The sequence below is a fragment of the Bradyrhizobium sp. P3_C3 genome (assembly GCF_056402655.1).
Genome location: NZ_JBFUGY010000004.1, coordinates 171877 through 286167, shown reverse-complemented (window position 1 = coordinate 286167; position 114291 = coordinate 171877). Strand labels below are relative to the sequence as shown.

Genomic DNA, 114291 nt, shown 5'->3' with positions numbered 1-114291 from the left:
GCACCCACAGCTCCGGCGCAAGGTCAGGCAAGGTCGGCCGCGGCAGCGTGCCGGGCACCGCGCCGACGACGCTGACGCCCTTGCTTTCGAGGCCGAGCGCGATTGTGGCCAATGTCGCGGCGACGAGCCCGATCAGCGCACCCGGAATTTTCGCGCTGACCCTCTCGGCGATGAAGACCACGGCGAGCACACCGAGCCCGATGCAGAGCGTAAATGGGTTGGTGCGGCCAAGTTCGGTCGCGAGCACGCCGATGCGTTCGAGTGTCGGCCCGCTTGGTGATCGAAGCCCGAGCACGCCCGGCAGTTGCGAGACGATGATGTGGACGGAGATGCCGGCGAGGAAGCCGACCATCACCGGCACGGACAAAAGATTGGCGATGCCGCCGAGGCGGAAAGCGCCGCTGGCCAGCATCATCGCGCCGACCATCAGCGCCAGCGCGATCGCAAGCCCCTGATACTCAGGCGAGCCGGTGGCCGCGAGCGCGGCAAGTCCGCCGGCGAAGATCGGCGTGATCGTGGAATCCGCGCCGCAGGACAGGAAGCGATTGCCGCCGAGCAATGCGAAGCCGAACGAGCCGGCCATGAACGCGAAGAAGCCGATCTGCGGCGCAAAACCGCCGAGCCGCGCCGTGGCCATCTGCTCGGGGATCGCAATCGCCGCCAGCGTCAGGCCCGCCATGAGGTCGCCGGGCAGGGCATAGGACGCGAGTGACCGGAACAGCGGCCATGAGCTCTTGGCGGGCGCGTCGTGCGGCATCGATATGGAATCCCCGGAAAGGCTGGCGTCAGCAGATCAGCCTACAGTACTTCCGGAAGGCCACAGAAGGCGAAATATCCGCAACTCTCGTGTCCCGGACGCGCTGCAACGCCTAGCGTTGCTGCGCAGAGCCGGGACCCATCGCGCCGCACAGTTCGCTGGTACATGGGCCCCGGCTCTGCAGCGCACCGCACCGGACGATGCGTCGCATCGCCGGGAGCGCTGCGCTGCGTCCGGGGCACGAGAGTTGCTGGCCGCCCACCATCAACAGAAATGTCCGCAGGCAGGGCCTGCGGACATCCATTCGCTTGGTGAACTGGGGCTCAGTACCTGCCGCGGTTGTAGTCGCCGCGTCCGTAGYCGCCTCCGCCACGGCCGCCCATACCCATGCCGAGACCAATCCCGACGCCAATTCCGACGCCCACGGCTTCAGGTGGCGGGCCAGGTGGCGGCGCGCGCTCGTAGATCACTTCGTCGGGCGGCGGCCGGCGCGGCTTCGGCGGCGTCTCGACCAGCTTTCGCTTCGGCGGCGTGTCGTCGACGCGCTTCTTGATGACGGGCGCCACCGCCGGATTGACCGGCGTTGCCGGTGTCGACGGCGCCGAGCACGGGCAGGTTGGGGCCATTGCGACCGCGACCGGAGCAGGGGCCGCTGCGGCCGCGACCGGCAAGGCATAGTTGCGGTTCTGCACGCGGAGCAGCAGCCGGCGCGCGGTTGCGGCGAGATCGCTGTTGTCCCAATTCGCCAGATAGGCCTCGAACGAGGCGCGGGTGTTGATCGCGGTGGCGCGCTCCCAGGCCAGCATCTGGCGCCGACGCTCCAGGATCGTGCGCAGGCGCGGTGTGTAGGAGGCCTGTGCGTACAGCTCGACATAGGCCTGATACGCGGACACGGTGTCGTCCGCGATCACGAGCTCATAGGCGGCCCTGGCGTCCTTGCCCTGCAAATCCCTGCGCCAGTCCGCGACGCTGCGCGTACCGCTGGCGAGTGCCATGGCGGATGCGCCCGGGAGAGCAGGCTGTCCGCCGCTGCTCTCGCCGAAGAACTTGAAGTCGGTCGTCAGCGACGAGCTTTCCCACGGGATCTGCCGCCCGTCGGTCGATTGCGCCACGGCGATGCGGATGCGCTTGAACACCTCCTCGATCGGCAGGTTCGGCTGCTTGGCGACGGTCAGCGCGGCCGTGGTGTAGGGGCTGTCGATGCCGGAGCCGTCCTCGGCTTCCGCGCCGGGCGAGGTCGAATAGGAGATGAAGGAGCCGGGCGCGCCGGCCTTGGTGTCGACGATTGCAAGCCCGTGGCCGGCGCCGCTGAGCGCAGGGAACGGATTGTTGCGGCAGGCGTCGAGCATGAAGATGCGTGCGCGCGTCGGCAGCGCGCCGAGCGTGTTGAGCAGATCGTTCAGCCGTACGCCCTGAAGCGGAATGTCGGCCTCGCGCTTGGGATCGAGATCAACCGGCACCAGATAGTTCTCGCCGTCGATCTGGAGGCCGTGGCCGGCATAGAACACCAGTGCGACAGTGTCGGCGCCGCTGGCGCTGACCTTGCCGGCGAAATCGGAGATCGCAGCGCGCATCTCGTTCTGCGCCAAATTGGCCGCCGTGGTGACGGTGAAGCCGGCATTGCCGAGCAGCTCCGTCATGCCCTTGGCGTCGTTGGCGGCGTTGGGCAGCTCCGGCACCGTGCGATAGGCCGATTGACCGATCACGAGTGCGAGCCGCGCCTCGGCGTCGGCGTCGGTCGGCGTCATCAATTGCGTGAGCGCGACAAGGCTGGAGGCAAGAAACAAATTGCGAAGGACTGGACGGCGCATGGTGTCACCTCCATCGGCAATGCGCACGATGATGTCACCTTTTCTAGGTCGCAGCCACGCGTCTGTCTGTGCACTGGATCACGCTGCAAGCTGCGGCAAAATGGGGCAGGGCGTCTGCCGGAGCCGCCGGGTATCGCTCCGGCGGCATCCATGTGAATTGCGCATTGATCCATGCACCAATTGGATTGATCCGTGCTGCTGCGCGAAGCGTCCTGTCGCACATCGGCCCCGAGGCCGATCCGATCGAGAATCCCGGACAAACATGGTTGTTTTGACGGCGCCGATGCCGTTGATGTTCGCAACCCGCCGCTTTGCGACGGCCGGCTGCAACCCTTGCCTGCCCCGTCGCTTTGGCCATACAGTCCGCGCAACAGGCCGCGGCAGCGATCTCGGCCGTAAACAAGAATATTCGGGGAGAGACCGCGCCATGACCATCGTGCCCGTGAGCCGTCGCACGTTCATCAAGTCGTCGACGGCGGTTACCGCCGGCCTCGTTCTCTCTCCCGCCATCATCGGTCGCGCCGAAGCGGCGACGCTGAAGCTGAAATGCTCCTCCTCGCTGCCGAACGATCCGAAATACGCCAACGGCCGCGTCTACTACGACAACCTCGTCAAGAACCTGAAGGGCAACGGGCTCGGCGAGCAGGTCGAGGTCGCCTTCTTCCCGGACAACCAGCTCGGGCAGGAGATCGACGTCATCAATTCGGTGAAGCTCGGCGTCATCGACCTCATGGTGTCGGGCTCGTCGATCTCCGCCAACCTGGTGCCGCTGGTCGGCACCTTCGACCTCGGCTTTCTGTTCTCGAGCTTCCCGCAGCAGACCAAGGCGTTCGATTCCGGCGCCGCCAAGCCGATCGAGGACGCGCTGCTCAAGAGTGGCAACATCCGCATCATCGCCTGGGCCTATAATTTCGGCTCACGCAGCGTGCTCGCGAGGAAGCCGGTGAAGACGCCGGAGGATCTCGCCGGCCTCAAGATCAGGACGCTGCCGAATCCGGTGATCACGGAATGCCTGCGCCTGATGGGCGCCGCCGCGACGCCCCTGGCCTTCGGCGAGATCTACACGGCGCTCCAGGCCGGCGTGCTCGACGGGCTGGAGCACGATCCGCCGACGATCCTGGCCAGCAAGTTCTTCGAAACCGCAAAATTCTACTCGCTGACGCAGCACAATTTCTCGCCGCTTGCGATCTACTTCAGCGACGTGACCTACAACCGCATGGATCCGAAGCTGCGCGAGGGTTTCCTCGATGCCGCCAAGAAGGCCGCGGCCGACACGCGCGCCCACGGGCTTGCCGTCGAGAAGGAGGCGCTGACGGCTTTGACCGAGAAGGGGGTGACGGTGGCCGAATGCGACCGCGAAGCCTTCAAGAAGCGCGTCGCGCCGCAGCACGAGAACTTCATCAAGGCGCGGCCGGAGTCCAAGCCGGTCATCGACATCATCCGCGCGACGCAAGCTTGAGATGACCAAGTCTGAGATGGCGTTGACAGGCGCCGTACCCCTCTCGGGCGGCCGCCACGGGAGCATTACGCTGCTGCTTCGCCTCAGCGACGCGATCGCGGCCATCCTCCTGGCCGCCGATCTCGTGGTCGTCTGCGCCTCCGTGCTGCTGCGCTTCTGCTTCAATGCGCCGGTCGAATGGTCTGATGACGTCGCGCGCGGCCTGATGGTCGGCTCGGCCTTCTTCGGCGCGGCGAGCGCGCTCGCGCGTGGCGAGAATGTCGGCGTGTCCTTCTTCCGCGATCTGCTGCCGGTGCGGCTGCGCGCGCTGGTCGATGCCGCGAGCGCGCTTCTGGTCGTGCTGATCTCGGGTTATGTCGCCTACAATGCGATCAAGCTGGGATCATTGACTTCAGGCCAGACCACCGGGTCCGGCCTGCCGCTGGAGCTGACCTTCTACCCGATGGGCATCGGCGCGCTGTTCATGACGGTGTTCGCGATCGACCAGCTCTGCGCGCGGCCGTTGCCCGTCATCGTCAGGGGCCTCGTTGCGGTCGTCATCGTCAGCGGCCTCTATCTCGCCTGGGATTATCTGTCGCCGTCCACGGTGCCGTCGGCGGGCACGCTGATGTTTATCGGCTTCTTCGCAACCCTGTTCGGCGGATTGCCGATCGGGTTCGCGCTGGCGCTGGCCGCGCTGATCTTCATCTGGGTCGAGGGCGGGCTGCCCGGCGTGATCTTCGCCCAGCAGATGGCGCGCGGCATCGACAATTTCGTGCTGCTCGCGATCCCCTTCTTCATCCTCGTCGGCTACCTCATGGAAGCCAACGGCATGTCGGTGCGGCTGATCGAGCTGCTACAGCGCGGCGTCGGCCGTATGCGCGGCGGCCTAAATGTCGTGATGGTGGCCTCGATGGTGCTGTTCTCCGGCATCTCGGGCTCGAAGATGGCGGATGTCGCCGCGGTCGGCTCGGTGCTGATCCCGGCGGCGCGCCGCTCGAAGCAGAACCCGGGCGGCGCGGTGGCGCTGCTTGCCGCATCCGCGGTGATGGCGGAAACCATTCCGCCCTGCATCAACCTGATCATCTTGGGTTTCGTCGCGAACCTGTCGATCGGCGGGCTGTTCGTGGCCGGCCTCTTGCCGGCGGCGCTGATGGCGCTGGTTCTGATCGCCGTCTCGATCATCTTCGGCAAGCGGCCGGCGGATACCGAGGACGTTGCGCCGCAGATGCCGGTGTCGGGCTTGTGGAGCGGCGCAATCGCCTCGTTCGGCCTGATCTTCATGATCTTCTTCGGCTTCAAGAGCGGATTTGCGACGGCGACGGAGATCTCCGCGTTTGCCGTGGCCTATGCGCTCGTCGTCGGCAGCGTCGTGTTCCGCGAGCTCACCTTTAAGTCGGCCGCACACAGCTTCGTGCAGGGCGCGACGCGTGCGGGGCTCGTGCTGTTCATCGTCGCCGCCGCGCAGTCGCTGGCGTTCACGCTGACCCTGCAGCAGGTGCCGCACGCGGTCGGCGACTTCATGTTGGGATTGTCCAAGACATCAGGGACGTGGCTGTTCATCCTGCTCGCGATCGGCGTGCTGATCGTGATGGGCTCGGTGTTGGAAGGCGCGGCCGCGTTGATCATCTTCGGGCCGCTGCTGCTGCCGGTGGCCGTGCAGCTCGGTGTCGATCCCCTGCATTTCGGCGTCGTGCTGGTCATCGCGATGGGCATCGGCCTGTTCGCGCCGCCGCTCGGGCTCGGACTCTATGGCGCCTGCCTGATCGGTAATGTCCCGATCGAGCAGACGGTGAAGCCGATCATGGGCTATCTCGGCCTGTTGTTCCTCTGCCTGCTCGTCATCGCTTTCGTGCCATGGCTCTCGACCGCGCTACCGCGGGCATTCGGCTACTAAGGGAGTCCTGTCTTGAAAGTGTTGCTCGCCCATACGCCGGAGATGCGTCGCAATTACTACGGCGACCGCAGCCTGAACGGCCTGCGCGCAGCCGCCGAGGTGATCCTGCACGAGAGGGATGACACGCTGGACGCTGCCGGCCTCGTGCGCGCGGCCAAAGATGCCGACATCATCGTCGCCGATCGCATGACGGAAGGGCGCGGCGAGATCTTCGCGCAACTGCCGTGCTTGCGTGCCTTCGTCCGCTGTGCCGTCGACATCCGCAACGTCAATGTCGATGCGGCCTCGAACGCCGGCGTGCTCGTGACGCGGGCCGGGCCCGGCTTCGTGCAGGCGGTGGCCGAGCTTGCGATCGGCTACATGGTCGATCTCTCCCGCGGCGTGTCGCGGGCGACGGCGGATTACCAGGCCGGCCGCAAGGTCGAGGCGCGGATGGGCCGCCAGCTCGCCGGCAGCAAGATCGGCATCATCGGCTATGGCAGCATCGGGCGCTATCTCGCCGAAATCGCCAAGGTGATGCGCATGGAGGTGCTGGTCTCCGATCCCTTCGCTGATGTCAGCGACAGCGCGATCCGGCAGGTCGGTCTCGACGAGCTTCTTGGTGCGTCCGACTACGTCGTCTGCCTCGTGATCGCCAACGAGCAGACCGAGAATTTGATCGGCGAGGCGGCGCTGGCGCGCATGCAGAAGCATGCCGTCTTCATCAATCTCTCGCGCGGCAATCTCGTCGACGAGGCCGCGCTGGCACGCGCGCTGCGCGAGAACCGCATCGCCGGCGCGGCGATGGATGTCGGCCGCGCGCCCGACCAGATGCCGAGCCCGGAGCTCGCAAAACTGCCGAACGTCATCGCCACGCCGCATGTCGGCGGGCTGACGCCGGAGGCGATCGAATACCAGTCGCTGGAAACGGTGCGGCAGGTCGAGGCGATCGTCAAAGGCGAAGTCCCGCAAGGCGCCGTCAACGCCGAGCGCTGGACGCGGCGGCCTTGAAGCTGCGGAGCTAACGCAAGTTATACAGTCGCTGTGCGCACCAAAGCTTCCGCATCGTCATGGCCGGGCTTGACCCGGCCATCCACGCCTTTGCCCGCGATGCCAAGAACGTGGATGCCCGGGACAAGCCCGGGCATGACGACGTCCTGCTGCAGCTACAGCCGATCCACCGCCCTGAACGTTCCGTCCTTCTGGATCACGGTCAAGAACACCTTCGGCGGCGCGTCGGTCATGCGCGCGCCGACGGTGACGATGCTGCCGCTGATGTCGAAGCGGCCGACGTCGTTGATGGCGCGCAACAGGCTCGCGCGGGTCGGCTGCGGCCCGGCCTTCTCCAGCGCCGCGGCCGCGAGGCGGCCGGAGAGATAGCCTTCGAGCGACACGAAGTCCGGTGTCAGCGTCGGGTCGAATGCCTGCTGCGCCGCCTGGTAGTCGGCGACGAGCTTTTGCGAGCGATCCCAGGGAAACGGCACGACCTGCGAGACGATGACGCCTTCGCCGTCGGGGCCGAGCTCTCGGGCGAGCGCATTGGCGCCGACGAAGGAGATGTTGACGAAGGTCGGATGGAAGCCGCTGCGATGCGCGAGCTTGATGAACTCCGCGCAGGGGCCGTAGGTTCCGACCATGACGATGGCCTCGGGCTCGGCGCGCTTGAGCATCCGCCAGGCCGAGCCGACCGCGCGGGTGTTGCGCTCGAAGGTGCCTTCGGCGGCGAGCTCGAGGCCGCGCTTGGCAAGCGCGTTCTTCACGCCGGCAAGACCGTCGCGGCCGAAGGAATCGTCCTGGTAGAAGATGCCGATGCGGGTGAAGTGGCGATCCTCGGTGAGGTGCTTGACCCAGGCCTCCGCTTCAGCGCCATAGCTTGCGCGAATGTTGACGACGTTCGCAAGCTCGAGGTCGCGCAGGAATTCAGCGCCGGTGAAGGGGCCGATGAAGGGGATGTTCCTGGTACTGGTGATCGGTATCGTCGCCATCGCGGTCGGCGTGCCCACCGCGCCGATCAGCGCGAACACCTTGTCGTCCTCGATCAGCCGCAGCGTCTGCGCCACCGAGCGGTCGGGATCGTAGCCGTCATCGCGGCTGATGAGCTGGAGCCTGCGGCCGTGGACGCCGCCCTTTTCGTTGATCTCGGTGAATGCCGCGACGATGCCTTGCCGCATCCGCTGTCCGAGCGCGGAGGAGGGGCCTTCGAGCGCGGCGGCCTGGCCGAACAGGATCGCATCGTCGCTGACGCCGACCTCGCCGCCTTTCGCTGCAGGATTGGCGGCGGCGAGTAGCGCGACGGCCAGAGCGACGCAGGCCGCTGATCGCGATCGTGTCATGAGGATGTTTGYCGGATAAGGGAATACCTGCCGGAAACGATAGTCCCGTCGCCCTGAACAGCTCGCTAACCCCCGATGTAACGGTGCTCCGTAAGAGTCCGGGGAAAAGCGGCAAATTGCTCGCACAATGGGCCCTGCTTGCAGGCCAATCGTTAACTAAGCCGCGCAATCTGCGACGACCCGGTTCTGAAATTGTGCGGTTCTTAACCCCGATCCTTGTCCGATAGCAGTTCCGGCAGCTCAACCAGAAGTGGGTTGCCGCGCCGAGGGGGACTTGCGGGATCAAGATGGGCGGTCGGGGTCAGAACGATCAGGATCGGGAACGTAGGACCGGATGGTGGCGCGCCGCGCCGCTGCTCGGACTCTATCGCCCTGCGCTCGTCGCAGTCGGCGTCGGTCTTCTGTTCTCGCTCGTGGGCGCCGCTGCCGTGGCGCGATGGGAAGACCGCGTCAACAGGATCGAGTTCGAGAACGCCGCGGAAACCGAAGCCATCGTCATGCAGAACGGCATGAGCGAGTACATCTCCAGGCTCGTCGCGCTGCGTACGCTGTTCGAATCGACCAACGAGGAAATCACCCGCAGCGAATTCGAGACCTTCAGCTCCCGGCTGTTCGAACGTCATCCCGGCATGCTGCGCATCTCCTGGCTGCCGCGCGTCAACCGCAAGGAGCGCGCCGAATACGAGGCCGCAGCGGCCACGGACGGCGTGTCCGGCTATCGCATCAAGTCGCTCCAGGGCGAGACCTTCGCGACCGCGCCGCAAGCCGATGAATATTTCCCGGTGTTCTACTCGACCCAGCCGAAGACGTCGTCGGTCTACGGCATGGATTACGCGACCGTTCCGGAGCGCCGCGCAGCCCTTGAGCGCGCGCGCGACAACGACCGCGTCGCCGCCATTCGCACGCGCCTCTACGAACCGAAGGAGGGCGGCCGGCAGCCCGACGTGCTCGTTGCAATCCCCGTCTACGCCAAGGGAACCTCGCGCGAGGCGGTGGCGGACCGGCGCCGCAATCTGGCGGGCTTCGTCGTCGGCGTCTTCGACCTGCCGCTGCTGATCCAGTCCATTCGCGTGACCACGGGAGCAAGCCCCGCGGTCAGCGTGAACGTCTATCCGCCCTTCACGGGACAGATCGTCAGCCTGGAACAAACCCTGCCGGACTATTCGTCGGCCGCCTCGTCGCCGCAGTCGATGCGGGACGTCGCCCGGGCGCTGCACTGGTCGGGCAGCCTCAAGATCGGGGATACCGACTGGCAGGTGCGCGCCATGCCGACGGCCGGCGGTTCGCTGGAGACGGCCTATGACCGCGCGGTTGCCGTCATCGTCGTCGGCATGCTGCTGACGCTGTCGCTCGCAACCTATCTCATGCTCGCAAGCCGCAACTCGCGGCGGCTGTCGCTGGCGAACCGGCGGGTGCTGGAGCTCGCCCAGACCGACATCCTGACCGGGCTGCCGAACCGCGCCTTCTTCCTGACCCGGCTCGACATGATGAACAGCCAGTTGAGCGTGCGGGGCCTGCCGTTCGCGATCCTGATGCTCGATCTCGACCGCTTCAAGAACGTCAACGACTCGCTCGGCCACGGTGCGGGCGATGCGCTGCTGCGCCAGGTGGCGCTGCGGCTGAGATCTGCCTTGCGTGCCACCGACGTGCTGGCGCGGCTCGGCGGCGACGAGTTCGCCATCATCCAGGAGGCTTGCGACGATCAGCGGTCCTGCGCGACCGAACTCGCCGCGCGGATCGCGAAGCTGGTCGCCGAACCGTTCCTGCTGCCCGGCCATCGCGTCGAGATCGGCACCAGCATCGGCATCGCGATCGCACCGGACCACGGCAGCGACCAGGAGCAGCTGCTGAAGAAGGCGGACCTCGCGCTCTACCGCTCGAAATCGGCCGGCCGCAACTGCTTCACCATCTACGACGAGGCGATGTCGGTCGAGCTCGAGGCCCGCAATACGCTGGAAGGCGATTTGCGCGATGCCATCGCGCAGTGCCAGCTGGAGGTGCACTATCAGCCCTTTATGGACGTCGCCAGCGGTGGCCGTCGCGGCTTCGAGGCGCTGGTGCGCTGGCGGCATCCGAGCCGCGGCCTGATCCCGCCGGACCAGTTCATCGGGCTTGCCGAGGAAACCGGGCTGATCGTGCCGCTCGGCGAATTCGTGCTGCGGCGCGCCTGTGCGGACGCCGCCGCCTGGCCATGCGATCTCATGGTTGCGGTGAACCTGTCGCCGATCCAGTTCAAGGAAACCGAGCTGTTCGAGACGATCTGCGCGGCGCTGGCAGATTCCGGCCTGGCGCCGCAGCGGCTGGAGATCGAGATCACCGAATCCGTGCTGCTGGAACGCGGCGTCGAGAACCTTGCCTTCATGGAGCGGCTAAAGCACATCGGCATCGAGCTGGCGCTCGACGATTTCGGCACCGGCTATTCGTCGCTGAGCTATCTGACCACGTTCCCGTTCGACAAGATCAAGATCGACAAATCCTTCATCCGCAACCTCACGCATCAGCCGCGCAGCTCCGCGATCATCGCCTCGATCGTGACGCTCGCACGCGGACTCGATATGTCGGTCACCGCTGAAGGCGTCGAGACACGCGAGGAGTTCGAGCGGCTAACCGTGCTCGGCGTCAATTTTGCGCAAGGTTATCTGTTCGGACGCCCGCAGCCGGTCGACCAGATCGCATTCGACGCGCCCGTCCGGGCTTCGCAGCGCGACGCTGCCTGAGCGCGAGCCTCGCAACATTTGAACATATACGAGAGGTCGTCATGCCCGGGCTTGTCCCGGGCATCCACGTTCATTGTTCCGCGTAGCGAAGACGTGGATGGCCGGGACAAGCCCGGCCATGACGATGTGGCAACTTCTGCGACCCGCCAAGAAACACATTCGCGAAAATCGCTTGACCCAGACGGCCCTGGATGGTCGGTAGCACCATCTAGGGATGAAATAAGCACAACATGCGGCTTCCGTTCTTCTACGGCTGGGTCGTGGTCGCGGTGACCTTCGTGACCATGGCGATCGGCGTCAACGCGCGCACCGCGTTTTCGCTGTTCTTTCCTCCCATCATCTCGGAATTCGGCTGGGAACGCGGCGTCACTGCCGGCGCGTTCTCCTTCGGCTTCGTCGTGTCGGGCATCGTCAGCCCGCTGATCGGGCGCCTGATGGATCGCGCCGGCCCGCGCGCGGTGATGGAGCTCGGTGTTGTGCTGATGGGCGGCGGACTGCTGCTCGCGCCACTCACCAGCACGCCCTGGCATCTCTACGTGACCATCGGCGTCATGGTCGGCGCCGGCTCGGTGTGTCTCGGCTATTCCGGCCAGTCGCTGTTCCTGCCGAACTGGTTCATCCGCAAGCGCGGCTTCGCCATCGGGATTGCATTTGCCGGCGTCGGCATCGGCTCGGTGACGCTGCTGCCCTGGGTGCAGCACATGATCGAAGAGACCGGCTGGCGCACCGCCTGTACCGCGATGGGACTGCTCATCCTCGTCGTGCTGGCGCCGATCAATCTGTTCCTCCACAAGCGGCCCGAAGACATCGGCCTCCAGCCGGACGGCGATGCCACGCCGGCGGCGGGCGCGGCGACAGCGGTCTCCAACATCGTCGATCCCGTCTGGGTCGGCACCGACTGGACGCTCAAGCGGGCGGTTGCGACCGCGCGCTTCTGGTGGATCGCGCTCGGCTATTTCAGCGGCCTGTACATCTGGTACGCGGTGCAAGTGCACCAGACCAAATTCCTGCTCGACATCGGCTTCAGCCCCGGTGTCGCGGTGTGGGCGCTCGGCATCGTCAGCCTGCTCGGCATTCCCGGCCAGATCCTGCTCGGCCATGTCTCCGACCGGATCGGGCGGGAATGGGTGTGGGCGATCAGCTGCGCAGGCTTTGCGATCTGTTTCGCGGCGCTGATGGCGCTGAAATTCCAGCCGTCGCTGTGGCTGGTCTATGTCATGGTGTTCGCGCAAGGCGCGCTCGGCTACGGCCTCACCTCGATCATGGGCGCGGTGGTGTTCGAGATCTTCCAGGGCAGGCACCAGGGCAGCATTTTTGGAACGATCATGCTGGCCGCCCTGGCCGGCGGCGCGGCGGGTCCCTGGCTCACGGGTTTCCTCTATGATCGCACCGGCGACTACACGCTCGCCTTCGCCATCGCCATGGTCGTGAGCGGACTGTCGGCGCTCGCGGTCTGGCAGGCCGCTCCACGCAAGGTGCGGGCGGTGGCCGGCCGGCTGCACAAGCTCAAGCCCACGAGCGCGGCCGAATAGGTTCCGAACGCATCGAATTGCTTTCGCAGCTTTCGCGAGCCGTTAAGCATGTTGCCTCTTGGCCGGACGCGACCCGGTTGCAAAAACGTCTTGGACACCATCGCGGCGCTAGCGTCGGCCCCCCTTGCCATCTTCCCGATGCATCCGGGTCCAACGATGTCTGCCGTCGATTGTCCCATGACAGAAATTCCGGACGTGCTGCTGGCTGCGCTCGACTGCGCCGACGGCGGTATCGTCATCGTCGACAGCGCGCGTCGCATCACGCATTTCAATGCCGGTGCAGAGCGGATCTGGAAACTCGCGCGCGCCGAGGCGCTCGGCCGCGACGCCGAACTTCTCACGCTCAAATGCCTTCAGGCCGATCCGGTCGCGGAGTTCCGCGACGAGATCAGCCTCGTGCGGCGCGACGGCACCCGGATCCGGGCGGCGATCTCGCTTTCATCCGTCACGCGTGGCGGCGTCAGCCATCACGTCGTGTTCGCGCGTGACGTCACCGCGGAGGCCGAGCGCCGCGTCAGGATCGGGCTTCTCCACGCCGTCTCCGACCAGACCAACCGCGCGGTGCTCATCACCGACACGGAGCAGAACATTGTCTACGTCAATTCCACCTTCGCGACGCTGTTTGGCTACACCAGCGAGGAGGCCGAGGGCCGCCGCGCCGGCGCGCTGATCGCCGGCCGCCACACCGATCGGAAGGCCGTCGCGAAGCTCGTCAAGCGCCTGATGACCGGCGGCCGCCGCGGCGAAATCGAGACGCTGGTCTACAACAAGGACGGCGAGGAGATCTGGGTCTGCGCCCGTATCGACGTCTTCCGCGACAAGAAGGGCCGTGCCAGGCACATCTTCGCGCTGCTCGAGGACATCACCGAGACCAGGCAACTGCGCTCGCTCCAGCAGCTCATCATGAGTGCGCTGGCCGACGAGGTTCCGATCACCGATATCGCCGACAGGCTGTGCCGCCGGGTTGAGGAGATCGCGCCCGACGTGGTTTGTTCGTTGCTTCACGTCGATGCCGCGGGCCTCGTCCACCCGCTCGGCGGCCCCAGCCTGCCCGAGGACTATTCGCGTGCGCTGGACGGCATCGCGATCGGTCCGAATGTCGGATCCTGCGGCACCGCGGCCTTCTACGGTGAACCGGTGCTGGCCGAAGATCTCGATACCGATCCGCGCTGGCAGCCCTACAAGACGCGTCCGCTCGAAGTGGGCCTGCGCGCCTGCTGGTCGACACCGATCAAGGCCAAGGACGGCCGGGTCATCGCCACCTTCGCTTTCTATTTCCGTGAAACGCGCGCGCCGAGCGCCTGGCACCGCCGCATCGTCAATGCCTGCGTCGACCTCGGCGCCTTCGCGATCGAGCGCAAGGAAGCGCGGGCCGAGATCGCGCGGCTCGCCTATCACGACATTCTCACCGGGCTGCCGAACCGCGCGCAGCTGCGGCACCTGATCAACACGGCCATCGATGCCTGCCCGACCGGCAGCCACGTCGCGCTGGCCTTCCTCGACGTCGATCATTTCAAGGACGTCAACGACACGTTCGGCCACGCCGCCGGCGATGAGCTGCTGATCCAGCTCGCGCAGCGCCTGCGCGAGCAGATTGGCCCTGAGGACATGCTGGGACGGCTCGGCGGCGACGAGTTCGTCATCCTGCTGCCGCAGCGCAATGCCGAGAGCGCCGAGCGCGTCGCGGCCGGGGTCGCGGAGGCGCTCGCCGCGCCGCTGCGGCTTGGCTCCAGGCAGCTGCAGATGTCGGCAAGCATCGGCATCAGCCTCTATCCCGACCATGCGACCGACATCGACACCTTGATGCAGCAGGCGGACGCGGCCATGTACATGGCCAAGCAGGCCGGCCGCTCCACCCATCGCATCTTCAGCGCCGAAATGAACGGGCTCACCGAGCAGCGCCTGGCGCTGATTGCCGCGCTGCGGCGCGCCATCGCCGAGGGCGCGCTGACCCTCAGCTACCAGCCGCAGATCCGCAGTTGCGACGGTGCCGTCCACGGCGTCGAGGCATTGGCGCGCTGGCATGATGCCGTGCTCGGCGACGTCTCGCCGGCGAAGTTCATCCCGCTCGCTGAGGAGTGCGGCCTGATCGAGCAGATCGGCCTGTGGTCGGTGCGTGAGGCCTGCCGGCAGATGGCGGACTGGCGCCGCGCCGGGCTGGGCATTCCCAGCGTGTCGGTGAACCTGTCGCCGATCAATTTCCGCAACGTCACGCTGGCGGCGCGGCTCAAGGACATTCTCGCCGAATACGATCTGCCGCCGGACGCGCTGATGCTCGAGATCACTGAGGGCACGTTCATGCGGGACAGCGTCGCCGCGCTGGAGACGATGAACGCGATCCGCGAGCTCGGCGTCGGGCTTTCCGTGGACGATTTCGGCACCGGCTATTCCAGCCTCAGCCGGCTCGCGCATCTGCCGATCCGCGAGCTGAAGATCGACCGCAGTTTCATGCGCGACATCGAGAGAGACGCGGGCGCGCTCGCGGTCGCTACCGCCGTGGTGCGCGTCGGACAGGGCCTCGGCATGACCGTCGTCGCCGAAGGCGTCGAGACCGAAGGCCAGCGCAGGACGCTGGCCGAGCTCGGCTGCGACGTCGTCCAGGGCTTCCTCTACGCGCCCGCGCTGCCGCCGGTCGCATTCGAGCTCTGGCTGATCGAGCACTGCGCCGAGCAGGCGAGGGCGATGCTGGGGCGGCTCGATGTTACGCCGTCCGGTCGCGACGTGGTGAAGCGGTCGGCGTAGTCGGCTCCAGGGCATTCGCGCACAATCTGGCAGTCATCCCTTTCAACGGGTAGCTCCAACCCCGGCTGATGATCGGCTGGTCGGATTTTTGTTTCTGGATATTACTGATTGCCGATTGGCAATATCGAGCAACCGGAGCGGCGCCCTGCCAAATGCTCCGCGCCAGCTCCCGTTCCTACCACCGCGCAACCGGGCAAATCCAACTGCCAGGGCGAACTCAGGACTGGATGGGACTCGGGGCAACGTCACCTCGGGTCCGCCAAAAGCACGGAAAGCCACCATGACCTCGATTTCTGCGCTCTCCTCCCATCACCACCGCTCATCACCGTTGCAACAATTACAAGACGAACTGCAAACGGAAGTCGATTCCGGCGCGATCGATGCGTCGGATCAGTCGGCGCTGTCGGCCGCGCTCAGCAGCATCGGCTCCGCGTTGCAGTCAACCGGCGCAAGCGATCAATCCGGCGGCGGGACATCTTCGCCTGACGCCTTCGCGTCGAAGATTAATGGCCTCATCCAGCAGCAAGTGTCGGCCGGCAAGTTGACGGACGAGCAGGCCACCGAGCTGCAAGGAATTTTCAAGGCGGCGCTCTCGCACGGACCGCACGGAGCGGGTGGACCGCCGCCGGACGGGCCACCGCCATCCGGCGAGCCTCCCTCGGTCAACGGCACGGACGACTCGTCAAGCGGCAATTCGACGGCGGAGCTGCTGCAGCAGTTTCTCCAGCAGTTGAAAAGCTCGCTTGCGGACTCGACCTATAGCGCGACGAAAGCAGGCGATACGACCAATGCGAACGATCCGTCGTTGTCCGGCGTCCTGATCAACGATCGGATCTGATATCGGCGGCGCGCCGCGCTGACTCGGTTCGCCGCATCGAAACCAGGGCCCGCCATGAATGCGCGCCCTGGTCTCACGTTGGCTCAGCGAGCGATCAGTAATCCCAGAACACCGGCACCCAGCGAAAGGCATCGCCGGCGACCGCCACATGGCCGACGGACGGGAACGGCATGTGGGTTGCCACCAGCATCTCGCCGCTCGCGGCAATCTCTCGCAACAGACCGACCCGAACGCGCGCCGCCTCCTCGGGGTCGTGTTCGAAACCGTTGTGCCAGTCGGGTTGATCGAACCCGACGGCAAACACGGCGTCGCCGGCGAATGTCAGCCCGTCCCCGCCGGATGCCACGCGAACCACGCTGTGTCCGGGGGTGTGACCGCCGGTGCGACGAACGACGACGCCCGGCGCAACCTCGTGCTGCTCATCGAACTGCCGCAGCTGACTTCCGTACTCCTTGACGAACCGCTTAGCGGTCGCCCGAAGCGCGTCCGGGAAGCCCGGCGGCATCGCGGTGTGGGAGAAATCGGGCGCCTCCCAGAATTTGACCTCGGCGGCCGCCACGTGGATCCGCAGGTCTTTGCGCAGCCGCTCCTTCACCCCGTCGACGAGCAGTCCGCCAATGTGATCCATGTGCAAGTGGGTCAGCACCAGATCGGTCACGGACGAAAGATCGATGCCGGCGGCTTCCAGTCGCTTGATCAACTGGCCGGCGCGCGGCAAGTGCAGATCCGGGTCTGACCCCAGTCCAGCATCGATCAGGATGGTCTTGTCGCCGCTGCGGACCACGACCGCATTCAGCGCCCAGTCGAAAGCGTCCTGCGGGAGGAACATGTCGTGCAGCCAGGTCGCCCGGACGGCCGGGTCGGCATTGTGCGCCAGCATCGTGGTTGGCAGCGGCAGCACGCCGTCGCTGACCACCAGCACGTCGATTTCGCCGACCTTCAGCGCGTAGCGCGATGGAACGAGCTCTTCCGGCTTCGATGTCGCGGGGTATGAGGTGTTGTGCAGGTTCATGTTGGTCTCCTGTTTCAAGGTAGGGCTCCCGGCTGGCCTTGGTTGAGCAGGCCGCGCAGCCAGGGAGGTGCGGCCGTGATCGTTTCGTGCTTCTAGAGGCTCGTCACACGTTCCGGATCGGCCGACGCGAGCGCTGCGGCACGCTCGGCGCAGGGCGGGTAGATCCAGACCGTGTTGATCTCCTGCTTGGTCTTCTTGGCGACGTCGCCGACCATCTCGACCTTGCGCTCCCAGCCGCGCGTGAACAGCGCGCCGGCTTCGCCGAGATCGAGGCAGGTGACGTAGGCCTTCTGGTGATACGGCCTGGTCGGGACGCGCAGGAGTTCAGCGGCGGCATTGTTGCCGGCAAAGGCGCCCATCCGCGTGGCGTGCTGGCACGACATCAGCGCGTAATTGCCCTCGTCGTCGCATGCGGCCCGCGCGGCATCGCCGGTGGCGAAGACACCGGCGATGCCGGGCACGCGCAGATCGCGGTCCACCAGCAGCCGGCCGAAATTGTCGCGCTCGGCGGGAATCTGCGCTGTCAGGGGCGCGGCGCGAATACCGGCTGCCCAGACCACCGTCTCGGTTTCGATGTGTTCGCCGGTCGACAGCGTCACGCCGGATTTGTCGAGCGAGGCAACGCCGGTGCCGAGCCTTGTCTCCACGCCGAGCTTGCGCAGCGCTTGCTCGATGACCGGGCGGGAGCCTTCGCCCATGTCGGGAGCGATTGCGCCGTTGCGCTCGACGATGATCACGCGCGTCCTGGCGTTTTGGCCGAAGATGGCGCGCAGGCGCGCGGGCAGCTCGGTCGCCGCCTCGATACCGGTGAAGCCGCCGCCGGCGACCACGACCGTGTCGCGTCCATTGACGGCCGGCCGGTCGGCGAGGCCATGCAGATGCTTGTCGAGAGCAACCGCATCGTCGAGCGAGTCGACGCTGAAGCCGTGCTCGGCAAGGCCGGGAATATTGGGTCGGAAGAGGCGGCTGCCGGTGGCGATCACCAGGCGGTCATAGGACAGGGTCTTGCGCGTGCCTTTGGGAGTCGAGATCTGCACCGTCAGCGCCTCGGTGTTGACGGTCTCGGCGCTCCCCTGGATGTAGTCGACGTCGATCGCCTTGAGGACATCGAGCAGCGGCGCCGTCAGGGTTTCCGGCTTCGGCTCATAGAGCCGAGGGCGGACCACCAGCGTCGGCTCCGGTGCGATCAGCGCGATCTCGAGCTCTTCCGGCGAGACGCCCTGAATGTCGCGCAGGCGGGCGGCGGAGAGGGCGGCGTACATGCCGGCGAAGCCGGCGCCAATGATGAGCAGTCGCATGTGGTTCACTCCTGGATTTGGTTCTGGGTTTGTTGGTTCGAAACGCGCGCCATCGCCGCCGCTCGATGCGAGCAGTGCCTGTTGCGAGCGATGATGACGCGAAGAGGTGAGACGGAGACCGCCTGGTCCTTACGGCGCGGTGCAGTTGGGCAGCGAGGACAGCAGCGCAGGGCCTTCACATCCTGCGCGGCAGCTTCGCGGGCCCGATGGCCAGCCGCGCAGGGCGACCGGCAGCGCAGGTTTGTTGGTCCAGCCCCGATCGATCAGGATCGACGTCGAGACCTTGGCGTTCTGCGCGGCTTGTGGCGGCGCCTCTTCGGCCGTCGGCGAGGTGAAACGCACGGTCAGCGAAAGCCCGTACATGAGCGCCGTCGAGACCGCCTTCCGTCGTGGCGCGATTGCTAGCCGTTTCCTGTCCATCGTTTGTCTCCGTCCCCATGATGTGACGTTGCGATGTTTAGCCAACCGGATCGTCGACTGCGCCAGAGCGATTGCCGTCCCTGTCGAGAGATTGCTGCTAACCCACGCGCCTGCGCCAATCGCCCGGCGCCTAGCCGGTTAGCGGCGCGGAGGCCCGGCGTATTTCCCGAAGCGGCAATGCCTTGTCCGATCCTGCGGCAATCAGGCGCACGTTTTCAAAAACGCACGATTGGGGCGGGCGGCGAGTTGTCGGAGAATTCAACGCCGGTCGGATGACGGTCCGGTCGTGGGCCTGATATCGGCGATCCAGGCTAGGCCGTGGCCAACGCAGCGAGCGAGGTGCCAGTAAGTAGGAAATTGCGGCGGCTCGACGAAGATAAGCCGGAATTTGCGATAACCTTTTTGCCGTTGCGGTCGCTTTCCATTTCGGCGCTCCTTCCGATCCTGCCCGTGTGGGCTTTGGTAAGCACCTAATATTGCCCCTTCACACAAGCTCGTCCCCTCCAACTGAAACGTCAACATTCAAATGACGCACGCACGCGCCCTTTCAATCGCGAACGTCTGCGTTGTGTCATTCGCGACCGAAATGGGTAACTCAATCTATCTTCACTACCGGCGCAGGCCGCCATTCCCCGGTTTTGACGATCTCTTTCGGCACGTAGGTACGGAACGTCAGCGAGAACGGCTTGCCTTCAGGCGTAGGCAGCCAATTGGACTCCGGAACACCAGCGACTGGCGTCGGGCCAAGCGTGATTTTCAGGGACCCGTCCGGCTCCTTCTGAAGCGGCGAGTAATTGTTGAAGTTGAACCGGTTCAGCGCGTTCGGCACTACGCGGTAGTCCGGCACGCCGACAAGAATGACGGACCAGAAGGCGTCGATGACGTTCTCCGGCAGTTTGTTGGCGGGAAAGTGAATCACGTAGCTGTTCGAGCCGTTCAAGGTCTGCTCCCCGGAGTTCCGCGTTGCTATGAAATAGATCACCTCATCGCTCGTGTTGGCCCAGATGCCCGCATAATTGGCGACGGTGCGAAGCAGATAGTCCGCGCCATAGTTCCCGGCTCGGCCCCCGCCGACCCAGTGATCGCGATAGGGAGCGCTTTTGGTGAACGTGTATTCGATGAACTCCGGGACGGTCTTGCGAATGCGGGCATCGACAGCAGCGTGAGCCTCCGGACTCGACGCAGCGTAGGCCGCCACAGCGCGGACCTTCTGCTGCATCTGGGCCGCATTGGGCGCCACGTCGAGTGCGCTCGCCAACTTGGCGTCGGCATCGTCGAAGATTTCGACGCCGATCAAATCCCTGTTCCCGAACATCGGGACCGACGGCGGGTCCTTGAGCTTCGGCGAACCGGCCGCCGTTGCCTTGAAGCCATGTTGTAGTTTCGTCGCGCCGTCCTTGTCGCCCTTGATCTCCACGCGGCCAAGCAGCTTCGCCTTGGCCGAATGCAGGTCAATGCGCGTCGCGTCCGCCGGTATCTTCGGGTTTGAATTAGGATACACCAGCGCAAACTTTCCGAACGGTTTGGACGGGAACATGCGCTCGTTGATATTGGCTATGACTTCACCCCATTCGTCGAGAATTTGCGCGGTGTAGTAGCGCCCCTCGATCTCCGGCACTTCGAAAATGACCGGCGCATCGGGATCGACGGCGAACCAAGCCTCGATATATGCAGTGTCTAGGTTCGGATTGACCCAGTCCGCCTCTCCAATCGGGTCGTACTTCATCGCGTTGTAGGCAAAGCCTACCGCGCCGCGATCCATGTGTTCCTGACGGATGACCAGCACCCGGCCGAGCAAATAGATGTATGCATCAGAGATTGCCGCGTCGTCCGGCACAGCCACCCGTGTTGGCCCCTGCGCGGATGCGGAGGCCGTCAACAGCGCGAAACACAGAGCAAGAAGCGAGACTAACTTCGACTTGGGCAGTCTTGTCATTGCCTTCTCCCTCTTTCCGTTTTGGTCACTCCTCCAGGCATTCCAGACGTCGACCTCGAATTGATCGCAAATTCCCAGCTGAATTTAAACTCAAAAACGTAAGTCGTACCCCTTCACAGCTGCCGAAACAGGGATAGCATTGTCTGGCTAGGCCAGTGGACGTTCGCGTCGGTGAGTTAGGGAGGCATCGATGAAGAGGATAGCTTTCGCGATCTTCACTTCGGTCTGCTTGGCGGCATCAGTGCAGACGCAACCTTCCGTCGACACCGTCCCCGTCACCGCCGACAACTTCACGCGCGCCGAGACTGACAGCTATTTTGCCAATATCGTCAAAAACGCTGACGGCGTTGGTAAGTTTTTTCATCGGCGCGAGATTGAGCCAGTCGACAATCAGATTGTCATTCGTGGCAACCGCGACACGGTGTACTCGGCAGCGGTGTTCGACCTTGATGCGGGACCGGTAACGGTCACGCTCCCAAATGCCGATAATCGCTTCATGTCGCTGATTGTGATTGATCAGGACCAATACACTCCGGCCGTCTATTACGGCGGGAGCCACAGTTTCGACCGCCAGCAAATCGGCACGCGCTATCTGATGCTGGCGTTGCGCACCTTTGTTGATCCAAGTGACCCCGAGGACCTGAAGAAGGTTCATGCCCTGCAGGATGCCGTGAAAATCTCGCAGCCGAGCCCCGGCACCTTCGAAATACCCAAATGGGATCCCGCCACGCACAAGAAGGTGAAGGACGCGCTTCTGGTGCTTTACGCAACAGTGCCTGATCAAAATCGCATGTTCGGTACCAAGGCGCAGGTTGATCCGGTGCGTCGCTTGATCGGAAGCGCTGGCGGCTGGGCGGAAATCCCGATAGCGAGGCCAAATACCTCAACGTCAATCCGAGCCAAAACGATGGCAAGACGGTCTACAAGCTCACCGTCAAAGACGCCGTTCACGTTGATGGTTTCTGGTCAGTCACCCTTTACAATGCGGACGGCCGCTTTCAGAAAAACGAACACGACGCCTATTCGGTCAACAATCTGACAGGGAAGAGAAGCGCAGAAGGATCGATTGTCATTCAATTCGGCGGCTGCGACGGCATAATCCCGAACTGCCTTCCGACGATGCCAGGCTGGAACTATATGGTGCGGCTCTATCGCCCCCGTCCTGAGATACTGAACGGAAGGTGGAAATTTCCAGAGGCACAGCCGGTGAGCTAGGCGGGAGGCAATTATGGGGCATGTTCGAAATCGAAACCCCATGTTGATGGGAAGTCCATGCGTGCTTGCGCTCCTTGCTCATCCGCGAAGCGCCTCCGCCGAACTCAGCGATTACGAATGGACCGCCATCAAGCCGATGCTGCCAAACAAGCCACGCGGCGTTCGGCGCGTAAATGACCGTCGCGTTCGCAGCCAACTATCTGGCGTTCGTCAAACTCGCGTCAATCCGAATTTGGCTGCGTGCTAATGAGTCCGCGTCCTAGTTCGACGACAATCCCGTCCTGCGCCTGAGATCCGTGATCGCGCGCAGAAAACTGTCGGCCGGCGTCGTCTCCGGATCGATCAGGCGGTGCAGGCGAAAGCCGTCTTCCAGCGCCAGCACGACGGAGGCCATCCACGGCGGATTCAGCGTGTCGTTCCTGCCGTTGCTCTTCAACGTAGCCTCGACGATGTCGGCGACCAGCTTGCGCCGCGCGCGCAGCCGCTTGGCAAGCTCCGGGCGGCGCTTCTCGGCGCGCGCGACGAACAGGATCATCTCCATGTGCAGGAGGGGCGAGCGGCCGAGCGGGTCTTGCCGGCTGCGATCCATCGTCTTCAGCGCCGCGATGAAATCGTCGAGATTGTCGTGCTGCGCGAGGATGTCGAGGTTGCGCCGGATCGACTGCTCGACATGATCCTCGAGCATGGCGATGATCAATTCATCCTTGCTCTTGAAGTTGGAATAGAACGCGCCGCGGGTGAAGCCCGCGGCGGCCGCGATCGCCTCGATGCTGGCGCCGCCGATGCCGTCCGCCTCGAACACGCGCGCGGCTGCCTCGAACAGTTTGTCGCGCGTGTCGTCCCTGGTCGGCCTGGTTCTCAGCCTTGACATCGGCGCAGGTTAGGGCAGAATGCAACTCGATACAACAATGTATCGAGTTTATAATCCTGGGGATGGTTACGCCGCGCGCAAGGGGACTGCCGGCGTATTCGTGTCATGCGGCAACCGATTGAGGTCACCATGAACGAGCAAGTGCAACCCGCAGGCGGACCGCTGTTCAATCCGCTGTCGCCGGACTTCATCCGCGATCCCTATCCGCATTACGACCGGCTGCGCACGATCGAGCCGATCCATGTGACGCCGTTCGGGCAGTTCGTCGCCAGCCGCCACGCCGACGTCAGCTTGGTGATGCGCGACAAGCGCTTCGGCAAGGACTTTGTCGAGCGCTCCAAGCGCCGCTACAGCCCTGCCATCATGGACGAGCCGGTATTCCGCAGCATGAGCCACTGGATGCTGCAATCCGATCCGCCCGACCACACCCGCCTGCGCGGCCTCGTCGTGAAAGCCTTCACCGCCCGCCGCGTCGAGGACATGCGGCCGCGGATCCAGGAGATCGTCGACCAGGCCATCGATGCCGTGATCGAGCGCGGCCACATGGACCTGATCGAGGATTTCGCCTTCCGCCTGCCTGTCACCATCATCTGCGACATGCTCGGCATCCCCGAGGACCATCGCGAGACCTTCTACAACAGCTCGCGCGATGGCGGGCGACTGCTCGATCCCGTGCCGCTCACGCCGGAGGAGATCGCGAAGGGCAACGCCGGCAACATGATGGCGCAGATGTATTTCCAGCAGCTGTTCGAGCTGCGCCGCCGCAATCCCGGCGACGATCTCACCACCCAGCTGGTGCAGGCCGAGGAAGACGGCCACAAGCTCACCAACGAGGAATTGACCGCCAACATCATCCTGCTGTTCGGCGCCGGCCACGAGACCACCGTCAATCTGATCGGAAACGGCCTGCTCGCGCTGCATCGCAATCCGGATCAGCTCGCGCTCCTGAAGGCGCGGCCCGAGTTGATGGTCAACGCGATCGAGGAATTCTTGCGCTACGATTCCTCGGTGCAGATGACCGGACGCGTGGCGCTGGAGGACATCGCGGATCTCGGCGGAAAGAGCATCCCAAAGGGCGAGACCGTGCTGTGCCTGCTCGGCTCGGCCAACCGCGATCCGGCGGTCTACCCTGATCGCCCCGACAGGCTCGACGTCACCAGGCCCAACGTCAAGCCCCTGTCGTTCGGCGGCGGCATCCATTTCTGCCTGGGCGCCCAATTGGCGCGCATCGAGGCCGAAATCGCCATCGCGACGCTGTTGCGGCGGCTGCCGGATCTGCGCATCGACGACGTCGAGAACCCGGAATGGCGCCCGACCTTCGTGCTGCGCGGCCTGAAACGCCTGCCGGCAAGCTGGTGATGGCCGGCGGCGCTGCATCTGCGAGCGCCGGTCCTCATCCTGAGGAGGCTGCAAAGCAGCCGTCTCGAAGGATGGCCGCGGGAGCGGGGGCCTCTATGGTTCGAGACGGCGCTTAGCGCGCCTCCTCACCATGAGGGTCTCCCGCCAGTGTTAACCTCCGCGCGCAACAGTCGCTGTGACTTCGCCACACTTCCCTTTATATAAGGGGCTGTTCCGGCGCGCCTGAGGCCCTCAGGTTTGGCCCGGGCCGGTTTGGCCGAGGGGAGACCCGTGCAGACGACGCTGCTCGGATTGGCGATTGCCTTCATCATTGCGCTGCTGACCGCGCTGATCGGGCCTTACTTCATCGACTGGAACCAGTTCAGGCCCCAGTTCGAGGCGGAGGCGGGCACGATCATGGGCGTGCCGGTGCGGGTGGCGGGCGAGCTGGATGCGCGGCTGCTGCCGGCGCCGACGCTGCGGCTGCGCTCGGTCACCTTCGGCGGCAACAACGATCTCGGCCGCCTGCGCGCCGACAAGCTCGACGTCGAGTTCAGCCTGAGCTCGCTGATGCGCGGCGAATGGCGCGCCACCGAGCTGACCGTCAACGGCATGGCGGTGGATCTCGGCCTGGATGCCAAGGGACGGGTCGATTTGCCGTCCACCGCGAGCGGCACCTTCAACCTGGCCTCGCTTGCGATCGAACGGCTGAACCTCACCGGCCGCATCGCCCTGCACGATGCCGCCAGCCGCTCGACGCTGGAATTGAACGACATCACCTTTTTCGGCGACGTGCGCTCGCTGGCCGGCTCGGTCCGTGGCGACGGCAGTTTCACCGCCACCGGGGTGCGCTATCCGTTCCGCGTCTCCTCCGGCCCGAGCGCCGACGGCAGCGCCACCCGTCTCCACCTCAACATCGATCCCGGCGAGCGTGCGATCTTGGCCGACCTCGAAGGCGTGCTCGCCTTCGACAACCGCCTGCCGAAATTCGACGGCGCACTGACGCTCGCTGTGCCCCCGGTCAAGAAGGCGGGCACGGCGGGGCCGACACCCTGGAAGCTCACGGCAAAGCTCAAAGCCGATCCGGCCGGCGCCAAATTCGATCAGATCGATGCGAGCTTTGGCGCCGAGGACAATGCACTCAAGTTTGGTGGTGTCGGCGATGTCAGGTTCGGCGCCTCGCCGCTGCTGCGCGCGGTGCTGTCGGCGCGCCAGGTCGATGCCGACAAGCTGGCGGGCAAGGACGATGCCGAGCCGCAGCGCGTCCTGCCGGCCCTACGCGCGGGCCTTGCGGCGATCCCGCAGGCGCCGATACCGGCGCAGATCGAGTTCAACTCCGACCAGATCATGCTGGGCGGGCGTCCGCTCCAGAACATCACGGCGGAGCTTCAGACCGACGGAAGGTCCTGGACTTTCCAGCGGCTCGAGCTGCGCGCGCCCGGCATGACGCAGCTCTCGCTCAACGGCGCAACGCCCGGCGCCGACAGCTTCAGCGGCCGTCTCAGCGTCGAGTCGTCCGATCCCGATACGCTGGTGGCCTGGCTCCAGGGCCGCAGCGAGATCAACCGCCGCAGCACGCGGCCGCTGCGCCTTGCCGGCGACGTGACCATCGCCGCCAACCATCTCGCCGTCGACAGGCTGAAGGCCGAGATCGAGGGCGGCGCGGTGGAGGGCCGCATCGCCTTCGTCCAGACCGGCGCGAGCAAGGGCTCGCGAATCGACGCCGAGCTCAAGGCCGACCGTCTCGACCTCGATGCCGCCGCAAGCTTCGTGCGCGCGCTCGCGGGGCCGCATGGCGAATGGCCGGAGGAAGCCAAGCTTGCGCTCGATGTCGGCCGCGCGATGTCGGCCGGACAGGAGCTGCGGCCGTTCACGGCGAAACTCGGCTACGGCCCGGCGGCGCTGTCGCTGGAGCAGTTGCGCTTCGGCCAGGCGAGCGGGGTGACCACCGAAGCGAGCGGCAGCTTCGACCGCGTTCATGCCACCGGCAAGCTCGCGCTGAAATCCTCGGCCAATTCGCTGCGTGAACTCACCGCGCTGCTCGAGCCGATCGCGCCTTCGGTGCGCGCACGGTTCGACGCCCTCCCGTCATTGCCCGGCGCGACGCGGCTGAAGCTCGACCTCAGCCTCGACAAGAACGCCGACCATGCCGATCGCAGCGACGCGCGCGCCGTGCTCGATCTCGATGCGCCGCAGCTCAAGGCCACAGCGACGCTGGCCGGGCAGACGCCGGTGGCGGCGGTCAACGGCATCGACATCGACCGCTTGCGCAACAGCGACTTCACGCTGGACGCGAAAATATCGACGCCGAAGGCGGGCGCATTGCTGGCGCTGCTGGGCCTCGATCGCGTCGTCGCCGCGGGCGAGGGCGCCTCGCAGTTCGAAGGCCGGTTGAGCGGCGCCTGGCGCCGGCCATTGCAATTGAACGCAAAGCTCAGTGGCGGCGGACTGGATGCGGATGCGCAAGGCAGCATCGAATTGTCGGACCCCAGTTCGTCCCAGCCGAAGGCCAGCGTGAATTTGCGCGTGCGCAATGCCAATCTGGCGCCGCTGTTCGGGACCAGTCCAACCGACAGATCGGTGCAGAGCGTCAACCTGTCCTCGCGCGTCGGCCTCTCCGGCAACCGCCTGACCTTCGACGATCTCGACAGCAGCGCGGCCGGCTCGCATCTGCGCGGGCATCTCGCGGTGACGCTCGATCAGGAGAAGAGCGTCGATGGCGAAATCGGCCTCGACGCGCTCGATCTTGCGCCCGCGTTCGCGATGGCCATCGGCGCCGCCGGACATGATGCCGGCGATCCCCTGAGTGCGGGGCTGCTCGGCGGCTGGCGCGGCCGCATCGCCTTCCAGGCTTTGCGCGGCACCTTGCCTGACGGCATCGAGCTGCGCCCGGTCGGCGGCACGATCCGGAGCGACGGCCAGTCGCTCGCGCTCGACGCGCTCAAGGGCGGTGTGGGCGGCGGTGAGATGTCGGCGAGCTTCGACGCGCGCAATGGCGCCAATGGCGTTGCGCTGAACGCGCGTATCGAGCTCCGCAATGTCGATGCGGCGGCGCTGCGCTACCGCGATCTCGCATTGCCCAAGGGACGCGCCTCGGTGCAGATGGCCCTGACCAGCCAGGGCCGCAGCGTTGCGGCGTTGACCGGTGCGCTCGCCGGCAATGGCACGGTGACGCTCGAGGCTGCGGAAATCAGCGGCCTCAATCCGCGCGCCTTCGAGATCGCCATCCGCGCCAGCGACGGCGGCCAGGTCGCCGACGACAACAGGCTGCGGCAGCTCGTCGAACCCGCGCTGTCGGCAGGTCCGATCGCGGTCGCCTCGGCGCAGATCCCGTTCACGATCCGGGACGGGCGCCTGCGCGTCGGTGCGACACCGCTGGAAGCAAAGAACGCCCGCGCCATTGTCTCCGGCGGCTACGACATTCCCGCCGACCAGGCCGACATCCGCGCCAGCCTGACGCCGATCATGACCGGGCTTTCCGGCGCGCCGCCGGAGATCCAGTTGTTCGCGGCAGGTCCCCCTGACAAGCTCAACCGCACCGTCGATCTCGCGCCGCTGTCGTCCTGGCTCGCGGTGCGCACGATCGATCGCGAGACGCGCCGGCTGGATGCGATCGAGCGCGGCGAGCCGCCGCCGGCGACTGCGGCGCTGCCGACGCTGGTCTCGCCCGATCCGGTGCCCGAGCCGTCGCTGACCGACGTGCCGTTGCCCGGCCGCGATCCGCGCCGCGCGCCGCCGAAGGCAAAGGCCGCGCCGACGCCGAAGGCGCCGCAGGCAGCGCCTGCGGTGCCAAGTCCTCCACTTACAAGCCCGCCGCTCGCGAGCCAGCAGATCGCCCCGCTGCCGCCGCCGATCGAGGTGAGGCCGGCGCCAGGCCCGCCGCCCGCAAAACCCAAGCCGAAGCCGCCGCTGGTGCTGACGCCGTCGAATCCGTGAGGCGGCGGGCAATTTCGTCGTGGCCATCCTTCGAGACGCCCGGCTTCGGCGGGCCCTCAGGATGAGGTCTCGTTTCGCGGTGAGATACTGAACCCTCATGGTGAGGAGCGCCGCCGTACGGCGCGTCTCGAACCATGCGAGTTCGCAGCTGCCTTTATCGGGCGCCGCGGCGAACGCCTTGCCCGCCGGTAAACCCATTCCCGCGCATTTTAACGAATTTTGCTCGGCAAAACTGATCTGCCGACTTTACTGGATTCTCGCGTTTGATCTCTAGTGTCGGTTCCCAGAGGAATTCGGCGTCCTGCCAGCACAAGCAGGATGGCTAACCAAGAACTGGGGTAACGAGATGAACGGGGCGAAATCGCTTCTGCAGGATCTGGACGACGCGATCGCGCGCGGCACCGACGAGAGCCGGGCGAAGGCGTTGTGGCATGCGACCGACATCCTGATCACCGGCCGCTACAGCGACGACGAGATCAGCATGTTCGGCGAGGTCATCGGGCGGCTCGCCGACGAGATCGAGGTCGCCGCGCGGGCGCAGCTCTCCGAGCTGATGTCGGCCTGCGACCACGCTCCGCTCAATGTCATCGAAAAGCTCGCCCTCGACGACGAGATCGACGTGGCCGGTCCCGTGCTGCGCGACTCCAGCCGTATCGACGAGAAGATGCTGGTCCAGAGCGCCATGACCAAGGGCCAGGCGCATCTGCTTGCGATCGCCCAGCGCAAGTCGATCGGCGAAGCCGTCACCGACGTGCTGGTCAAGCGCGGCGACCAGGCGGTCGTGACCTCCGTCGCAAGGAACGAGGGCGCGCGCTTCTCGGGCTCGGGCCTGCTGCACATGGTCCGGCGCGCGGAGGGCGACTCGATCCTCGCCGAGCAACTCGGCCTGCGCAAGGACGTGCCGCGCCACATCTTCCAGCAGCTCATTTCCAAGGCGTCGGAAGACGTCCGCCGCCGCCTCGAGCACGAGCGGCCCGAGATGATGGCGCAGATCCAGAGCTCGGTGACCGACGTCACCGGCGATCTCCAGTCCAAGTTCGGTCCGTCCTCGCGCAGCTATTTCGTCGCCAAGCGCGTGGTGACGACGCAGTACCGCCAGGGCAACCTCAACCAGGACTCGATCTCGAACTATGCGCGCCAGCACCGTTTCGACGAGGTGCAGATCGGCCTGTCGCTGCTGTCGTCGCTTCCGGTCGACGTGATCGAGCGCGCGATGATGGACCGCAATCGCGAGATACTTCTGGTGCTGTGCAAGGCGCTCGACTTCTCGTGGGACACGACCATGTCGCTGCTGTTCCTCGGCGCCAAGGATCATCTGATCACGGCGCGCGAGCTTCATGACAGCGAGCGCGAGTTCGGCAAGCTCAAGATCGAGACGTCGCGCAGCATTCTGAAGTTCTACCAGTCGCGCAAGACCGGCGCGGGTGCCGATACGGGCCGTCAGCCCGAACTCCAGGTGCACTGAGCCAGAGGGGAGTATTTGCAATGTTGCCTCAATTCGGCACCGCAATTCGCAAGAACAAGAGCCTGCCCGTCGATGCCGGCGGTTCGGCTCCCGAGAAGGCTTCCGTCGACGCCGCCTGGCTCGTGCTCGAAGCCGCCAACGATCTCGGCGATCACGCCGCGATCGCGGCCTGCCGCCGCGTCATCGACGCCGAGCTCAACGGCACGGTTGCCGGCAGCGCGGATATCGATCTCGTGCTCGGGTATTTCAGGTAGCGACGATCACCCGCGTCTAGTGCGCCATCGCGATTTCGCCGGACACATGCTCGCGCCTTGCATCGATGCGTAGCAGCACGACAACGACTGCGCCCACCAGCGCGCAACCCGCCAGCAACAGAAGACCCGCGGTAAAACTGCCGGTTAAATCCTTCAGGTAGCCCATTGCGTAAGGACCGGCGAAACCGGAAAGATTTCCAAGCGAGTTGATCGCGGCGATGCCGGCGGCAGCCGATGCTCCCGTTAGAAAGCTCGCCGGCAGCGGCCAAAACATCGGGGGGACCGCGGAGACGCCGATCTGCGCGAAGCAAAGCAATGCCATGACAAGGACGGAGTTGGAAACGAGACCTGCCACTCCGATTCCCACCGCTGCCATCAACAGTGCCGCGGCGACGTGACCCTTTCGTTCCATGGTCCGATCGGAATGACGACCAAGCAGCACCATTCCCGCGGCCCCGAAAATAAAGGGCAGCGCTGCGAGCAAGCCGGTCTGGGTATCGCTGACGCCAAAACCCTTGATGATGGTTGGCAGGAAGAACGCCACGCCGTAACTTGCAGCATTCAGGCAGAAGTACACCAGAGCGCACAACAAAATGCGGTAATCGGTGAGCGCCTGACCCAATGACAGGTGTTCGACCTTCTCCTTGTTCCGCTTCTCGGTGGCCTGCACGTCTTCCAGCCAGGCAATCTCGTCTTGTTGCAGCCAGCGGGCCTGGCGCGGAAAATCCGTCAGATAGAGCAGGACGCAGATGCCTACCACGACCGACGGCAGCGCCTCGAGAATGAACAGCCACTGCCAGCCTTCCAATCCCCAACCGGTCACGCCGAGCAGAAGCCCGGAGATGGGCGATCCGATGATGGACGAAATCGGGATCGCCAGCATGAACAGGCTGATGACCCGAGCCCGGTAAACCGCCGGGAACCACAGGGTCAGATAGAAGATGATGCCCGGAAAGAATCCCGCCTCGCAGGCGCCGAGCAGCAACCGAAGAGAGTAGAAGACGCCCGTCGTCGGTATTCCCGTTGCTGCCGATATCGATGGGATGAATGCGAAGGCCGCCGAGACGATTCCCCATGTAATCATGATGCGGGCGATCCAGACGCGCGCGCCGACTCGTTCCAGGAAGATGTTGGAGGGGACTTCAAACAGGAAATACCCGACGAAGAACAAGCCCGCGCCCAGTCCGAACGCTGCTTCACTTAAACCCAGCGCCTGGTTCATGTGCAGCTTGGCAAAGCCGACATTGACGCGGTCAAGATAGGCCACGAAATAGCAGACGATCAGGAACGGTATAAGCCGCCACATAACCTTGCCAATGACACGCTTCTCGACGTCTTGCATGGCAAGGCCTCCCGTTTGATCACCGGAACCCGCTCAACATCCGGGCAGCGTTGCGAAACAATGACGGGTGCGAACGATGAGTGCAAACGGCATTTTGACGTTCAAGCCAAAGTGACAGTCGTGCTGTCATGCTCGAAGCTGGACGAGGGACGAAGCGCGCGACACGCTCCATCTAACGCTCGGGGGGCGGCTGAGGCATCGGCCGCCCCGCCATGATGATCGCGAACATCATCTTATTTTGCGATCGCAGTCATGGCCAGCTTCTCAACCTCCTGTTGGACGAACACGAAGCGCCGGAATGTCTACGCGTTCGCGCCGCCGTCGACGGTCAAGGTCGAGCCGGTGATGTATTTTGCCTTCGGGCTCGCCAGGAATGCCACGGCATTCGCGATGTCATCCGTCGCACCATACCGGCCCAGCGCCATGAACTGCTTCAATGTCTCGGCGGTCGGGCCGTGCGCTGGATTCATGTCGGTGTCGATCGAGCCCGGTGCCACGAGGTTGACCGTGACGTCCCTCGGGCCAAGCTCCCGCGCCAGCGCCTTGGTGAATGCGGTTAGCGCCGACTTCGACGCCGCGTACACGCCGAGCGCCGGCGAGGGCACGCGGTCCGCAAAATAGCTGCCGATGGTGATGATGCGGCCGCCCTTGCCAAGGTGCGGCAGCGCGGCCTTGCTCGCGGCGATCGGCGAACGCACGTTGACGTTCAGCATCGCGTCGATGTCGGCGAGCGAGATGTCGTTGAGGCCGCCCAATCGCAGAATGCCGGCATTGTTGACCAGGATGTCGAGCCCGCCCAATGCGGCGACGGTCTTGTCGACCGAGGCCTGAACGGCAGCGACATCGGCGCTGTCGGCCTGGATCGCTACGGCTTTCCGGCCCGTCGCCTTGATCGCGTCCACGACCTTGGCGGCGCTCTCCGCCGACTTCTCGTAAGTAATCGCGACATCGGCACCTTCCGCGGCGAGCGCCTTCGCGATGGCCGCACCGATACCCCTGCTTGCGCCCGTCACCAGGGCCCGTTTTCCTGCCAGCGTCATGTGATCTCTCCAATTCTGTAATGATCGACACAGAATATGTGGAGTCTTGATTGCCGCGGTCAAGTGAATTATGTGTTGATCATTACAGAAAGGCGGGCGATGGCAGGTCGGCCACGGGAATTTGATCGCGACGCGGCGTTGGAGGCCGCCATGCTGCTGTTTTGGCGCAAGGGCTTTGCGGCAGCCTCGATGCACGACCTCTGCGACGCCATGGGCGTCAGCTCGCCCAGCCTCTATGCGGCCTTCGAAAGCAAGGAGGCACTCTACCTTGCCGCGATCGAGCATTACGTCGAGACCCAGGGCCAGCCGGTCTGGGACCGGCTTGCGGAAGGCGCGACCGCGCGCGCCGGCATCGAGAATCTGCTGATCGGGGCGGCCGAGACCCTGCCGAAATCCCGGAGAGCGCCGGCCGGCTGCATGGCCGTGCTGGGCGCCGTCAGCGACGAATGGCCGGCAACGATTGCCCGCGAGATCAAGAAGGCCCGGCTCGACATGCTCGGCAATTTGCGCGGGCGGCTGGAGGCTGCGGTCGCGAGCGGCGAACTGCCCGCCGCAACCGACATCGATGCGCTGAGCCGGTTCTACCTCAGCGTCTTCGAGGGCATGGCGATCCAGGCCAAGGACGACGCGACGCCTGAGGAGTTGAGAGGCGTAGCGAAGGCGGCCATGGCGATGTGGCCGGGCGAGCGGTAGCTCGCGGCCTGTAGGATGGGCAGAGCGCAGCGAGACCCATCGTTCCATCCAGGCGTGTTGATGGGTTTCGCTCCGCTCTACCCATCCTGCGAGCTAGGCCGAGAGATTGATCTATCTCAAGACCGTATCCGAAACGCGGGCCCAGCTTACATTTGGAAGGCAGCGATACGTCCAGACAGGCGGGAGGTGAAGCATGTACCGGCATATTCTCATTCCGACAGATGGGTCGGAGCTAGCGGAGCACGGCGTGGCGCATGGGTTGGCGCTGGCGAAATCCCTTGGAGCCAAGGTATCTCTAATCTTCGTTGTGGAGCCGTTTTCAGAAATGACAGGGCGGTTCCGTGAAGCAGTCGCAACATATGCCGAGCTGCGCAAGGAACAGGCCACGAGCGCGTTGGATCGCGCGGCAAATGCGGCCAAGGAGGCCGGCGTTTCCTGCGAACCGATTCAAGTGGAGAACGGGCAACCCCATCAAGCCATCATCGCAGCAGCCGAGAATAAAGGTTGCGATCTCATCGTGATGTCGTCCCATGGCCGCAGCGGACTCTCCATGCTTCTCATCGGTAGCGTGGCAAACAAGGTGCTGGCACAGGCGAAAACTCCCGTACTGATTTGTCCGTGAATGTGCGGACCTGCTGACAGAGTTCTCGCTCGCCGCGAGGACTAGAAAACTCAACGGCCGCATAAACCGCCTTGTCTGCTTTCGTCATCTGCGGGCCTTACCTGCCGGTCAGGCCTTGTCGACCCGGCACCTGGGTAGCCGGTGACAGTGCACTTAACTCGAAGCAGGGGACCCCGTGCGCATCAATTGAATGCACTGTCACCGCAATTGCGGCGACGGCTAGAGCCTGTCGATCCGAAATGCGCGGGTCTCGACCGCGGCGCGAACACGCGCATTGCACGCAGCTGTGATCGTGGAACCCCGCCGCGGATGTAACGACAGACGCTCCCCTCCGAATAGCCCGTAGCGGACGCTTCGTTCGCCAATAGATGGATGTGCAATCCGGGGAGAAATCGTCGCATGATGGGATTCAACGTCGCGGAGAATGGTGGAGGCTCTTATCGTCCGCTCGCCATTCTGCGCTGGGTCATGGTGGTCATATTCGTATCGTTTGGAATGCAGAAATTCACACTGCAATCCGCACAGGGCATCGCCCAGTTCATCAGCCACAGCCCGTTCATCTCCTGGCTGTCGGTATTCGGGCTGAGGGGAGAGGCCTATGTTCTCGGTGTCGCCGAATTCGTGATTGCGGCGCTGCTCGTGGCAGGCAGCTTCAGTCCGGTCTTGTCGGCGCTGGGTTCGTTCATGGGCATGATGACCTTCGCGATCACGTGGTCGTTCTTCTTCACGACGCCGGGCGTCGTCACATGGAGCCTGTCAACCGATCCGATGGCGTGGAATCTGRCCGGCGAGTTCCTGTTCAAGGACATCGTCCTGCTGTGTGTCTGCGTCGTTCTGTTTCTCGCTTCGTTGCCGCAATCGGTTGTCCGGCTCCGCACCGGCTGAGCGTAAGCGGCTTTGCGATAGCCCGTAGGACGGGGAGAGCACAGCGAAACCCATCACGCTTCAACGCGCCCGGAAGCAAGGATGGTTTCGCTTCGCTCTACCCATCCTGCGAGACGCATCTCACCGCCGAGCGCGGTAGATCACGACATCATTGCCATGACGCGTCGTGCTCTTCTCGAGGATGTAATTGGCCTTCTCCAGCACGCGGCGGGATGCGCCGTTGCTGACATAGACAAGGCCGATGAGAGACGGCAGTTCGTGGTGCGACAGCCCGATGTCCGTCAGCGCGATTGCGACGTCGCTCGCAAATCCGCGGCCCCAGAACTCGCGCTTGAATGCGTAGGCAATCTCGATCTCGTCGATGTCGTCCACGAGGATGTGCCGGATGCCCGCTCGCCCGGCGAAGGCGCCGTCCTTCGTTCGCAGCACCCACAGCCCAAAACCGTGCTGGTCCCAATGCGCCATGTTGGTCGCGAGATAGGTCTTGGTGACCTCGGGTGCACGCACGCCGCCGAGATAGCGGGACACCTCGGCATCGAGATGCAGCGTGACGAGGTCGTCGAGGTGGTCTTCGCGAAGCCTCTCGGCGGTCAATCTGTCGGTGCTGAAGCGGTCCATGGAGACTGATAGCCGCTTTGGAGGCCGGTCGTCGATCGCTTTCGCGATGCGACACCGCACGCCATCAGCAGCGGCTGGACCGCTTGGACTCCATGTCGCGCCCGGGTTCTGCCTTTGCCGCGCTGAGCGCCGCGGCCAGCTCGTCGATATGGTAGGGTTTCGGCAGAATCTGCAGACCCGCCAATTCGGCGTCTTGAACCGCGGCTTCGGAGTATCCGCTGGTCAGAAGCACGGGGATGTCGCTTCGCCTTCGTTTGATCTCCCGGGCCAGCTCGACCCCATTCATGCCGCCGGGCATCATGATATCGGAAAAGACGAGGTCGACGGCGCGGCCGTCGGCCAGGGCACCGAGCGCGGCCGCGCCACTCGCTGCGTGCGTGACCTCGTAACCGAGCTGGCCCAGCATCTCGCTCACCAGTGCGGCAACCTCGTCATCGTCCTCGACCAGGAGGATGCGGCCGTGATTGCTCTTCTTCGGCCGCACCATGTTGAGATCGATCAGGTGTCGCTCCCTGGAAGGAGTGCTGAGCGATCGCGGCAAATAGAGTTCGATGCTGGAGCCTCGGCCGACTTCCGATCGAATGCGGACCGTCCCCCGTGACTGCGTCGCGAATCCATGGACCTGGGCGAGCCCGAGCCCCGAGCCCTTTCCGACCTCCTTGGTCGTGAAGAATGGTTCGAAAACGCGTGACAGGATCTCCGGACTCATGCCGACACCGGTATCGACGACGGACAGGCGCACATAGTCTCCGGCGATCTGCTCGTCATTCAGATCGGGCAGATTTTCCCCGCGCACGAGAATCGTGCCGCCATTGGGCATGGCGTCGCGGGCGTTGACGGCGAGGTTGAGGATCACGAGTTCGAGCTCGCCGGGATCGACCTCCACCGGCCAGAGCGTGTCCGGAAAATCGAACTCGACATGGACGTCGCCTCTCAGGCTTCGATCGAGCAATTCGCGCATGCCGCCCATCTGTGAGGCTACGTCGACAGGCTCCGGCCGGAGCGTCTGCCGGCGGGAGAACGCGAGAAGCTGCCTGGTCAGGCTGGCCCCGCGCTGGGCGGCCTGGACCATCCCGTCCATGAGGCGGCGACGACGGTCCGGATCGGTCTGGCGGTCGAGCATGTCGAGGCCGCCGGAGATCACCATCAGCAGATTGTTGAAGTCGTGCGCCACCCCGCCGGTCAGCTGTCCGATGGCTTCGATCTTCTGGGCTTGCCGAAGCGTCTCCTCGACCCGGGCACGCTCGTCCATCTCGACGCGCAATTGCTCGACGGCTTCCGCAAGGGCCCGCGTGCGCTCGACCACCAGCGTCTCGAGCTCCTGAGCCGCCTGTTCGCGCGCCGCGAACAGAGCCCGGATTTCGTATTGGCGCCGCCGCGCGCGCAGTGCCGATTGAACGGCGCTGGTCAGCGTCATTGGCTGAACCGGCCGCTCGAGCAGCGAGACGTTACGGAGAAGCGCGACAATGCTGCGGCGCCAGGCAAGGACGGCCGGCTGCTCGCGATGGCTGGTCAGGACGACGAAGGGCAGGTCGGACCAGGGCGGTTGGCTCTCGATCCATTGTGCCAGCGGCGAGGTGTCTTTCCCGAACAGAGCTTCCTCGGCAACGAAAACGGCGCCGACGCCGGCTGCCATCTCGCTGACGAGTTCGGGCAGACTGCGGCAGCTGGTCGCTTCCAGGTGCGAACTCCGGAACAGCTCGGCGGAGGCAAGTCCGTCGCGCCCGATCGGAGCAAAGACGAGAACATGGTGATCTCGCTCAACGCTCATTCAACCGACCCTTCGGGCTTAGGTGCCCCGGTATAATGCGGATTGCCGGAAAAGATGCCGCTGAACTCCCTCAGGGGCGGGCCGAGCGTGATGCCGGCGCTGCTAAGCCGAAATTCCCGGATGGTATGCTCGTGTCGGCCGCTGCGCTTCTTGACGACAGACAGAGCGCGCCGCACCGTTCCGCCGACCTCGAAATAGCGCAGCATGACCACGGAATCGCTGAGATAGCTGATGTCGAGAGGCGTATCCATCGGACCGACGAGGCCATGCTGGGCGAGGACCAGGATGGTCAGCACACCCTGCTGCCCCAGGTAGCTCAAGAGTTCGTGCATCTGCAGGATGAGAAATCGCTCGTCGGGCATCGCGGCCAGATAGCCGTTCAGACTGTCGATGATGACGAGGCGGGCATTGTCGGCCTCGACGCTCTTTCGCACGTTTGCGGCGAACTCACCCGGCGACAGCTCGGCGGGATCGATCTGCTGAAACCGGACAAGCCCCGAATCAACGTGTTCTTGCAGGTGCAGGCCAAGTGTCCGGGCGCGCGCTTCGACCGTGCCGCGGCCTTCATCGAACGCGAAGAACACCGCGTGCTCGCCACGTTCGGCCGCCGCGATCGCGTAGGTGAGCGCAACCGATGATTTGCCCACGCCGGCGGCGCCGATGAGCAGCGCATTGGTGCCGCGCTCGAGGCCGCCTCCCAGGAGCTGGTCGAGCTCGGCGTTGCCGCTCGGGGTGAAGTCGCCGACGAAGGTCTTGTGATGTTCGGCCGCCACCAGGCGGGGGAATATCTGCAGGCCGCCTCGCTCGATCGTGAAATCGTGAAACCCGCCGCGAAACCGGATGCCGCGCATCTTGATCACGCGGAGCCGGCGCCGCTCGGCGCCGTAATCGATCGCGACCTGTTCGAGCATCACCACGCCGTGCGCAATGGAATGGAGCTGCAAATCGTCCTGAGATGACGAAAGATCGTCGAGCAGGACCACTGTGCAATTGCGGTTGGTGAAAAAATGTTTCAGGGCCAGCACCTGGCGCCTGTAACGAAGCGGGTTCTGGGCAAGCAGGCGCAGTTCGGACAGGCTGTCGAGCACGACGCGGTTGGGATTGACCCGCTCGACTTCCCTGAAGATCAGGCCGGTCGTCTCGCTCAGCTCCATTTCGGCGGGATGAAACACCGTGAGCTCGCGCTCCGGATCGAGCGTCGTCTCCGGCGGAACCAGTTCGAAGATGTCGATGCCGTCCAGCGTCCAGCCGTGCCGCTGCGCCACGACGTCCAGCTCGCGCTTGGTTTCGGACAGCGAAATATAGAGCACGCGCTCTCCGTCCCGCACCCCCCTCAGCAGGAACTGAAGCGCGATGGTGGTCTTGCCCGTGCCGGGCTGCCCCTCGTAGAGATACATCCGGTTGGCGTCGAAGCCGCCACCCAGGATGTCGTCCAGCCCGGCGCTGCCGGTCGATATTCTGGACAGCTCTCGGGGCGCACTGTCCGTAACAGTGCTGGATGGACTGCTCATTGATCCCCTTTGACGCTTCGAGAGAAGGGCGCCACCGCCCCTGCGCGAGTCCCAGGGCTCGCGCCCGGTTAAGCCGAACGGCCTTGGAACGAACTCTCAGATCGGCGCCGGGTTCCCTGCTGATGGGGTGGCGGTCGGCCCTGATCACGGCGCCGATCCAGCCCGAAGACGGTATCGCATCGCCATTCGCGGGACGGAGAAGGTCGGGAGCCGGATGTCACTGAAGCCGATGATGCCATCGTGCTCCTGTGTTGCCCGACGGGTCAACCGACCCTCAGTTCGCGACCCGGCGCGTCAAGCGTTCGCAGTCAAGTCGCTGCTTGATCTGAATCAAACAGGCGGATGACAGCCGCACCACAACGCGAGTCCAGGGACTGGTGACATGTTGGTGTGCGCAATGAGTCCGACCTGGTACGTCACCTTCGAAGTGCAACGGCGAGGCGTTCTGCCGAGACAACGAAGTCCGCGCGAGACGAAGACCTTCGCGACTGAGCATGAAGCCAAGCTGTTTGCGCGCGCCAAGCGCGATGAGGGACTTTCCGTCTTTGCAGGCACGATCAACCCGCACCTGCCGAAGCGGGTGATCCCATCCTCCGGCATCGGCGCGTGGCTTGCTGACGAACAGGACGGTGCTGGAGCGCACGGCACTTCAAAGACTGACTAAGCACTCTTCTGTGCATAGCGATGGCGTTTGAGTGTTGCCATTTTGGTACGGGCCCAAAATCCCCTCGCGCGTAAACTTCAGGATGTTCGCAAGCTTTATGCACGCCAGCCTGCATTAGGGCTCGCTTCTGACGAAAGAAATTTGAGCAAAGGGGACGAAACGATGAAAAAGCTTTCGATCGCGGCGATCGGCTTCGCGGCGCTGAGCATGGCGGCTCCGGCCATGGCGGCCGATATGGCCGTCAAGGCGCCGCCGCCGGCACCGGTGGTGGCGGTTTACAACTGGACCGGATTTTACATCGGCGCCAACGGAGGCTGGGGGCAGAGCCACGGTTGCGTCGATTTGATAACGCCCGCAGGCAACGTCGCAAGTGGTTGCGCCGATCGCTCCGGAGGCCTCGTCGGTGGACAGATCGGGTATCGCTGGCAGACCAATCAGTTCGTGCTCGGCCTGGAAGCTCAGGGTGATTGGGCCGAGATCAAGAACACACGCGTCAGCGTGATCGATCCGTTTATCTCGACCACGGGCAAGACCGATGCGATCGGGCTGTTCACGGCTCAGCTCGGTTGGGCATGGAACGCCTCACTGCTCTACGTGAAGGGCGGCGCCGCCGTGACGCGCAATCGCTTTGACATCTTCAACAATGTCACCGGCGTCGGCCTCGCCTCGGCAGGTCACACGCGCTGGGGCGGTGCCCTGGGTGTTGGCTGGGAGTATGGCTTCAGCCCGAACTGGACGGTCGGTGTCGAATACGACCACCTCTGGATGGGGCGTGACAACACCTCCTTCGCAGGCGTGGTCACACCCGGTGGGTTCACCCTCACCGGCAGCGGTGTCACCCAGGATATCGACATGGTCACGGTTCGCGTGAACTATCGCTTCGGCGGTTACGGCGCGCCGCGCTATTGATCCAAAGTCTTCCCGGTGAACTCAGGCCCCGGCATCGACCGGGGCCTTTTTCATGGGGAGCGACCTATGGCTACAGTGGCTGGTCCGATTATGCCGCGCGCAACGGCATCGGCTGCACGCCAGGCGCGCCCGTCAAGGGCGGCGACGGCATCATGTATGTTTGCCAGTAATGATGAGGCACCGGAGGCGGCCTCGCGCCGCCTCCATTTGATTTTTTGATTTGGTTCGGACCGAACGCGTCCAGTCGTGTAGTGGCGCAGTCGAGGCGGCAATCCCGGGAGGATGCCATCATGCTCCTGTTTTGCCYGACGGCGCAACCGGCACGCCGTAGTCCGTAGCCCGGATCGAGCGAAGCGCAATCCGGCAATCCTCGCACCGGATGCGCTTTCCCGGATTTCGCTGCGCTCCATCCGGGCTACGTCTGTTTCCTCGGATGTATCAACGACTTCACTGACGTCACCGGTCACGAGCCCGACAATCCCCGTCTACTGTGCATGGGGTTGTTTTCGCAATTTTAGTTTGGAGAGGGCGCTAGCCCGCGCCGAGTGCGACCGCGACGTTGTAGGTCAGAAGGCTCGCGGCATAAGCCAGCACCAGCATGTAGAAGAACGTCACGGCCATCCAAGCCCAGCTGCCGGTCTCGCGCCGGATCACCGCGAGCGTGGATGCGCATTGCGGGGCGAAGATGTACCAGGCCAGCATCGACAGCGCAGTCGCAAGCGACCATTTCGTCGCCAGCACCTGGCCGATCTGCTCGGCGGCTTCCTTGCCGCCTTCGATCGCGTAGACGGTGCCGAGGGCTGCGACCGCGACCTCGCGCGCCGCCATGCCCGGGATCAGCGCGACCGCGATCTGCCAGTTGAAGCCGACGGGGGCAAGCAGCGGCTCGAGCGCCTTGCCGATGATCGCGGCCAGGCTGAAGTCGATCGCGGGTTCGGTGGCGCCCGCGGGCGGCTGCGGGAACGAGGCCAGAAACCAGATCAGCACCATCATCGAGAAGATCGTGGTGCCGGCGCGGTGCAGAAACATCTTTGCCCGCGTGTAGACGCCGATCGCGATCGATTTCAGCCGCGGCATCTTGTAGTCCGGCAGCTCCAGCATGAATGGCGCCGGCGCATAGTCGCGCAGCATGAAGAATTTGATCAGGAACGAGACCGCAAGCGCGCTGGTGATGCCGGCGGCGTAGAGGCCGAACATCACGAGACCCTGGAGGTTGATGAAGCCCCAGACGTCCCTGGCCGGAATGAAGGCGGAGATGATCAGCGTGTAGACGGGAATGCGCGCCGAGCAGGTCATCAGCGGCGCAATCAGGATCGTGGTCAGCCGGTCGCGCTTGTTGTCGATCACGCGCGTCGCCATGATGCCGGGAATGGCGCAGGCAAAGCTCGACAGCAATGGAATGAAGGCGCGGCCGTGCAGGCCGGCGCCGCCCATGATGCGGTCCATCAGGAATGCGGCGCGCGCCATGTAGCCGAAATCTTCCAGCAGCAGGATGAACAGGAAGATGATGATGATCTGCGGCAGGAACACGATGACGCTGCCGACGCCTGATATCACGCCGTTCTGAAGGAAGCTCTGCAAGAGGCCGGCGGGCAGGGTGGCGTGCACGAATTCGCCGAGCGCGTCGAAGCCGTTGTTGAGCAGTTCCATCAGCGGCTGCGCCCAGGCGAACACCGCCTGGAACATCACGAACAAGATCAGCGCAAGCACGATGAGCCCGCCGACGGGATGCAGCACCACCGCATCGATCCGCGCGGTCCAGGTGTCGGGTCTAGCAGGCAGGCTGACGCAGTCGGCGATGATGCGGTCGGCCTCGCGCTGGGTGGCGCGCAGCTCGGCGACGCTGAGCGCGCGCCAGCTGTTCTCCCGCGGCTCCGCGGCGAGTTTCGCCGAGATCTCGTCCGTCAGCGCCAACAGGTCGGCCGTGCCGCTCTTCCGCACCGCGATCGAGGTGACCACGGGCACGCCGAGCTCCTTGGCGAGCCGCTCCACGTCGACGGTGATGCCGCGCCGGCTCGCGATGTCGAACATGTTGAGCACGAGGATCATCGGCCGGCCGGTGCGCTTCAGCTCCAGCAGCAAGCGGATGGTCAGGCGCAGATTGGTCGAGTCGGCCACGCACAGCACGAGGTCGGGCACGGTCTCGCCGGACGCCTTGCCGAGCACGAAGTCACGGGTGATCTCCTCGTCCGGGCTGCGTCCGCGCAGCGAGTAGGTGCCGGGCAGGTCGACCACAGAGACCTGGCGTCCCAGGGGCGTGACGAAGAAGCCTTCCTTGCGCTCGACGGTGACGCCGGGATAGTTCGCGACCTTCTGTCGGCTGCCGGTCAGCGCGTTGAACAGCGATGTCTTGCCGCTATTCGGCGTGCCCACCAGGGCGAGATGCAGCAGAGGAGCTTCCATGGGATCAGATTTCCGGTCGCTATCTAGGCGACAATGATGGCCATGGCTTCACGACGGCGGACCGCGATCGTGATGTTGTCGACACGGACGGCGATCGGGTCGCGCCCGACCAGGCCCTCGTGCAGGACCTCGACCCGGGCGCCCTCGACGAAGCCGAGCTCGATCAGCCGGCTCTCGAGCTCGATGTCCGAGAGCGCCGAGCCCGCATCCCTGGCGGAAAGATGTTGGATGACGCCGATATAGCCGCGCTGGGCCAGGCCCAGCGGCATCCGCGAACGCGTGTCATTGGTGTCGGTCATGCCCTGTATTTTCAACGCAGGGCAGTGAGGTCAAGCGCGCGGGTCGGCTGAAACTGCACCTTAGAGTGATTTTAAAGTGCAGAACCGTGAGGCGCCGTTGGGGGACGCCCAACGGCTACTGGGCCGGGACCTTTTCCGGCTGGATGGCGGCCATGGCGCGGCTCTTGAAGTAGTCGAGGACGAACAGGCGGATCGCCGAGGACAGATTGCCCTGCTGGCGGTTGCCGTCGATCTCGCCGACCAGCTCGGACAGCGTCATGTTGCGCAGGCCCGAGATCTCCTTCATGCCGTTCCAGAACGCCTCTTCCAGGCTGACGCTGGTCTTGTGGCCGGCGACCACGATCGACCGTTTCACGACGGGCGACTTCATGACTGATCCTCGCGATCGATCTGATGCTGGTCCAGATGCGCCTTCGCCTGGTCCGCGCGCGTCTCCTCCGCCGACCGCTCCGCCTTCGTGCGGCCGAACTTCGCCCGGTTGACGTCCGCCTGCTTCGCCGTGGCTTCCCGCTCGGCGCGCTTCCTGAAACGATTCAGGTTGATGACGTTCCCCATGCCGCGTCTCCATCATCCGCTCCTCTTCTGGCAGGATGAAACATTCAGAAACTGGGTGCCGTGTTGCGCCCTATGAGACTTGATCGCCATTCGCTCGTCCTCGTCAATTGGCCCCTCGGGCCATCAAACGATGAATTAGCCCCGTCAAAGGGCAGAGAGGCCTGCGTAGCACGCCGCCTCGCCACAACATTGACGGTAATCAAATCCCGGTCCTTAAGCCTTATATTTATGAGCCCCAAGGCACCGTATCATTACGGATGACTATCGGAATTCGGAATTCATCCGGGCCGCGTCATTTTCTCCGGCTGCACCAGCCGGTCGAACTCGTCGGCCGAGACGAAGCCGAGCCGCAGCGCCTCCTCCTTCAGCGTGGTGCCGTTGGCATGCGCGGTCTTCGCCACCTTGGCGGCGTTGTCATAGCCGATCTTGGGGGCGAGCGCGGTCACCAGCATCAGCGAGCGCTGCATCAGCTCCCTGATGCGCTTTTCGTCGGCGCGGATGCCGCTGACGCAATGTTCGGTGAAGGAGCGCGCGGCGTCCGCCATCAGCCGGATCGAGTGCAGCATATTGTAGGCGAGCACGGGCTTGTAGACGTTGAGCTCAAAATGGCCCTGGCTGCCGGCGACTGTGATCGCAGTGTGATTGCCGAACACCTGGCAGCACACCATCGTCATCGCCTCGCACTGCGTCGGGTTGACCTTGCCCGGCATGATCGAGGAGCCCGGCTCGTTCTCCGGCAGGATCAGTTCGCCGAGGCCCGAGCGCGGGCCCGATCCGAGCAGGCGGATGTCGTTGGCGATCTTGAACAGGCCTGTCGCGACGGAATTGATGGCGCCGTGCGCCAGCACATAGGCGTCGTTCGAGGCCAGCGCCTCGAATTTGTTGGCGGCGCTGGTGAAGGGCAGCTTCGTAATCCCGGTAACGTGCTTTGCGAACAGTCTTGCGAAGCGCGGCTTGGAGTTGAGGCCGGTGCCGACGGCGGTGCCGCCCTGGGCCAGCGGATAGAGGTCCTTCACCGCGACCTTGAGGCGGGCGATGCCGCTTTCGACCTGCGCGGCGTAGCCGGAAAATTCCTGGCCGAGCGTCAGCGGCGTGGCGTCCTGGATGTGTGTCCGCCCGATCTTGACGATTTTTGCGAACTCCTTCTCCTTCTTGCGGAGCGCGCGCAGCAGCTCGCCGAGGGCAGGGACGAGATCGGCATTGATGCGGCTTGCGGCCGCGATGTGCATCGCGGTCGGGAACGAGTCGTTCGACGACTGGCTCATGTTGACGTGATCGTTGGGATGCACCGGCTTCTTGGCGCCGAGCTCGCCGCCGAGCAGCTCATTGGCGCGGTTGGCGATGACCTCGTTGAGGTTCATGTTGCTCTGCGTGCCCGAGCCGGTCTGCCACACGACAAGCGGGAAATGATCGTCCAGCTTGCCCTCGATCACCTCGCGCGCGGCGCGGATGATGGCGTTGGCCCGGCGCTGGTCGAGCAGGCCGAGCGCGAGGTTGGATTGTGCGGCGGCGAGCTTGACGATGCCGAGCGCATGCACGAGCTCGATCGGCATGCGGTCGATGCCGATACGGAAATTCTGGCGCGAACGTTCAGTCTGCGCCCCCCAATAGCGATCAGCGGGGACCTCGATGGGGCCGAAACTGTCGGTCTCGGTGCGGCTGGCGGGGCGGGCAGTCTTCGAGCGAGCAGTCTTGGCCATGAGCACATCCATTCTGCGGCACGGAATGCCGTGCAGCCTCTTCATGTGCTCTTCTATATCGGCAGTTTGGCCGGGCGCGACCGTTTCGCGCCCAACCTAGATCATTTCTTGCGGAAACGATCGAGCCGCACCACCTCGGCGCCGCCCTGGTTCGGGGCGGTCGGCTCCTCGGCGCTTTCCGCCGGCTCACTGGCAGGCGCGGGCACTGCGACGGCCGACGGCGCGGGAGCGGCCGGCAATGTCTCGGATGAGACCTCGGCGACATCGGAGGTGTCGAACTGGAGGCCGAACTTCACGGACGGATCGAGGAAGCTCTTGATCGCGCTGAACGGCACGATCAGCCGCTCCGGAATGCCGCCGAAGGACAGGCCGACCTCGAAACGGTCCTCGAGCACGGTCAGATCCCAGAACTGGTGCTGGAGGATGATCGTCATCTCTTCCGGGTATTGCGCCAAGAGCCGCGACGACAGCTTCACGCCCTCGGCCTTCGATACGAAGGTGATGAAGAAATGGTGCTCGCCCGGCAGTCCATGGGACGCGGCATCGGTCAGCACCTTCCGCAGCACGCCGCGCAGCGCGTCGCGGGCCAGCACATCGTATCGGATATGATCGGTCGCCATGGTGGTCCTGTTGCATTCCAGGAGTTGGGCCCTGCCGGCCCGACTCGCCAAGCCGCAATAGTACCGCGCCTGACGGGTCAGCAGGAGTCCCCGCCGGGAAGGAAATAAGAGGTAAGTGGAGGCTTCTGTTGCCAGGTGCCTCCGAACCCCGCCTAACGGAGCTTAACCCGTTAGGACTTCAGAATGGTCTTTCAAACTGCGTTACGCAGCCTGAGCAACCGGAGCAAAGTTGTCGTTGGCAACTATTGCATAGCCCGATAACGGCGGAACAATACCGAGAAAAAGAACGCCCTTTACGCCCTCGTCGATCCTATTTCGCCCCCGCCAAAGCCCGCTCTGGGTGAGCCCGCTGGTGGGCTTTGGTGGAGGCGCCGGGTACCGCCCCCGGGTCCGAATGGTTTATTGCGACGACCGTTTATTTCCATAGCCGGCGAACCGGCACCCCCAATATAGGGGGCAAAGGTTTCAAATGACAGGTGTTTCGTGCGGTGATCCCACGGTTCCCTTTGGATAGGTTCCGAGCGGGCCTCGGTATGATCTTGGCCCTGGGACGGCCAGCGTTCTAAGCTCCTGACATGTCCATGGATTCAGCACCGGCCGCCCAAGAGCCGGATCAAGAGCCAGATCAAGAGCCGGACCATCCAGCCGCCCACGCTCCTCCGCCCGGCCTCGTCGCGCTGTTCCTGGCCTTCGCCCGGATGTCGCTGGCCGGCTTCGGCGGGGTCCTGGTGTTTGCCCGCCACGCCATCGTCGATCAGCACCGCTGGATGACGGCGGACGAGTTCAACGAGACCTTTGCGCTCTGCCATTTCCTGCCCGGGCCCAACATCGTCAACCTGTCGATGGTGTTCGGGTCGCGGCTGCGCGGCATCGCCGGCGGCGTTGCCGCCTTTACCGGGCTGTTGCTGCCGCCGACGGTGATCATGACCGTGCTAGCGATCATCTACGCCCGGTTCGGCGATGTGGAGGTGCTGCGCCGGATCCTCGCGGGCATCTCCTGCGCGGCGGTCGGGCTGCTGATCGCGGTGGTCTTCCGCATGATGATGCCATTGCTCAAGCGGATGGACGTCGTCGTGCTCATTCTCATGCTCGGTGTGTTCGTTGCGATCGGCGTGCTTCGCCTGCCGCTCCAGGCGGTGCTGCTGGTCGCGATTCCCATCAGTATCGGCGTCACATATTGGGTGCGGCGGAAGGTAGCAGCATGAACAGCGAAAACCCGATCTGGGCGCTGATCTCCACCTTTGGTCTAATGTCGTTGTTCGCAGTCGGCGGCGCTGCGGCGGCGGTGCCGGAGATGCACCGCATCGCAGTCGACGTGCATCACTGGATGACCGAGAAGCAGTTCGCCGACGCCTATGCGATCGCACAGCTCTCGCCAGGTCCGAACGTGCTTATCGTCACGTTAATCGGCTATGCCGTCGCCGGCATCCCCGGCGCGCTGGCGGCAACGCTAGCGATGTGCCTGCCGACGGCGCTGCTTGCCTATTATGTCAGCCGTCTGCTGAGCCGGCCCGGCCGATCGCGTTGGCCCGCCTTGATTCAGACTGCACTGGTTCCGCTATCGATTGGATTGATGGCAGCCAGCGCCCTGATCCTGGCCCAGTCGACCGATCGCACCTTTGCTGCGCTGCTTCTGACCGCGGCGGTTGCAGTGCTTGCGTTCGTCTCGCGTATCAATCCACTCTGGCTTCTGCTCGCCGGAGGCCTGATTGGTTTTGCTGGTATTGTGTAATGAAAATCGCTAGGCAGTGATCCGGGCGGGGGATCCTTTTCCAGCCGATTAGAACAACAGTGCTCGTGACTTAGGAGTCGCGGAGGAGACAAGCATGGCCGACACGATGGGCMACTCGGCGACTGCCACCCGAAACACCTCGGTGGCGATCGGCTTCTGCCTGCTGGCGATCGCGCCGCAGATTTTCGAATTCATCTGGTCGATCGGGACGATCTTCGGCTGGGGTGCCGGGCGCGGACCACTGCAGGTCGTAACCGGCCATGCGACCGCGCTGCTCGCCGGCGCGCCCAGTGCCATATTCGGATCGTTCGGTGGCGGCGCCAAGAAGGCGTCATCTGATGTGCTGCTGGCGCTGATCTACTCCTATCCGCTGTTTGCGGTGGCGATCCTCACGCTGTTCATGACGATCCGGTCGGCGCAGGACTATGTCGGCGGCGTCATCCTGATGGCGCTCGCCCTGTTCGCGCTGTGGGCGTCGAGCGATCTGCAGGGCATGCGCGGCTTCTCCTTCGGCGCCGGCACGGCACCGCGGATGTTCGGTGGATTGCTGGTGGCCTTGTCGGCCGGCATCGCCTTGACCGGCCTTCTGACCGATGGGCCGGCGATGGCCCATTATTCCTGGCGCGGGCCTCTGTTCGTGATGGTCGCGATCCTGTTTTTCGCGCTGGCGATCCGGCCGCTCGGCCTCGTGGTCACGGCCTTCGTGAGCTTCATGATTGCAGCGCTGGGCTCGCATGAGACGCGCTGGCTGGAGGCCGCCATCGTCGGCGCCTGCCTGACGCTCGGCTGCGCAATCCTGTTCCCGTACGTGCTCGGGTTGCCGATGCCGATGTTCCCGCGTTTCCTGGTTCAGTGAGGGTGTAATGGAGCTCTTTGCCAACCTCGCTCACGGTTTTGCCGTCGCGTTCTCTCCGATCAACCTGCTGATGTGCCTGATCGGTGCCCTCGTGGGCACGCTGGTCGGCGTGTTGCCGGGCATCGGCACCATCGCGACGGTCGCGATGCTGCTGCCGATCACTTTCGGCCTGCCGCCGGTCGGCGCGCTGATCATGCTCGCGGGCATCTATTATGGCGCCCAGTACGGCGGCTCGACCACGTCGATCCTGGTCAACATACCTGGTGAGGCGACATCGGTCGTCACCGCTATCGACGGCCACCAGATGGCCAAGCAGGGCCGCGCCGGCCCTGCGCTGGCGATCGCCGCGATCGGCTCGTTCTTCGCGGGCTGCGTTGCGACCGTTTTGATCGCCGTCCTCGGCGCGCCGCTCACGAAGCTCGCGCTGGCGTTCGGTCCGGCCGAGTATTTCTCGCTGATGGTGCTCGGCCTGATCTTCGCGGTGGTGCTGGCCAAAGGCTCGGTGCTGAAGGCGATCGCGATGATCGTGTTCGGCCTGCTGCTCTCGATCGTCGGCTCGGACATCGAGACCGGCGCCTCGCGCATGGCCTTCAACATTCCGGAGCTTGCCGACGGTCTCGGCTTTGCGACGGTGGCGATGGGTGTGTTCGGCTTCGCAGAGATCATCCGCAACCTCGACGCCGGCGCCGAGATGAACCGCGATCTCGTGCAGCAGAAGATCACCGGCCTGATGCCGACCAGGAAAGACCTGGTCGACTCGGCGCCTGCGATCCTGCGCGGAACGGTGCTCGGCTCGATCCTCGGCATCCTGCCCGGCGGCGGCGCGGTGATCGCGTCGTTTGCCGCCTATACGCTCGAGAAGAAGCTCGCCAAGAACCCGTCGCGGTTCGGCCGCGGCGCGATCGAGGGCGTGGCGGGGCCGGAAAGCGCCAACAATGCCGCGGCGCAGACGTCGTTCATTCCGCTGCTGACGCTCGGCATCCCGCCGAATGCGGTGATGGCGCTGATGGTCGGCGCGATGACCATCCACGGCATCGTGCCGGGCCCGCAGGTGATGCAGAAGCAGCCGGACCTGGTCTGGGGCATGATCGCCTCGATGTGGATCGGCAATCTGATGCTGATCATCATCAACCTGCCGCTCGTCGGAATCTGGGTGCGGCTGCTGCGCGTGCCTTACCGGCTGATGTTCCCCTCGATCGTGATCTTCTGCGCGATCGGCATCTACTCGGTGAACAACGCACCGGTCGACGTCATCCTCGCGGGCGTCTTCGGTCTGGTCGGCTACTGGCTGATCAAGCACGATTTCGAGCCGGCGCCGCTGCTGCTCGGCATGGTGCTCGGACCGCTGATGGAAGAGAACCTGCGTCGTGCGCTTCTGATCTCGCGCGGCGACTGGAGCGTGTTCCTGACGCGTCCGTTGTCGGCGGTGCTGCTGGCGATCGCGGCGTTTCTGCTGATCCTCACGGTCCTGCCGGTGCTGCGTGCCAAGCGCGACGAGGTGTTCACCGAATCCGAGAACTGACCGCGCCTGCGTCGTCGCGGCGCCCTGCGTCCGCACGCCGCATTCGGAAGTCGAATCGACTTGTGTGACCGCTTCGTGAAATGAAAATGCCGGCCCTGTGGCCGGCATTTTTGTTTTACGTCCGAGGGGATCGAGATGACTTCCATTCGCGCGCTTGCGGGCGCATGTGCTGCGGCGTTCGCATCGTTGTGCGGCTTTGTCGCACCGGCGGAGGCGCAGACCTATCCGACGCGCAGCATCACCATGATCGTGCCGTTCGCGGCCGGTGGACCGACCGACGTGATTTCGCGCATCGTCACCGGGCACATGGCGCAGACGCTCGGACAGAGCATCATCATCGAGAACGTGGTCGGCGCCGGCGGCACCACCGCGACCACGCGCGCTGCGCGCGCGGCCAATGACGGCTATACGCTCATTACCGGGCATATGGGCACGCATGCCGCCTCCGTGCCGCTCTATCCGAAGCTCGCCTACCACCCGGAAAAGGATTTTGAGCCGGTCGCGCTGCTCGCGGGCACGCCGATCCTGATCCTGGCGCGCAAGGACTTTCCGCCGAAAGACCTCAAGGAGTTCGTCGCCTACGTGAAAGCGAACGCCGAGAAGGTCAACGCCGCGCATRCCGGCGTCGGCTCGGTCTCGCACGTCTCCTGCGAGCTCCTGCACTCGATCCTCGACGTCAAGCCGGTCGGCGTGCCCTTCAACGGCACGGGCCCCGCGATGAATGCGCTGGTGGCCGGACAGGTCGATTACATGTGCGACCAGATCGTCAATGCGGTGCCGCAGATCAATGCCGGCACCATCAAGGCCTATGCGATCGCGACGGCCGAGCGCAATCCGTCGCTGCCGAACGTGCCGACGACGGCGGAGGCCGGCCTGCCTGCCTTCCAGGCCCAGGCCTGGAACGCGATGTTCGCGCCGAAGGGAACTTCGCCCGCGATCATTGCGAGCCTGAATGCCGCCGCCATCAAGGCGCTCGACGACGAGACCGTGAAGAAGCGCCTGCTCGAGCTCGGCAGCGTCATTCCGGGTCCCAAGGACCGGACGCCGGAGGCGCTGGCGACCCTCGTCAAGAACGAGATCGCGAAGTGGACCCCGGTGCTCAAGCCGGCAACTTAACGAGCACTTTCAAGCCGATAGGCGAGGGGCGGGACGCAAGTTCCGCCCCTTGTTGTTTGCACCGGGAACAGTCACTTTTCGGGGTATAATGGGCTTAAACAGCGAATCGCTGCTGTCGTAGCGCGGGGCGCGCCGTTAAGTTCGCCGCCTCCCCAAAGGCTGCCGTCTTCTCAAAGGTTTTTGGCACATGCACCAGTATCAGGACCTGCTCGAGCGGATTCTTTCAGACGGCGCCGAGAAGACCGACCGGACCGGCACCGGCACGCTGTCGGTGTTCGGCCATCAGATGCGCTTCAACCTGTCCGCCGGCTTCCCGATGCTGACCACCAAGCGGCTGCCGCTGAAGGCGATCGTGCATGAGCTGTTGTGGTTCCTGAAGGGCGACACCAACATCAAATATCTGCGCGACAACGGCGTCACCATCTGGGACGAGTGGGCCGATGCCAATGGCGATCTCGGGCCGGTCTACGGCCATCAATGGCGTTCCTGGCCCACGGCCGACGGGCGCAGCATCGACCAGATCGCCAATGTCATCGACATGATCAAGCGCACCCCGGATTCTCGCCGGCTGATCGTCACCGCCTGGAATCCCGCCGACGTCGAGAAGATGGCGCTGCCGCCCTGCCACCTGCTGTTCCAGTTCTATGTCGCCAACGGCAAATTGTCCTGCCAGCTCTATCAGCGCTCGGCCGATGTCTTCCTCGGCGTGCCCTTCAACATCGCGTCCTATGCGCTGCTCACGATGATGGTCGCGCAGGTCACGGGGTTGAAGCCCGGCGACTTCGTGCACTCGCTCGGCGATACCCATCTCTATTCCAATCACCTGGAGCAGGCGAAGCTCCAGCTCACGCGCGCGCCGCGGACGCTGCCAGTGATGCGGATCAATCCCGATGTGAAGGACATCTTCTCCTTCCGCTACGAGGATTTCGAGCTCGTCGGCTACGATCCGCATCCGCACATCAAGGCGGAAGTCGCGGTCTAACGCAGATGTCGTTGACCATCCGCCGCGTGCGCGCCGGTGAAGCCGGGCTGGTTCTTGCTCTCATCCGCGAGCTTGCCGAATACGAAAAGCTTTCGCACGAAGTCGAGGCGACCGAGGCGATGATTGCGGAAGCGCTGTTCGGCGAGCGTCCGCAGCTCTATTGCGCGATTGCCGAGTGGAACGGCGAGCCCGTCGGCTTTGCGGTCTGGTTCGTCAATTTCTCCACTTTCAGCGGCCGTCACGGCATCTATCTCGAAGATCTCTATGTGCGGCCGTCGCATCGGGGCAAGGGCCTCGGCAAGGCGCTGCTGGTCTATCTCGCCAGGGAGTGCGTCGACAACGGCTGGTCGCGGCTGCAATGGGCGGTGCTCGACTGGAACGCGCCGTCGATCGCGTTCTACAAATCGCTCGGCGCCGTCATGATGGACGATTGGACGCTGTGCCGCGTTACCGGCCCTGCGCTGACACGGCTTGCAGGGGGCGCGTCCTGATGGAGATCGTCTTCGTCGTAGCGATCGCGGAGAACGGCGTCATCGGCGCCGGCAACGGGTTCCCGTGGCGATTGAAATCCGACATGGCGCGCTTCAAGGCGCTCACGATCGGCAAGCCAGTGATCATGGGCCGCAAGACCTTCGAAACCCTGCGCCGGCCGCTTCCTGGCCGTACAAACATCGTCATCACGCGCGATGCGGATTATCGCGCCAATGGCTCCATCGTCACGACATCGGCTGCCGATGCGGGCGCGGTTGCGCTTGGCGATGCCCTGCGGCGTTCGGTCGCCGAGATCGCGGTGATCGGTGGCGCCGAGATCTATCGGCAATGGCTCGATCGCGCCGATCGCCTCGAAATCACCGAAGTGCATGCGCGCCCCGAAGGCGACACGCATTTCGACATCGACAAGGCAGAGTGGGATGAGGTTGAGCGCATCCGGCATCCTGCCGGACCCGACGACAGCGCCGACTACTCCTATGTGACATATCGTCGGCGGGCGGGCAATTAACCGCATTCGTCAATGTTTACATTGACTTTTTCGTGCCCGAGCATAGCTCGAAGGACAGCCCGGGCCGCGTTGTAAGGGACTTGCCTGTCCCCTATAAAGCCGGACCGGACAAAGCGGGCGGGGGCGATTTTCACCCTGCCGAGGAGAGCGTCGAATGCCGTGGAAGAATCAGGGCGGTGGCCCATGGGGCTCGGGTCCGAAGGGACCATGGGGCAACGGCCCGCAACCGGTCGGGCCAAGGCCGCCGGATCTGGAAGACCTTCTGCGGCGCGGCCAGGACCGCCTCCAGCAGATCATGCCGGGCGGCTATTTCTCCGGCATCGGCATCACGCTGATCGTCCTGCTCATCATCGCGTTCTGGCTGCTGTCGGGCTTCTTCCGGGTGCAATCCGAAGAGCTCGGCGTCGTGCTGCGCTTCGGCAAGCATGTCCGCACCGTGCAGCCGGGTCTGAACTATCATCTGCCCTATCCGATCGAAACCGTGCTGCTGCCGAAGGCGTTGCGCGTCAACACGATCTCCATCGGCATGACGCTGATCGACGATCCGGCGCGACGCGGCCGCTCCATTCGTGACGTGCCGGAAGAGAGCCTGATGCTGACTGGCGACGAGAATATCGTCGACGTCGACTTCACCGTGCTCTGGCGCATCAAGCCGGACGGCGTCGGCGACTTCCTCTTCAACATCCAGAATCCCGAAGGCACCGTGAAGGCGGTCTCCGAGAGCGCGATGCGCGAGGTGATCGGCCGCTCGCAGATCCAGCCGATCCTGACCGGGGCGCGCAACGTTACCGAACAGGGCGTGCAGGAGTTGATCCAGAGGACCCTGGACAGCTACGGCGCCGGTATTCTCATCAGCCAGGTGCAGATGCAGAAGGTCGACCCGCCGGCGCAGGTGATCGACGCGTTCCGCGACGTCCAGGCGGCGCGCGCCAATCTCGAGCAGTTGCAGAACGAGGCGCAGACCTACGCCAACCAGGTCGTGCCGCAGGCACGCGGACGTGCGGCGCAGATCACGCAGGCCGCCGAAGGCTACAGGGAGCAGACGGTCGCCGAGGCCAAGGGCCAGAGCTCGCGCTTCCTGAAGGTTTACGAGGAATACAAGAAGGCGCCCGACGTGACGCGTGAACGGATCTATCTGGAGACGATGGAGCGCGTGCTCGGCGGCGCCGACAAGCTCGTCTATGACGGCGGCCCCTCGGGCCAGGGCGTTGTGCCCTATCTGCCGCTCAGTGAGTTGACGACCAAGCGGCCGCCTACCACCGGTCAGCAGTCGAGCGGAGGCAACCGATGAGGTCTCCGGTCACAGGTATCGTCACGCTGCTCGCCCTCCTGCTCGTCGTGATCGTCGGCTACATGTCGCTGTTCACGGTGCAACAGACCGAGCAGACCATCGTGCTGCAGTTCGGCCGTCCCGTCGACGTCGTCACCGCGCCCGGCCTGCACTTCAAGGCGCCGTGGAATTCGGTGATCAACATCGACAAGCGGATACTCGATCTGGAGAACCCGTCGCAGGAAGCGATCGCGTCCGACCAGAAGCGGCTCGTGGTCGACGCCTTCGCGCGTTACCGCATCAAGGACGCGCTGCGCTTCTACCAGAGCGTCGGCTCGATCCAGGCTGCCAACATCCAGCTCACCACGCTCCTGAACGCGGCGCTGCGCCGCGTGCTCGGCGAGGTCACCTTCATCAACGTGGTGCGCGACGACCGCGAGAAGCTGATGCAGCGCATCCGCGACCAGCTCGATCGCGAGGCCGACGGCTACGGTATCCAGGTCGTCGACGTCCGGATCCGCCGCGCCGACCTGCCGGAGCAGAACAGCCAGGCGGTCTACCAGCGCATGAAGACCGAGCGCGAGCGCGAAGCCGCCGAGTTCCGTGCGCAGGGCGGCCAGAAGGCACAGGAGATCCGCTCCAAGGCCGACCGCGAGGCGACCGTGATCGAGGCGGAAGCCAAATCGCAGGCCGAGCAGATCCGCGGCGTCGGCGACGCCGAGCGCAACCGCCTGTTCGCGGAAGCCTACGGCAAGGACGCCGACTTCTTCGCCTTCTACCGGTCGATGACAGCCTATGAGAACGGGCTGCGCGCGAACGACACCCGCTTCCTGCTGCGGCCGGACTCGGATTTCTTCCGGTTCTTTGGTAACCCGTCCGGCAAGACGGCGACCGAGACGCCGGCGAAGCCGTGAGCTAGACAGAGGGCGGCAGTTCTGCCGCCCTTCGTCCAGACAAGAACAGCACAACGGGAGGTTCCATTCCGATGAGGTCCATTGCGTTCGCCGACTTCCTCATCGGCTTAGGCATCCTGTTCGTGCTGGAAGGCTTGATGTTCGCGGCAAGTCCCAACTGGATGCGCAAGGCCATGAAAAGCGCGATCGCCACGCCGGACAATATCCTGCGGGCGGTTGGGATCGGTTCGGCCGTGGCCGGCCTGGTCTTGATCTGGGTTATGCGCCGTCCGATTTAGGCGTCACGCCAACGCCAAAGTGAAGGCGAGAGACTGGTTTTCGCCGTATTATCCGGGTCTTGAGGCCCGTTAAGCTCCGCGCTTGCGCCGTCCCCCCGTTCGAGCGCAGTCTTGGAGGCGAATCCTTGGCGCCTGATCCTTTTCTCTGGAGATACCAATGACCGCTGCCACCATTGCCCCGACCCGCTTGCGCTTAGGGCTGGCCGCGCTCGCCGTCAGTGCATTCAGCGCGTTCGGCACGCCGGCCCTTGCCCGTGGCCCGGACGGGATCGCCGACGTCGCCGAGAAGGTGATCGACGCGGTCGTCAACATCTCGACCTCGCAGACCGTCGAAGCCAAGGGCGGCGGCGGCGGCAGCAACACCATGCCGCAACTGCCGCCCGGCTCGCCCTTCGAGGAGTTCTTCGACGACTTCTTCAAGAACCGCCGCGGCCCCGGCGGCGGCAGCAAGGGCGGCGAGCGCGGTGACAACCCGCCCCGCAAGACCAACTCGCTCGGCTCCGGCTTCATCATCGACACCGCTGGCGTCGTCGTCACCAACAACCACGTCATCGCGGACGCCGACGAGATCAACGTCATCCTCAACGACGGCACCAAGATCAAGGCCGACCTGGTTGGCGTTGACAAGAAGACCGACCTCGCCGTGCTGAAGATCAAGCCGCCGAAGCCGCTGGTGGCCGTAAAGTTCGGCGACTCCGACAAGCTGCGCCTCGGCGACTGGGTGATCGCGATCGGCAATCCGTTCAGCCTCGGCGGCACGGTGACGGCCGGTATCGTCTCGGCCAAGAACCGCGACATCTCCTCGGGGCCGTATGACAGCTATATCCAGACCGACGCCTCCATCAACCGTGGCAATTCCGGTGGTCCGCTGTTCAACCTCGATGGCGACGTCATCGGCGTCAACACGCTGATCATCTCGCCCTCCGGCGGCTCGATCGGCATCGGCTTTGCCGTGCCCTCGAAGACGGTTGTCGCCGTGGTCGACCAGCTCCGCCAGTTCGGCGAACTGCGCCGCGGCTGGCTCGGCGTGCGCATCCAGAGCGTCACCGATGAGATCGCCGAGAGCCTCAACATCAAGCCCGCGCGCGGCGCGCTGGTCGCCGGCGTCGATGACAAGGGCCCGGCCAAGCCCGCCGGCATCGAGCCCGGCGACGTCGTCGTCAAGTTCGACGGCAAGGACGTCAAGGATCCCAAGGATCTCTCCCGCGTCGTCGCCGACACGGCGGTCGGCAAGGAAGTCGATGTCGTCATCATCCGCAAGGGCCAGGAGGAGACCAAGAAGGTCACGCTCGGCCGTCTCCAGGATCCCGACAAGGTGCAGGCCGCGGTCAAGACCGACGAGCCGGCGCCCGAGAAGCCGGTGACGCAGAAGGCGCTCGGTCTCGATCTTGCCGCGCTCAGCAAGGATTTGCGCACGCGCTACAAGATCAAGGACAGCGTCAAGGKCGTGGTCGTCACCAATGTCGACGCCAATTCGGACGCTGCCGAGAAGCGCCTCTCCGCCGGTGACGTCATCGTCGAGGTTGCGCAGGAGGCCGTCTCCAGCGGCGCCGACATCCAGAAGCGGGTCGACCAGCTCAAGAAGGACGGCAAGAAGTCCGTGCTGCTGCTCGTCTCCAACGCCGACGGCGAGCTGAGGTTTGTGGCGCTGAGCGTGCAGTAGTCGCGGTTCAATCCAGTAGGGTGGGCAAAGCGAAGTGTGCCCACCCTCTCTCCACCATCGCGACAAGAGTGGTGGGCACGGCGCAAGTGCGCCTTTGCCCACCCWACGGCCGCCGGGCGTGCCGCAAGTGCTGACGACGGGAGAGGCTAAGCCTCCACGAACTCGTCCCGCCGATACCCCTGCGCGTAGAGCAGCGCGGTGAGATCGCCATGGTCGATCCGCGCGGCGGCCGCAGCCGCGACCGCTGGCTTGGCGTGATACGCCACGCCCAGTCCCGCCGCCTGGATCATCGCGAGATCGTTGGCGCCGTCGCCGACCACGACGGAGTCGATGTCGTCGAGATCGAACGACTCCATCAGATCCACCAGCGTCGCAAGCTTTGCCGCGCGGCCCAAAATCGGCTCCTTGACCTCGCCGGTGAACTTGCCGTCGCGGACGACGAGCTCGTTGGCTCGGTTCTCCTGGAAGCCGATCTTGGCGGCGACCGCGCGCGTGAACAGCGTGAAGCCGCCGGAGACGAGACAGGTATAGGCGCCATGGGCGCGCATGGTCGCGACCAGTTCGCGGCCGCCCGGCGTCAGCGTGATGCGCTTGGCCAGCACCTCGTCGACCACGCTGGCGGGAAGGTCCTTCAGCAGCGCGACGCGCTCGCGCAGCGCCGGCTCGAACTCGATCTCGCCGCGCATCGCGCGTTCCGTGATGGCGGCCACGTGGGCCTTCATTCCGACGAGATCAGCGAGCTCGTCGATGCATTCCTGGCCGATCATGGTGGAATCCATGTCGGCGAGAAAAAGCTTCTTGCGCCGGAAGCCGACTGGCTGCACCACGATGTCGATGGGAAGGTCGCCGCGAAGCTCGCGCAACCGCTGTTCGATGGCGTGACGGTCGCCTTGGAGGTTATCCTGCGCGCCGAAGGGAATGTCGACCGCAACCCCGTCGAACAGCCAGTGCGCAGGTTGCGCCTGGGGCAGCACGGCGCGGGCGCCGTCGACGATGGTGCTGTCGAGCGCGGGATTGTCGGGATTGCAGATCAGCGTGGCGACGAGGGACATTTGAGGTTTTCGTGAGCGAGGGACAAGTCAGCAGAAGACATGTTGGCAAGGCCGTGCTTATCGCAGGCCCGACCGCCAGCGGCAAGTCGGCGCTGGCGCTCGAGCTTGCCCTGAGTACGGGCGGAATCGTCATCAATGCCGATTCCATGCAGGTCTATCGTGACCTCCGCATCATCACCGCGCGCCCCACACATGGCGAGGAAGGACGCGCGCCGCACCGTCTCTACGGCCACGTCGATGCGGCCGTGAATTTCTCGGCCGGCGCATGGGTGGTCGACGCGACGAAGGCGCTGGAAGAGGCGAAAGCCGAAGGCCGCCTGCCGATCTTCATCGGCGGCACGGGCCTTTATTTCAAGGCGCTGACGGCGGGCCTCTCCGTGGTGCCGCCTATTCCCGCCGAAATACGTGAGGACGTGCGCGCGCGGCTGGAGCGGAACGGCGTCGAGGCGCTGCATGAGGAACTTGCACGCCGTGATCCGCGCGCCGCCGAACGATTGAACCTGCGCGACCGCACCCGGATCGCGCGCGCTCTCGAAGTGGTCGAAGCGACGGGCCGTTCGCTGCTCGACTGGCACCATGAAGGCCAGCCGCCGCTGCTGCCCAAGGACAGTTTTCGCGCGGTGTTTCTCGCCCCCGAGCGCGACGAGCTCTATGCCCGCATCGATGCCCGTTTCGATGCCATGCTCGGTGCCGGCGCGTTGAGGGAGGTGGAGTGGCTCGCCGCCAGACATCTCGATCCGCTGCTGCCGGCGATGAAAGCCCATGGCGTGCCGGCCCTGATCCGGCATCTGCGCGGTGAGATCGGCCTGGACGATGCCGCCACGATCGGTCGTGCCGACACCCGCCACTACGCCAAGCGGCAATTCACCTGGTTCCGGCACCAACTGCCCGAGTTCGAATGGGTGAAGCCGGAGGAGGCGAGGGGGTGGCTTGCCGCCATCGTGAATGCGGCCCGAGACCCCGGCTGACGCGCTTTTGTACCCGGGTTCCCGAATTTACCTCTCGCCGAACCCTGGGAACACCGCTACATTGCCAAAATCGCGCGGGAACGGTCGCATTGCCTTGACATCCGGGCTTTGACCGTTATGTTTCGCGCAACCTTTGGGAAGCTGGGCACCTGCCATGCGTAACATTATTACCAAACTCCTTATCGCCGTCGTACCCAGGCACACCGCCGGGGGTGGCTAGCTGCCATCCACAAGACAGGCGGTGTGCATGGGCCCTCTTCGGGGCCTTTTTTATTTCCCGAACCCGACACGAACGAAGCCGCTGACAACAGCGCATCCGGAGCAAGACAATGAGCGACAAGAGCCACGATCCGAACAAGATGACCGGCGCCGCGATGATCGTTCGCGCGCTCATCGATCATGGCGTGACCGACATTTTCGGCTATCCCGGTGGCGCCGTGCTTCCGATCTATGACGAGATCTTCCAGCAGAGCGAGGTCCAGCACATCCTGGTCCGCCACGAGCAGGGCGCGGGCCACGCCGCCGAGGGCTATGCGCGCTCGACCGGCAAGCCGGGCGTTGCGCTGGTGACCTCCGGACCCGGCGCCACCAACATGGTGACGCCGCTGACCGACGCGCTGATGGACTCGATCCCGCTGGTCTGCATCTCCGGCCAGGTGCCGACGCATCTGATCGGCAACGACGCGTTCCAGGAGTGCGACACCGTCGGCATCACGCGGCCCTGCACCAAGCACAATTGGCTGGTGCGCGACGTCAACGATCTCGCCAAGGTGCTGCACGAGGCCTTCTATGTCGCGACCTCCGGCCGTCCCGGCCCGGTGCTCGTCGACGTGCCCAAGGACGTGCAGTTCGCGACCGGCACCTATCATCCGCCGCGCAAGTCGGACGTGCACCGCTCCTACGCGCCGCGCGTGAAGGGCGACGCGACGCAGATCCGCAAGGCCGTGTCGCTGCTCGCCAACGCCAAGCGCCCTGTGATCTACAGCGGTGGCGGCGTGATCAATTCCGGCCCCGAGGCGACCAAGCTCCTGCGCGAACTGGTCGAGGTCACCGGCTTCCCGATCACCTCCACGCTGATGGGCCTGGGTGCCTATCCGGCGTCGGGCAAGAACTGGCTCGGCATGCTCGGCATGCACGGCACCTATGAAGCCAACATGACCATGCATGATTGCGACGTCATGCTGTGCGTCGGCGCGCGCTTCGACGACCGCATCACCGGCCGCGTCGACGCGTTCTCGCCCGGCTCGAAGAAGATCCACATCGACATCGATCCGTCCTCGATCAACAAGAACATCCGTGTCGACGTGCCGATCATCGGCGACTGCGGCAACATCCTCGGCGACATCCTCCAGGTGTTCAAGGCGGAAGCGAAGAAGCCCGACATCAAGGCCTGGTGGCAGCAGATCGCGCAGTGGCGCGCCCGCAACTCGCTCTATTACAAGAAGAGCAACGACGTGATCCTGCCGCAACACGCGATCCAGAGCCTGTTCGAGGCGACGCGCGGCAAGGACACTTACATCACGACGGAAGTCGGCCAGCACCAGATGTGGGCGGCGCAGTTCTTCGGCTTCGAGGAGCCGCATCGCTGGATGACGTCGGGCGGTCTCGGCACCATGGGCTACGGCCTGCCGGCCGCGGTCGGCGTGCAGGTTGCCCATCCGGACAGCCTCGTCATCGACATCGCGGGCGATGCCTCGGTGCAGATGACGATGCAGGAGATGTCGACGGCGGTTCAGTACGAATTGCCGATCAAGATCTTCATCCTGAACAACCAGTACATGGGCATGGTGCGGCAATGGCAGCAGCTGCTGCACGGCAACCGGCTGTCGCATTCCTATTCGGAGGCGTTGCCGGATTTCGTCAAGCTCGCGGAAGCCTATGGCGGCGTCGGCATCCAGGTGCACAAGCCCTCCGATCTCGATGGCGCCATCCAGGAGATGATCTCGGTCAAGCGTCCGGTGCTGTTCGACTGCCGCGTCGCGGCGCTCGAAAACTGCTTCCCGATGATCCCCTCCGGCAAGGCGCACAACGAGATGCTGTTGCCCGAGCAGGCCAACGACGAAGCCACGGCAAAGGCGTTCGCCGGCGGCAAGGCGCTGGTGTGACGTCATGTTCGACCTGACGGAGCTCGAGCGCGCACATGCGATCGTGGGGCAGGCGGTGCCGGCGACGCCGGCACGCGGCTGGCCGCTGCTCGCCGAGCGCCTCGGGACGCAGGTCATCGTCAAGCACGAGAACCACACGCCGATCGGCGCCTTCAAAGTGCGCGGCGGTCTCGTCTATCTCGAACGACTGAAGCGCGAGCGGCCGAACACACCCGGCATCATCTCGGCGACGCGCGGCAATCACGGCCAGAGCCTGGCCTTTGCCGCGAGCCGCCACGGCGTGCCGGCCGTGATCTACGTGCCGCGCGGCAACTCGGTCGAGAAGAACCGGGCGATGAAGGCGTTTGGCGCCGAGCTCGTCGAGCATGGCGAGGACTTTCAGGCGGCCGCCGAAGAGGCGCAGCGGCGCGCCCAATTTACCGGCCTGCACATGGTGCCGTCGTTCCATCCGGATCTCGTGCTCGGCGTCGCCACCTATGCGCTCGAATTGTTCCGGACGGCGCCGGATCTCGATGTTCTCTATGTGCCGATCGGGCAGGGCTCTGGAATCTCCGGCTGCATCATGGCACGCGACCTCCTGGGCCTGAAGACGGAGATCGTCGGCGTGCAGTCGACCGAAGCGCCGTCCTACGCGCTCTCGTTTGCGGCCGGCAAGGTCGTGACGACGAAGACCAGCAACACGCTGGCCGACGGCATGGCAACGCGCATTCCCGACGCGGACGCGTTCGCGCTGATCCGCAAGGGGGCCGTGCGCATCGTGCAGGTTTCCGACGACGAGGTCGCCGCCGCGATCCGCGCCTACTGGACCGACACGCACAATCTCGCCGAAGGCGCCGGCGCAGCCGCGCTCGCTGCGGCGCTTCAGGAAAAGAACAAGCTGTCAGGCAAGCGCGTCGGTCTCGTGCTGTCCGGCGGCAATATCGATTTCGATCTGTTCCGCAGTTGGGTCGGGGCAGAGGCGCCAGCGATGGCGTGACGGAGAGACAAGAGGGGACGACCATGAACCAGCCGGCATCCGCCTATTTCATCGAGGACCGCCACGATCCCAACGAGACGCATACGCTCTCGGTGCTCGTGCAGAACGAGCCGGGCGTGCTTGCGCGCGTTATCGGGCTGTTCTCCGGGCGCGGCTACAACATCGAGAGTCTCACCGTCTCGGAGACCGAGAGCCAGAAGCATCTGTCGCGAATCACCATCGTCACCACGGGAACGCCGATGGTGATCGAGCAGATCAAGCACCAGCTTGACCGCATGATCCCGGTCTATCGCGTCGTCGATATGACCCTGACCAAGCGCTCGATCGAGCGCGAGCTTGCGATGGTGAAGGTGCGCGGGCAGGGCGAGCATCGTGTCGAGGCGCTGCGGCTGGCGGATGCGTTCCGCGCTCGCGTGATCGACGCCACCACCGAGAGCTTTGTGTTCGAGATCACAGGCAATACGGACAAGATCAACCAGTTTATCGACCTGATGCGCMCGCTCGGCCTTGTCGAGGTGTCGCGCACCGGCGTTGCCGCGATTGGCCGCGGGCCTGAGGGGATGTGAGCCATGCTGGCGCGCGACTGGTACTATAACGAGCGCAACCGGATGGGGATCGAGCCCGCAGTGGCCTCGATCTACGACGCCCATGACGATGCCGATCTGCGGGCGCGCGCCGCGCTGAAAATGCTCGGGGTGCAGCGCGGCTGGCGCATCGCGGATATCGGCTGTGGCAACGGCGTGCTCGCGACCGAAGCGGCGCTGATGGGTGCCGAGGTGGACGCCATCGATATCTCGCCGGCGATGCTGGCGCTCGCCGAGATCTACGCCCGCGACCGTAAGGCGCCCGTGCGCATACAGTCCGCCGGCTTGCTCAGCTTCGCCTACCGCCCGGAATCCTACGATCTGATCGTCAGCGAGTTCACGCTGCACCATCTGCCGGATTTCTGGAAGGCGGTGGCGATGTCGCGGATCTACCGTGCACTGAAGCCGGGCGCGAGCTTCTATCTGCGCGACATCGTCTACGCCTCGATGCCCGACGCCATCGAGCGCGACGTCGAGCAATGGGCCGACTTCCATATCAAGAACCACGATTTTTCGCGCGAAAGCGTCGTCACGCACATGCGCGACGAATATTCCACCTTCGGCTGGGTGATGGAACGGATGCTGATCGATGTCGGCTTCACGCTGGTCTCGGTCGACTACCACGCGCCCATGCACGGCACTTATCTGCTGCGGAAACCGAAAGCCGGCGAGCAAGGCTAGAACAGAACAACAAACAGGGCTGCACGACAAAGCAGAACCGAGAAAAACAATGAAGCCGGCCGATATCCTCATCGCCATTCTGGTGGCGGTCATCTGGGGGCTTGCCTTCGTGGCGAGCCGGATCGCGCTCGACGAACTTTCGCCGGAGCTGATGACGGCGATGCGCTTCACCATTGCCGCGGTGCCATGCCTGTTCATTCCCAAGCCGAAGATCGCCTGGTCGCTGCTGATCGCGATCAGCTTCACGCTGTTCCTCGGCCAGTTCCTGAGCCAGGCCTATGGCATCGCCCACGGTGTGCCGGTGGGGCTCACCAGCGTCGTCGTGCAGAGCCAGGCGCTGTTCACCATCGGCTTTGCCGCGATCGCATTCGGCGAGCGGCCGACGCCGGTGCAGACGCTTGGCATCGTCGTCGCCGCAGTCGGCCTGCTCTTGATCTGCGGTACCGTCGGTTACGATTTCAGCATTGGTGCCTTCGCGGTGCTGATGATCGCCCCGATTTGCTTTGCCGTCGGCAATCTCCTGCTGCGCGGCGCCCGTGGCGCGCCGATGTTCGACCTGTTCGCCTGGCTCTGCCTCACCGCCGCCGTGCCGCTGTTCGCGCTGGCGCTGGTCGTCAACGGGCCGGCGCCAACCTTCCAGTCGCTGATCCATATGTCGCCGACTGGCCTCGTCTGCCTGCTGGCGATCGGCGCCATCTCGACCAGCATCGCCTATTGGCTGTGGGGCCGGCTGCTGCGTGACTATCCAGCCGCGCAAGTGGTGCCGTTCGCGCTGCTGGTGCCGTTCGTCGGCTCGGCTGCTTCCAGCATCGTGTTTGGCGAGAAGTTCGGCCCGTTGCGGCTGGCCGGGATGCTGACGGTCATCGGCGGCATCGCGGTGATGGTGCTGGCGAGGCGCCCGCAGCCGCTGCCGAAGACCGCGTGAGGTGAGCATGTCCCAGTCGCTGCTCTATGCCTTCATCATCTTCGCCCTCGTGATGTTCTTCACGCCGGGGCCGAACAACATCATGCTGCTGTCGTCGGGACTGACTTACGGCTTCCGCCGCACCATCCCGCATATCGCCGGCATCACGATCGGCTTCGCCTTCATGGTCGGCGCCGTCGGCCTCGGGCTCGGCACGGTGTTTCTGGCCTATCCGATCCTCCAGACCATCCTGAAATATGCCGGCGCCGCCTACTTGATTTACCTCGCCGCGGTGATCGCCTTCTCGGGGCCGGCCAAGCCGGGCGAGGAGGACGGCCGTGGCCCGATGACCTTCTGGGGCGCGGCGATGTTCCAGTGGATCAACGCCAAGGGCTGGGTGATCGTGATCGGCACCATCACCGCCTATGCGGCGATCGCCCAATTCCCCCTGAACATCGCGATCCAGACCCTGATCAGCCTGCTCGTCGGCACGGTCTCGACGGTGGTCTGGGCCTTGTTCGGCACTGCACTACGACCGGTACTGACCTCGGAGCGGCTGGTCCGCGCCTTCAATATCGTGATGGCGCTCCTGCTGCTCGCCTCCCTCTACCCCGTTTTCATGGATGCATGATGTCGCGGATTTCCATGCAGAAACGGGTTTCCCTAGGGGCTGAAAATGCTCTAGACAGCCCCCGAAATCCGCAAATTTCACCCTTCGGACACTGACCTTTGGCCGATTCTGGCCCTGAACGAGGAAACGACTATGCGTGTTTATTACGATCGCGACGCCGACCTGAACCTGATCAAGGGCAAGAAGGTCGCCATCGTCGGCTATGGCAGCCAGGGCCACGCCCATGCGCTCAACCTCAAGGACTCCGGCGTCAAGGAAGTCGCCATTGCGCTGCGCAAGGACTCGGGCTCGGTCAAGAAGGCGGAAGCCGCCGGCTTCAAGGTGATGGAAGTCGCCGAAGCCGCCAAATGGGCCGACCTCGTCATGATGCTGACCCCGGACGAGCTCCAGGGCGACATTTATCGCGAGCACCTGCACGACAACATGAAGAAGGGCGCCGCCCTCGTGTTCGCGCACGGCCTCAACGTCCACTTCAACCTGCTCGACCCGCGCGCCGACCTCGACGTGCTCATGATCGCACCGAAGGGCCCCGGCCACACCGTGCGTTCGGAATATCAGCGCGGCGGCGGCGTGCCCTGCCTGATCGCGATCGCCAAGGACGTCTCGGGCAACGCCCATGACCTCGGCCTCTCCTACGCCTCCGCCGTCGGCGGCGGTCGTGCCGGCATCATCGAGACCACCTTCAAGGAAGAGTGCGAGACCGACCTGTTCGGCGAGCAGGTCGTGCTCTGCGGCGGCCTGGTCGAGCTGATCAAGGCCGGCTACGAGACCCTGGTCGAAGCCGGTTACGCCCCGGAGATGGCCTATTTCGAGTGCCTGCACGAAGTGAAGCTGATCGTCGACCTGATCTATGAAGGCGGCATCGCCAACATGAACTACTCGATCTCCAACACCGCGGAGTACGGCGAGTATGTCACCGGTCCGCGCATCGTCACCGCGGAGACCAAGGCCGAGATGAAGCGCGTTCTCGCCGACATCCAGGGCGGCAAGTTCGCCCGCGACTGGATGCTCGAGAACAAGGTCAACCAGACCTCGTTCAAGGCGACCCGCGCCAAGCTCGCCGCGCACCCGATCGAGGAAGTCGGCGCGAAACTCCGCGACATGATGCCCTGGATCAAGAAGGGCGCGCTGGTCGACAAGAGCAAGAACTGACGGCTGCGCCGTCATTCCGGGTTCGCGACTTCATCGCGCCCCGAAATGACGAGCGAAACACAAGCTTCGCTCGCCAAACCAAATTTTAAACCTTCTCGACTACATCGGAGCGAGATCGCGAACGGCGGTCTCGCTCCTTTCATCTCGCGCGAAGCATTGCCGCTTCATTCAAATTCTTCGCGAGCTGACATGCCCTCTGAGCGCGAAGAACTGACGCTTAAACCACATTCTTGGTCTCGCGTCGTTTTCATAACTTCTCCAGAAGCCCGCAATCGCCAAAAGCCCAGCGTCTTCAAGATCGAGGATTCGGATCTTCACCTGCATCCTCAGGGCGCAATCAATCTCATGTCGCGAAGTTCGCGCGCCGCTTCATCTTAAGAATCGACACCCGCGACGTCCCTTTGAGCGTTGGGTGGCATTGCGCTGACACATCCTTCTCTCCATGATCGCGGGAACTTGAGGGGGAGGGGTCTATGCGATCTGTCGTCGTCACCGGCGCGTCCACCGGCATCGGCTGGGCCATTGCGAAATTTCTGATCGGGCGCGGCTACCGCGTCTTCGGCAGCGTCCGCAAGCAGGCCGACGCCGACCGGCTCAGGGGGGAGTTCGGCGCGAACTTCACGCCGCTCCTGTTCGACGTTACCGACGAGGCCGCCGTGCTCGCCGCTGCGCGCCAGGTTCGCGAGGCGCTGGCTGGCGACACGCTGGCGGGGCTCGTCAACAATGCCGGCATTGCGGTCGCGGGGCCGGTCCTGGAATTGTCGGTCGACGATTTCCGCCGCCAGATGGACATCAACGTCATCGGCCCGGTCATCGCGACGCAAGCCTTTGGGCCGCTGCTCGGCGCGGACCCATCGCTGAAGGGGCCGAAGGGGCGGATCGTGATGATCAGCTCGGTCGCCGGCAAGAACGGCAATCCGCTGTCGGCGCCTTACTGCACCTCCAAGCACGCCATCGAAGGCCTGTCGGAGAGCCTGCGGCGTGAGCTGATGCTGTTCGGGATCGACGTCATCATCGTCGCCCCGGGCGCAGTGAAGACGCCGATCTGGAGCAAGGCCGAAGAGATCGATCTCTCCGTCTATCAGAACTCGCCCTATCTGCCGGCGCTGAACAAGGTCATGGCGTTCATGATGGACCTCGGTGCGAAGGGTCTGCCGGCCGAGCGGATCGCCGAAATCGTGTTCGAGGCGCTGACCGCCGCGAGCCCCAAGGTGCGTTACCAGATCACACCGGACCCGCTGCGCCATCTGATCGGCGCATTGTTGCCGAAACGGACGGTCGATCGCATCATCGCCAAGCGCCTCGGGTTCCTGCCGCAGGGCTGATCGACGTTCAGCTCGCTTCGGCCGTCCGTCGGCGGGGGTGGGCGGCCATCGCGATCAGCCGCAGCGCCATCACGGCGAGCAGCGGAATGAGGAAGGCGGCATAGAGCGGCATCGCCGGCACGCGCTTGCCGAACGACACCATGAACTGGAACCAGAGGTAATAGCCGCCCACGAGGTGCAGCACGCGCCAGGCCTGCGGTCCGAGCAGCGCGGCGGTGCGGTCGAACGAGGTCGCGCTCATGGCGATGATGAACGCATAGCCGATGCCGCCGAAGATGTAGGAGGCGGCCGAGGTGGCCTTCACAAAGCCGGCCGGGTCCATTTTGGCGAAGGCAACGATCGCGCCTGCGTGGATGGCGTGGGAGGCCGCAAAGCTCAGGCCCAGATAGCGACGGTTGCGGCGCTGCCAGCGGGTCCAGGCGTTAGGCCACAGCCGTGCGAGCGCCGCAGCACTGAAGGCAAGGCAGAACAGCAGCAGCGAGCTTCGCGCCGTGAAACGGATCACCATCCGTACGCCCTCGACCTCGAACTGCCGCATCGACGCGATCCACAGGCTGAGCGCGATCAGGCTCAGGGTGAGCACGGCGAGCAGCCGCCAGCCCTCGAACCAGCTTTGGCGTTGTGACATGGCGATCTCCTCCCTTATGTAATCATCGATTACATTTCGGGCGGGCGAGATCGTCAACGGTGTAATCGATGCTTACATTCACGTTCGGGTGATGCTAGGAAGCTCCATGCCCGCCCGACAGCCGTCCAAGCCGCGCGTCCGCCGCCAAACGCCAGAAGCCCGGCCCTATCATCACGGCGACCTTCGCCGCGTGCTGATCGATGCCGCTCTGCAATTGGCTGCGGAGGGTGCCGAAGTCTCGGTGCGCGAGGCCGCACGCCGGGCCGCGGTTTCGCCGGGGGCGCCGTTCCGGCACTTCCCCAACCGCGACGCGCTGATGGCGGCGGTGGCCGGGGAGGCGCAGCGGCGCTTTCGTGCCGAGATCGAGGTGGCGCTGGACCAGGCGCCGGCCACCGACCCGCTCGGCCGCTTCCGCGCCTTCGGGCTCGCCTACCTGCGCTGGGCGATGCGCAACCCCGCGCATTTCGAGATCATCTCCACGGGGCGCTACTTCGCCCATGGCAGCTCCGCGGAGCTGACGCGCGACAATGCCGAACTGATCGCTCTGACCGAACGGATGCTGGCAGACGCGGCGGAGCAGGGCCTGCTGCGGTCGGCCGACCTCAAGCGAATCCAGATCGCCGGCCGCGCCCTGGTCTACGGCTTTGCCCGGATGAATCTCGACGGCCACTTTCCGCGCTGGGGGGTCGAGGAGGGCGAGACCGAGCGGATGGCCGAAGGCGTGATCGACCTCTTTATCGCGGGGATCGCGAAGTCGAGCCGCGGCTCCTGAACTGACTGACCCTCACGGCGACGAGGCGCGTAGCGCCGTCTCGAACCATGCAGGCCCACTCGGGCCTCGCCCTTCGAGACGCCTGCTTCGCAGGCTCCTCAGGGTGAGGGGATGGAGTTGGCCGTGCGGCTGTTCGCCGCCTGCTAACATTAAGCGCAGGTCGGACCGCGACACGCGTTGCTTGTCCGTGACCATTCAATTACAGTTTTATGACACGGTGCAGGCTTCCGGCTGCGCCGAACGCCGCAGGCCGGCCCGACGGCTGGGTATTCATCGCGCCGGACCAGAAGTTGCGTGCCGTCGATGGCGTCCGCGCCGAATCCAGGTCCTTCTGCCACCACCGCCGTGCTGGCGAGCGTTGCTGCGCTCGGCATCTGGCGCCTGCTTGCGGTTGCCGCGCCGCATCTTGCCGCCCTCGCGCTCATGTACGAGACCGAGACCGATTTGGGTTCGCGGCTTTCGTTCGTGCTCGCCTGGGGCATCCTCAATTTCTTCTGGATCACGCTCTTGCGGCGGCCGGCATTGTCGGGCGCGCTGTCGCTGACCATGGTCGTCGTGCTGGTGCTGCTGTCGCGGCTCAAGCACGACGTCGTGCAGATGACGGTCAACTTCATCGACCTGATGATGATCGACCGCGACACCGTGGCGTTCCTGTTCACGATCTTCCCGAACCTGCGCTGGTCGGTGATTGGGACCGGCCTCGTCACGCTGCCGCTGATGTATGCGCTGTGGTGGCTCGATCCGTTTCGCATCCGCCGCCTGCCGGCGCTCGCCTCTATGCTTGCCTGCCTTTCTGTGCTGGTCGGTTATTCGCTCTATCATCCTGATGAAGCCTGGCGCGGCTATTACGACGACGGCTATCTCTCGAAATTCTTCCGCTCCGGCGTCAGCGCGGTTTCCGACTTCGCGCAATACGGCTTCATGGAGTCGGCGGCATCGACCAACGAGCGGCTCAACATGCCGCTGGTGGATGCCTGCCACCCCGCGGGTCGCCGGCCGAACATCATCATGGTCCATGATGAATCGAGCTTCGACATCCGCGCCGCCCAGGGCATCAAGGTGCCGCCGCGCTATGGCGATCATTTCAAATCCTTTGACGGCAAGCAGCGCACGTTCCTGGCCGAAAGCAATGGCGGGCCGAGCTGGTTCACCGAATACAACGTGCTCGCTGGCCTCTCCTCGCGCTCGTTCGGCCGCTTCGCCTATTTCGTGACGCGCATCGCCTCGAACCGCGTCGAGCGCGGCCTGCCGCTGGCGCTGCGCCGCTGCGGCTATGACACGCTATCGCTCTATCCCGCCTATGGCGGCTTCATGGGCGCACGCAGCTTTCAGGTGACGACCGGCGTCGAACGCTTCCTCGACTCGAAGGATCTCGGCGCCAAGGACGTCGAGCCGGACTCCTTCTTCTACGACAAGGCGCTCCAGCTGATGGGCCAGCAGCCGCCGAACAAGCCGCTGTTCACCTTCATCTATCTCGGCGCCAATCATTTCCCCTGGGAGACGCGCTTCCGCCCCGACCTGCTGCCGAACTGGCGCGCGCCGGGCAATAATGTGGCGTCCATCGACGAATATCTGCGCCGGCAGGCGATGAGCGCCGAGCAGTACAGAGCGTTTGTGGCGGGGCTGAAGAAAAATTTTCCCGGCGAGCCCTTCCTGATCGTGCGCTACGGCGATCACCAGCCTGAGTTTGCGCCGAACCTCCTCGAGCCCGGGCTCGACGAGGGCGCGCTCGGCAAGAAGCTCGACGCTTACGACCCGCGTCTCTACGCGACCTATTACGCGATCGACGCTATCAATTTCGAGCCGGTGAAGAGCGAGGCCGTGATGGACACGGTCGACGGCCCCTATCTCCCGCTGGTGATTCAGGAAGCCGCCGGTATTCCGCTCGATCCCTCCTTTGCCGAGCAGAAGCAGATCATGCTCCGCTGCAAAGGCATCTTCTACGGCTGCAAGGACGGCGCCGAGGCGCGGCGGCTCAACCGGCTGCTGATCAATGCCGGGATCATCCGGGGGCTGTAGCGTTGATCGCTACGCAGACCCAGATCGTAGGGTGGGCAAAGCGAAGCGTGCCCACCATCCCGTTGCTCGTGTTGAGAGACGGTGGGCACGGCGCTTACGCGCCTTTGCCCACCCTACGAAATCCGGGCCTACCGCTTGCCCACCTTCTCCCAAAGCCACTTCGCCACCGTATCCGGCGATGAATTCGCGTCGTTGCCGCTGGCGCGCAAATTGGCCTCGCGCATTGTCGCGATGTCGATCTTGCCGAGCAGCGGCTTGAGCGCGGCCTGTAGTCGCTCATCGCCGGCGCGCTTCGGCGCCAGCAGCAGGATCGCGTCGTAGGGCGGGATCGCGTGCCTGGGATCGTCCAGCACGACCAGATCGTATTTCGCGATCAGTCCGTCGCTGGTGTAGCCGGCGATCACGTCGACCTCGCCGCTGGCGACGGCCGCATACATGAAATCCGGCTGCATCTGGCGCTGGGCGCGGAACGAGAGGGCATAGGATTTTTGCAGCGCTGCCCATTCGGGGCGCGAGAAGAATTCGTAGTCGCCGGCGATGGACAGCGCCGGTGCATGCGCGGCGAGATCGGCGATGGTGCGGATGCCGAGCGCTTCGGCGCGCTTCTTCGGCATCACCAGCGCATAGGCGTTCTCGAAGCCAAGCTCGCCGAGCAGGGTGATATGGTCCTTCGCGAGCGCTGTCTTGAGCTCCGCCAACAACTCCGCGCGCGGCTTGATGTCCGTGCGGTGCAGCTGGTTGGCCCACAACGTACCCGAATAATCGACATAGAGATCGATGTCGCCGGCCTTGAGCGCCTCGAAGATCACGCTGGAGCCGAGACCCGACCGTGCGGTCGCGGAGAGGCCGGCGGCCTGGAGGCGGTCCCTCAGCAGGGCCGACAGCACATATTGCTCGGCGAACGTCTTGGCGCCGACGACATAGCTCTGCGACGAGCGTCCCATCGTCGGCACCAGCGTTGCGAGGACCAGCGCCGCGATCCCGATGCCGCCGAGCGCGGCAGGCAGGCGGCTGCGGTGGCGCAAGCCGCTCTCGATCAGGCCGAGCAGCTGATCGACGGCGAGCGCGAGCAGGGCCGAGGCAAAGCAGCCGAACAGCACGAACACCCAGTTCTGGGTCTGAAGCCCGGCAAAAATGTAATTGCCGAGGCTGGTCTGCCCGATCGGCGTTGACAGGGTCGCGGTGCCGATCACCCACACCGCCGCGGTGCGGATGCCGGCCATCATCACCGGCAGCGCCAGCGGCAACTCGACCATGATGAGCGACTGCCGCGCGGTCATGCCGACGCCTTTGGCGGCTTCGATCAGCGCGGGATCGATGCCGTTGAGGCCCGTGATACCGTTGCGCAGCACCGGCAGCATCGAATAGAGCGCGAGCGCCAGCATCGCCGGCAGGAAGCCGAAAGCCGAGAAGGAGATTCCGAACCAGGCGAGTGTCAAGGACGCGACCAGCAGCAGCAGCGGATAGAACAGCGCGAGCAGTGCCAAGCCGGGCACCGTCTGCACGATGCTTGCGAGCGCGAGCAGGACGGCGCGCGGGGCCGGGCGGTTGCGCGTCAGGATCGCCAGCGGCAGGCTGACGGCGAGGCCAAGCGCGAGCGCGGCGAGGCTGACCCGAACATGGTTGCCGAGATAGTCGGGCAGATGCGACAGCGCCTCGCCCCAGCGCGGATCGGCGAACAGGCTCATGCCGCACCGCTCTGCGGCAGCAGTGCGTTCAGCCGCTCGACCTGGCGCCGCGGCGTGCGCAGCAGCTCCAGCACATAGGCGTCGCTGCTGTTCGAGAGTTCCGCGGGCGTGCCCTGCGCCAGCATTTGTCCGCCGCGCATCACCGCGATGCGGTCGGCGAGCAGGATCGCCTCCGTCATGTCATGGGTGATCATGACGGTGGTCAGGCCGAGCTTGCGATGCAGCTCGCGAAAATCCTCGCCGAGCGCATCGCGGGTGAGGGGATCGAGCGCGCCGAACGGCTCGTCCATCAGCACGATGCGGGGCCGCGCCGCGAGCGCCCGCGCCACCCCGACGCGCTGGCGCTGGCCGCCGGAGAGCGCCTCGGGCAGGCGATCGCGATGCGCGCGACGGTCGAGTTGCACGAGCTCGAGCAGCTCGTCGACCCGCGCGGTGATGTCCGCTGCCGGTGCGCCCAGCAGCATTGGCGTGATCCCGATATTGTCGGCGACGCTCAGATGCGGAAACAGCCCGCCGCTCTGGAAGACGTAGCCGATCCGGCGCCGCAGCGCGACCGGATCGACGGTTTGCACATCCTCGCCCTCGACCGTGATCGTGCCGGCATCGACCTCGATCAGCCGGTTGGCGAGCCGAAGCAGCGTGGTCTTGCCGGAGCCGGAGCCGCCGACGATGGCCAGAAATTCGCCCTCGGCGATGTCGAGCGACACATCGTCGACGGCCTTGAGTGAGCCGAAGTTCTTGCTGACGTGGGAATAGCTGATGGCAGGTTTGGAAGGCATTCGACGCGGCTCACTCTTCCTTACCCTCCCCTGGAGGGGGAGGGTCGCTCGCGCGAAGCGCGGGCGGGGTGGGGTGATCTCTCAACAGGGGCGGTGTTGGACGTGGAGAGACCGTCACCCCACCCCGATCCGCATTCCGCTTCGCTTCATGCGCACCGACCCTCCCCCTCCAGGGGAGGGTGAAGGAGGCGACGGAGCCCATGCGTAGCACGCTTGGCGGCTCGATTGAACTTGGCCGCGCGAGCGGCTAAGGCATCGGGCCAAGTTCGGAGGGAACACATGACGACGCCCACGGCAGTGGCGCTGGAAGACGCCAAGGTCGCGTTCCGGCTGGGGGACGACCGGGTCTATACGGCGGTGGAGAAGGCCCATCTTTCGGTCGCGCAGGGCGAGTTCGTCGCCATCGTCGGGCCGACCGGCTGCGGGAAATCGACCCTGCTCAACGTCGCGGCCGGCCTGCTCAAGCCCGCCGCCGGCAGCATCAAGATATTCGACCGGCCGCTCGCGGGGCTGAACCGGGATGCCGGCTACCTGTTCCAGGCCGATGCGCTGTTCCCCTGGAAGACCGCGCTCGACAATGTCGCGATCGGGCTCGAGATCGCGGGCACGCCCCGCGCCGAGGCGCTGCAGCGCGCGCAAAAATGGCTGACTTCCGTCGGCCTCGGGGCCTTCGCCAACCGCTATCCGCACATGCTCTCCGGCGGCCAGCGCAAGCGCGTGGCGCTGGCGCAGGTGCTGATCCGCGACCCAAAGATACTCCTGATGGACGAGCCGTTCGGGCCGCTCGATGCGCAGACCCGCCAGGTCATGGGCAATCTGCTGCTCGACCTCTGGAATGCCGACCGCAAGGCCGTGCTGTTTGTCACCCATGATCTCGAAGAGGCGATCGCACTCGCCGACCGCGTCGTGATCATGTCGGCGGGGCCGTCCTCGCGCATCATCGGCGACTGGCGCGTGAGCCTGCCGCGCCCGCGCGATATTTTCGAGGTGCGGCTGGATAAGGAGTTCCATGCGCTCCACCGCGAGATCTGGAGCGTGCTCAAGGACGAGGTGATGAAGGGCTACGCGCAATCGACCCAAGCGGCGGAGGCGATCTGATGTCGCGCGTGACGCTGCTTGCGCTGCAGGTCCTGGTCGCCGTCGTCTGCCTCGTACTGTGGCAGCTCTTTGCGACCGTGCCGGTGTTCGGAAAAATCCTGTTGCCGCCGTTCTTCTTCTCCAACCCGGTCGACGTGTTCAGTCAGATCGTCAAATGGTTCTCGTCCGGCGTGATCTGGAAGCATCTCGGCATCACGTTGACGGAATCGATTTTGGCGTTCGTGATCGGATCGCTCGGCGGCGTGCTGGTCGGCTTCTGGTTCGCGCGCCAGCCGCTGGTTGCCGCAGTGTTCGACCCCTACGTCAAGATGGTCAACGCGCTGCCCCGCGTCGTGCTTGCGCCGATCTTCGCGCTGTGGCTGGGCCTCGGCATCTGGTCCAAGGTCGCGCTCGGCGTGACGCTGGTGTTCTTCATCGTGTTCTTCAACGTCTATCAGGGCGTCAAGGAAGTCAGCCGCACCGTGCTCGACAATGGCCGCATGCTCGGCATGAGCGAGCGGCAGCTGATGCAGCACGTCTATTGGCCGTCGGCGCTGTCGTGGATGTTCTCCTCGCTGCACACCTCGGTCGGCTTCGCCGTGGTCGGCGCGGTCGTCGGCGAATATCTGGGATCGGCGGCAGGGCTCGGCTATCTGATCCAGCAGGCCGAAGGCATCTTCGACGTCGCCGGTGTGTTCGCCGGCATGTTCGTGTTGTCGGCCTTCGTCATCCTGATCGACTTCGGGGTGACGCTGGTTGAGCGCAGGCTGCTGGTCTGGCGGCCGACCGTGGACGGGCGCGGGTAGGCCGCCTCGTTGCCTGCTGACGTTTATGTGATTGACCGCCCGGAATAGAACGCGCGGCCATACGTCATACCCCCATGCAACCACCTGCATGGGAGTTCAGGATGCCCCCCTCACAGTTCCGCCGCGCCGTAGCGGTGTTCGCAGGCAGATGCCGATGGCCCAGGCCCGGCCTCGGAGCGGCGTTCCTTGCCGTGCCAATTCTGGTCGCGTTCGCACTCCCGCTGCTCGTGTTCGCGCATGAATCCCATCCGGCCGCCCCGCCGGCCGCGGTGAGCACGGAGGAGCGTGCGTTTCTGGAAGAAAACGAAGCGGCGATGACCAAGATGATGAACGGCATGGCGGCCAAGCCGACCGGCGACATCGATCGCGACTTCGTCGCAATGATGAGCCCGCATCATCAGGGCGCGATCGACATGGCGGTCATCGAATTGCGCTATGGCAAGAACGAGCAGCTGCGGCGCATCGCCCAGGAAATCATCGTCGACCAGATGCAGGAGATCGCGGCCATGAAGCTCGCGATCGGCGAGCCGGCGACAGACACCACGCCCGCCCCGACCCAGCCGCCCTCAGCTCCCAACACGACCGTTCATCATCATCCGGGCATGCAGATGGATATGTCCACGGGAATGAAGAAGTAGGAGTCGCAGATGACCACGTCACGAAGCACTATGATGAAGAGCATTTTCCTGGCGGCCACGATGCTTGCGACCGGTTCGGTCGCGTGGGCAGGGCAGGCACCGGGCGCGTTGTCCGCTGCCGATATTCCGGTGAGCCACCACGACCGTGTTTACGCCGCAGAGCAGTTCTCGAATACGGTCTCGGTCACCGATCCCGTCGACAACAAGCTGCTTGGCGTGATCCGGCTGGGCGACCCCCAACCCGGCAATTTCAGCCCGCTCTACAAGGGGCAGGTGCTCGTTCATGGCATGGGCTTCTCGCCCGATCACAAGACGCTCGCCGTGGTGTCGATCGGCTCGAATTCGGTGAGCTTCATCGACACCGCGACCAACGCGGTCAAGCATATCACTTACGTCGGACGATCGCCGCACGAGGCGTTCTTCACGCCGGACGGCAAGGAAGTGTGGGTCACCGTTCGCGGCGAGAACTACATCTCCGTCATCGATCCAATCAGCTTCAAGGAGAAGACCCGCATCACGACCCCGAACGGGCCAGGCATGCAGATTTTCTCACCCGACGGCAAATACGGCTACATCTGCTCGTCGTTCAATCCCGAGACCGACGTCGTCGCGGTGGCCGAGCATAAGATCGTCGCCACGGTGAAGCAGGAGAGCCCGTTCTGCCCGAACATCGCGGCGACGCCGGATGGAAACCAGGTGTGGTTCACGCTGAAGGACGTCGGCCGGACACAGGTGTTCAACGCCAGGCCACCGTTCAACGCGATCAAGACGATCGATACCGGGCCGATCACCAACCACGTCAACTTCGCGCACACCGCCAAGGGCACGTTCGCCTACGTCACCATCGGTGGCCTGAACGAAGTAAAAGTGTTCCGCACCGACGATTTCTCGCAGGTCGCGACGATCCCGGTCGGTAATCTTCCGCACGGCGTGTGGCCGTCCGGCGACGGCACACGCATCTATGTGGGGCTGGAGAACGCGGACGCACTCGCGGCCATCGACACGGCGACCAATAAAGTGGTCGGGAACGTTCCGATCGGCCAGGCGCCGCAGGCGATCGCGTATGTTCCAAATGCCGCGCCTAACCCTGATGACCGCCAGAATTTGCAGGCACTCGGCGTCGCCGGGCAGGTCGCTCATCTCACGCTTGCGTCGAAGGACGGTGCAAAGGACGGCACGGCGCCGACCAGCGTGTCGCTGTTCGATCAGGGCCTGATCCAGATCTTGCAGGCTTCGGTGACGGGACTTCAGCCCAAGCAGAAATATGTGCTTGCCCTGGCGGAGCATGGCGATGGCAGTGGCCCGTTGCAGCCGTTGGCGGCGTTCATGACCAATCCGGCTGGATCCGCCATCGTCAATGTGGCCGGTCCGATCCGGCAGATCGTCGACCAGTCCGCCGCTGAAGCAAGGCGGTACCTGGTGATTGCGGCCGGTGACGCGGCCATGCCTGGTGAGGCGGTCCAGATCGAGGCGCGATGACGCGCCGTCCGACGTCGGCAAAGGGCAGGTGGAGCGGCTCGTGAAGGACATGCTGGTTCAGGTCGAGCCGCTTATCCCCGCGCTCCGCCGCTACGCGCGCGCGCTTTTGCGCGATCGCGTGGCTGCCGATGATCTGGTCCAGGATTGCCTGGAGCGTGCCGTCAGCCATTGGCATCAGCGGCGCGACGGCAGCGTGCGCGCCTGGCTGTTCAGCATCCTCCACAATCTGGCGGTCACGCAATTCCGCCAGGCGACGGCGCGGGGCAGGCATATGCCGATCGACGACGCAGGCGAGCGTGAGCTTGTCAGTGCCGCCGCGCAGGAGCACAGGCTGATCTATCAGGATGTCCTGAAAAAGCTTGCGAGACTGCCGGAAGAGCAGCGTGCCGTGTTGTTGCTTGTTGCGGTTGAGGATCTATCCTACGCGGACGCCGCGGGAGTGCTGAAGATCCCGGTCGGGACCGTGATGTCACGCCTGTCGCGCGCGCGGGAGAGGCTATTGCAGGAGATGGAGGGCGTGGCTCCAGGGAACGTCGTAGCATTGCGGGGCGTGAAATGAACCGGCGGCCGATCACCGAGGACGATCTCCACGCCTATGTCGACCAGGCGCTCGAGCCTGAGCGGCGCGCGGAGGTCGCATCCTATCTGGACGATCATCAGGATGTCGCCGCGCGCGTTGCGGCCTTCGCCACCCAGCGCGAGCAGCTGCGCGGGGCGTTTGCGTCGATCGCCGACGAGCCGTTGCCGGCCGAGCTGAATCTGTCGCACATCATCGAGAGCCGGAGGCGGTCTCCCATGCGGGCGTGGTGGGCGATCGCTGCGATGTTGCTTCTCGGCATCGGCGGTCTCGGCGGGTGGACCATGCGCGGCGTCTTGCAGGAGGGCTCGAACGGACTGTCTGCGCTGGCACAGGAGGCAGCCTATTCGTATGGCGTTTACGCACCGGACCGCGTGCGGCCGGTCGAGATACGCGCGTCCGACAGTGCCGAGCTCACGCAATGGGTCTCCAGGCGGTTGAAGCAGCCGGTCAAGGTGCCGGATCTCTCTGTATCCGGCTATCGTCTGATGGGCGGTCGCCTGGTTGCGACGTCGCACGGCCCGGCCGCGATGTTCATGTACGATGACGATCACGGCGACCGGCTTGTCGTGCTGACGCGTCCGATGAGCAACCGCAATCTGGATACGCCGATGATGCCGCAATCGACCGGCGATGTCGCGGGCTTCGTGTGGGCGGATGGCGGCATGGGTTACACGCTCGTCGGCCAGCTTCCGGGAGACACCCTCAAGCCGATCGCGAACGAGATCCGGAAGCAGACGCGCCCGATCTAGCGCCGGGATTCACGGAACGGGCCCGCGCGTTGGCGCGAGCCCCAATATTGCGAAAGCTTAATCCAGCAGCTTGGTGTCATCGGGCGCCTGCGGCGGCGTCTTGATCGCGATGGCCTTGACCTGACCGCTGATCGGCTTGGTGCCGCCATGCGGCGTGCCCTTGGGGATGATGACGAGGTCGCCAGGTTTCACCGTCACCTCCTTGTCGCCGAGCCAGATCGTCCCGGTCCCGTCCAGGATGTACTGGATCTCGTTGGTGTTGGGATGCATGTGCTTGGGCACATTGCCGACCTGGATCGAGATGGTGGCGCCGTCGGCGCTGGCAAACATCTTGGAACGGTAGCCGACATTGTTGGCGGGCCCGAGCGCGTCGCCTTCCATCTCGCCGGTATGGATGATCTGCGCGGTGACGTTCTCCGCGGCCAGCGCCGGCCGGAGCAGTTGGTTTGCGCCGCATCCGGCGGCAAAAGCGGCGGCGATCGACAGGCCGATTGCAAGGCGATTCATGGATGATCCTCCCCATCAAGAATTGTTCTTGTGGACCCATGCTATTGTGCCGAAAGGCTGATGGCGAGTCGCACTTTGGCAGTGCTTCTCAAGCCAGTCCCGCTGCTCTATGGTGCCGCCGGCCGAATGGAGGAAACCAATGAAGAACACGATTGCCAGGCTCGCCGGCGCGCTGCTCGCGCTGACGCTCACCACCGGTCTTGCCGCGGCGCAAAGCAAGGTGACCATCGCGATCGGAGGCGGCGCCTGCCTGTGCTATCTGCCCACGGTGCTGGCCAAGCAACTCGGCGAATACGAGAAGGCGGGCCTCAATGTCGAGCTCGTGGACCTCAAGGGCGGCTCGGACGCGCTGAAGGCCGTGCTCGGCGGCAGCGCCGACGTGGTCTCCGGCTATTTCGACCATTGCGTCAACCTCGCCGCCAAGAAGCAAGAGCTTCAAGCCTTCGTGGTCTATGACCGTTATCCCGGCCTCGTGCTGGTGGTCTCGCCGTCGCACACGAACGAAATCAAGTCGATCAAGGATCTCGCCGGCAAGAAGGTCGGCGTCAGCGCACCGGGCTCCTCGACCGACTTCTTCCTCAAATATTTGCTCAAGAAGAACGGGCTCGATCCCGCCGGCACCGCCGTGATCGGCGTCGGCCTCGGCGCCACCGCCGTGGCCGCGATGGAGCAGGGGCAGATTGACGCCGCCGTGATGCTCGATCCCTCCGTCACCGTGCTCCAGGGCAGCCACAAGGATCTGCGCATCCTCAGCGACACCCGGACCCAGAAGGACACGCTCGAGACGTTCGGCGGCGAATATCCGGGCGGCGCGCTGTACTCGACCGTGGCCTGGATCAACGGCCACGAGAAGGAAACGCAGGCGCTCACCAACGCAATGCTGGCCACGATCGGCTGGATCCATTCGCATTCGCCGGAGGAGATCATGGCGAAGATGCCGGACGAGATGGTCGGCAAGAACAAGGAGCTTTATCTCGCCGCGCTGAAGAACACGATCCCGATGTTCTCCGAAACCGGCAAGATGGACCCGAAGGGCGCAGACGCCGTGCTCGCGGTGTTCAGCGTCGGCTCGCCCGAGGTGGCCGCCGCCAAGATCGACGTCAGCAAGACCTTTACCAACAAGTACGTCGATCAGGCCAAGAGGACCACAGGGAACGCCAAATAACTGACGCGAAGGCATTGTAATCAGCTGTCATGACGTCATTGGTCATTCATCGCGTCACGACGCTTGATCTTGCCGTGCGGCCGATCGCCTGGCCGTTCGCCGAAGAGCGCCGCGCCGAAATTGCTGCGCATTTCGCCGAGAAGCAGCGCGAGCGGCCGAAGATGTGGAACGGCCGCGTCCTGCTCGGGCGCGATGCCGTGTTCACGGACGGCCATCTCGCCGCCACCTATTTCGAGACGGATTTCGCGAGCTTCCTCGCCTGGCGCGACTGGGGCTTTCCCGACAAGGCGGTGTTCAACGGTTTTGGCATGGGCGCGCTGCGCGCCTCCGACGGCGCCTTCATTATGGGCGAGATGGCGCAGCACACCGCCAATGCGGGCCGCATCTATTTCCCCTCGGGCACGCCCGATCTCGACGACGTCAGTGATGGCGCGCTCGACATTCCCGGCAGTGTCATCCGCGAACTCGGGGAAGAGACCGGCTTGACCGCGGCCGACTACCGGGCCCAGCCGGACTGGCACTGCGTCGTCACCGGTCCGTCGATTGCAATGATTCAAATTATCAACCTGGACATGCCGGGTGACGTGGCCCAGGCCCGGATCGAGGCCAATCTCGCCCGCGAAGCCGAACCGGAGTTGTCGGCCATTCATCTCGTGCGCGGGATGAGTGATCTCACGCCGACCATGCCGCGATTTGTCACGGCCTTTATCGAGCAGCAGTTCGCGTCGCGCTGAAGCGCGAGGCTTGACATCGCTGCCCCCAGCCCATGTGATGGGCCAAAAAGCAAAAGCAAGAAGACTGCAATGCACAATCGTCCAGGGAGGTTTTGATGCGCCTGCGCATGGCTGCCCGCTTGGTACGTGGGCTGTTGGTCGCGATATCAGCGACGGGCTTGATGGCTTCGGCCCAGGCTCAAGAGAAGAAGATCAAGATCGGCGTTGTTTTCGACCTGACCGGGCCTCTCGCGGGCGGTGGATCTGAGCTCGGTTATATCGGCGCAAAAATTATTCTCGACCATTTCGCCAAGACCGGCGTCGAGGGCTACAAGATCGAGGCGGTCTATGCCGACGCGCAGAGCAAACCCGACATCGCCATCAACGAATCCGTCCGCCTGCTCGAGCAGGAGAAGGTGGACATGGTGCTCGGCTTCTTCTCCTCGGCGCAATGCGTGCCGGTCGCCGCCCGCGTCGAGCAGCTCAAGAAGTTCATGTGGATGACGACCTGCATCTCGTCGGCCGTGTTCAACGACAAGGGCTACAAATACGTGTTCCGCCCGCAGGCGAGCGGCGACCAGTTCGGCATGATGACGATGGATTTCATCGCACAGAATGCCAAGGCGAAGTTCGACAAGGAGCCGAAGGACCTGCGCGTCGCCATCATCCACGAGGATGGCGCCTATGGCGTCGACGTCTCCAGGGGTAACGAGGCCGGCGCGAAGAAGGCGGGCTTCAACGTCGTGATGAAGGAAGGCTATTCGGCGACGGCGCCCGATCTCTCCGCGCTGGTGACCAAGCTGAAGCGTGCCAAGCCCGATGTCATTTTCCACACCGGCTACAACCCCGACATCACGCTGCTGCTGCGCCAGGCCCGCGAGCAGGGGCTGAAGTTCGGCGCGCTGATGGGCCATGGTGCCGGCTACGGCGTCTACGAGAAGCTGAAAGAGGGGATGGGGGTTGATGCCACCTACATCTTCAACACCGACCCGATATCGATCTGGCTCGCCAACCAGAAGACCATGGATCCCAAGCTCCCGCCCGTCATCAAGATGGTCGGCGAGGAGTTCGACAAGATCAGGCCCGGCGTTGCCATCCGCTCGGCGCATGTCGGCATCGGCGCGTCCAACACTTACGTGTTCATGAGTGATGTGCTGCCGCGCGCGATCAAGAAGTATGGCGGCGTCGATCCCGACGCGCTGCGCAAGGCCGCGCTCGACACCGACATCCCCGAAGGCGGGACCATGCTGGGCTTCGGCGTCAAGTTCTACGGCGAGGGCACGCCGATGGCCGGGCAGAACGAGCGCTCGTTCCCGGTCGTGATCCAGTACATCGACGACAAATCCTCTGTGGTGTGGCCCAAGAGCCAGGCGCAGCGCGAGGCTGTGCTGCCGCTGCCGAAGGGCACCACCTACAGCAACCAGTAGCGGCGGAGCAGGGCGGTGCTGGAAGTCAGCGGGCTGGTGAAGCGGTTTGGTGGCTTCACCGCTGTCAACAACGTGTCGTTTCGGGTCGATCAGGGCGAGATCCTCGGCCTGATCGGCCCCAACGGCTCTGGCAAGAGCACGATCTTCAACATGCTCTCCGGCACGCTGGCGCCGACATCCGGCTCGATCCTGTTCGGCGGCGCCGAGATCGCGGGCCTTGCGCCGCACCGGATCATCAACAGCGGCATCGGCCGCACCTTCCAGATTCCGCGGCCGTTCCGACGCCTGACAATTTTCGAGAATGTCGCGCTGGCCGGCTTCTACGGCCAGGGGCGCCACAGTCGTGCCAGGGCGGAGGAGGCGGCCGAGCGGTCACTTGCGATGGTGGGCTTGCCGACCGATCGCCATGCCAGCGTCGATGGCCTGGGCGCAGCCGGCCTGAAGAAGCTCGAACTTGCGAAGGCGCTCGCCACCGCGCCGAAACTGCTGCTTGCCGACGAGAGCCTCGGCGGTCTCGACGAGACCGAGATGGACCAGGCGGCGGACATGCTGCGCAACATCCGTGACGAGCTCGGCATCACCATCATCTGGGTCGAGCACATCATGGGCGTGCTGATGCGCGTCGTCGACCGCGTGATGGTGCTCGACCACGGCGAGAAGATCTCGGAAGGGTTGCCGAGCGCGGTTGCCGGCGACCCGCGCGTCATCGAGGTCTATCTCGGCACCGATGCCGAGACCACGCAGGCCGCGGCGGCGGAAGCGCGCCGCCGCTCGGGAGGCTAGACGATGCTGGAGCTTCGTTCGGTCAGCGCGGGTTACGGCACGTTCCAGGCGCTGTTCGACGTCAATCTCGACGTGAAGGCGGGCGAGGCCGTCGGCGTCATCGGTCCGAACGGCGCCGGCAAGACCACGCTGATGCGCGTCATCTCCGGCCTGATCCGTCCCACGCGCGGGTCGATCAGGATGGAGGGCGTCGACGTCGTGGCGACGCCGCCGCACAAGATCGTCAGCCTCGGGATCGCCCATGTGCCGGAGAACCGGCGGCTGTTTCCGCAGCTCACGGTCGACGATAATCTCAAGATGGGCGCCTTCATGAAGGAGGCGCGCGGCCACTATGCCGAGCGGCTGGATGTCGTGTTCGACCTGTTTCCGCGCCTGAAGGAGCGCCGCCACCAGATGGCCGGCACCATGTCCGGCGGCGAGCAGCAGATGTGCGCGATCGGCCGCGCGCTGATGTCGAATCCAAAACTCCTGCTGCTCGACGAGCCGTCGGCGGGGCTGGCGCCAGTCGTGGTGCAGCAGGTGTTTGAGCTGGTGAAGCGAATCCGCGCCCGCGGCCTGACGGTGCTGATCGTCGAGCAGAACGTGCAGCAGGTGCTGAAAGTGGTTGATCGCGCTTATCTGATCGAGGCGGGCACGATCCGGGCGTCCGGCACCTCGGCCGAGATGCTGGCGAGTGACACGGTCAAGGAAGCGTATCTCGGGGTATGAGGTTCATGCAGGCATGCAAGCTTTTTTGGGCATTTTCGACATCTATCTGCTGGAGGCCGTGATCAACGGCATCCTGCTCGGCGGCGTGCTGGCACTGCTCGCGCTCGGGCTCAATCTGATCTTTGGCGTCATCGACGTGACCTGGATCTGCTACGCAGAGCTGGTGATGATCGGCATGTACGCCATGTATTTCATCGTGCAGTATTACGGCCTCAGCTACTTCATCGCAGCGCCGTTCACCATTTTGCTCGTCGCGATCCTCGGCGCCGCGCTGCACTACCTCGTGATCGCGCCGCTGCTCACCGCGCCGCCGATCAACCAGCTGCTTGCGACAGGCGGGGTGCTGTTCGTGCTCCAGAGCTTTGCCACCGTCGCCTTCGGCATCGACTTCCGCAATCTCGGCATCCGCCTGCCGGTGCTCGCCTTCGGCGACATGAATTTCAGCTACGCGCGGCTGCTATCCTTTCTGGCCGCGCTGGTCGGCATGGTCGCAGTGTACCTGTTCATGACCCGCACCTTCACCGGCACCGCGATCCGCGCCATCTCCCAGGATCGGCAGATCATGGCGCTGATGGGCGTCGACACGAAGAGAATGTATCTCATCACCTCCGCGCTCGGCGGCGCGCTGGCTGGGCTCGCCGCTTGCCTGCTGGTGCTGCAATATGACGTGCATCCCTTCGTCGGCCTCTCCTTCGGACCGATCACCTTCCTGATCTGCGTGCTCGGGGGCCTGGGCAATTTCATCGGAGGCTTCATCGCCGCGTTCGTGTTCGCCGAGATCATCTCGCTCGGCGGCCTGTTCTCCGATCTCGAATGGGGTTACGTGCTCGCCTTCGCCTTCTTCATCGTCATGATGTTCATCCGGCCCGCGGGCCTGCTTGCGAGGCGCCGATGATGGGGCAGGGGCGGCTTGCGGCATGGGCGGTGGGGCTGGCGGCGCTGATCGCGCTGCCCTTCGTCTATCGCGATCCCTATCATCTGCACATCCTGGTGCTGATCCTGATCTGGTCGTTCGCCTACACCTCCTGGTCGATGATGGGACGGTTCGGTCTGGTCTCGCTCGGCCATGGCGGCTTCATGGGGATCGGCGCCTATGTCACCGCGCTGCTCTGGAATCATCTGGGCTGGTCGCCCTGGATCGGCATTCCCATCAGCATGGTTGCGGCGGGTGCGCTGGCGCTGATCGTCGGCTATCCCTGCTTCCGCTTCCGCATCACCGGACATTATTTCGTGCTGGTGACGCTGGCGCTGTCGGGCATCGTGCTCCAGGTCATCACGGCGACGCGCGACTATACCGGCGGCTCGCTCGGCTATACGCCAAACCGAGCCACGGGCAACAAGCTGCTGGCGCTGCAATTCGACGACAAGACGACCTGGTATCTGATCGCGCTCGGGGTCTGGCTTTTCGGCATCGTGGTCTGGCACTGGGTCGACCGCAGCATGGCCCGCTACGCGCTTGAGGCGATCTCGGAGGACGAGGATGCCGCGGCCGCCGCCGGCGTCGACGTCACCGCGGAGAAGCTGAAGATCACGCTGCTCAGTGCGGTGATGACGGCGCTCGCCGGCGCAATCTATTGCCAGTACCAGATGTTCATCACCCCCGACACCGTCAGCGGCATCGCGGTGTCGCTCCAGATGGTGTTCGCGGCCATCGTCGGCGGCCTGTTCGTCTCGCTCGGCCCGACCTTTGGCGCTGTCATCACCATTCTGTTGGCGGAAACCCTGCGTATCGGCTTCGGCACCAAGGCGGTCGGCTGGGACAACCTCGTCTATGGCGTGCTGCTGGTGCTTTTCATCATATTCCTTCCCAAGGGTATCCTTGGTAGCCTGCTCGACCGATTGAAGCCGCAACGCAAGGTGCCCCGCGCTCATGAGCAAGAAGCCGTCCAAATCGCTCGCCCAGGAACTTGACCGCTACATTGCGCCGTTCCGCTACGACGGATCGGGCAAGTTTCACCTCAAGGACTACAAGACCGACGAGAAGGGCGACCTCGACAAGGAAAAGGCGCAGGAGATTCTCGACGCCAACAAGAAGCGGATGATCGAGTTTCAGGAGAAGCTCTACGCCCAGGACCGCTGGTCGCTGCTGATCGTGCTCCAGGCCATGGACGCCGCCGGCAAGGATAGTGCGATCAAGGCGATCTTCGAGGGCATCAATCCGCAGGGCTGCGAGGTCCATGCCTTCAAGGCGCCGAGCACCAAGGAGCTCGATCATGATTTCCTCTGGCGCCACGCGATTGCGCTGCCCGAGCGAGGCCATATCGGCATCTTCAACCGCTCCCACTACGAGGAGTGCCTGGTCACGCGGGTGCACCCGGAGATTCTTGCCAAGCAGAAGCTGCCGCAAAGGCTCGTCACCAAGAACATCTGGAAGGAGCGGTTCGAGGACATCTCCGCCTTCGAGCGCCACCTCAGCCGCAACGGCACGGTGGTTCTGAAATTCTTCCTCAATCTATCCAAGGAGGAGCAGCGCGAGCGCTTCCTTGAGCGGCTCGAGGAACCGGCCAAGCAGTGGAAGTTCTCGATGGACGACATCAAGGAGCGCGCGCTGTGGCCGCGCTACCAGGCGGTCTATCAGGACATCGTCCGGCATACGGCAACGTCGCATGCGCCCTGGTATGTCGTGCCGGCCGACCACAAATGGTTCGCGCGCGTCGTGATCGGCTCGGCGATCGTCGCGGCGCTCGAAAAGCTGGACCTGCGCTTCCCCCGCGCCGACAAGGCCTCGCTGCGTGAGTTCGCCGAAGTGCGCAAAGCGCTGGAGAGCGAGGGGAAGGGAGGCAGGAAGCCCGCAAAGTGACCGCCCGTGAGACCAGCAACCAGAAGAACGTCAACTTCGCGCTTCAGGGCGGCGGCGCGCACGGCGCCTTCGTCTGGGGCGTGCTGGACCACGTGCTCGAGGACGGCAGGCTCGCCATCGAGGCGATCAGCGCTACAAGCGCGGGCGCGATGAATGCGGTGGTGCTGGCCTCAGGCATGGCCATCGGCGGAGCCGAGGGGGCGCGGCAGAACCTGCATGCGTTCTGGTACGAGGTCTCGCGGATGGATCAGGTCTATGACCTGTTCTCGCCACTCAACCAGTTGATCCAAGCCCTCAAGCTGCCGCCGGAATATCACCCTGTCCATGCTTTTATCCACACGCTGACGCACACGGTGCCGCCGAACCTGCTCAACCCCCTCCACTTCAATCCGCTCCGGTCGTTGCTGCTACGCGTGGTCGATTTCGATCGGCTCAATTCATCGCCGGACGCACCGCAGCTATTTCTCAACGCCACGAATGTCCGTACCGGCAAGATCAAGGTGTTCCAGACGCCGCTGCTCAGCGCGGAGACCGTGCTCGCCTCGGCCTGTCTGCCGCCATATTTCCAGGCGGTCGAGATCGACGGCGAGCATTATTGGGATGGCGGCTATCTCGGAAATCCCGCGATCTTTCCGCTGATCTATCGAAAAGGTAGCCAAGACGTCATCATCGTGCAGGTGACCGCGATCCGGCGTGACGAACTGCCGGCGAGCGCCGCCGACGTTCTCCATCGCATCAACGAGATCAGCTTCAATTCGTCACTGATGCGTGAGATGCGCGCGATTGCCTTCGCGACCCGGCTGATCGATAATGGCGAGCTCGATCGCAACACGCACAGCCGCATGTTCATGCACTGGATTGGAAACGACCAATTGATGTCGCAGCTCGGAACGGCCACGCAGTTCCATCCCGAATGGAGCCTCTTGTGCCGCCTGCGTGACGAGGGGCGCGAGGCCGCGCGAATCTGGCTGACGCAAAACTTTGACTGGATCGGCAGCTCGTCGACGGTTGATTTGACTGAAATGTTTCTCTGATTTCGAGGTTGTCGTGTACAAGCCTGCTGTCGTCGTTTCCCTGTTCGCCGCGCTCTTGATCGCCGGTTCCGCGCGCGCCCAGACCTATGGGGGCGATGCGCCGGTCTGCCTGCACGTCTTCGGCGAGTTGGAGGGCGAGCGGATGGACTGCATTTTCTCCTCGTTCGCCCAGTGCCAGGCAAGCGCGCAGGGGCGTCCGGCGACATGTCTGACGAATCCGTATTTCGCGCAGGCGCCGTCGGCGAGGACAGGGCGGCGCGTTCGCTAGCGGCGATCCCTAGGGTGGGCAAAGCAAAGCGTGCCCACCAATCTTCATCCGGCGAGGGGTGGTGAGCACGGCGCAAGCGCGCCTTTGCCCACCCTACGATCTCAGCGCGAGCGAAGCTCGTCGCGTCTGAGCAAGCCGACCCTCAATACCCGCGGCCCCACCAGTAGCAGAAGCGCTCGACATTGGCAGGAAGGGCGGTCTCGTAATTCGCCCATTTCTCGTATTTCGGCAGCTTCACTTCCTTCATCGCGGTGTCGAAGCATTTGCCGGCATCGGCGGCCTTCTTCACCTCGGCGGAGAGGTCCTCCATGTAGGCGATGTCGTCCTCGACGTCCTTCTTGGTGCCGAAGCGCCCGCCGGCATAGGGATGGCCGGGGATCATCCGCTCCCAATCGAGCGACGCCAGCTTCTTCAGCGAGGCGATATACTCGACCGGCGAGGCGTTGTCGGGAATGTTGCGGAACTGCACGGACTCGATCGGCGCGAAGTCGACGACGAAGACGATCCTCTCCTTCGGCAGCCGCACCACCAGCGAATTGTCGGAGTGGTTGCGGCCGACATAGTTCAGCTCCAGCGTGGTGCCGCCGAGCGTGATGCTCTTCTTGTCGTCGATCACCTGGTCCGGCATCACGACATCGGCGAGCAGCGAATTCTGCTTCTTCAGCTCGAGCAGGCGCTCCTTGGTCCGCCGGTGCGCGATGAAGGTGGCACCGAGATCCTTGAAGGGCTGGCCGCCGGCGATGTGGTCGTAATGGTGGTGGCTGTAGACGACGTATTTGATCGGCTTATCGGTGACGGCCTTGATGGCGTCGATATAGGGCTTTGCCGGACGCAAATACGAGATCGGGTCGGTCGCGATCACGCCCTGCGGCGTCACGATGAACATCGACTGATGACCGCCATAGCGGAAGACGTAGACGTTCTCGGTGCCGTCGACCTTTTTGGTCGAGGTCTGCGGCGGGGTCTGCGCGAAGGCTGATCCAGTCAGGAGGGCCGCGACAGCGGCGATGCAAAGTAATGCTTTCATGTCTTGCTTTCTGGAAATGGATGGAATGCGGAAGGCGAATGGACTCTCTGACACAAACGCGGCGGGAGGGAATTTATTCCCTGATCTGCGGCCAATCTGTCGCGGTGGGAGGGAACACGTCCTCAAATGTGATACCCGCAGCATTGATCCTGCTTGACAGTTTTGTGTCACGGGAGGAGCATCGTGCTGGTCGCGAATACGCGACGCGTAACGTCCACCTCATGAGCAAGGGGAGGTCTATGACTCCACCTCCGCAGATCCAGCCGCGTTAAGTGCGATGGAGCTCGTTCGGACTATCGCATAGCGGCAGAAACCGCGAACGGCACGCCGGGTAAAGGTTTAGCGGGCTGCATCAGTGAGGCAAAGCCCCTACCTACCCGGCGCTGTATTTTGCATCACACCGATCGTGTCGGATGGCCGTGATGCGGCCGCCATGACAGGCGCTTTGACATCCTGCTTTCTCCTCCTCCTCCTCGCCGTCATTCCGGGCCGACTCCCGGAATGACGGGAGGGTTTTGTCGTGCGCATCGCACTCGGTCGATGTCCGGCTGCGCGGAGCCGACGGTTCCCGTTCCTGCACTGCGGCAAATGCCAAGAGAATGTCGCCTCGCTGGCCAACTTCCGACACAGCGCCGGGGCGAATAGCGTCGATACGACATGACGCAGTGCTTCGGCGGCGACAGTCCCGACGCCGCCGGCGCATGCACTTTTCCAGGGAATCCTCGTGTCGCACAAGCTTGCCCCGGCGTTCCTCGCCGCTCTCTTCATCGCGATCTCATCTCTTTCCACCGTTCGCGCCGAGCCGCCGGCCGCCAACAGGGCTGCCGCACTGTCGCCGGAGGAAGCCAAGCGGGCGCTGGAGACGCTCCAGGACGACAAAAAACGTGCGCAGATGATCGATACGCTGCGCGTGATCGCGAATGTGCCCGGTCAGCAGCAGCCCGTGCCCGCGGCGCCCGAGCAGAAATCGCCGATCCCGCTCTCGGCCGACGGCCTTGGCGCACAGCTCCTGCTCACGGTGTCGGAAGAGATCGGCGAGATCTCGCGCGAGATCGCCGACGTGGCGCGGACGCTGACGCATTTCCCCGCCTTCTATTACTGGATCGTACGGACCGCCAACGATCCCGTCGCCTACAACCTCCTGATCGAGATCGCGTGGAAGCTCGCGCTGGTGCTCGGCTGCGCCATTGCGGCGGAGTGGGTGATCTTCCGCGCGATCCGGCGGCCGGTTGCCTTCCTGGAAGGACGCGTCCCGCAAACCGCGCGCCTGCCGGCGCAGGTGCTGCCCATCGCCGATCCGCCCTCATCGGTCGCCGATGTCACGCCTGCGCCCGAACTGCACAAGCGCCGCAACAGTCTCGCACGTGTCTGGCAATTGCTGCTGCGGCTGCCCTTCGTGCTGGGGCGTCTCCTGCTCGAACTGCTCCCCGTGTTCGTCTTCATCGGCGTCGCAACCGCACTGCTCGGCACGGAGATCGGCGATCCCGCAACCGTCCGCCTCGTGATCCTTGCCGTCGTCAATGCCTATGCCTTCTCGCGCGGGCTCATCTGCGTCGTCCGCGCGCTGGCGGGGCCGTTTGGCCTCGTTCCCGTTCGGGCAGAAACTGCGGCCTATATCGAGATCTGGGCGCGGCGCATCGTCGGCGTCGGCGTCTCCGGCATCGCCTTCGCCAATGTGGCGCTGTTGCTCGGCCTGCATCGTGCCGGCTATGCCGCGCTGCTGCGCATGGTGTTGCTGGTCGTGCATCTCTTCGTCGTCGTCATCATCCTGCAATGCCGCCGCCAGGTCGCCGAAGCCATCCGCGCGCCGGCGGAGCGGCAGGGGATCGCGGCGCGCCTGCGCAACCGCATTGCCGGCGGCTGGCACTATCTCGCCATCGCGCTCGACCTCGCGCTGTGGGCGGTCTGGGCGCTCAACATCCGCAATGGCTATTCGCTGCTGCTGCAATATTTCGTCGGCACCGTCGTGGTCGCGCTGATCACGCGCGTCGCCATCATGGTGACTCTGAGCCTGATCGACCGCGGCTTCCGCATCAGGCCGGAGATCCTTCAGCGCTTTCCGGGCCTCGAGATCCGCGCCAACCGCTATCTGCCGCTACTGCGCAAGATCGTATCCAGCGTGATCGCGTTCATCGGTTTCGTGGCCGTGCTTGAAGTCTGGGGCGTCGACGCCATCGTCTGGTTCTATGGAGGCCAGATCGGCGGCCGGCTGATTTCGGCGGTGGCGACCATCGGCATCGCCGTGCTCATTGCTGCCGCCATCTGGGAGGCCAGCAACGCGCTGCTGGTCCGCCAGATCAATACGCTGTCACGCGACGGGCACTACGCCCGCGCGGCGCGCCTGCGCACCTTCCAGCCGATGCTGCGAACGGCGCTGCTCTGCCTGATCGCCACCGTCGTCGGCCTTACCGCGCTGAGCGAGATTGGCGTCAACGTCGCGCCGCTGCTGGCCGGCGCCGGCATCGTCGGCATCGCCATCGGCTTCGGCTCGCAAAAGCTGGTGCAGGATCTCATCACCGGCCTGTTCCTGCTGCTGGAGAACACGGTCCAGGTCGGCGATAATGTCAGCGTCTCGGGGCTGTCCGGCGTGGTCGAGAACGTCTCGATCCGCACCATTCGTCTGCGCGCCGGCGACGGCGCCGTGCACATCGTGCCGTTCAGCGCGGTGACGACCATCACCAATGCCAGCCGCGGCGCCGGCAATGCATCCGTCAGCGTCAATGTCGCCTACAAGGAAGACACCGACCGCGCCGGCCAGATCCTCAAGGACATCGTCGAGGAGATGCGCCGCGAGCCGGAGTTTCGCGCGGCAATTCGCGGCGACCTCGATCTGTGGGGCATCGACAAGGTCGATGGTGCCATGGTGTCGATCGTCGGCCAGATCCGCTGCACGGAGGCCGGCCGCTGGCCGGTCCAGCGCGAATTCAACCGCCGCATGAAGCTGCGCTTCMAGCAGAACGGCATCGAGGTCGCATCCCCGGTCCAGACTATCCTGATGCAGATCGCGCCGCCGGCTGATGGCGCCGCCAATCTGGCCCCGCGGCGGGCGGCTGGTTAGCGCTCGGCATAATTTCCAGCTTGCCTCTGCCCGCCCGGCAGCGTTCACTCCGGCCCCAGCCCGCTGACAACATGCGGGCGATGAAAAAGGGTGGATGGAATGCAGGGGCTGTGGGCCGGACTACGCGGTCATGTGATCGTCATTTGCGCGTTGATCGGATGTGCGGCGTGGACCGTACCGGCGGGCGCCCAGCCGTTCCCGTCGCGCCCCATCACCCTCGTGGTGCCGTTCGCGGCGGGCGGCCCGACCGACACGCTGGCGCGGATCCTGTCCGAGCGGATCGCCGCTCAGTTGCACACGACCGTCGTGGTCGAGAATGTCGCTGGTGCCTCCGGCAGCATTGCGGGCGCCCGCGTTGCGCGCGCGACGCCTGACGGCACGACGATCACGATCGGCCATTGGGGCACGCATGTGCTGAACGGCGCGATCTTCAAGCTGCCCTATGATGTGATCGCCGATTTTGAGCCGGTCGCCACGATCGCGATGGGAACGCAGCTCATCGTCGGCCGGAAGTCGCTCGAGGCCAACAATCTGAAAGAGATGATTGCGTGGCTGAAGGCCAGCCCCGGCAAGGCGACTGCTGGCACGGCTGGTGCAGGCACGGGCGCGCACGTCGCAGGCGTCTTCTTCAAGGAGAAGACCGGCACCGATTTCCAGTTCGTGCCCTATCGCGGCGCCGGACCCGCCATGATCGATCTCGTTGCAGGCCAGATCGACATCATGTTCGACCAGGCCTCGAACTCGCTGCCGCAGTACAAGAACGGCGCGATCAAGGCGTTCGCGGTGACGTCGCCGACGCGGCTCGCGTCCGCGCCTGATATCCCGACCGTCGACGAGGCGGGCCTGCCCGGTCTCTACATCTCCTACTGGCACGGCATCTGGGCACCGAAGAACACGCCGAAGGAGATCGTCACAAAGCTCAACGCGGCCATCGTCGCGGTGCTTGCCGATCCCGTTGTCAAGCAGCGTTTCGCCGAATTGGGGCAGGAGATTCCGCCTGCCGACCAGCAATCGCCTTCGGCGCTCGGCGCATTCCAGAAGGCGGAGACCGAGAAATGGTGGCCGATCGTGAAGGCCGCCGACATCAAGCCCGAGTAGTCCTGCTGCGTTAACCTCTTCTCGCGCGCAAATGCCGGCTTTTCGCGAAATCTCGCTGCGGTGCGAGATCACAATCGAGCCTTGAGTCTCTACGTCCTTGATCTCAGGTGAGCGCTGGCCGACAATGTTTGCCCTTCAATAAGAAACTCCCTGGGGGATTTCGTGAATAGACCTGCTCGGGTCAGCGCCCATTCGACATCATCCGACCCCGCTCACGGCATGACGCTGCTGCGCGATCCCTTGCTCAACAAGGGCACCGCCTTCACGGAAGCGGAGCGCGACGCGCTCGGCCTTCGCGGCCTGCTGCCGCCCTGCGTACTGACGATGGAGACGCAGGTCGAGCGCGTACTCACCAATCTGCGCACGCTGCCGACGGACCTTGAAAAATACGTCGCGCTGAATGCGCTGCATGACCGCAACGAGGCGCTGTTCTTCCGCGTGGTCGTCGACAATATCGATGAGATCCAGCCGATCATCTACACCCCGACGGTCGGGCTCGCCTGCCAGAAATACGGCCTGATCTTCCAGCGGCCGCGCGGCATGTTCATCTCATCGCGCGATCGCGGCCAGATCGCCGAGATCCTGGAGAACTGGCCCTATCCGGCCAAGCTGATCGTCGTGACCGATGGCGAACGCATCCTCGGGCTGGGCGATCTCGGCGCCAATGGCATGGGCATCCCGGTCGGAAAGCTCTCGCTCTATTCCGCCTGCGCCGGCGTGCATCCCGAGCATTGCCTGCCGATCGTGCTCGACGTCGGCACCAACAACGAAGAGCTCTTGAACGATCCCTATTATCTTGGTTTGCGCGAGCGGCGGCTCACCGGCGAGGCCTATGACAGCTTCGTCGACGAGTTCATGCAGGCCGCGCGAAAGACGTTTCCGGGCGTGCTGATCCAGTTCGAGGATTTCGCCAATCACTCGGCGTTCAAGCTGCTGCACAAATATCGGGACGAGGCCTGCGTCTTCAACGACGACATCCAGGGCACCGCGGCGGTGGCGCTCGCCGGCCTGTTCTCGGCGCTGCGCGTCAATGGCGGCAAGCTCAGGGATCAGCGCATCCTGTTCCTCGGTGCAGGCGAGGCGGCAACCGGCATCGCCGATCTCGTCGTCTCCGCCATGATGGCGGAGGGAATTTCCGAGGCGGAAGCTCTCCGGCGCAACTGGCTGGTGGATTCCCGCGGCCTCGTCGTCGGCGGCCGTGACGGCCTCTCTGGCCATAAGCTGCGCTATGCCCATGCCGGCCAGGCGCCGATCGCCGATTTCCTCACCGCGATCAAGACGCTGAAGCCGACGGCGATCATCGGTGTCGCCGCGGTCGGCGGCGCCTTCACGCCCGAGGTGCTCAAGGCGATGGCCGCGCTCAACGAGCAGCCGATCGTGTTCGCGCTCTCCAACCCGACCTCGAAGGCCGAATGCTCGGCCGAGGATGCCTACCGCTATACCGAGGGCCGCGCACTGTTCGCCTGCGGCAGTCCCTATGATCCGGTGACGCTCAACGGCCGCACCTTCGTGCCGCGCCAGGGCAACAACTCCTACATCTTCCCCGGCGTCGGCCTCGGCGTCATCGCCAGCCGCTCGCGCCTGGTGACGGACGAGATGTTCATGGCGGCCGCCCATACGCTCGCTGATTGCGTCGGCAAGGAGGACCTCGCGCAGGGCAGCCTCTATCCGGCGCTCCCCCGCATTCGCGAGGTCTCGGCCCGCATCGCCGTTGCGGTGGCAGACGTCGCCTACCAGCGCGGTCTCGCCGACGGACCCGCACCCAACGACGTGAAGGGCCTGGTCCAGTCCCAGATGTACGAGCCGCAGTACTGACTGCCTCCACATCGTCATGGCCGGGCTTGTCCCGGCCATCCACGCTTTGCCGCGCGGGACGAAGAACGTGGATGCCCGGGACAAGCCCGGGCATGACGGCATAGCAACACCATTTCAGGTGGAATCGCCGTTGCGCGGCGCGGCCGCATATGCGACGATCTGTAGCGTTACAAGAAAACTCAATCCGCAAGGTCAGATGCCATGGACGATCGTTTGCCCGAACTGGGGGACCTCGAGCACGAGGTCATGCAATTGGTTTGGGCCCATGGTCCCGTTACGGCCGAGGTCGTGCGCGAGCGGCTGTCGCGGCGTCTGAAGGAATCCACGGTCCGCACGGTGCTGCGCCGGCTGGAAGAAAAGGGCTATGCTCGGCACACCGTGGACGGACGCACCTATGTCTACCACGCTGCAGAAGAGCGCGCGCGGGTCGCGGCCAAGGCGGTGCAGCGTATCGTCGACTGGTTCTGCAACGGCTCGATGGAGGAAGTCCTCGTCGGCATGGTGGACAATGCGATGCTCGACCAGCAGCAGCTGCGTACACTGGCCGACCAGGTGGCCAAGGCGAAGAAGGCGAGGGGAGTGAAGAAAGAATGATCGCAACTCTGGCTGAGGCGGCGCTACGCTCCTTCGTGCTGGGAGGCGTCGTCTGGTTCGGTCTCAACCTGTTTCGCGTGCGCAATCCGCACGTCCACATGACGGCGTGGGTCGTCGTGCTGCTGGCATCGCTGGCGATGCCTTTCGTGATGCACTGGCCGACGCTGACGATCACCCGGATGCCTCTGCCGGTATCCGTGCCGGATGATTTCCTGCCGGCCGACATCTCGATGCTGGAGGCCCCGCAACCCGCGCTGCCGATTCCGCCGGGCGCTGCTGTCGTGGCGCCGGCAAAAGCTGCTGTATCGATCAATTGGTGGCTGGTCGCCACCATCGTCTATGCCGGCGTCGCCGGCGCGTTGCTGCTGCGGCTGGCCATCGGTCTCTGCCTGACCTGGCGTCTGGCACGCGCGGCAAGGCCGATGAGCGGCCCGCAGCTGATCGACGCCGACGTGCGCGTCAGCCGCGAGGTCGGCGGGCCCGTCACGTTCGGCTCGACCATTCTGGTGCCGCCGCAGTTCTCCGGCTGGGATGCGAAGAAGCGCCTCGCGGTGCTCGCGCATGAGGGCGCGCACGTCGCCAATCGCGATTTCTACGTCCTGCTGCTCGCCTCGCTCAACCGTGCAGTGTTCTGGTTCAGTCCGTTCTCGTGGTGGCAGCTCGCGCGCCTTGCCGAGCTCGCCGAGATCATCAGCGACGCCGAGGCGATCGAAGTCATCGACGACCGGTGGTCCTATGCCGAAATCCTGCTCGATGTCGCAACCAGCGTAAATCCGCGGCCGGTGGAGCTCGCGATGGCGCGGGTATCGACCGTGCGCGCCCGCGTCGAGCGCATCATCGCGGCCGCCGCCATGCCCGTCGCGGTCGGCTGGCGCAAGCGGCTGTGGATCGCGGCCGCGATCATTCCGGCTGTGATCGTGTCCGCCGGCATGATCGCCTATCGCACCCCGGATCCCGTGCCCGTCGCCGCGGATACCGGCGAGGTGCCGGCAGAGCATTACCGCCCCTTCGTCAATTTCTACGCCATGGGTCCTGCCTCGGTGTTCGCCATCTTCCGCGAGGGCGACGACCTCTACGGCCAGCTCACCGGACAGCGCAGGCTGCGCCTGACGGTTGGCAGTGACGGCACCGCGGCCTATGCGGCCTCGTCCGGCGAGATCACGTTCCCGCTCGATGCGGAGCGCCGCTCCTCCGAGCTGACGCTGCGCATGAACGGCCGCGATATCCGCGCGGTTCGCGTCGCCGAGATGCCGACGGCGGCCGTCGATCCTGCATCGCTCGATCAATATGTCGGCTGGTACAGGATCGCGCCGAACCGCGTGCTCACCCTGCGGCGTGACGGCGATCGTCTCTGGTTGCGTGAGACGGGGCAGGGCGCAACGCAGGTCCTCGCCGAGGGCGCTGACGCCTTCTCCTTCCGCGGCGACCATCTCTTGATCTTCCTGCGCGACGAGCAGTCGAAGGTTGCACGCGTGCTGGTGCAGAGCGCGATGTTCGGCGCTCGCCTCGCGCCTCGCGTCGATGCAGCGGTGGCCCAGGCGGTCGAGGCGGATTTCACGCGCCGCCTTGCGGAAGTTCCTGACAGGTTCAGGGAGCAGGTCCCGGTCGCGGGCGGCAAGGAGATGATCTTGCGCGGGATTGAAGACTTACGCCGCGGCACGCCGAACTACGAACGCATGAGCGCGCCGCTCGCAGCCAAGGTCCACCGGCAGCTCGATGAAATGCGCGGGACGTTCCAGGCGCTCGGTGCGGTGGAATCGCTCTTCTTCCGTGGCGTCGGCCCCGGCGGCTACGACATCTATGGCGCGAAGTTCGAGAACGGCACGGCCGAATTCCGCCTGATGCTCGAGCCCGACGGCAAGGCCGGCGACGTGCTGTTCCGGGCCGACGGCAATGACGAACTCGGCGGCATCGTCTCCTGTTCGGAGGAGGCGAGCGTGCGCGGCCGCGCCGGCACCTCGCCGATCAGGATCATGGTCTACAACGAGATGGGCGAGGACCTTCAGGTCTTCAATCTCGACGCCAGCGGCAATCGCAGGATGCAGAGCGTCGTCAGGCCCAACGCGACCTGGGCCTCCACGACCACCGTGAACAATCCCTGGATGATCGCCGACAAGTCGGGGCGCTGCCTTGAGGTTCTGGTGCCGGGCCGGCAGACGCGCTTCCACAACGTCGAGGCGTCAAACCTCGGTGCGCGTCCCGGCCGCGCCGCGCGCCGCGCCGTTCCGATCGCCAATGGTGAGGAGATGCTGCGCCGCTACATCGATAGTGTCGGCAAGGGCCAGCCGGACTACGAGCATATGACGTCGGAGGTGGCCGACATCACGCGCCAGCAGCTTCCGTTCGATCAGGCGATCCTGGCGCGGCTCGGTGCGTTGCGTGCGGTCTCCTTCCGCGGTGTCACGGCGCTCGACAGCGACATCTATGTCGCGCAGTTCGCCAACGGCTCGGCGGAATGGCGCATCGGCGTCAGGAATGGCACGATCACGAAGATCGCGCTCGGACCCAATTTCTAACGGTTCACATCTGCCGCAGGAGTGCCTGCTCAGATTTGTTGTGCTTCTGCGGAGACTGCGGAATGAGACTCGTCGCATCGATGTGGGCGATTCCCGTTGGGCTTTGCCTGTCAGGGACCGCGTTCGCCGATGACCTCGCGACGCCGGGCGATGCAAAAAGCCTGGGATTCTCGGCCGCGCGTCTGGCACGGATCGCGCCGTGGTATCAGGCGCGCTTCGATTCTTTCTCGCCGTCGGACGGCCTTCTCCCCGGCGCCGTCGTCGCAATCGCGAAGGGCGGCAAGCTCGCCTATTTGCAGGCCATCGGATTTCAGGACCGCGCCAAGACCGTCCCGATGAAGACGAATTCCATCTTCTGGATCGCCTCGATGTCCAAGCCGGTGGCCAGTGTCGCCGCCATGATTCTGGTGGATGAGGGCAAGCTCGACCTCGACGCGCCCGTCTCGCAATATCTGCCGGAGCTTGCGAACATGCGGGTCGCTTTCCAGAAGGCGGACCCGGCGACAGGCGAAATGGAGTACGGGCTCGGTCTGCCAAAACCAGCAAAACGTCCGATGACGGTTCGCGATCTGTTGCGCCATACGTCTGGCCTGATCTATCCGGAGCTCGATTTTGCCTACCCGGAACGGGGCCTTGCCGACGCAAGCGCCGACTTCGGGATCCGGACGATCCATGGGCTCTACGGCTTGAGGGCCGTGCGGAGACGCGACACGACGTTGGCGGAATTCGTGTCGAGCCTGGCCCGCCTGCCGCTCGCGCACGAGCCCGGCGAGGTCCATGAATATGGCTGGAGCGCCGAAGTGCTGAGCCGGGTCGTTGAAGTGGCGTCCGGTCAGCCCCTCGATCAGTTCCTGGAGAGCCGCATCTTTGGGCCGCTGCATATGGTCGACACCGGCTTCTTTGTACCGAAGGAGAAGCTCGATCGGCTCGTCGATTCTCCCATGCCGGAACGGCCGCCGATCTGGGATGTTACGACGCCGCCAATGTTGTTTTCCGGCGACGGCGGACTCGTATCGACCGCGCCCGACTATCTCCGCTTTTGCCAGATGCTGCTCAATGGCGGCGAGCTCGATGGCGTGCGCGTGCTCAGCCCGCATGCGGTGAAGCAGATGACGACGAACGCACTGCCATCGGGTGTCACCATCTTCGGAGGTGACGAGGTTGGCGCCCGCGCGGGAACAACCTTCGGGCTTGGCTTCGCCATCCGCGCCGATCCGGTCCAAAGCTGGATACCGGGAGCGGTTGGAAGCTTTTCCTGGGCTGGACATTGGAGCACGTATTTCTGGATCGATCCGGCCGAGCAATTGATCGGCGTACAGATGGTCCAGGCGACGCCCGGCAGCAAAGGGCGCCAGGCGGTGCTGTATTCGGGGATCAATCACCTCGTCTATGGCGCATTGACGATTCCCGAGTCGACCGCCGTCCCGCCGGCTGCGCCGGTGCCCCTGAGCCCGGAAGCGCTCGCCGATTATGCCGGAACCTATGACTTCGGCGCCACGGTGAGCTCGCGTGACAGGCAGGGCCTGGCCGATGGCAAAACCGGATGGCTTGGAATCGGGAATTTCGTCGCCATGGAGCAGGAGGGGCTGAGGATCAACAAGCCGAACCCTGGCGGCGGCCCCGCAACCAAGGCCGGTGTGACGGCGGGTGACCTCATCACTGAAATTGACGGCGCGCCGCTGAGAGGCCTCGCGCTCGCCGATGTCCTGGCCAAGCTGCGAGGGCCAGCCAACTCGACGATCAAGATGAAGCTCGTCCACAAGGGGCAAGACGGCGTGAACGACCTCAGTGTCGTGAGAGCCGACCGCCGTGTCAATTCGGTCCGGCTTCAGGTTCGCGTCGCGGAAGGCAAGCTCGTCGCGGAAGCGACGGGGGTCTGGCCGGTCCTCGAATTCGAGAAGGGCAAGGCGACCCCGTTCGTGGCGACATCAAGCAACGAATTCACCGCAGCCGACGAAGATCGTACCCGGATCGCTTTCGTCAGGGACGCCGCGGGCAAAGTCTCTGGGCTCATCTTGAATCCTGGGCCTTGGGAGCAGCACGCGGCGAAGATCGCGCTCGGGCCGAATTTCTAGGCCTCTCACGCGCGTCCGCCGGGCAGCGGATGCGCGCTTGTTCTACCGAGATAGTGCAGCGGCGTTTTCAATCCCGGCTTGCGCAAGCCGATCTCTAGTGTTACGGTCTGTAGCATTACGGTTCGTAGTCCGCACGCGGCAACATCGCGCTGCCGTCGGGTGGCTCGGAGAATTGGGCGTTCGCAATGAGCAATTCTGCAAAGGCCGAAGCGGTGCTGGCGCTTCATCGTTTCGGGATGGGGCCGCGACCGGGATCACTTGCGGCTGTCGGGACCGACCCGCGCGGCGCGTTGATCGCAGAGCTCGGTCGCCCGCTCGCATTGAGCGCCGCCGCCAGCCTTCCCACCAGTGCGAAAGCCTATCGCACCGTGGCCGATGCCAATGCACGGCGAGCCGCGCGCGCCAAGCAGGCGCAGCAACAGGCCAAGAAGCAGCAGATGGCTGCGACACCAGTTGCTGCGGGCGAGCAAGGTCAGGCTCAGGCGCAGACCGAGGGGCAATCGCCAGCACAGGGCCTGGAGAAGGATGCTGCCGAGATGGCGGCCAAGCAGGCGGCCGAAGCCGTTCCCGATCCCGGACGTCCGATGTATTTGCAGGAAGCCAAGCTGCGCATCGAAGCCGCGCTCGCTGCCGACATCGGCTTCGCCGAGCGGCTGGTGTGGTTCTGGTCCAATCATTTCTGTATCTCGGCCTACAAGATCCAGAGCATGTCGGGTGCTTACGAGCGCGAGGCCATTCGCGCAAATGCGTTCGGCCACTTCGTCGATCTTCTGCTGGCGGTCGAAGGCCACCCGGCGATGCTGTTCTATCTCGACAATCTGGGCTCGATGGGCGCGAACTCGATCGCCGGCATCAACCGCAGCCGCGGCCTCAACGAAAACATTGCGCGTGAGATCATGGAATTGCACACGCTGGGTGTGCGGACCGGCTACACCCAGGACGACGTGATCAGCTTCGCCAATGCGTTGACGGGATGGACGCTTGTTCCTCCTGGAGACAATCCGGAGCACGGCGGCGAATTCACCTTCAACCCGCGGCTGCACGAGCCCGGCGGGCAGACGGTGCTCGGCAAGCGTTACGAGCAGGAGGACGCCGAGCAGGGCCGCGCCGTGCTGCGCGACCTCGCTGCGCATCCGGCGACCGCGACCCATGTCGCAACCAAGCTCGCACGGCATTTCGTGGCCGACGAGCCGCCTCCGGCACTGGTCGAGCAGATGGCGAAGACCTTTCGCGACACCGAGGGCGATCTCAAGCAGGTCGCGATCACGATGGTCTCGTCGGACGACGCGTGGCGCGGGCCGCCGTCAAAACTGAAGCGTCCGAGCGAATGGGGCGTCGGCATGGTGCGCGCGACCGGCATCACGACCGTCGATCCCGTGCGCTTCACCGGCGGCCAGGAGCTGCTCGGCGAAGGGCTGTGGCGGCCGTCGGCGCCCAAGGGCTATCCGGATGACGAGGCAAGCTGGATCGACGGCATTGGCCGGCGGCTCGACATCGCCAACAATTTTGCCGAGCGCGTGGCGGCCACTGCTGATCCGCAGGGGATCATCGAGGACGTCTTCGCATCGCAGATCGCGCCCGAAGTGAAGCAGGCGGTCGGCCGCGCCGAGAGCCGCCAGCAGGCGCTGGCGCTGCTGTTCATGTCGGCAGATTTTCAGAGGAGGTGAGCATGGGCTTCGTCAATCATTTGCCCACGCGGCGCGAGCTTCTGGTCGGCTCCGGTGCGCTGTTCGCGTGGAGCCAGATGCCGCGGATCGCACGCGCCGAAGGGCGCGATCCGCGCCTTCTCGTCGTCGTCCTGCGTGGCGCACTCGATGGTCTCGGTGCGGTCGCGCCGGTCGGCGATCCCGACTGGGTCGGCCTGCGCGGGGATCGCGCGCTGGTGCTGGACGGCAAGCCGCCCGCGCTGCCGCTCGACTCCTTCTTCGCGCTCAACCCGGCGATGCCGAACCTGCACCGGCTCTACAAGACCGGCAAGGCCGCAATCGTCCATGCTGCCGCGACGCCCTATCGCGAGCGCTCGCATTTCGATGGTCAGGACGTGCTGGAGAGCGGGTTCACCAAGCCCGGTGCCACCGCATCGGGATGGCTCAACCGCGCGCTGCTCGCGATGGAGTCGGGTGGGCGCGTCGATCCGCGCGGCAGCCGTGCGCTCGGCATCGGCTCGGTGACGCCGCTGGTGGTGCGCGGATCGGCGCCCGTCATGACATGGGTGCCGCAAAAACTGTTACCGGCGAGCGAGGACACGCAGAACCGCCTGCTCGATCTCTACCAGCACACCGATCCAAAGCTCGCGACCGTGCTTCAAGCGCGCATGAAGCTCGCCTCGCTTGGCGGCGCGCCCGGCACGGGCGATCCGATGTCGGACGATCCGACATTGATGCCGCCCGGCATCGCGCGCGTGCGCGCCTACTTCGCCGAAGCCGCCGGCACCGCCGCGCGCTATCTCGCCAAGCCCGACGGCCCGCGCGTCGGCGCGATGGGCTTCGTCGGCTGGGATACGCACATCGCGGAAGGCGCAGCGTCAGGCCAGCTCTACAATCTGCTCGGCGCGCTCGACGGTGCGTTTGCCGCGATCGAGAGCAACATGGGCGAGGTGTGGGGCGAGACGGTCGTCGCCGTCGTCACCGAGTTCGGGCGCACCGCGCGCATCAATGGCACGCAGGGCACGGATCACGGCACGGGCACGGTCGCCTTCCTCATTGGCGGCGCGCTCGCCGGCGGCCGCGTGATCGCGGACTGGCCGGGCCTCAAGCCGGCGCAACTGTTCGAGGATCGCGACCTCAAGCCGACCACCGATCTCCGCGCCGTGCTGAAGGGCCTGCTCAGGGATCATCTGCGTGTCGAGGAGAAGGTGCTGGCGGATGCGGTCTTCCCCGGCAGTGCTGACGTCAAGCCGATGGGCGGCCTCGTCGGCTGACGGCGCGGCCTTCGCAACCGGATCCGGTTCATGATGTGCACACTGACGCAACGGGAACTCGACTTTCTCGCCAGTCTGAAAACCGGCTGGCGGCGGCTCTATCGGCGCGAGCTGATGCGGCTCCTGAAGGGTGACACCGAGGCGAGCGACGCGCAGCCGGAGACGCGCTCGATCGTCTGGCGTGTTGTATCGGGTTAGTTTTTCGCGAGTCTGGCTCGACTTAGGACACGCCACTGTGGTGGAATCGCCACAGCCGGCGCGAAACGGTCGTGGCCCTAAGCCTGCTTTCCTTCAGCCAAGGTTCTGCCCTCATTGCCCGCCGAAACTCCGGGCAGTTCGGAGGGCGTACCATGTCTCGCATTGCACGTGCCGAAAGTGCCCGAATTTCCCTCGCAAGCTCATGCCGGTTGCTGCTCGCCATCGTCGGTGCCGCATCGCTCGCCGCCTGCGCACAATCGCCGGTCGGCCGCCAGAAGGCCGATCTTGGCACCAATCGGCAGGCTGCGGTCCAGCGGCCTCATAGGGTAGCGGCCTTGCATCCGCGTCCGATCAGCCGGGTACGCGTCCCCGACCGTGACGCAAAGCAAACCGCTTCGCACGGCGTTGCCAGCTTCTATTCGGACACGGAGACCGCGAGCGGCGAGAGGTTCGACAAGAACGAATTGACCGCGGCGCATCCCAGCCTGCCGTTCGGCACGAAGCTGCGCGTCACCGACGTCTCCTCAGGCCGCTTCGTGACCGTCCGGGTCAACGATCGCGGGCCCTATGTTCGCGGACGCGTGGTCGACATCTCGCCGTCCGCGGCCGAGGCGCTCGGCATGGTCGACAAGGGCATCACCAATGTCCGGCTCGACGTGGTGCGATAGAGCGCGATTGATTGACTTGAGCCRCCCCGCTTAACCGAGTGTTAGTCGCCCTGGCGCACCATGGCTGCCCAAACAAGTCGGGGCTCCAATTTGGGGTCCTCGGGGGAGGCGGCGTTTGAACACGATCCAGTATCTCGAAGATCAGGCCGCGCGCGCCGAGCGGCTCGCCAAACGGATCACGGATACGCTGACCATCGAAAAGCTCCTGACCTTCGCCGGCGAACGCCGCCGCGAAATCGAGGTCATCGCCGGCAAGTATCGGCGCGCCTGATAAACCATGCACTGGACGCATTCGCCCTCGCTGCGAGGCGCGGAACCTCTGTTCGTCTCTGGCGTCAAGTCATTGATGAATGTGGAGGAGGAAAGTCATGGGTTTTGGACGAGGTGCTTTGCTTTGGCTGCTTGGCGTGCCGCTGCCGATCGTTCTGCTGCTGGCGTTGTTCTGGCACCACTAGAGCATGATCCAGAAAGCGTGACGTGCTTTTTCCGATAAGATCACGTATCAAACAATGATGTTGCCACACGAAAAGCGCCGCGGAAGCGGCGCTTTTTTTTGCCTGCGATTTGAAACGTATCAACGAGGACGAGGCGCGGTCAGCTATGGCTCTCGACGAAGTCGCTGAGATAGTCGGGAAGCCGGACGCCATCGATGTCGCAGCGCGCCTTGATCTCACCGGCGATTTCGGTCGAGATGTCCTTCATCCAGTGCTCGAGCGTGTTGAACGAGATCACCTTGATCGGATCGTTGAAGCAGCCGGCGACGAGCTCGCCGATGGTGGCTTCAAGATCGCTTCGTTCGATGCGGATTTCAGTCGCCTTGTCGCGGCGATCAATCACCACGAACAGGGTCTGGTCTGCGCCATAGGGCACGACCGCGGATGGTGCGCCGGCTTCAAGCATCTTGGGGCTCTCGTCTCGACTTCCGATCCCGATTAACGGGAAAATCCGGTAGAAGGTTCCTGCCTCATGAAAAGCTTGTCGCGCGCGTGCAGCTTCCGCGTCTGCACGCAATCAGAGAAATTCTCTCAACCGCGATAGCTCGATGACATGCTCGGGCGAGAGGATATCGGTGACCAGCGGCGGCTGCGCAATCGTGTGAATCTCATAGAGATGCCTGGTCGTGGCCGGCTTCTCCATGAAGGCCGATATGCACTGGTCGAGCGTACCTTCGCTCACCTGATAAGAATCCCTGTCCGGTCGGCGCTGGTTCGCAAGCGACGGCCATTTATGCAGGGTTGCAGGCGCTCCGAAATCGACCTTTGAATCCGCAACCACGTCTCCCATCGTCCCTCACGCAACAAAAATTGCCCCAACACGCGGATCTGCGTGCCGGGGCCCACACCTATCACTGCATCTTAATGCCAAGCGCTTAACGCGGCAGCCGGGAAAAGGTTCCCGGCCGCCTTGTCGCAAATCAGCTCGCGGCCGCCGCGATTCTGTGGCCCGGGCTGGCATGATCGTGGCTATCCTCATCGCCGCGGCTGACTTTCGGCGGAAGCCCGGCGAAGCGCCGCAGGGCTTCGGCCATCTGCACCCGACCCGCTACACCGGTGATCACCACGTCGACCATCGCAAAGGACGAGTGGAAATGGCCGCGCGCCCTGAGCTGCTCGACCGGGACGCCGGCGGCCGCCATTGCCTCGGCATAGGCGATGCCCTCGTCGCGCAACGGGTCGAATTCACAGGTGACGACCAGGGCCGGCGGCAGGCCGGCGACCTTGCCGCGCAGCGGCGAGACGCGCGGATCGGTGCGGTCGGCCGGTGAGCAGTAGAGGTCCCAGAACCAGTACATCAGCGAGCGCGTCAGGAAATAGCCGGTCGCATTGTCGTTGTAGGAGGGCCGGTCGAAGGTGCAGTCGGTGACCGGGCAGACCAGGAGCTGGCCGGCGATCTCAGGCCCGCCGCGATCGCGCGCAAGCTGGCAGGTGACGGCGGCGATGTTGCCGCCGGCGCTCCAGCCTGCGACCAGCACCGGGCCCGGCCTGCCGCCAAGCTCGGTCGCGTGCTCGGCGATCCAGCGCGTTGCCGCATAGCCGTCCTCGGCTGCGGTCGGGAAACGATGCTCGGGCGCGTGGCGATAGCCGACGCTGACGAACATCATGCCGGTCCGCCGCACCAGATCGCGGCACAGCGGCTCGTCCGATTGCTCGTCGCCGAGCACCCAGCCACCGCCGTGGAAATAGACCACGACCGGATGGGGCCCCGGCGTTGCCGGCTTGTAGATCCGGTAAGGCAGCGTGCCGTTCGTGCCGGGCAGCGTGCCGTCGACGATATCGCCGATCAGCCGTCCCGCGGGCCGGCCCTGGTTGAACTCGTTGACGAAGGCGCGTGCGCCGAGCGCGCCCATCGACTCGATCGGCGGCAGGTTCAGCGATGCCAGCAGGTTCAGCACCAGCCGCACATCAGGCTGCAGGCATACCACCTCGCCGTCGTTGCATTGCGCGGCGCCGTTGGGGCCGGTCAGCTTGAAGCCGAGCATGCCGCGGGCCGTGACCTCGTCGCAAATGCTGCGATAGGGGCCGACGCCGCCGGTGTAAGGCATCAGGCCCTGCACCTTGCCGGGGACGTTGGCGCCCGTGTACCAGGTGTTGGCGAGCCGGTGCAGGGTCACCATCGAACAGTCCGTCATGTGCCGGCCCCAGCCGGCCTGCGCGGTCTCGGTCGGCTCGATCGTGGTGAAGCCGGCGTCGCGCAGAGCAGCGATGCGGTCGACGACCCAGTCGACATGCTGCTCGATCGACACCGCCATGTTCGACAGCACCGACGGGCTGCCGGGCCCGGTGATCATGAAGAAGTTGGGGAAGCCCTCGACCGTGACCCCGAGATAGGTCTGCGGCCCCTGCGCCCAGACATCGGTCAGCGACTTGCCGCCGCGTCCGGTGATCGGATGCACGGCGCGGATCGCGCCGGTCATGGCGTCGAAGCCGGTCGCGAACACGATGACGTCGACGTCGACGCTGCGCTTGGCCGTCGTGATGCTGTTCGCGGTGATCGCCTTGATCGGCTCCTGGCGCAGATTGACCAGCGTGACGTTCGGCCGGTTGTAGGTCGCGTAGTAATTGGTATCGAGGCAGGGGCGCTTTGCGCCGAAGGGATGGTCGTGCGGCATCAGCGCCGCCGCCGTCTCCGGATCCTTCACGGCAGCGCCGATCTTCTCGCGGATCAGCTCGCCGATCAGCGCATTGCCGTTGAAGTCGACCCCCTGGTCGGCCCAGAGCTGCGTCAGGATGTGGACGAGGTCGCCGGCTGCCCAGGCACGTTCGAACCGCTCACGACGCTCGGCATCGCTCAATTGCCAGCTCACGACGGTCTGCTGCGGATAGGGCACGCCGGTCATCGACTGTCGCGCCTGCTCGCGATAGGCCGCGCGGTCGCTCTGGAAAATATCCATGCGATCTGACGGCGAGGGGCCGTTATGCGCCGGCAGCGCGAAGTTTGGCGTGCGCTGGAACACGGTCAGATGCACGGCCTGCTCGGCGATCAGCGGGATCGACTGGATGGCCGACGAGCCTGTGCCGATCACGGCGACGCGCTTGCCGGCGAGATCGACGCCGTCATGCGGCCAGCGCCCGGTGAAATAGACTTTGCCCTCGAAATCCTTGACGCCGTCGATCTCCGGCGGCTTCGGCGCGGAGAGGCAGCCTGTGGCCATGATATAGTGGCGGCAGGAGACCGGCGTGCCGCTGCTCGTGGTGAGCTGCCAGCGCTCAGTCGCTTCGTCCCATTTGGCTTCGGTGACCTTGGTCTTGAAGCGGATGTCGCGGCGCAGATCGTAGCGGTCGGCAACGAAGCCGAGATAGCGCAGGATCTCGGGCTGGGTCGCGTATTTCTCCGACCAGGTCCACGCGTTATCGAGCTCGGGATCGAAAGTGTAGCTGTAGTCGATGGTCTGGATATCGCAGCGGGCGCCGGGATAGCGGTTCCAGTACCAGGTGCCGCCGACATCGCCGGCTTCCTCGAGGGCGACCGCCGTGAGGCCGGACTTGCGCAGGCGATGGAGAAGATAAAGGCCGGCAAATCCGGCACCGACCACGGCAACGTCGACTTGTTGGGCTGTTCCACTCGCCGCTTTGGACTCACGTGCGGCGACCATTGCGTCTGGCATGGTATTCCTCCCGTGTCTTTTGTTTTGCCGGCAGGCTATCGCCGCAGGCTTGGCTTGTCATCAGGACAGGTACAATCTTCGGTAGTCGTTTGCGGCACCATCGTGACCGCGCGAAGGTTGCGGCGATACACGCACCGCGATGCACAACCGCCGGGATTGTCCGGGCTAATCAGACCACATCCTTCTGTGTATGCTTGCGGTTACAAGCCACGCGTACCAACCGGACGTCATGACAGAGTTGAGCGAGCGGACGAAAGCCAACATGGACGTCGTCCTGGAGCAGACGTGCCGCCAATTGCCGCACGGCGGCGATCACGACAGCCGCAGGTTCATTGCGGAGCGCCTGATCGAGGCGGCGCAATCAGGCCATTCCACGCTCGGTGAGCTCGGCATCGTCGCACGCCGCGCGCTGGCGGAGATCGTCGCCAAGGGCGGTTAGCCGGCGCTGCCGAGCTTGCCTCATCGCGGGCCGCAGACGTAACCTGTCGGGGAACCTTTTGGCGCATCGAGATCCCCCAGGATGCGACTCCAGTTTGCACTCGTTGTGGCGTCTTCACTCCTTTGCTGGGAGGGTGCGGCCGTCGCTCAGGCGGTCGGGCAGTTTCCGTTCGCGCTGACGCGTGAAGGACAGATGCTCGGCGCGGTCGAGGGCGAGGTGGCGTCGTTCAAGGGGCTGGCCTACGCGGCGGCTCCGGTCGGCGCGCTGCGCTGGCGCCCACCGCAGGCAACGGCCGAGAACCCCGAGATGCGCACCGCCTATGAGTACGGCGCGCCGTGTCTTCAGCCCTCGCTGCCTGATACGAGCGAGGACTGCCTCACGCTCAACGTATTCCGTCCCTTCGGGGTCGATGGTCCGCTGCCGGTGATGGTCTTCATCCATGACGGCGGCTTCGTCAGCGGCACCGCGAACGATCCGCTGTTCGACGGTGCAAAGCTCTCGCAAGCCGGCCTCATCGTGGTCACCGTGAACTATCGTCTCGGCGTGCTCGGCTGGCTCGCTCATCCCGCGCTGTCGGAAGGAGGCTCCGGAAATTACGGTCTGATGGACCAGATCGCGGCGCTGCACTGGGTGCACGACAACATCGCAGCCTTCGGCGGCGATCCGAACAATGTCACCTTGTTCGGCAGCGGCGCAGGCGCGACGTCGATCGCGCTGCTGATGCTGTGCGCGCCATCGCGCGACCTCTTCCAGAAAGCCATTCTGCAATCGCTGCCCGGCCGCGCGCGCCTGCGCCCGGTGCAGGAGGCGGAGGCCACGGGCCGGCAATTCGTGGCGGCGCTTGGGCAGGAGGCGGATTTGCGCGTCGCCGCGCCGGTGCGGCTGCTTGCCGCCGAACAGAAACTGCTCGCCAAATCCGAACGCAGCTTCGCGCCTGCGATGGATGGAATCCTGGTGCGCGAAGATGTGGCCGCGGGATTTGCGGCAGGACATGAAAGCCGCATTCCACTTATGATCGGCTCGAATGACGACGAGACGCGTTTCGACGGCGAACGGGAGATCAAGGAGACGCTAGCGTCCTCGGGCGAGAGCAGCGATGAGTTGCGCCAACTCTACCCTGACATCGCCAGGCCATCGGAGCGCGCAGCCAAATTCTATACCGACAAGGTTTTCTCCGAGCCGGTCAGGCTGCTTGCCCGCCTCCATGCGGCAACCGGTGCGGCTACGTTTCGCTATCGCTTCGCTTACGTGACCGAAGCCCGGCGCACAAATCCCGACGAAGGGCACGGGCGCGAGTTGCAATTCATCTTCGGCGCGGAAGGCGTGCCCGGCGCGGGGCCGCTCACATGGGGGGATCGCGAGGTCGCGACCCGCATGCGCGGTTACTGGATCAACTTTGCGAAGACAGGCAATCCCAACGGCCCGGATCTGCCGCATTGGGACGCGGCCGCAGACCGCGATCGCCTGCTGCTGATCACGAACGATCGCATCGCAAGCGGAGACGACCCCTGGTCGGAGCGTCTCGACCGGCTCGCAAGTGAGAGCAGAAAATGAGTTGGGCTTAGGCCGCGAGCTCGACGCGCGGCGCCGGGCTCAGCCGGTGTTCTTCCAGATGGTCCATCGCGCCGTCCTTCTCGACGGCGTAGAACTGCTGGCCGTCCTTGGACCTGTAGGCGGCGCGAACGACGCCGCGGCGGCCCTTGTCACTGTTGACGACGTCCCCCAGCGCAAACTTCTTCATCTCACGTCTCGCTTGTCTTCAGGCCGACTCCTTCGGCCACGGCCGGATTGTGAGCGGCAAATCGTTAACGACTTGCTAACCATACCGGTTTGCCTATGCTCGCCGCCGTTCGCGCGGGCAGCTCGCACGCGCATGTTGTCAACGAGACGAGCCGGCATCCATGACGCGATTTCCAACCCTCTTCCTGTCGCATGGCGGCGGCCCCTGGCCCTTCATGGAGGACCGGCGGGTGCAATATGCCAAGACGGCCGCAGAGTTCGGCCGGCTGCCGCAGCTTCTTCCCGAGAGGCCCAAGGCCGTGCTCGTCATCACCGGCCATTGGGAGGCCGACGCCTTCACCGTGTCGACCTCGGCGCATCCGCCGATGGTGTACGACTATTACGGTTTCCCCGAGCATACCTATCACCTCAAATATCCGGCGCCGGGCAAGCCCGAGCTCGCCGCGGAGGTGAAGGCGCTGCTCGAGCACGCGGGCCTCGATTGCCGGGAGGATCCCAATCAGGGTTTCGATCACGGCACCTTCGTGCCGCTCGGCCTGATGTATCCGAACGCGGACATGCCGATCGTGCTGCTGTCGCTGAAGTCGAGCTACGATGCGGCCGAGCACATCAAGGTCGGACAGGCGATCGCATCGCTCCGCGACGAAGGCATCCTGATCGTCGGCAGCGGGCTCACCTATCACAACATGCGCGGCTTCAACCGGCCGGAGTCCAAGCCCGTCTCGTATGATTTCGAGGCCTATCTGAACGAGGCGATCAGCAATCCGGATGCGGCGCGCCGCAACGCGATGCTGGTCGACTGGGAGAACGCGCCGAGCGCGCGTCTCGCGCATCCCCGCGAGGACCATCTGCTGCCGCTGATGGTGGCGGCAGGTGCCGCCGGCAGCGACGCGGGCAAGCGCGTCTTCGTCGACGAGGTCGCGAACGTCGCGATGGCGTCGTATGTGTTTGGATGAAGCGTAGGGTGGATTAGCGCAGCGCAATCCACCATCGAGCCGCAATGAAGGTGGTGGATTACGCTGGCGGACTGCGCTTCGCGCAGCCGCGGGCTAATCCACCCTACGGGGTTCCGACTAAAAGTGTCGAAAACAACCCCATGCACAGTAGAACGGCCCAGCAAATAGAATGGCTTAGCAGAGTACTTTTGCCGGGCAGGATACGCGAGCGGTATTTCGACGGGTTTGACACGTCGGGCAAAACAGCGGCAAAATTCGATCATGGCACCGCTCTCGCTGAAGCACAGCGATTCACGGTATTTGCGAGGAGTCCGCTTTGGGTTCGTTGCGCCATTGAAGGTGCGAGTCTCCGCCGCGATCAGGCGGCAGCTGTGGTGTCCGAGGCACAGTTCTCCAACAACTGGCTTCCAATCGGGAGGCCTGTCGATTTTGTCTAGACGGACAGTGCTAGTGCCGGCTTACTCTTGATTGTCCGAGTCTGGAAATACTTCGGTTTCAGGATTATCGACGCCTCTGATGACGCTGCATGTCACGGTCAACGACGCTCAGACTGGCGCCCCCCGCTGTGACGTGAAGGCGGTCATCGCGGTCGTTGGACTTGCGATCGAGGCCAGAATAGCCGGCGCGCCAGCGATGATCGCTGAAGGTGACCGGACCGCCTTTTACTTGCGTGACGCCATCAGACATGGCGCGCGCGGCATTATAAGTTTCGGGGTGTGCGGCGGGCTAGATCCGAAGCTCCGACCAGGTAACATTGTCATCGCCTCGTCGGTATTTGCCGCGAAAGATGAAGCTTATCCAGCTGACCTTCCCTGGGCCGAGGAGCTCCTTCGGATGATCCCGGGTGCCAGCTACTCTGCGATAGCTGGTGTCGCTTCCCCGATGACAAGTCTTGAAGAGAGACGGGATTTCCATGGCATCACCGGGGCGGTTGCCGCCGATATGGAGTCGCAGATCGTCGCTCGAATTGCTTCCGAACTCAGAATTCCCTTTGCCGTCTGTCGTGTTGTTCTAAACCCCGCTCATCGAAAACTTCCGAGGGCAGCGCTCATAGATATCGGGCCAGCAGGTAAGCCTGAACTGCGCAAGATTGGACGTTCGCTTGTTCAAGACCCGGGGCAACTCCCTGGTCTTAGCCGGCTCGCCGTTGACTCCGTCATGGCGGTGATGGCTTTGCGCAGCGCCAAGCGACGGCTCGGAGCTCACTTTGGTTTCCCGCACCTGTGTTCACGAGACCGAGTCCCCATTCCAACGCGTGCACTTGAAACGATAGCCACACGCGCCTGATTCTGCAGCAGCGCGCTCCCGATCTCAGACTCCAGGCTTGTCCAGGTCCGAGATGGTGTTTGAATCTGCACGCCGGCGCAGGAAGACGTTACTCACCGAAAGAGCCGGCGCGGCCAAAATATCCGCTAGCGCGTTCCAGGAAAACGTTGGCCGAGGCGCGCCCGCGTGGCACGAAGTCGGCTCGGCCGCTCGTCCGAAGCAGCCTCGTCGTCTCATAAATCGCCAGGCGAGCGGGTTCCAGTCGCGCCAAACCTGCTCGGCCCTTTCGGATAGCAAGCCCGAGACGATTTCCGGCGCAGGTCCGAAGACCTCAGGCAGTTTGCTCGACAAACTGTTGTCCGACAGAACGTCCCACCTCGAAAATCCGCCCATGATCGGAGATGAGATGGCGAACACCACGCGACCAATCCGCGCCTCCCGTGCCGGGAAAGAACACATTGGGCAAGGTTCGACGATTGAATACAAGGTGCAATCCGGCAAACGCTTTTGTCTTAGAATCTTCTGCGCCTCTGAAAGAGCCACGAGTTCCGCGTGTCGGGTCACGTCGCATTCCGATGAAACGTGGTTGGTCGCTTCTGCGATGACCTGTCCTCGAAACGCGATTACGGCGCCGAATGGCAGCTCTCCTTGCTTCACCCCTTGCCGAGCGAGTTCGAGGCATCTTTCCATCATTCGCAGATCTTGGACGTCAGCTTCTGATCTACTCATGGGCGCCCCCTTGGGAACGCGAGATCGGTGTTGAGAATGCGTCTGTCGCCGCCCCCTTCATATTACGGCGGCGTCGTAGCGACGAAGAATGTTTCCGGCGCCGCTACGGAGGCGGCTCCTGCGGCCTGGCATATTGGCAATTAAGCAGCGGGCTACAAACAGTCTGACTTGATCTGGATCAAGGACCGTTACCTTTCAGGTACCGCACGGACCACACGATGATCGATTGTCTATGTCCGCTCCGGGGCCCCTCGAAAACAGACATTCCGGATTTTATGGGTACACGCGCCAATCCGCTCTACGCAGCTTCAACCTCACCCATACCTCAGCTTCATGAACAGGATACCGCCGGCGAGCACCATGGTGATGGCGTTGGCGGCGACCAGCGGGGCGTCGCCAGAGAGCAGGCCGTAGATGAGCCAGAGCGCCAGGCCCAGCACCATGACCAGAAACATGCCGAGCGAGATGTCGCGCGCCGAGCGCGTCTTCCAGACCTTGATGAACTGCGGCGCATAGGCGACGGTGGTGCAGGTGGCGGCGGCAAAGCCGATCAGCTTGATCGCGAAAGGGTCCATGCCGGCTCTATAGCATGGATTCGACGGTGGCCGTGTTTCTGGTGCGGGCTTCTTGGCGGCTGCCCGCGCGCGCCTCGTCCTTCGAGACGACCGCTCTGCGGTCTCCTCAGGATGAGGCTAAGCAGCATTGGTGCCGTCGAAATTGCTGCCGCGTACTCCGCCCTCATCCTGAGGAGCCCGCGAATGCGGGCGTCTCGAAGGATGGGCCGCAGGGAAGCCGCTATTCACATGCAGCAGCCCTGCCGCCTCAGGTCCGGCGCGCCGCCCTGAGATCGCTATAGAGCACGGCGTAGTCGCCGGCGCGGTTGCGCCAGGAGACGTCGGTCGCAAGGCCGCTCAATTGCAGCCGGCGCCAGGTCGCCTTGTTGCGGAAGGCGGTGTTGGCCTTGCGCAGCGTGCCGGTGAGGGCCTCTACGGTGACGGGCGCGAACTTGAAGCCGGTCGCGTCGCGGTCCGATGTGTTGGACTCGCCGATATCGACGATGGTGTCTTCGAGGCCGCCGACGCGCGACACGATCGGGACGGCGCCGTAGCGCAGCGCGTAGAGCTGGGTCAGGCCGCACGGCTCGAACCGCGAGGGCACGATGAGGGCGTCCGATCCGGCCTGGATCAGGTGCGCCAGAATCTCGTCATAGCCGATCACGACGCCGATCCGCCCGGGGTTCGCGCGGGCGACGGCCTGATAGCGATCCTGGAGATCGCGATCGCCGCTGCCGAGCAGCGCGAGCTGCATGCCGTCGCCCAAGATGGTCGGAATGGC

The 114291-nt window shown here is 64.6% G+C and carries 103 protein-coding genes, 1 other RNA gene and 2 pseudogenes (2 of these 106 cut by a window edge); 73 read left to right on the top strand and 33 right to left on the bottom strand.

Annotated features, from left to right (window positions below; translation table 11 throughout):
• Together AC1DW2_RS07480 and AC1DW2_RS07475 are read right to left on the bottom strand one after the other, a co-directional pair.
• On the bottom strand, positions 1-757 hold the beginning of the coding sequence (locus AC1DW2_RS07480; protein WP_477005602.1) for a SulP family inorganic anion transporter. It extends 911 nt beyond the left edge of the window; only the first 757 of its 1668 coding nucleotides appear in the window; it begins with the start codon at positions 755-757; its stop codon lies off the left edge, out of view.
• A 323-nt stretch (positions 758-1080) separates the two neighbouring features.
• Positions 1081-2568, bottom strand: coding sequence for a caspase family protein (locus tag AC1DW2_RS07475; protein WP_477005601.1), 1488 nt, complete (start codon positions 2566-2568; stop codon positions 1081-1083).
• Positions 2569-2995: 427 nt separating this feature from the next.
• Here AC1DW2_RS07475 and AC1DW2_RS07470 point away from each other — a divergent pair, with 427 nt between their 5' ends.
• Genes AC1DW2_RS07470 through AC1DW2_RS07460 form a run of 3 tightly spaced genes read left to right on the top strand, consistent with a single transcriptional unit; the run spans position 2996 to position 6893 of the window.
• Complete coding sequence (locus tag AC1DW2_RS07470) at positions 2996-4027, top strand: TRAP transporter substrate-binding protein (protein ID WP_028147675.1); 1032 nt, start codon at positions 2996-2998, stop codon at positions 4025-4027.
• A gap of 1 nt (position 4028) precedes the next feature.
• Complete coding sequence (locus tag AC1DW2_RS07465; RefSeq protein ID WP_477005600.1) at positions 4029-5903, top strand: TRAP transporter large permease; 1875 nt, start codon at positions 4029-4031, stop codon at positions 5901-5903.
• Between the two features lie 12 nt (positions 5904-5915).
• Positions 5916-6893: a hydroxyacid dehydrogenase gene (locus AC1DW2_RS07460; RefSeq protein ID WP_477005599.1), complete on the top strand. Its 978-nt coding sequence runs from the start codon at positions 5916-5918 to the stop codon at positions 6891-6893.
• Between the two features lie 155 nt (positions 6894-7048).
• Here the strand turns inward: AC1DW2_RS07460 and AC1DW2_RS07455 are convergent, their stop codons facing one another.
• Positions 7049-8215 (bottom strand): ABC transporter substrate-binding protein, encoded by a 1167-nt coding sequence (locus AC1DW2_RS07455; RefSeq protein WP_477005598.1) that lies wholly within the window; start codon positions 8213-8215, stop codon positions 7049-7051.
• A 287-nt stretch (positions 8216-8502) separates the two neighbouring features.
• On the opposite strand from AC1DW2_RS07455, the gene AC1DW2_RS07450 reads away from it, so the two are divergent.
• The 4 genes from AC1DW2_RS07450 to AC1DW2_RS07435 all read left to right on the top strand — a co-directional run bounded on the left by AC1DW2_RS07450 (position 8503) and on the right by AC1DW2_RS07435 (position 16044).
• Positions 8503-10932, top strand: a complete 2430-nt coding sequence (locus AC1DW2_RS07450; RefSeq protein WP_477005597.1) for a bifunctional diguanylate cyclase/phosphodiesterase — start codon at positions 8503-8505, stop codon at positions 10930-10932.
• A 230-nt stretch (positions 10933-11162) separates the two neighbouring features.
• Entirely contained in the window at positions 11163-12464 is a 1302-nt protein-coding gene (locus AC1DW2_RS07445) for an MFS transporter (protein ID WP_477005596.1), read from the top strand.
• A gap of 156 nt (positions 12465-12620) precedes the next feature.
• Positions 12621-15206, top strand: coding sequence for an EAL domain-containing protein (locus AC1DW2_RS07440; RefSeq protein WP_477005595.1), 2586 nt, complete (start codon positions 12621-12623; stop codon positions 15204-15206).
• Between the two features lie 280 nt (positions 15207-15486).
• Entirely contained in the window at positions 15487-16044 is a 558-nt protein-coding gene (locus AC1DW2_RS07435; protein WP_477005594.1) for a hypothetical protein, read from the top strand.
• A gap of 94 nt (positions 16045-16138) precedes the next feature.
• Here AC1DW2_RS07435 and AC1DW2_RS07430 read toward each other — a convergent pair whose 3' ends face one another.
• The 4 genes from AC1DW2_RS07430 to AC1DW2_RS07415 all read right to left on the bottom strand — a co-directional run bounded on the left by AC1DW2_RS07430 (position 16139) and on the right by AC1DW2_RS07415 (position 20710).
• Entirely contained in the window at positions 16139-17056 is a 918-nt protein-coding gene (locus AC1DW2_RS07430) for an MBL fold metallo-hydrolase (RefSeq protein ID WP_041953298.1), read from the bottom strand.
• Positions 17057-17148: 92 nt separating this feature from the next.
• On the bottom strand, positions 17149-18354 hold the full coding sequence (locus tag AC1DW2_RS07425; RefSeq protein WP_477005593.1) for an NAD(P)/FAD-dependent oxidoreductase: 1206 nt from the start codon (positions 18352-18354) through the stop codon (positions 17149-17151).
• Between the two features lie 129 nt (positions 18355-18483).
• Positions 18484-18774, bottom strand: coding sequence for a hypothetical protein (locus tag AC1DW2_RS07420; RefSeq protein ID WP_231143084.1), 291 nt, complete (start codon positions 18772-18774; stop codon positions 18484-18486).
• A 595-nt stretch (positions 18775-19369) separates the two neighbouring features.
• A complete protein-coding gene (locus AC1DW2_RS07415) occupies positions 19370-20710 on the bottom strand; it encodes a DUF1214 domain-containing protein (protein WP_477005592.1) in 1341 nt (446 codons plus the stop codon).
• A 190-nt stretch (positions 20711-20900) separates the two neighbouring features.
• Here AC1DW2_RS07415 and AC1DW2_RS07410 point away from each other — a divergent pair.
• From AC1DW2_RS07410 to AC1DW2_RS07400, 3 genes and pseudogenes are all read left to right on the top strand, one after another.
• Positions 20901-21176 (top strand): annotated as a pseudogene (locus tag AC1DW2_RS07410) (DUF1254 domain-containing protein); the annotation flags it as partial.
• 383 nt (positions 21177-21559) lie between these two features.
• The gene (locus AC1DW2_RS07405; RefSeq protein WP_477005617.1) at positions 21560-21925 is read left to right on the top strand and encodes a DUF1214 domain-containing protein; all 366 of its coding nucleotides are present in this window, start codon (positions 21560-21562) and stop codon (positions 21923-21925) included.
• Positions 21926-21971: 46 nt separating this feature from the next.
• A pseudogene (locus AC1DW2_RS07400) lies at positions 21972-22112 on the top strand (transposase); the annotation flags it as partial.
• Positions 22113-22184: 72 nt separating this feature from the next.
• Here AC1DW2_RS07400 and AC1DW2_RS07395 read toward each other — a convergent pair.
• The gene (locus tag AC1DW2_RS07395; protein WP_166101723.1) at positions 22185-22796 is read right to left on the bottom strand and encodes a TetR/AcrR family transcriptional regulator; all 612 of its coding nucleotides are present in this window, start codon (positions 22794-22796) and stop codon (positions 22185-22187) included.
• Between the two features lie 129 nt (positions 22797-22925).
• Here AC1DW2_RS07395 and AC1DW2_RS07390 point away from each other — a divergent pair, with 129 nt between their 5' ends.
• The 4 genes from AC1DW2_RS07390 (at position 22926) to AC1DW2_RS07375 (ending at position 29789) form a co-directional block, all read left to right on the top strand.
• Positions 22926-24155, top strand: a complete 1230-nt coding sequence (locus AC1DW2_RS07390; protein ID WP_477005591.1) for a cytochrome P450 — start codon at positions 22926-22928, stop codon at positions 24153-24155.
• Between the two features lie 270 nt (positions 24156-24425).
• A complete protein-coding gene (locus tag AC1DW2_RS07385; RefSeq protein WP_477005590.1) occupies positions 24426-28070 on the top strand; it encodes an AsmA family protein in 3645 nt (1214 codons plus the stop codon).
• Positions 28071-28416: 346 nt separating this feature from the next.
• Complete coding sequence (locus tag AC1DW2_RS07380; RefSeq protein WP_354178276.1) at positions 28417-29535, top strand: DUF2336 domain-containing protein; 1119 nt, start codon at positions 28417-28419, stop codon at positions 29533-29535.
• Positions 29536-29555: 20 nt separating this feature from the next.
• Positions 29556-29789 (top strand): hypothetical protein, encoded by a 234-nt coding sequence (locus tag AC1DW2_RS07375; RefSeq protein WP_063981598.1) that lies wholly within the window; start codon positions 29556-29558, stop codon positions 29787-29789.
• Between the two features lie 16 nt (positions 29790-29805).
• On the opposite strand, the gene AC1DW2_RS07370 is transcribed toward AC1DW2_RS07375, so the two are convergent.
• The gene (locus tag AC1DW2_RS07370; RefSeq protein ID WP_477005589.1) at positions 29806-31131 is read right to left on the bottom strand and encodes an MFS transporter; all 1326 of its coding nucleotides are present in this window, start codon (positions 31129-31131) and stop codon (positions 29806-29808) included.
• A 302-nt stretch (positions 31132-31433) separates the two neighbouring features.
• Positions 31434-32171 carry a 3-oxoacyl-ACP reductase family protein gene (locus tag AC1DW2_RS07365; protein WP_477005588.1) on the bottom strand — a complete coding sequence of 246 codons (738 nt, stop codon included), beginning with the start codon at positions 32169-32171 and terminating at the stop codon, positions 31434-31436.
• A 150-nt stretch (positions 32172-32321) separates the two neighbouring features.
• On the opposite strand from AC1DW2_RS07365, the gene AC1DW2_RS07360 reads away from it, so the two are divergent.
• From AC1DW2_RS07360 to AC1DW2_RS07350, 3 genes are all read left to right on the top strand, one after another.
• Positions 32322-32864 carry a TetR/AcrR family transcriptional regulator gene (locus AC1DW2_RS07360; protein WP_248577196.1) on the top strand — a complete coding sequence of 181 codons (543 nt, stop codon included), beginning with the start codon at positions 32322-32324 and terminating at the stop codon, positions 32862-32864.
• A gap of 193 nt (positions 32865-33057) precedes the next feature.
• Positions 33058-33486, top strand: coding sequence for a universal stress protein (locus AC1DW2_RS07355; RefSeq protein ID WP_477005587.1), 429 nt, complete (start codon positions 33058-33060; stop codon positions 33484-33486).
• A gap of 399 nt (positions 33487-33885) precedes the next feature.
• Positions 33886-34371 (top strand): YkgB family protein, encoded by a 486-nt coding sequence (locus AC1DW2_RS07350; protein WP_477005586.1) that lies wholly within the window; start codon positions 33886-33888, stop codon positions 34369-34371.
• A 120-nt stretch (positions 34372-34491) separates the two neighbouring features.
• On the opposite strand, the gene AC1DW2_RS07345 is transcribed toward AC1DW2_RS07350, so the two are convergent.
• From AC1DW2_RS07345 to AC1DW2_RS07335, 3 genes are all read right to left on the bottom strand, one after another.
• Positions 34492-34989, bottom strand: a complete 498-nt coding sequence (locus AC1DW2_RS07345) for a GNAT family N-acetyltransferase (RefSeq protein WP_477005585.1) — start codon at positions 34987-34989, stop codon at positions 34492-34494.
• 64 nt (positions 34990-35053) lie between these two features.
• Positions 35054-36760, bottom strand: coding sequence for a response regulator (locus tag AC1DW2_RS07340; protein WP_477005584.1), 1707 nt, complete (start codon positions 36758-36760; stop codon positions 35054-35056).
• Positions 36757-38271 carry an ATPase domain-containing protein gene (locus AC1DW2_RS07335; RefSeq protein ID WP_063981606.1) on the bottom strand — a complete coding sequence of 505 codons (1515 nt, stop codon included), beginning with the start codon at positions 38269-38271 and terminating at the stop codon, positions 36757-36759. Before AC1DW2_RS07335 ends, AC1DW2_RS07340 begins: the two co-directional genes overlap by 4 nt.
• Positions 38272-38668: 397 nt before the next feature.
• On the opposite strand from AC1DW2_RS07335, the gene AC1DW2_RS07330 reads away from it, so the two are divergent.
• Together AC1DW2_RS07330 and AC1DW2_RS07325 are read left to right on the top strand one after the other, a co-directional pair.
• The gene (locus AC1DW2_RS07330) at positions 38669-38935 is read left to right on the top strand and encodes a hypothetical protein (protein WP_063981607.1); all 267 of its coding nucleotides are present in this window, start codon (positions 38669-38671) and stop codon (positions 38933-38935) included.
• Between the two features lie 162 nt (positions 38936-39097).
• Positions 39098-39844 carry an outer membrane protein gene (locus AC1DW2_RS07325; RefSeq protein WP_477005616.1) on the top strand — a complete coding sequence of 249 codons (747 nt, stop codon included), beginning with the start codon at positions 39098-39100 and terminating at the stop codon, positions 39842-39844.
• A 531-nt stretch (positions 39845-40375) separates the two neighbouring features.
• Here the strand turns inward: AC1DW2_RS07325 and feoB are convergent.
• The 7 genes from feoB to ssrA form a co-directional block, all read right to left on the bottom strand.
• A complete protein-coding gene (feoB, locus tag AC1DW2_RS07320; RefSeq protein ID WP_477005583.1) occupies positions 40376-42247 on the bottom strand; it encodes a ferrous iron transporter B in 1872 nt (623 codons plus the stop codon).
• A 23-nt stretch (positions 42248-42270) separates the two neighbouring features.
• Entirely contained in the window at positions 42271-42546 is a 276-nt protein-coding gene (locus tag AC1DW2_RS07315) for a FeoA family protein (protein ID WP_071910502.1), read from the bottom strand.
• Positions 42547-42661: 115 nt separating this feature from the next.
• Entirely contained in the window at positions 42662-42916 is a 255-nt protein-coding gene (locus AC1DW2_RS07310) for a ribbon-helix-helix domain-containing protein (protein ID WP_014493044.1), read from the bottom strand.
• Complete coding sequence (locus AC1DW2_RS07305) at positions 42913-43101, bottom strand: DUF4169 family protein (RefSeq protein WP_063981611.1); 189 nt, start codon at positions 43099-43101, stop codon at positions 42913-42915. The genes AC1DW2_RS07310 and AC1DW2_RS07305 overlap by 4 nt, the downstream gene beginning before the upstream one ends.
• Before the next feature lie 278 nt (positions 43102-43379).
• Positions 43380-44813: a class II fumarate hydratase gene (gene fumC, locus AC1DW2_RS07300; protein ID WP_477005615.1), complete on the bottom strand. Its 1434-nt coding sequence runs from the start codon at positions 44811-44813 to the stop codon at positions 43380-43382.
• Positions 44814-44902: 89 nt separating this feature from the next.
• Positions 44903-45421, bottom strand: a complete 519-nt coding sequence (locus AC1DW2_RS07295; protein ID WP_063981612.1) for an SspB family protein — start codon at positions 45419-45421, stop codon at positions 44903-44905.
• Between the two features lie 114 nt (positions 45422-45535).
• Positions 45536-45900: a transfer-messenger RNA gene (ssrA, locus tag AC1DW2_RS07290) on the bottom strand.
• Between the two features lie 96 nt (positions 45901-45996).
• Here ssrA and AC1DW2_RS07285 point away from each other — a divergent pair.
• The 12 genes from AC1DW2_RS07285 to AC1DW2_RS07230 all read left to right on the top strand — a co-directional run bounded on the left by AC1DW2_RS07285 (position 45997) and on the right by AC1DW2_RS07230 (position 56754).
• Positions 45997-46626 (top strand): chromate transporter, encoded by a 630-nt coding sequence (locus tag AC1DW2_RS07285; protein ID WP_477005582.1) that lies wholly within the window; start codon positions 45997-45999, stop codon positions 46624-46626.
• The gene (locus AC1DW2_RS07280) at positions 46623-47153 is read left to right on the top strand and encodes a chromate transporter (protein WP_477005581.1); all 531 of its coding nucleotides are present in this window, start codon (positions 46623-46625) and stop codon (positions 47151-47153) included. The genes AC1DW2_RS07285 and AC1DW2_RS07280 overlap by 4 nt, the downstream gene beginning before the upstream one ends.
• 94 nt (positions 47154-47247) lie before the next feature.
• A complete protein-coding gene (locus AC1DW2_RS07275; RefSeq protein ID WP_477005580.1) occupies positions 47248-48009 on the top strand; it encodes a tripartite tricarboxylate transporter TctB family protein in 762 nt (253 codons plus the stop codon).
• 7 nt (positions 48010-48016) lie between these two features.
• Positions 48017-49531, top strand: a complete 1515-nt coding sequence (locus AC1DW2_RS07270) for a tripartite tricarboxylate transporter permease (RefSeq protein ID WP_085399731.1) — start codon at positions 48017-48019, stop codon at positions 49529-49531.
• A 135-nt stretch (positions 49532-49666) separates the two neighbouring features.
• Positions 49667-50647, top strand: coding sequence for a tripartite tricarboxylate transporter substrate binding protein BugD (locus tag AC1DW2_RS07265; protein WP_477005579.1), 981 nt, complete (start codon positions 49667-49669; stop codon positions 50645-50647).
• Positions 50648-50834: 187 nt separating this feature from the next.
• Positions 50835-51629, top strand: coding sequence for a thymidylate synthase (locus AC1DW2_RS07260; RefSeq protein ID WP_208088129.1), 795 nt, complete (start codon positions 50835-50837; stop codon positions 51627-51629).
• A gap of 5 nt (positions 51630-51634) precedes the next feature.
• Complete coding sequence (locus AC1DW2_RS07255; RefSeq protein WP_477005578.1) at positions 51635-52120, top strand: N-acetyltransferase family protein; 486 nt, start codon at positions 51635-51637, stop codon at positions 52118-52120.
• Positions 52120-52629 carry a dihydrofolate reductase gene (locus AC1DW2_RS07250; RefSeq protein WP_477005577.1) on the top strand — a complete coding sequence of 170 codons (510 nt, stop codon included), beginning with the start codon at positions 52120-52122 and terminating at the stop codon, positions 52627-52629. The genes AC1DW2_RS07255 and AC1DW2_RS07250 overlap by 1 nt, the downstream gene beginning before the upstream one ends.
• A 154-nt stretch (positions 52630-52783) precedes the next feature.
• Positions 52784-53920 carry an FtsH protease activity modulator HflK gene (hflK, locus tag AC1DW2_RS07245; RefSeq protein ID WP_063981619.1) on the top strand — a complete coding sequence of 379 codons (1137 nt, stop codon included), beginning with the start codon at positions 52784-52786 and terminating at the stop codon, positions 53918-53920.
• Positions 53917-54813, top strand: coding sequence for a protease modulator HflC (hflC, locus tag AC1DW2_RS07240; protein WP_063981620.1), 897 nt, complete (start codon positions 53917-53919; stop codon positions 54811-54813). Before hflK ends, hflC begins: the two co-directional genes overlap by 4 nt.
• A gap of 71 nt (positions 54814-54884) precedes the next feature.
• Positions 54885-55091, top strand: a complete 207-nt coding sequence (locus AC1DW2_RS07235; protein ID WP_025038031.1) for a DUF2065 domain-containing protein — start codon at positions 54885-54887, stop codon at positions 55089-55091.
• A gap of 157 nt (positions 55092-55248) precedes the next feature.
• Positions 55249-56754, top strand: a complete 1506-nt coding sequence (locus AC1DW2_RS07230) for a Do family serine endopeptidase (RefSeq protein WP_477005576.1) — start codon at positions 55249-55251, stop codon at positions 56752-56754.
• A 146-nt stretch (positions 56755-56900) separates the two neighbouring features.
• Here AC1DW2_RS07230 and serB read toward each other — a convergent pair whose 3' ends face one another.
• Positions 56901-57806, bottom strand: coding sequence for a phosphoserine phosphatase SerB (serB, locus tag AC1DW2_RS07225; RefSeq protein WP_085399727.1), 906 nt, complete (start codon positions 57804-57806; stop codon positions 56901-56903).
• Positions 57807-57817: 11 nt separating this feature from the next.
• On the opposite strand from serB, the gene miaA reads away from it, so the two are divergent.
• The 9 genes from miaA (at position 57818) to AC1DW2_RS07180 (ending at position 67132) form a co-directional block, all read left to right on the top strand.
• Positions 57818-58774 carry a tRNA (adenosine(37)-N6)-dimethylallyltransferase MiaA gene (miaA, locus tag AC1DW2_RS07220; RefSeq protein ID WP_477005575.1) on the top strand — a complete coding sequence of 319 codons (957 nt, stop codon included), beginning with the start codon at positions 57818-57820 and terminating at the stop codon, positions 58772-58774.
• Between the two features lie 329 nt (positions 58775-59103).
• Positions 59104-60879, top strand: coding sequence for an acetolactate synthase 3 large subunit (locus AC1DW2_RS07215; protein WP_477005574.1), 1776 nt, complete (start codon positions 59104-59106; stop codon positions 60877-60879).
• 4 nt (positions 60880-60883) lie between these two features.
• Positions 60884-61855 carry a threonine dehydratase gene (locus AC1DW2_RS07210; RefSeq protein WP_477005573.1) on the top strand — a complete coding sequence of 324 codons (972 nt, stop codon included), beginning with the start codon at positions 60884-60886 and terminating at the stop codon, positions 61853-61855.
• Positions 61856-61878: 23 nt separating this feature from the next.
• On the top strand, positions 61879-62421 hold the full coding sequence (gene ilvN / locus AC1DW2_RS07205; RefSeq protein ID WP_477005572.1) for an acetolactate synthase small subunit: 543 nt from the start codon (positions 61879-61881) through the stop codon (positions 62419-62421).
• Positions 62422-62424: 3 nt separating this feature from the next.
• On the top strand, positions 62425-63120 hold the full coding sequence (locus tag AC1DW2_RS07200; RefSeq protein ID WP_477005571.1) for a class I SAM-dependent methyltransferase: 696 nt from the start codon (positions 62425-62427) through the stop codon (positions 63118-63120).
• Positions 63121-63169: 49 nt separating this feature from the next.
• A complete protein-coding gene (locus tag AC1DW2_RS07195; protein ID WP_477005570.1) occupies positions 63170-64045 on the top strand; it encodes an EamA family transporter in 876 nt (291 codons plus the stop codon).
• A gap of 7 nt (positions 64046-64052) precedes the next feature.
• Positions 64053-64655 (top strand): LysE family translocator, encoded by a 603-nt coding sequence (locus tag AC1DW2_RS07190; protein WP_212096565.1) that lies wholly within the window; start codon positions 64053-64055, stop codon positions 64653-64655.
• A 132-nt stretch (positions 64656-64787) separates the two neighbouring features.
• Entirely contained in the window at positions 64788-65807 is a 1020-nt protein-coding gene (gene ilvC / locus AC1DW2_RS07185; protein ID WP_477005569.1) for a ketol-acid reductoisomerase, read from the top strand.
• A 473-nt stretch (positions 65808-66280) separates the two neighbouring features.
• Positions 66281-67132 carry an SDR family oxidoreductase gene (locus tag AC1DW2_RS07180; RefSeq protein ID WP_071910532.1) on the top strand — a complete coding sequence of 284 codons (852 nt, stop codon included), beginning with the start codon at positions 66281-66283 and terminating at the stop codon, positions 67130-67132.
• A gap of 7 nt (positions 67133-67139) precedes the next feature.
• On the opposite strand, the gene AC1DW2_RS07175 is transcribed toward AC1DW2_RS07180, so the two are convergent.
• Positions 67140-67760, bottom strand: coding sequence for a hypothetical protein (locus tag AC1DW2_RS07175; RefSeq protein WP_477005568.1), 621 nt, complete (start codon positions 67758-67760; stop codon positions 67140-67142).
• 106 nt (positions 67761-67866) lie between these two features.
• Between AC1DW2_RS07175 and AC1DW2_RS07170 the strand changes: the two genes are divergently transcribed.
• On the top strand, positions 67867-68532 hold the full coding sequence (locus AC1DW2_RS07170) for a TetR/AcrR family transcriptional regulator (protein WP_477005567.1): 666 nt from the start codon (positions 67867-67869) through the stop codon (positions 68530-68532).
• A gap of 303 nt (positions 68533-68835) precedes the next feature.
• Complete coding sequence (locus AC1DW2_RS07165; RefSeq protein ID WP_477005566.1) at positions 68836-70551, top strand: sulfatase-like hydrolase/transferase; 1716 nt, start codon at positions 68836-68838, stop codon at positions 70549-70551.
• Between the two features lie 128 nt (positions 70552-70679).
• Here the strand turns inward: AC1DW2_RS07165 and AC1DW2_RS07160 are convergent, their stop codons facing one another.
• Positions 70680-72239, bottom strand: a complete 1560-nt coding sequence (locus AC1DW2_RS07160; protein ID WP_477005565.1) for a glycine betaine ABC transporter substrate-binding protein — start codon at positions 72237-72239, stop codon at positions 70680-70682.
• A complete protein-coding gene (locus tag AC1DW2_RS07155) occupies positions 72236-73018 on the bottom strand; it encodes an ATP-binding cassette domain-containing protein (protein WP_477005564.1) in 783 nt (260 codons plus the stop codon). The genes AC1DW2_RS07160 and AC1DW2_RS07155 overlap by 4 nt, the downstream gene beginning before the upstream one ends.
• A gap of 279 nt (positions 73019-73297) precedes the next feature.
• On the opposite strand from AC1DW2_RS07155, the gene AC1DW2_RS07150 reads away from it, so the two are divergent.
• The 6 genes from AC1DW2_RS07150 (at position 73298) to AC1DW2_RS07125 (ending at position 78347) form a co-directional block, all read left to right on the top strand.
• Positions 73298-74116: an ABC transporter ATP-binding protein gene (locus AC1DW2_RS07150; protein WP_014493075.1), complete on the top strand. Its 819-nt coding sequence runs from the start codon at positions 73298-73300 to the stop codon at positions 74114-74116.
• Complete coding sequence (locus AC1DW2_RS07145; RefSeq protein ID WP_014493076.1) at positions 74116-74901, top strand: ABC transporter permease; 786 nt, start codon at positions 74116-74118, stop codon at positions 74899-74901. Before AC1DW2_RS07150 ends, AC1DW2_RS07145 begins: the two co-directional genes overlap by 1 nt.
• Positions 74902-75002: 101 nt before the next feature.
• Entirely contained in the window at positions 75003-75539 is a 537-nt protein-coding gene (locus tag AC1DW2_RS07140; RefSeq protein WP_477005563.1) for a DUF305 domain-containing protein, read from the top strand.
• A 9-nt stretch (positions 75540-75548) separates the two neighbouring features.
• On the top strand, positions 75549-77018 hold the full coding sequence (locus AC1DW2_RS07135; protein ID WP_477005562.1) for a YncE family protein: 1470 nt from the start codon (positions 75549-75551) through the stop codon (positions 77016-77018).
• Between the two features lie 49 nt (positions 77019-77067).
• Entirely contained in the window at positions 77068-77577 is a 510-nt protein-coding gene (locus AC1DW2_RS07130) for a sigma-70 family RNA polymerase sigma factor (protein WP_210387729.1), read from the top strand.
• Positions 77574-78347 (top strand): anti-sigma factor family protein, encoded by a 774-nt coding sequence (locus AC1DW2_RS07125; RefSeq protein WP_477005561.1) that lies wholly within the window; start codon positions 77574-77576, stop codon positions 78345-78347. Before AC1DW2_RS07130 ends, AC1DW2_RS07125 begins: the two co-directional genes overlap by 4 nt.
• Positions 78348-78404: 57 nt before the next feature.
• Here AC1DW2_RS07125 and AC1DW2_RS07120 read toward each other — a convergent pair whose 3' ends face one another.
• Positions 78405-78854, bottom strand: coding sequence for a cupin domain-containing protein (locus AC1DW2_RS07120; RefSeq protein WP_015684397.1), 450 nt, complete (start codon positions 78852-78854; stop codon positions 78405-78407).
• A gap of 139 nt (positions 78855-78993) precedes the next feature.
• Between AC1DW2_RS07120 and AC1DW2_RS07115 the strand changes: the two genes are divergently transcribed.
• From AC1DW2_RS07115 to AC1DW2_RS07070, 10 genes are all read left to right on the top strand, one after another.
• On the top strand, positions 78994-80019 hold the full coding sequence (locus tag AC1DW2_RS07115; RefSeq protein ID WP_477005560.1) for an ABC transporter substrate-binding protein: 1026 nt from the start codon (positions 78994-78996) through the stop codon (positions 80017-80019).
• Between the two features lie 29 nt (positions 80020-80048).
• Complete coding sequence (locus AC1DW2_RS07110) at positions 80049-80753, top strand: NUDIX hydrolase (RefSeq protein WP_477005559.1); 705 nt, start codon at positions 80049-80051, stop codon at positions 80751-80753.
• A gap of 95 nt (positions 80754-80848) precedes the next feature.
• On the top strand, positions 80849-82159 hold the full coding sequence (locus AC1DW2_RS07105) for an ABC transporter substrate-binding protein (RefSeq protein WP_283017480.1): 1311 nt from the start codon (positions 80849-80851) through the stop codon (positions 82157-82159).
• Between the two features lie 15 nt (positions 82160-82174).
• The gene (locus AC1DW2_RS07100) at positions 82175-82942 is read left to right on the top strand and encodes an ABC transporter ATP-binding protein (protein WP_028150401.1); all 768 of its coding nucleotides are present in this window, start codon (positions 82175-82177) and stop codon (positions 82940-82942) included.
• A 3-nt stretch (positions 82943-82945) separates the two neighbouring features.
• Positions 82946-83650, top strand: coding sequence for an ABC transporter ATP-binding protein (locus tag AC1DW2_RS07095; protein ID WP_028150400.1), 705 nt, complete (start codon positions 82946-82948; stop codon positions 83648-83650).
• Between the two features lie 13 nt (positions 83651-83663).
• Positions 83664-84545 carry a branched-chain amino acid ABC transporter permease gene (locus AC1DW2_RS07090; RefSeq protein ID WP_063981643.1) on the top strand — a complete coding sequence of 294 codons (882 nt, stop codon included), beginning with the start codon at positions 83664-83666 and terminating at the stop codon, positions 84543-84545.
• Entirely contained in the window at positions 84542-85561 is a 1020-nt protein-coding gene (locus AC1DW2_RS07085) for a branched-chain amino acid ABC transporter permease (protein ID WP_477005558.1), read from the top strand. The genes AC1DW2_RS07090 and AC1DW2_RS07085 overlap by 4 nt, the downstream gene beginning before the upstream one ends.
• Complete coding sequence (locus tag AC1DW2_RS07080; RefSeq protein ID WP_477005557.1) at positions 85521-86450, top strand: polyphosphate kinase 2 family protein; 930 nt, start codon at positions 85521-85523, stop codon at positions 86448-86450. Before AC1DW2_RS07085 ends, AC1DW2_RS07080 begins: the two co-directional genes overlap by 41 nt.
• Positions 86447-87484 carry a patatin-like phospholipase family protein gene (locus tag AC1DW2_RS07075; RefSeq protein WP_071910557.1) on the top strand — a complete coding sequence of 346 codons (1038 nt, stop codon included), beginning with the start codon at positions 86447-86449 and terminating at the stop codon, positions 87482-87484. Before AC1DW2_RS07080 ends, AC1DW2_RS07075 begins: the two co-directional genes overlap by 4 nt.
• Before the next feature lie 13 nt (positions 87485-87497).
• Positions 87498-87752 carry a DUF3551 domain-containing protein gene (locus tag AC1DW2_RS07070; RefSeq protein WP_071910559.1) on the top strand — a complete coding sequence of 85 codons (255 nt, stop codon included), beginning with the start codon at positions 87498-87500 and terminating at the stop codon, positions 87750-87752.
• A 142-nt stretch (positions 87753-87894) separates the two neighbouring features.
• Here AC1DW2_RS07070 and AC1DW2_RS07065 read toward each other — a convergent pair whose 3' ends face one another.
• Positions 87895-88779: an MBL fold metallo-hydrolase gene (locus AC1DW2_RS07065; RefSeq protein WP_477005556.1), complete on the bottom strand. Its 885-nt coding sequence runs from the start codon at positions 88777-88779 to the stop codon at positions 87895-87897.
• 724 nt (positions 88780-89503) lie between these two features.
• Between AC1DW2_RS07065 and AC1DW2_RS07060 the strand changes: the two genes are divergently transcribed.
• From AC1DW2_RS07060 to AC1DW2_RS07010, 11 genes are all read left to right on the top strand, one after another.
• Entirely contained in the window at positions 89504-91837 is a 2334-nt protein-coding gene (locus AC1DW2_RS07060; RefSeq protein WP_477005555.1) for a mechanosensitive ion channel domain-containing protein, read from the top strand.
• A gap of 99 nt (positions 91838-91936) precedes the next feature.
• The gene (locus AC1DW2_RS07055) at positions 91937-92935 is read left to right on the top strand and encodes a tripartite tricarboxylate transporter substrate-binding protein (RefSeq protein ID WP_354102693.1); all 999 of its coding nucleotides are present in this window, start codon (positions 91937-91939) and stop codon (positions 92933-92935) included.
• Between the two features lie 219 nt (positions 92936-93154).
• Positions 93155-94750 carry an NAD-dependent malic enzyme gene (locus tag AC1DW2_RS07050; protein WP_477005614.1) on the top strand — a complete coding sequence of 532 codons (1596 nt, stop codon included), beginning with the start codon at positions 93155-93157 and terminating at the stop codon, positions 94748-94750.
• A gap of 201 nt (positions 94751-94951) precedes the next feature.
• Entirely contained in the window at positions 94952-95344 is a 393-nt protein-coding gene (locus AC1DW2_RS07045; RefSeq protein ID WP_014493096.1) for a BlaI/MecI/CopY family transcriptional regulator, read from the top strand.
• Entirely contained in the window at positions 95341-97860 is a 2520-nt protein-coding gene (locus AC1DW2_RS07040; protein WP_477005554.1) for a M56 family metallopeptidase, read from the top strand. Before AC1DW2_RS07045 ends, AC1DW2_RS07040 begins: the two co-directional genes overlap by 4 nt.
• A gap of 62 nt (positions 97861-97922) precedes the next feature.
• Positions 97923-99935 (top strand): serine hydrolase, encoded by a 2013-nt coding sequence (locus AC1DW2_RS07035; RefSeq protein ID WP_477005553.1) that lies wholly within the window; start codon positions 97923-97925, stop codon positions 99933-99935.
• A 185-nt stretch (positions 99936-100120) separates the two neighbouring features.
• Entirely contained in the window at positions 100121-101602 is a 1482-nt protein-coding gene (locus AC1DW2_RS07030; RefSeq protein ID WP_477005552.1) for a DUF1800 domain-containing protein, read from the top strand.
• A 2-nt stretch (positions 101603-101604) separates the two neighbouring features.
• Positions 101605-102855, top strand: a complete 1251-nt coding sequence (locus tag AC1DW2_RS07025; RefSeq protein ID WP_259256473.1) for a DUF1501 domain-containing protein — start codon at positions 101605-101607, stop codon at positions 102853-102855.
• 30 nt (positions 102856-102885) lie between these two features.
• Positions 102886-103053: a hypothetical protein gene (locus tag AC1DW2_RS07020; protein ID WP_477005551.1), complete on the top strand. Its 168-nt coding sequence runs from the start codon at positions 102886-102888 to the stop codon at positions 103051-103053.
• Between the two features lie 152 nt (positions 103054-103205).
• Entirely contained in the window at positions 103206-103721 is a 516-nt protein-coding gene (locus AC1DW2_RS07015; RefSeq protein ID WP_085401556.1) for a septal ring lytic transglycosylase RlpA family protein, read from the top strand.
• A gap of 115 nt (positions 103722-103836) precedes the next feature.
• On the top strand, positions 103837-103992 hold the full coding sequence (locus tag AC1DW2_RS07010) for a hypothetical protein (protein ID WP_014493103.1): 156 nt from the start codon (positions 103837-103839) through the stop codon (positions 103990-103992).
• A 323-nt stretch (positions 103993-104315) separates the two neighbouring features.
• Here the strand turns inward: AC1DW2_RS07010 and AC1DW2_RS07005 are convergent, their stop codons facing one another.
• From AC1DW2_RS07005 to AC1DW2_RS06995, 3 genes are all read right to left on the bottom strand, one after another.
• Positions 104316-104621 (bottom strand): hypothetical protein, encoded by a 306-nt coding sequence (locus AC1DW2_RS07005; RefSeq protein ID WP_063979745.1) that lies wholly within the window; start codon positions 104619-104621, stop codon positions 104316-104318.
• A gap of 111 nt (positions 104622-104732) precedes the next feature.
• Complete coding sequence (locus AC1DW2_RS07000) at positions 104733-105005, bottom strand: hypothetical protein (protein WP_063979744.1); 273 nt, start codon at positions 105003-105005, stop codon at positions 104733-104735.
• 130 nt (positions 105006-105135) lie between these two features.
• The gene (locus AC1DW2_RS06995) at positions 105136-107826 is read right to left on the bottom strand and encodes a flavin-containing monooxygenase (protein WP_477005550.1); all 2691 of its coding nucleotides are present in this window, start codon (positions 107824-107826) and stop codon (positions 105136-105138) included.
• A 262-nt stretch (positions 107827-108088) separates the two neighbouring features.
• Here AC1DW2_RS06995 and AC1DW2_RS06990 point away from each other — a divergent pair, with 262 nt between their 5' ends.
• Entirely contained in the window at positions 108089-108265 is a 177-nt protein-coding gene (locus AC1DW2_RS06990; RefSeq protein ID WP_231143017.1) for a hypothetical protein, read from the top strand.
• A gap of 81 nt (positions 108266-108346) precedes the next feature.
• Complete coding sequence (locus AC1DW2_RS06985; RefSeq protein WP_477005549.1) at positions 108347-109819, top strand: carboxylesterase/lipase family protein; 1473 nt, start codon at positions 108347-108349, stop codon at positions 109817-109819.
• 7 nt (positions 109820-109826) lie between these two features.
• On the opposite strand, the gene AC1DW2_RS06980 is transcribed toward AC1DW2_RS06985, so the two are convergent.
• A complete protein-coding gene (locus AC1DW2_RS06980) occupies positions 109827-110006 on the bottom strand; it encodes a hypothetical protein (RefSeq protein ID WP_014493109.1) in 180 nt (59 codons plus the stop codon).
• 160 nt (positions 110007-110166) lie between these two features.
• Between AC1DW2_RS06980 and AC1DW2_RS06975 the strand changes: the two genes are divergently transcribed.
• Positions 110167-110961, top strand: coding sequence for a DODA-type extradiol aromatic ring-opening family dioxygenase (locus AC1DW2_RS06975; protein WP_477005548.1), 795 nt, complete (start codon positions 110167-110169; stop codon positions 110959-110961).
• 516 nt (positions 110962-111477) lie between these two features.
• Positions 111478-112248, top strand: coding sequence for a phosphorylase family protein (locus AC1DW2_RS06970; protein ID WP_135214140.1), 771 nt, complete (start codon positions 111478-111480; stop codon positions 112246-112248).
• A gap of 24 nt (positions 112249-112272) precedes the next feature.
• On the opposite strand, the gene AC1DW2_RS06965 is transcribed toward AC1DW2_RS06970, so the two are convergent.
• The 3 genes from AC1DW2_RS06965 to glgA form a co-directional block, all read right to left on the bottom strand.
• Positions 112273-112956 carry a nucleoside deaminase gene (locus AC1DW2_RS06965; RefSeq protein ID WP_477005547.1) on the bottom strand — a complete coding sequence of 228 codons (684 nt, stop codon included), beginning with the start codon at positions 112954-112956 and terminating at the stop codon, positions 112273-112275.
• Between the two features lie 314 nt (positions 112957-113270).
• Positions 113271-113531, bottom strand: coding sequence for a SemiSWEET transporter (locus AC1DW2_RS06960; protein WP_028150382.1), 261 nt, complete (start codon positions 113529-113531; stop codon positions 113271-113273).
• Between the two features lie 247 nt (positions 113532-113778).
• Positions 113779-114291: the 3' end of a glycogen synthase GlgA gene (glgA, locus tag AC1DW2_RS06955; RefSeq protein ID WP_477005546.1), read on the bottom strand. Its footprint extends 945 nt past the window's final position; only the last 513 of its 1458 coding nucleotides appear in the window; its start codon lies off the right edge, out of view; the stop codon is at positions 113779-113781.

Excerpts from the sequence above, each read along its gene's own strand:
- AC1DW2_RS07310 (WP_014493044.1), bottom strand. The coding sequence starts at position 42,916 with ATGAAGTCGCCCGTCGTGAAACGGTCGATCGTGGTCGCCGGCCACAAG.
- AC1DW2_RS07315 (WP_071910502.1), bottom strand. The coding sequence starts at position 42,546 with ATGACCGACACCAATGACACGCGTTCGCGGATGCCGCTGGGCCTGGCC.
- AC1DW2_RS06965 (WP_477005547.1), bottom strand. The coding sequence starts at position 112,956 with ATGAGTAGATCAGAAGCTGACGTCCAAGATCTGCGAATGATGGAAAGA.
- hflC (WP_063981620.1), top strand. The coding sequence starts at position 53,917 with ATGAGGTCTCCGGTCACAGGTATCGTCACGCTGCTCGCCCTCCTGCTC.
- AC1DW2_RS07195 (WP_477005570.1), top strand. The coding sequence starts at position 63,170 with ATGAAGCCGGCCGATATCCTCATCGCCATTCTGGTGGCGGTCATCTGG.
- AC1DW2_RS07210 (WP_477005573.1), top strand. The coding sequence starts at position 60,884 with ATGTTCGACCTGACGGAGCTCGAGCGCGCACATGCGATCGTGGGGCAG.
- AC1DW2_RS07375 (WP_063981598.1), top strand. The coding sequence starts at position 29,556 with ATGTTGCCTCAATTCGGCACCGCAATTCGCAAGAACAAGAGCCTGCCC.
- AC1DW2_RS07430 (WP_041953298.1), bottom strand. The coding sequence starts at position 17,056 with ATGAACCTGCACAACACCTCATACCCCGCGACATCGAAGCCGGAAGAG.
- AC1DW2_RS07170 (WP_477005567.1), top strand. The coding sequence starts at position 67,867 with ATGCCCGCCCGACAGCCGTCCAAGCCGCGCGTCCGCCGCCAAACGCCA.
- AC1DW2_RS07440 (WP_477005595.1), top strand. The coding sequence starts at position 12,621 with ATGTCTGCCGTCGATTGTCCCATGACAGAAATTCCGGACGTGCTGCTG.
- AC1DW2_RS07215 (WP_477005574.1), top strand. The coding sequence starts at position 59,104 with ATGAGCGACAAGAGCCACGATCCGAACAAGATGACCGGCGCCGCGATG.
- AC1DW2_RS07120 (WP_015684397.1), bottom strand. The coding sequence starts at position 78,854 with ATGAATCGCCTTGCAATCGGCCTGTCGATCGCCGCCGCTTTTGCCGCC.
- AC1DW2_RS07125 (WP_477005561.1), top strand. The coding sequence starts at position 77,574 with ATGAACCGGCGGCCGATCACCGAGGACGATCTCCACGCCTATGTCGAC.
- AC1DW2_RS07165 (WP_477005566.1), top strand. The coding sequence starts at position 68,836 with ATGGCGTCCGCGCCGAATCCAGGTCCTTCTGCCACCACCGCCGTGCTG.
- AC1DW2_RS07455 (WP_477005598.1), bottom strand. The coding sequence starts at position 8,215 with ATGACACGATCGCGATCAGCGGCCTGCGTCGCTCTGGCCGTCGCGCTA.
- AC1DW2_RS07105 (WP_283017480.1), top strand. The coding sequence starts at position 80,849 with ATGCGCCTGCGCATGGCTGCCCGCTTGGTACGTGGGCTGTTGGTCGCG.
- serB (WP_085399727.1), bottom strand. The coding sequence starts at position 57,806 with ATGTCCCTCGTCGCCACGCTGATCTGCAATCCCGACAATCCCGCGCTC.
- AC1DW2_RS07005 (WP_063979745.1), bottom strand. The coding sequence starts at position 104,621 with ATGCTTGAAGCCGGCGCACCATCCGCGGTCGTGCCCTATGGCGCAGAC.
- AC1DW2_RS06975 (WP_477005548.1), top strand. The coding sequence starts at position 110,167 with ATGACGCGATTTCCAACCCTCTTCCTGTCGCATGGCGGCGGCCCCTGG.
- AC1DW2_RS07340 (WP_477005584.1), bottom strand. The coding sequence starts at position 36,760 with ATGAGCGTTGAGCGAGATCACCATGTTCTCGTCTTTGCTCCGATCGGG.
- AC1DW2_RS07470 (WP_028147675.1), top strand. The coding sequence starts at position 2,996 with ATGACCATCGTGCCCGTGAGCCGTCGCACGTTCATCAAGTCGTCGACG.
- AC1DW2_RS07370 (WP_477005589.1), bottom strand. The coding sequence starts at position 31,131 with ATGCAAGACGTCGAGAAGCGTGTCATTGGCAAGGTTATGTGGCGGCTT.
- AC1DW2_RS07145 (WP_014493076.1), top strand. The coding sequence starts at position 74,116 with ATGTCGCGCGTGACGCTGCTTGCGCTGCAGGTCCTGGTCGCCGTCGTC.
- AC1DW2_RS07000 (WP_063979744.1), bottom strand. The coding sequence starts at position 105,005 with ATGGGAGACGTGGTTGCGGATTCAAAGGTCGATTTCGGAGCGCCTGCA.
- AC1DW2_RS07365 (WP_477005588.1), bottom strand. The coding sequence starts at position 32,171 with ATGACGCTGGCAGGAAAACGGGCCCTGGTGACGGGCGCAAGCAGGGGT.
- AC1DW2_RS07285 (WP_477005582.1), top strand. The coding sequence starts at position 45,997 with ATGTCCATGGATTCAGCACCGGCCGCCCAAGAGCCGGATCAAGAGCCA.
- AC1DW2_RS07420 (WP_231143084.1), bottom strand. The coding sequence starts at position 18,774 with ATGGACAGGAAACGGCTAGCAATCGCGCCACGACGGAAGGCGGTCTCG.
- AC1DW2_RS07235 (WP_025038031.1), top strand. The coding sequence starts at position 54,885 with ATGAGGTCCATTGCGTTCGCCGACTTCCTCATCGGCTTAGGCATCCTG.
- AC1DW2_RS07130 (WP_210387729.1), top strand. The coding sequence starts at position 77,068 with ATGCTGGTTCAGGTCGAGCCGCTTATCCCCGCGCTCCGCCGCTACGCG.
- AC1DW2_RS07160 (WP_477005565.1), bottom strand. The coding sequence starts at position 72,239 with ATGAGCCTGTTCGCCGATCCGCGCTGGGGCGAGGCGCTGTCGCATCTG.
- AC1DW2_RS07295 (WP_063981612.1), bottom strand. The coding sequence starts at position 45,421 with ATGGCGACCGATCATATCCGATACGATGTGCTGGCCCGCGACGCGCTG.
- feoB (WP_477005583.1), bottom strand. The coding sequence starts at position 42,247 with ATGGAAGCTCCTCTGCTGCATCTCGCCCTGGTGGGCACGCCGAATAGC.
- AC1DW2_RS06960 (WP_028150382.1), bottom strand. The coding sequence starts at position 113,531 with ATGGACCCTTTCGCGATCAAGCTGATCGGCTTTGCCGCCGCCACCTGC.
- AC1DW2_RS07260 (WP_208088129.1), top strand. The coding sequence starts at position 50,835 with ATGCACCAGTATCAGGACCTGCTCGAGCGGATTCTTTCAGACGGCGCC.
- AC1DW2_RS07305 (WP_063981611.1), bottom strand. The coding sequence starts at position 43,101 with ATGGGGAACGTCATCAACCTGAATCGTTTCAGGAAGCGCGCCGAGCGG.
- AC1DW2_RS07135 (WP_477005562.1), top strand. The coding sequence starts at position 75,549 with ATGACCACGTCACGAAGCACTATGATGAAGAGCATTTTCCTGGCGGCC.
- AC1DW2_RS07150 (WP_014493075.1), top strand. The coding sequence starts at position 73,298 with ATGACGACGCCCACGGCAGTGGCGCTGGAAGACGCCAAGGTCGCGTTC.
- AC1DW2_RS07390 (WP_477005591.1), top strand. The coding sequence starts at position 22,926 with ATGAACGAGCAAGTGCAACCCGCAGGCGGACCGCTGTTCAATCCGCTG.
- ilvC (WP_477005569.1), top strand. The coding sequence starts at position 64,788 with ATGCGTGTTTATTACGATCGCGACGCCGACCTGAACCTGATCAAGGGC.
- AC1DW2_RS07155 (WP_477005564.1), bottom strand. The coding sequence starts at position 73,018 with ATGCCTTCCAAACCTGCCATCAGCTATTCCCACGTCAGCAAGAACTTC.
- AC1DW2_RS07085 (WP_477005558.1), top strand. The coding sequence starts at position 84,542 with ATGATGGGGCAGGGGCGGCTTGCGGCATGGGCGGTGGGGCTGGCGGCG.
- AC1DW2_RS07030 (WP_477005552.1), top strand. The coding sequence starts at position 100,121 with ATGAGCAATTCTGCAAAGGCCGAAGCGGTGCTGGCGCTTCATCGTTTC.
- AC1DW2_RS07355 (WP_477005587.1), top strand. The coding sequence starts at position 33,058 with ATGTACCGGCATATTCTCATTCCGACAGATGGGTCGGAGCTAGCGGAG.
- AC1DW2_RS06990 (WP_231143017.1), top strand. The coding sequence starts at position 108,089 with ATGGACGTCGTCCTGGAGCAGACGTGCCGCCAATTGCCGCACGGCGGC.
- AC1DW2_RS07025 (WP_259256473.1), top strand. The coding sequence starts at position 101,605 with ATGGGCTTCGTCAATCATTTGCCCACGCGGCGCGAGCTTCTGGTCGGC.
- AC1DW2_RS07445 (WP_477005596.1), top strand. The coding sequence starts at position 11,163 with ATGCGGCTTCCGTTCTTCTACGGCTGGGTCGTGGTCGCGGTGACCTTC.
- AC1DW2_RS07080 (WP_477005557.1), top strand. The coding sequence starts at position 85,521 with ATGAGCAAGAAGCCGTCCAAATCGCTCGCCCAGGAACTTGACCGCTAC.
- AC1DW2_RS07200 (WP_477005571.1), top strand. The coding sequence starts at position 62,425 with ATGCTGGCGCGCGACTGGTACTATAACGAGCGCAACCGGATGGGGATC.
- AC1DW2_RS07065 (WP_477005556.1), bottom strand. The coding sequence starts at position 88,779 with ATGAAAGCATTACTTTGCATCGCCGCTGTCGCGGCCCTCCTGACTGGA.
- AC1DW2_RS07015 (WP_085401556.1), top strand. The coding sequence starts at position 103,206 with ATGTCTCGCATTGCACGTGCCGAAAGTGCCCGAATTTCCCTCGCAAGC.
- AC1DW2_RS07140 (WP_477005563.1), top strand. The coding sequence starts at position 75,003 with ATGCCCCCCTCACAGTTCCGCCGCGCCGTAGCGGTGTTCGCAGGCAGA.
- AC1DW2_RS07175 (WP_477005568.1), bottom strand. The coding sequence starts at position 67,760 with ATGTCACAACGCCAAAGCTGGTTCGAGGGCTGGCGGCTGCTCGCCGTG.
- AC1DW2_RS07345 (WP_477005585.1), bottom strand. The coding sequence starts at position 34,989 with ATGGACCGCTTCAGCACCGACAGATTGACCGCCGAGAGGCTTCGCGAA.
- AC1DW2_RS07465 (WP_477005600.1), top strand. The coding sequence starts at position 4,029 with ATGACCAAGTCTGAGATGGCGTTGACAGGCGCCGTACCCCTCTCGGGC.
- AC1DW2_RS07190 (WP_212096565.1), top strand. The coding sequence starts at position 64,053 with ATGTCCCAGTCGCTGCTCTATGCCTTCATCATCTTCGCCCTCGTGATG.
- AC1DW2_RS07450 (WP_477005597.1), top strand. The coding sequence starts at position 8,503 with ATGGGCGGTCGGGGTCAGAACGATCAGGATCGGGAACGTAGGACCGGA.
- AC1DW2_RS07040 (WP_477005554.1), top strand. The coding sequence starts at position 95,341 with ATGATCGCAACTCTGGCTGAGGCGGCGCTACGCTCCTTCGTGCTGGGA.
- AC1DW2_RS06980 (WP_014493109.1), bottom strand. The coding sequence starts at position 110,006 with ATGAAGAAGTTTGCGCTGGGGGACGTCGTCAACAGTGACAAGGGCCGC.
- AC1DW2_RS07180 (WP_071910532.1), top strand. The coding sequence starts at position 66,281 with ATGCGATCTGTCGTCGTCACCGGCGCGTCCACCGGCATCGGCTGGGCC.
- AC1DW2_RS07110 (WP_477005559.1), top strand. The coding sequence starts at position 80,049 with ATGACGTCATTGGTCATTCATCGCGTCACGACGCTTGATCTTGCCGTG.
- AC1DW2_RS07330 (WP_063981607.1), top strand. The coding sequence starts at position 38,669 with ATGAGTCCGACCTGGTACGTCACCTTCGAAGTGCAACGGCGAGGCGTT.
- AC1DW2_RS07270 (WP_085399731.1), top strand. The coding sequence starts at position 48,017 with ATGGAGCTCTTTGCCAACCTCGCTCACGGTTTTGCCGTCGCGTTCTCT.
- AC1DW2_RS07035 (WP_477005553.1), top strand. The coding sequence starts at position 97,923 with ATGAGACTCGTCGCATCGATGTGGGCGATTCCCGTTGGGCTTTGCCTG.
- AC1DW2_RS07055 (WP_354102693.1), top strand. The coding sequence starts at position 91,937 with ATGCAGGGGCTGTGGGCCGGACTACGCGGTCATGTGATCGTCATTTGC.
- AC1DW2_RS07335 (WP_063981606.1), bottom strand. The coding sequence starts at position 38,271 with ATGAGCAGTCCATCCAGCACTGTTACGGACAGTGCGCCCCGAGAGCTG.
- AC1DW2_RS07325 (WP_477005616.1), top strand. The coding sequence starts at position 39,098 with ATGAAAAAGCTTTCGATCGCGGCGATCGGCTTCGCGGCGCTGAGCATG.
- AC1DW2_RS07380 (WP_354178276.1), top strand. The coding sequence starts at position 28,417 with ATGAACGGGGCGAAATCGCTTCTGCAGGATCTGGACGACGCGATCGCG.
- AC1DW2_RS07250 (WP_477005577.1), top strand. The coding sequence starts at position 52,120 with ATGGAGATCGTCTTCGTCGTAGCGATCGCGGAGAACGGCGTCATCGGC.
- AC1DW2_RS07425 (WP_477005593.1), bottom strand. The coding sequence starts at position 18,354 with ATGCGACTGCTCATCATTGGCGCCGGCTTCGCCGGCATGTACGCCGCC.
- AC1DW2_RS07280 (WP_477005581.1), top strand. The coding sequence starts at position 46,623 with ATGAACAGCGAAAACCCGATCTGGGCGCTGATCTCCACCTTTGGTCTA.
- AC1DW2_RS07090 (WP_063981643.1), top strand. The coding sequence starts at position 83,664 with ATGCAAGCTTTTTTGGGCATTTTCGACATCTATCTGCTGGAGGCCGTG.
- hflK (WP_063981619.1), top strand. The coding sequence starts at position 52,784 with ATGCCGTGGAAGAATCAGGGCGGTGGCCCATGGGGCTCGGGTCCGAAG.
- AC1DW2_RS07020 (WP_477005551.1), top strand. The coding sequence starts at position 102,886 with ATGATGTGCACACTGACGCAACGGGAACTCGACTTTCTCGCCAGTCTG.
- AC1DW2_RS07115 (WP_477005560.1), top strand. The coding sequence starts at position 78,994 with ATGAAGAACACGATTGCCAGGCTCGCCGGCGCGCTGCTCGCGCTGACG.
- AC1DW2_RS06995 (WP_477005550.1), bottom strand. The coding sequence starts at position 107,826 with ATGCCAGACGCAATGGTCGCCGCACGTGAGTCCAAAGCGGCGAGTGGA.
- AC1DW2_RS06985 (WP_477005549.1), top strand. The coding sequence starts at position 108,347 with ATGCGACTCCAGTTTGCACTCGTTGTGGCGTCTTCACTCCTTTGCTGG.
- AC1DW2_RS07435 (WP_477005594.1), top strand. The coding sequence starts at position 15,487 with ATGACCTCGATTTCTGCGCTCTCCTCCCATCACCACCGCTCATCACCG.
- AC1DW2_RS07095 (WP_028150400.1), top strand. The coding sequence starts at position 82,946 with ATGCTGGAGCTTCGTTCGGTCAGCGCGGGTTACGGCACGTTCCAGGCG.
- fumC (WP_477005615.1), bottom strand. The coding sequence starts at position 44,813 with ATGGATGTGCTCATGGCCAAGACTGCTCGCTCGAAGACTGCCCGCCCC.
- AC1DW2_RS06970 (WP_135214140.1), top strand. The coding sequence starts at position 111,478 with ATGACGCTGCATGTCACGGTCAACGACGCTCAGACTGGCGCCCCCCGC.
- AC1DW2_RS07360 (WP_248577196.1), top strand. The coding sequence starts at position 32,322 with ATGCTGCTGTTTTGGCGCAAGGGCTTTGCGGCAGCCTCGATGCACGAC.
- AC1DW2_RS07050 (WP_477005614.1), top strand. The coding sequence starts at position 93,155 with ATGACGCTGCTGCGCGATCCCTTGCTCAACAAGGGCACCGCCTTCACG.
- AC1DW2_RS07045 (WP_014493096.1), top strand. The coding sequence starts at position 94,952 with ATGGACGATCGTTTGCCCGAACTGGGGGACCTCGAGCACGAGGTCATG.
- AC1DW2_RS07415 (WP_477005592.1), bottom strand. The coding sequence starts at position 20,710 with ATGACAAGACTGCCCAAGTCGAAGTTAGTCTCGCTTCTTGCTCTGTGT.
- AC1DW2_RS07255 (WP_477005578.1), top strand. The coding sequence starts at position 51,635 with ATGTCGTTGACCATCCGCCGCGTGCGCGCCGGTGAAGCCGGGCTGGTT.
- AC1DW2_RS07395 (WP_166101723.1), bottom strand. The coding sequence starts at position 22,796 with ATGTCAAGGCTGAGAACCAGGCCGACCAGGGACGACACGCGCGACAAA.